The following is an 81,582-nucleotide window of genomic DNA, read 5'->3' on the forward strand; positions in this document are numbered from 1 at the left end:
ATTACCCGCGGGTTATTCCGCCATCTTGAATGCAACCACACCATTGATGGGCGTATTGATAGGCTCGATATTTTTCAATGATTCTCTGACACCCAAAAAAGCCGTCGGCGTGTTTCTCGGTTTGCTAGGCATAACGCTGCTGACCACAACCGGCCCGGTGACCTTTACCACGTCGGTGGTCATGGGCGCACTCGCTTGCCTGGTCGCGACCAGTTGCTATGGCGCCGCAGGATTTTTGACCCGTCAGTGGATCGGCGACCGGGGAGGATTGGACGCCAAGCTGGTAGCGTTCGGCAGCCAGATCGGCGCGACGCTGTTTCTGCTGCCCTTTTTCGCCGTCTCCGCCACCGTTAATCCGCCGGCCACCTGGGGCGATTCGTCCGTGTGGCTGTCCTTGGCAGCCGTTGGTTTCGTGTGCACGGCGTGCGCTTACATTCTGTACTTCCGCCTGATCGCCGACATCGGCCCGGTGCGCTCGCTGACCGTAACCTTCCTCATCCCGCCATTCGGTGTCCTGTGGGGAGTGATGTTCCTGGGTGAAAAGGTGTCTGCCGGACACCTGTACGGCGGCGGCCTCATCTGCCTGGCCGTGTGGTTCGTATTAAGCCAAAGCAAGCCGAAACCGGCGCCTGCCCCCCAGGACCGCGCCGCAATAACCTCATAAAAAAGTTATCCACAACAGATGTTCAGTGCCGAGTGAGCTCGCGGCCCGGACCGGCTGTACCTGAAATATCCAATGCCGGGTGATAAACACCCTTTTGGGATTCATCCGATGGCAACCCCTGGACGCTTTTCCGTCACTTGGCACACCGGCAGCAATCTCACAGCGAGGTATGCAGGATGAGCAGAGCGATCCCGTTGATAGCCCTCCGCACGTTCGTTGAGGTGTGCAAGGCCGGGAGCATGAAACGTGCAGCGGATCAGCTGTGCGTGTCACCGGCGGCCATCAGTCAGCAGATCAAAGGTCTGGAAGACCAGATCGGCAGGCGCCTCTTCGAGCGAGACGCCAAGGGCATCCAGCTCACCCCTTGCGGACGCAGCCTGTATGACGAGCTCGCCGGCACTTTCGACGTCATCGAAAAAGCCTGGTCAGGCGCTGCACTCAAACCGCCACGCCCGACGCGCCTGGTGATCAGCACGACTTCCACGATTGCCAGCTCCTGGCTGATCCCGGCACTGAGCGGCTTCAACGAGCGCTGTCCCAACGTCGAGATATCGATCCAGATCTGTAACGGTCTTTCGGAGCTCAAACACGGCCATGTGGATATCTGCATTCAGCGCGAAATGGCAGCCAGTTGTGATAACCACGCCACGCATTTATGGTCGTCGTATTTGATTCCCGTGTGCAGCCCGCATCTGCTCAGCACCCAGCGCAACATTCAGAGCCCGCAAGATTGCCTGACATTCCCGCTGCTACAGGACACCGAGCGCAATTACTGGAAGGTCTGGATGAACGCGTTCGGCATGAGCAACCGCAAGATGATTCAGGGTTCCAGCTATGGCGACGAGTCCCTGTTGATCAGTGCGGCCTGTGCGGGTCAAGGCATTGCACTGGTGAACAGCGTCTTCGCTTCCGAGGCCCTGCAAAGCAAACGCCTGGTGCAGGTCACCAATGCCACCGCGGAGCTCAAGTTCGACTATTTCGTGTACTGCGCGAAAGAACGGCGCGAAGAATGGGCGATTGCGGAGTTCATGGGGTGGGCTGTGCAGCAGGCGGGCAAGACTGCGAAGGGGCATGCGCGGGAGATTGAAAGCGCGGGCCAGGTGGCTTGATTCAGTTCGGACAAGACTTTGAAAACATCTTTCAATTAATCATGGGGCTCATGCCTATCGAGTCCCGCGATGGGAGACCAGCTCCGGGATTGCCCATGCGGCGCTGACTTCCGCTGCGAAAGCACCGTGAACGTTCGTTACGGACATCATAGAACAGCTGTGTGGCCTGCTCGCCAGTCAGAGTCCCTTCTGTTCGTGCCTGCTCGATCCGAGCGAGCAGCGCGTCACACTCATCTTCCAGTCTGGGCCGGTCGACCTTATGCAGATCGTTTATGGATTGCTTGAGAGCATCGAGCATATGGATCACCTGGATCGCGCTTTCCCTGGGGTCACTGCGAAGTGCAGACATGAAGCATTGCAACATTCATTACTGTCCGGCTTGACCTGAGAACTGCTCAACGGCGACCACAACACTCTTGGCACCTTGCTGAATGTCCTTGATCACCTCGTCCGCCTCACTCGCCAAATCCAGCGCCGCACCGGCCTGCTGTCTGCTTTTTCCGATCAAGGTCACAGCGCTGGACGCCAGCACCTGATTGTTTTTCACGACATCAAAGATTTCCGCCGTCGCTTTAGTGGTTCGAAGGGCCAGATTTCTGACCTCGTCGGCGACCACCGCAAACCCCCTGCCCTGTTCCCCGGCACGTGCCGCTTCGATTGCTGCGTTCAGGGCCAACAGATTGGTCTGGTCCGCGATGCTGCCGATGGTTTTGACGATGGTGCCGATTTCCTGGCTCTGGGCATCCAGTGCTTCAATGCCATGGGCCGCATCTTCCATCAAGGCAGAAAGCGTATTGAGGGTCGTGACCGTGTTCTGAATGACTTCGCGACCTTGCTGTGCGCTGGCATTGGTCCGAACCGACGTCCCGTGGGCCATGCCGGCTGCTTCGGAGACAGCGCGTTCGCGGGTGACCTGGTCGGTAATAACGGTGGCTAATTTGGCAATCTTGTACAGCTTGCCATTGGCATCCACGATTGGATTGTAGGAAGCCTCCAGCCATACCTCGTTGCCATGTTTATCGACTCGGCAAAACCTTCCCGCGACATAGGATGCCTGTCTAAGGGTCTGCCAAAACCGATCGTATTCCTCTGACTGAGCGTCGGATGGCACGCAAAAGATTCGGTGGTGCTTGCCCAGGATTTGGGGAAGCGTATAGCCCATAGCCTCGAGAAAATTCTGATTGGCTGTCAGCACTAACCCATCCAGAGAAAACTCGATAACGGCCGTGGAGCGCATCAACGCCCCCACCAGTGCTTCGTTCTCCCTGGAAGCTTCAATGGTTCTCGTCAGCACGCTTGAATACATGACGATTCGTTCGACTCGCCCACTCTCACCCGCGAAAGGTATAACCATTGCCCGTAGCCAGACGTGTCGACCGTCGTGGCTGCACAGGCGCAAGGTACCGCTGTAATGCTTGCCTTCGGCGATTGCATCCAATGCGCGACGCTGATGGACATCGCCCTGCAGTTCAGAGGGACTGAATTCACGCAGGGTTCGACCGACCAATTCAGCCTGTTTGAATCCCAACTCTTTCTCGAACTGAGCATTCACCTCCAGGATGACGCCTCCCGCATCCAGAGTGACGGACACGGTTTCGAGATCCAGAGTTGCCTTTACCTGCTCCAGGGCTCCCAGCTGTTTTTCCAATTGCTGGATTCTATTTTTCAACCGGGTATTGAACATGAGGGCCGCTCGCATTGACTTGAGAAGCTATCGACGCAGCGAGCGAAACCTTGAGCAGCATGGCCAGCATAATGATGGCCGGTAGAGATCAAGCATTCAATCCAGCGTGTAGGCCCTCCTTTGCCTACACATCAACATCCTGCGAATGCTCTGAAGCTCAAGAACAGTAGGCTGTGGATAACTTATTCCACCGTCACAGACTTCGCCAGATTGCGCGGCTGATCCACATCCGTACCCTTCAGCACTGCCACGTAGTACGAGAGCAGTTGCAGCGGGATGGTGTACAGAATCGGCGTCAGGGCGTCGAGGATGTGGGGCATGGAAACCACATGGGTGCCCTCCCCGTTGACCATGCCGGCCTGTTCGTCAGCGAAGACAATCAGCTCGCCGCCCCGCGCACGCACTTCCTGCAGGTTGGACTTCAGCTTTTCCAGCAGCTCGTTGTTAGGTGCCACGGTGACAACAGGCATGTCGCTGTCCACCAGTGCCAACGGGCCGTGTTTCAGTTCGCCGGCCGGATAAGCTTCGGCGTGAATGTAGGAAATCTCCTTGAGCTTCAACGCCCCTTCCATCGCCACCGGGAATTGCGCGCCACGGCCCAGGAACAGGGTGTGATTCTTCTCGGCGAACAGTTCGGCGATTTTCTCCACGGTCGTGTCCATTGCCAGCGCTTCACCCAGGCGGGTCGGCAGGCGGCGCAGTTCTTCGACTAGTTCTGCTTCCACGCCAGCGCCCAGCGTGCCTTTGACCTGACCCAGTGATAGCGTCAGCAGCATCAGCGCGACCAACTGGGTGGTGAAGGCCTTGGTAGAGGCGACGCCGATTTCCGGGCCGGCCTGAGTGAGCAGGGTCAGATCGGATTCACGCACCAGCGAACTGATGCCCACGTTGCAGATCGCCAGGCTGGCAAGGAAACCCAGTTCCTTGGCATTGCGCAGCGCGGCCAGGGTATCGGCGGTCTCGCCGGACTGGGAGATCGAAACGAACAGCGTGTCCGGCTGGACCACGACTTTGCGGTAGCGGAATTCGCTGGCGACTTCGACCTGGCAGGGAATGCCGGCGAGACCTTCGAGCCAGTAACGCGCGACCATGCCGGCGTGATAGCTGGTGCCGCAGGCGACGATTTGCACGTTGCGTACTTTGGCGAACAGCTCCGCCGCTTGCGGCCCGAACGCCTGCACCAGCACCTGCTGCTGACCGAGACGGCCTTCCAGGGTCCGCTGCACGACTTTTGGCTGCTCGTGGATTTCCTTGAGCATGAAGTGGCGGTACTCACCTTTGTCCGCCGCTTCTGCGCCCTCGTGATACTGGACGATCTCACGCTCGACAGGCAGGCCGGATGCGTCCCAGATCTGCACGCTGTCGCGACGGATCTCGGCGATGTCGCCCTCTTCCAGGTACATGAAACGGTCCGTAACCTGACGCAACGCCAGCTGATCGGAGGCGAGGAAGTTTTCCCCAAGGCCCAGACCGACCACCAGCGGACTGCCACTGCGAGCGGCAATCAGGCGATCCGGTTGCTGTGCGCTGATGACCGCAAGTCCATAAGCGCCGTGCAGTTCCTTGACCGTAGCCTTCAGAGCAGCGGCCAGATCGGGCGTGTCCTGGAGTTTATGGTGCAGCAGGTGGACGATGACTTCGGTGTCCGTGTCAGACGTGAACACGTAACCAAGACCCTTCAGACGCTCGCGAAGCGGCTCATGGTTTTCGATGATGCCGTTATGCACCACCGCCAGTTGCTCGTTCGAAAAATGTGGGTGAGCGTTACGCTCCAACGGTGCTCCGTGGGTGGCCCAACGGGTGTGGGCAATACCGAGGCGGCCTGCGACCGGCTCACCGGCGAGTGCCCGCTCCAGTTCGTTGACCTTGCCAACCGTGCGGCGACGCTCTAGCACCCCGGCGTTGTTTAATAACGCTACGCCAGCGCTGTCGTAGCCGCGGTATTCCAGGCGCTTGAGGCCCTCCAGCAGGATCGCAGTAACATTCCGTTCAGCAACAGCGCCGACAATTCCACACATGGTCTTCTCCTAGGAAACAGCAGCGCAAATCAAGGTTACGCCGCGAGCCTGAATTTGTTCGCGCGCCTCTTGAGGCAGGCGGTCATCGGTAATAAGGGTATGGACGCTGCTCCAGGGCAGCTCCAGATTGGGAATCTTGCGACCGACCTTGTCGGCCTCGACCATCACGATCACTTCCCGGGCGACCTCGGCCATCACCCGGCTGAGGCCGAGCAGTTCGTTGAATGTGGTTGTACCGCGGGTCAGATCAATGCCGTCGGCGCCGATGAACAGCTGATCGAAGTCGTAGGAACGCAGCACCTGTTCAGCCACCTGGCCCTGAAACGACTCTGAATGCGGGTCCCACGTCCCGCCGGTCATTAGCAGGACCGGCTCGTGCTCCAGTTCACCCAGCGCGTTGGCGACGTGCAGGGAATTGGTCATCACCACGAGGCCCGGCTGTAGGCCCAGCTCCGGAATCATCGCAGCCGTGGTACTGCCGCTGTCGATGATGATCCGTGCGTGTTCCCGAATGCGGGCAACAGCGGCGCGGGCGATGGCTTGTTTGAACCTGGACACAGGCTGGCCGGGTTCGCCGATCAATTCCTGGGGCATGGTGATGGCGCCGCCATAACGACGCAGCAGCAGCCCGTTACTTTCAAGTGCGGCCAGATCCTTCCTGACGGTCACCTCGGAGGTTTCAAACCGCTTGGCCAACTCATCCACACTCACCTCGCCCCGCTCATTGAGCAAAGCAAGGATGTTGTGGCGGCGCTGAGGCGTATTACGTTTCGACATAGTGATCTTAAGTTTCGATTCGAAAGTTAACGAACGCAATGAAAGCTCATCGAAAGATATACGTCAAGGGGGAATGGGTATAGGGGAGGATGAAATAGGATGTGTTTGAACGATTTCCGCTCACACACCAGCATCGGCTGCCTGCTTGGTAGCAGCCGATGTGACCTAGGGATAACTCAATCTTTCTTGGTTTTCACCGGGCGCTTCCAGCCTTCGATGTTGCGTTGACGCGCACGGGCGACCGCAAGCTGTTCGGCAGGTACGTCCTGATTGATCGTGGAGCCGGCGGCAGTGGTAGCGCCCGACGCGATGTGCACAGGGGCAACCAGCGAGTTATTCGAGCCGATGAACACGTCCTCGCCCATTATCGTCTTGTGCTTGTTGGCGCCATCGTAGTTGCACGTGATGGTGCCGGCGCCAACGTTGGTGCGCGCGCCGATGACTGCATCACCCAAGTAGGTCAGATGACCTGCCTTGGCACCCTCCCCCAGATGGGCATTCTTCAATTCGACGAAGTTACCCACATGAGCGCGGGCATCGAGCACGCTGCCCGGGCGCAGACGGGCGAATGGCCCTGCATCCGCACCTTCGCCAACGATCGCGCCTTCAAGATGACTGTTCGCCTTGATGATTGCGCCTTTGCGCAAGGTGCTGTCCTTGATCACGCAGTTCGGCCCGATCGAGACGTCGTCCTCGATGACCACTCGCCCTTCAAGGATGACGTTCACATCGATCATCACGTCGCGGCCCGTGGTGACGTCGCCACGAACGTCAAAACGCGCCGGGTCGCGCAGCGTGACGCCCAACGCCATGAGTCGGCGGGCTTCGCGTTGCTGGTAATGACGCTCGAGCTCGGCAAGCTGTTTACGATCATTGGCGCCCTGCACTTCCATCGCATCATCAGGCTGGGCAGTTGCGACCACCAGGCCGTCGTTGACGGCCATGGCAATCACGTCAGTCAGGTAATACTCACCCTGAACATTGTTGTTGGAGAGGCGGCCCAGCCAGTCTGCCAGTCGCTTGCCGGGTACGGCGAGAATACCGGTGTTTCCTTCCTTGATCGCCTTCTGCGCTTCGGTTGCATCCTTGTGCTCGACGATAGCGCTGACGCGGTGGTGCGTATCACGAACGATCCGACCATAGCCGGTCGGGTCATCCAGCGTGACTGTCAGCAGGCCCAGTTGTTGATCGTTTGCCAAGGCAAGCAATCGGTGCAGGGTCTCCACTTTTATAAGCGGGACATCGCCGTAAAGAATCAGCACCGTTTCAGCGGTCAACACCGGCAGCGCTTGCGCCACTGCATGGCCTGTCCCCAACTGTTTGTCCTGCAGAACAAAACTCAGATCATCGCTGGCCAGTTGCTCGCGGACTCGCTCGGCGCCATGGCCAATAACCACATGAATGCCTTTTGGGAAAAGCTGGCGTGCACTGTGGATGACGTGGCCGAGCATCGATTTGCCGGCCACCGGATGCAAGACCTTGGGCAGAGCGGAACGCATGCGAGTGCCCTGACCCGCGGCGAGAATGACGATATCGAGAGACATGAAGGGATTCCAGACGAGCAGGCCACATTAGCCGGGCTGATAATTCAGGCGAGATAGCCGAAAAAAGAAAAAGGGTAGCCGAGGCTACCCTTTTACTCAATCGCGCAACGAGCCGTCGGTGTTAGCCGCCGAACTTCTTGCGAATTTGCTGAACGGTGCGCAGCTGAGCTGCGGCCTCCGCCAGACGTGCAGCAGCAGATCCGTAATCGAAATCTGCGCCTTTTTCATTCAGAGCACGCTCGGCAGCCTTGACGGCTTCCTGAGCTGAGGCTTCGTCCAGATCAGCAGCACGTTGCACGGTATCGGCAAGCACTTTGACCATGTTCGGTTGAACCTCAAGGAAACCACCGGAGATGTAAAACACCTCGGCTTCGCCACCCTGCTTGATCAGGCGGATCGGACCCGGCTTCAGATCGGTGATCAACGGTGCGTGACCTGGAGCAATACCGATATCACCCAGGTTACCGTGTGCAATCACCATCTCGACCAGACCGGAGAAAATCTCTCCTTCCGCGCTGACGATATCGCAATGGACTGTCATAGCCATTTGCCTGCCTCAACCTGATTAGCGCCCGTTGCCGGGCGCCTGGATTACAGTTTCTTGGCTTTCTCGATCGCTTCTTCGATGCCGCCGACCATGTAGAACGCCTGTTCAGGCAGATGGTCGTAGTCACCAGCGAGGATGCCTTTGAAGCCAGCAATGGTGTCTTTCAGGGAAACGTATTTACCCGAGGCACCGGTGAAGACTTCAGCCACGAAGAACGGCTGCGACAGGAAGCGCTGAATCTTACGAGCGCGGGATACCAACTGCTTGTCGGTTTCCGACAGCTCGTCCATACCCAGGATCGCGATGATGTCTTTCAGCTCTTTGTAACGCTGCAGAACATACTGAACGCCGCGAGCGGTGTCGTAGTGGTCCTGACCGATAACGTTCGGGTCCAGCTGGCGCGAAGTCGAGTCCAGTGGATCGACCGCTGGGTAGATACCCAGGGAAGCGATGTCACGGGACAGAACGACAGTGGCGTCCAGGTGAGCAAACGTTGTGGCTGGCGATGGGTCGGTCAAGTCATCCGCCGGTACGTATACCGCCTGGATGGAAGTGATCGAGCCTTCCTTGGTCGAAGTGATGCGCTCTTGCAGTACGCCCATCTCTTCAGCCAGCGTCGGCTGGTAACCTACTGCAGAAGGCATACGGCCCAGCAGTGCGGATACTTCAGTACCGGCCAGTGTGTAACGATAGATGTTGTCGACGAACAACAGAACGTCGTTACCTTCGTCACGGAACTTCTCAGCCATGGTCAGGCCAGTCAGTGCAACGCGCAGACGGTTACCCGGCGGCTCGTTCATTTGACCGTAGACCAGCGCTACTTTGTCCAGAACGTTGGAGTCCTTCATCTCGTGGTAGAAGTCGTTACCCTCACGGGTACGCTCGCCCACACCAGCGAACACGGAATAACCGCTGTGCTCGATGGCGATGTTACGGATCAGTTCCATCATGTTTACGGTCTTGCCGACACCGGCACCACCGAACAGACCGACTTTACCGCCCTTGGCAAACGGGCAAACCAGGTCGATGACCTTGATACCGGTTTCCAGGAGGTCGTTGCCGCCAGCCTGATCAGCGAACGAAGGCGCAGGACGGTGAATACCCCAGCGCTCTTCGGTTTCGATCGGGCCCGCTTCGTCGATCGGGTTGCCCAGTACGTCCATGATCCGGCCCAGTGTTGCTTTACCTACCGGTACGGAGATGGCTGCGCCGCTGTCGATAACGTCCAGACCGCGCTTCAAGCCTTCGGTGGAACCCATCGCAATGGTACGAACTACGCCGTCGCCCAGCTGCTGCTGAACTTCCAGAGTAGTTTCCGCGCCTTGTACTTTCAGCGCGTTGTAGATGCTCGGTACGCTGTCGCGTGGAAATTCCACGTCGATCACGGCGCCGATGATTTGAACGATACGTCCGCTACTCATTAGCTGGATCCTCTGAATATTTGAACCGTTAAACCGCGGCAGCGCCGCCGACGATTTCCGAGATCTCTTGGGTGATCGCTGCCTGACGCGCCTTGTTGTAGATCAGCTGCAAATCGCTGATCAAATCACCGGCGTTGTCAGTGGCGTTCTTCATCGCGATCATCCGCGCAGCCTGTTCAGCCGCGTTGTTCTCGACCACCGCCTGATAGACCTGCGACTCCACGTAACGGACCATCAAGCCGTCCAGCAGCTCTTTGGCGTCGGGTTCGTACAGGTAATCCCAGTGGTGCTTGAGTTCTTGATCCTGGGTCGCGACCAACGGAATCAACTGCTCGACCGTTGGTTGCTGAGTCATGGTGTTGATGAACTTGTTGGACACCACGGACAGGCGATCAATACGGCCCTCCAGGTAGGCATCCAGCATCACCTTGACGCTGCCGATCAAATCGTTGATCGACGGCTCTTCGCCCAAGTGGCTGATCGCAGCGACGACGTTACCGCCGAAGTTGCGGAAAAACGCCGCACCTTTGCTGCCGACCACGCACAGATCGATCTCTACGCCGTTTTCACGGTTCTTCGCCATGTCCTTGACCAAAGCCTTGAACAGGTTGGTATTCAAGCCACCACACAGACCACGGTCACTGCTCACCACGACGTAACCGACGCGCTTTACTTCGCGCTCGATCATGAAGGGATGACGGTATTCCGGGTTAGCGTTGGCGAGATGACCAATCACCTGGCGGATGCGCTCCGCGTAAGGACGGCTAGCAGCCATGCGCATTTGAGCCTTGCGCATTTTACTGACCGCCACTTTTTCCATGGCGCTGGTGATCTTTTGCGTGCTTTTGATGCTCGCAATCTTGCTGCGAATCTCTTTTGCGCCTGCCATGTAACACCTATCAGGTTAGCAAGCGGGAGCCTCGCGGCTCCCGCTGCGGCTTACCAGGTTTGGGTGGCCTTGAACTTCTCGATACCGGCTTTCAGGCCAGAATCGATTTCGTCATTGAAGTCACCCTTCACGTTGATCTTCGCCATCAAATCGGCGTGATCTCGGTTGAAGTAAGCAATCAGCGCTTGTTCAAAGCTGCCAACCTTGGCGATTTCAACGTCAGTCAGGAACCCACGCTCAGCGGCATACAGCGACAGCGACATGTCAGCAATCGACATTGGCGCATATTGCTTCTGCTTCATCAGCTCGGTAACGCGCTGACCATGCTCAAGTTGCTTACGGGTCGCTTCGTCCAAGTCAGAGGCGAACTGGGCAAATGCTGCCAGTTCACGGTACTGAGCCAGAGCGGTACGGATACCACCGGAGAGCTTCTTGATGATCTTGGTCTGAGCGGCACCACCCACACGGGATACCGAAACACCGGCGTTCACTGCCGGGCGGATGCCGGAGTTGAACATGGCCGATTCCAGGAAGATCTGACCGTCAGTGATGGAAATCACGTTGGTCGGAACGAACGCGGAAACGTCGCCAGCCTGGGTTTCGATGATCGGCAATGCGGTCAGTGAGCCGGTTTTGCCGGTCACTGCGCCATTGGTGAACTTCTCTACGTACTCTTCCGAAACGCGGGATGCACGCTCCAGCAGACGGGAGTGGAGATAGAACACGTCGCCTGGGTAAGCTTCACGGCCTGGTGGACGACGCAGCAGCAGGGAGATCTGGCGATAAGCCACAGCCTGCTTGGACAGATCGTCATAAACGATCAGTGCATCTTCACCGCGGTCGCGGAAGTATTCGCCCATGGTGCAACCGGAATACGGTGCCAGGAATTGCAGCGCTGGGGATTCGGAAGCACTGGCAGCCACGATGATCGTGTTGGCCAGAGCGCCGTTCTCTTCCAGTTTGCGAACCACGTTGGCGATGGTCGATTGCTTCTGACCGATTGCTACATAGACGCAGAAGATTCCGCTGTCTTTCTGATTGATGATAGCGTCGATCGCCAGAGCGGTTTTACCGATCTGACGGTCACCGATGATCAGCTCGCGCTGGCCACGGCCGACCGGAATCATTGCATCGACAGCCTTGTAGCCAGTCTGTACAGGCTGGTCTACCGACTTACGCCAGATCACGCCTGGAGCAACTTTCTCGACCGCGTCGGTCTCGGTGTTGTTCAGCGGACCTTTGCCGTCGACAGGGTTACCCAGTGCGTCGACAACGCGACCCAGCAGTTCCTTACCAACCGGAACCTCGAGGATACGGCCAGTGCACTTGGCGCTCATGCCTTCGGCCAGAGACTGGTAGGAGCCCAGTACAACGGCACCTACGGAGTCTTGCTCCAGGTTGAGAGCCATACCGAAGACGCCGCCCGGAAACTCGATCATTTCGCCGTACATTACGTCGGCGAGACCGTGAATCCGCACAATGCCGTCAGATACGCTGACGACAGTGCCTTCGTTACGGGCTTGGGAGGACACATCGAGCTTGTCGATGCGACCCTTGATGATTTCACTTATTTCGGAAGGATTGAGTTGCTGCATTGCTCTGCTGCCCCTTCAAACTCAAGATTTCAATGCTTCGGCTAGTTGCGCGAGTTTGCCGCGAACTGAGCCATCGATAACCAGGTCGCCAGCGCGGATAACGACACCACCGATCAGGGTGGCATCCTCCGCAGCGTGCAGGCGCACTTCCCGGCCGAGCCGTGCACTGAGAACCTTGGCGAGTTTGTCTTGCTGTTCTTGGTTCAATGCAAAAGCACTGGTCACATCCACATCTACCGACTTTTCCTGCTCGGCCTTGTACAGGTCGAACAGCTCGGAGATCTCCGGCAAAAGCGGGAGGCGGTCGTTTTCTGCAACGACCTGGATGAAATTCTGTGCCTTGGCATCGAACTTGTCGCCGCACACTTCAATAAAAGTGGCTGCCTTGTCTGCGCTCGTCAGTCGCGGGGCCTTGAGCATGCGCTGCATCGTGTCGTCTTGCGACACTGCAGCAGCCAGGCCGAGCATGGCTGACCAATTGGCCAGTTGCTGGTGCGCCTGTGCATGCTCGAAGGCTGCCTTAGCGTAAGGTCGGGCCAACGTGGTCAGTTCTGCCATGATCGCCCTCGCTTAAATTTCAGCAGCCAGTTTGTTTACCAGCTCCGCGTGCGCGTTTTGATCGATTGTGGCACCCAGGATCTTCTCTGCGCCGTTGACTGCCAGGCTACCCAGTTGGGCGCGCAGCGCGTCTTTGACGCCGTTCAGTTCCTGTTCGATCTCGGCCTGAGCCTGAGCCTTGATGCGGTCAGCTTCAACGCGAGCCTGTTCACGGGCTTCGTCGACAATCTGGGTACCGCGTTTCTTGGCTTGCTCAATGATCTCAGCTGCCTGAGCCTTAGCTTCGCGCAGTTGCTGACCCACTTTATCTTGGGCCAGCTCCAGGTCGCGAGCTGCTCGTGTAGCAGCGTCCAGTCCATCCGCAATCTTCTTCTGACGTTCGTGCAAAGCCGCGATGACCGGAGGCCACACGAACTTCATGCAGAACAGCACAAAAATGAAGAACGCAACGGACTGGCCAATCAGGGTTGCATTAATGTTCACGCCAACACCTCGCTCGTTCGTTGTCCATCACACCAATCAACTCGAAAATTCGAGTGATCAGCCAGCGAGTTGACCAACGAAGGGGTTCGCAAAAGTGAAGAACAGAGCGATACCAACACCGATCATGGTCACGGCGTCGAGCAGACCAGCCACGATGAACATTTTAACTTGCAGCATTGGAACCATTTCTGGTTGACGCGCAGCGCCTTCCAGGAATTTACCGCCCAGCAGGCCGAAACCGATTGCAGTACCCAGTGCGCCCAGGCCGATCAGCAGTGCAACAGCGATAGCAGTTAGACCAACTACAGTTTCCATCTTTCCTCCCGACTTTTACGTCGTATTGGTTAGGTTTTCTTAGATTAAAGCGGTAAAGCAAAATCGTCTCTTACATCAAGCCCTCGCGGGCACCCCCTCACCGAAGTGAGGGGATCATCAGACTCGCCAGGCGGGTCTCAATGGTTATCTTCGTGAGCCATCGAAAGGTAGACGATGGTCAGCATCATGAAGATGAACGCTTGCAGGGTGATGATCAGGATGTGGAACACAGCCCACGCCCATTGCAGGACCACGCCCAGACCGCTGAGCCACAGCAGACCGCTGCCGAACATGACCGCGATAAGAATGAACACCAGTTCACCCGCGTACATGTTGCCGAACAGTCGCAGCGCCAGGGAGATCGGCTTGGCCACCAGAGTCACGAATTCAAGCAGGAAGTTCACCGGAATCAACAGCGCCTGAACGAAAATGTTCTTGCTGCCGAACGGGTGCAGGGTCAATTCGCCGATGAAGCCGCCGATACCCTTGATCTTGATGCTGTAGAAAATGATCAGAGCAAATACGGACAGAGCCATGCCCAGCGTAGCGTTCGGATCGGTTGTCGATACGGCGCGGAAAGGAATGTGATGATCACCGGTGATCATGATCGCCAGTTGCGGGATCCAGTCGACAGGAATCAAATCGACGGCGTTCATGAGGAACACCCAGGCGAAAATGGTCAATGCCAGAGGGGCGATCACGGCGCTGCGGCCATGGAAGCTGTCCCGGACGCTGCCGTCAACGAACTCGACGAGCACTTCAACGAAGTTCTGCAGAGCGCCCGGCTGACCCGAAGTCGCCTTTTTAGCGGCCATGCGGAAAATGAGGACGAAGATCAGACCCAGTGCGACCGACCAGCCGAGGGTGTCGACGTGGAAAGCCCAAAAGCCCATTTCTTTTGCTTCAGCCGCTGAATGCGCGAAGCCCCAACTGCCGTCAGGCAAATGACCAAAGGTCAAGTTCTGCAAGTGGTGCTGGATATAGCCCGAAGCTGTTTGCTCTGCCATGGTTGCCTCAAACGCCCTAAGGTCTCGAAAGTCTTGTTCTCATTAGCAGGGGCGCAAACCAACTGACCAGTTGGGTCAGTATGAACACGCCGAAAACCGCCAGCGGAGCCAGCGGCTTTACTCCTGCAAACGTCAGTGCAAAGAGCACCGCCGTAAAAATCAGCTTGCCTGCCTCGCCGGCGTAGAACGACCGAACGATGGCCTGCGCTGCCCTGGCCCCGGAGTACCGGAATGCCTTATGAGCAAAATACAAATTCGGCAGCCAGGCTATCAGGCCTCCGCAAAGACCCGAATACCCGGCTACGACACCGTGCAACTGCCAAAGCGCCAGCGCAGTCCCCAGAAGGACTATCAACTGAGCCAGCAAGATCGGGAAAACAGCCAGGCAATGGAATGGCAAGCGGTTTGGCGTGCGTGTCTCCATCACATGGGCTCCTCGTAAGCCGGCCGCCAAAATCAACAACTTGGCATAAATTGTGCCGACAAAATGCGCGCAGAGTATAGGGGCGGTTCAGCCCCTATTCAACTGCCAGGTAGTGATTTCCGACTACCCGCTACGCATGATTTGTTTCAGCGAATGTGAGCGAGCACACCCTGTAGCTCATCCAGCGAGTTGTAACGGATGACCAACTGACCTTTGCCCTTCTGTCCATGGCGGATTTGCACTGCGGAGCCCAGCCGCTCGGCAAGGCGCTGCTCCAGACGTGTAATGTCAGGATCAGCCTTCACCGGCTCTGCAGCCTCCTGTTTTCCGCTGAGCCACTGGCGAACCAGTGCCTCAGTCTGGCGCACGGTCAAACCGCGTGCGACAACGTGTCGCGCCCCTTCAACCTGCTGATCTTCGGGCAGACCCAGCAGCGCACGGGCGTGGCCCATCTCCAGATCACCATGGGAGAGCATGGTCTTGATGACTTCCGGCAATGCGATCAGTCGCAGCAGATTCGCTACGCTGACTCGCGACTTGCCGACCGCTTCGGCCACCTGCTGTTGGGTCAGCTGAAATTCCTGCTGCAAACGCTGCAGGGCAATCGCTTCCTCGATCGGATTCAAGTCTTCGCGCTGGATGTTCTCGATCAACGCCATCGCGATGGCCGCTTCATCCGGCACGTCACGCACCATGGCGGGAATCGTTTCGATCCCAGCCTGCTGGCTGGCGCGCCAGCGGCGTTCACCAGCAATGATCTCGAAGCGGTTGTCAGCAATGGGGCGGACCACGATCGGCTGCATTACCCCTTGCGCCTTGATCGAGTTCGCCAGTTCTTCCAGCGCTTGAGGATCCATGTCACGACGCGGCTGATATTTGCCTCGTTGAATCAGGTCCAGCGGAATGTGCTGAAGCTCGCGCTCACTGGCCTTCACCGCCTGTTCTTCCAATGCGCTGACGGTGGGGCTGCTCAGCAGTGCGTCCAGCCCACGTCCGAGTCCACGTTTCTTGACGGCCATGGAATTTCCTTAAGTGGGCTGAGCCGCGGTGCGACTGCCGCGACGTTGGCGACGGACCATCTCGCCCGCAAGCGCCAGGTAAGCCAGCGCGCCGCGAGAAGTCTTGTCGTACGCCAGTGCCGGCATACCGAAGCTTGGCGCCTCGGCCAGACGAATATTGCGCGGAATAACGGTGTCGTACAGCTGCTCGCCGAAGTGCTCTTTGAGCTGTGCCGAAACATCGTTGATCAGGCTGAGCCGCGGGTCATACATGGTCCGCAGCAAACCTTCGATTTTGAGTTGGGGATTGAGCAATTCACCGATGCGCTTGATGTTATCCACAAGGTCGCTCAAACCTTCGAGCGCGAAGTACTCACACTGCATGGGGATAATAACGCCATCGGCCGCAACCAACGCGTTGAGCGTCAACATTGAAAGCGACGGAGGGCAGTCAATGAGTATGTAATCGTAATTTTCGCGGATGGGCGCCAGCGCTGAACGCAGGCGGGATTCCTTCATCTGCATTTCCAGCAGAACTACCTCGGCAGCCGTCAGATCGCGGTTTGCCGGTAGCAGCTGATATCCGCCGTGTTCGGAAAAGTGGATGGCCTGATTCAGATCGCACTCGCCAATCAGCAAATCGTAGACCGAATGCTCAAGCGCGTGCTTATCCACACCACTGCCCATGGTGGCATTGCCTTGTGGGTCGAGATCGATCAGCAGCACCCGACGCTTGGTAGCCACCAGCGACGCCGCGAGGTTGATGCAGGTTGTGGTTTTGCCCACCCCGCCTTTTTGGTTCGCTATCGCGAATACCTTAGCCATTCTTGCTTGTGTTCCCTGTCATGCCGAGCGGCGCAGTATCAGCAGATGCCGTTGACCTTGGCAACCGGGTACGGCCAAGGCTTGCGCGCTTTCCAGATGAAAATCTGCGGGCAATGCTACCAGTTCATCCACTGGATGAAGACCCTTCATTGCCAACCAGCGCGTTTCAGCGTCGCCCATATGCCGAGTCCACTGGGTAAAGTCTTCCAGACTGCTGAAGGCGCGGGAGATGATGCCGTTGAACGGCAGCGCAGGCTGGAAAGCTTCGGCGCGGCTGTGGATAACTTGCAGGTTGGCGAGCGCGAGCTCCAGTTTTACCTGGGTCAGAAACCGGGTCTTCTTGCCGTTGCTGTCGAGCACCGTGACTTTCATGTCCGGGAACAGGATGGCAAGCGGTATGCCAGGCATCCCACCGCCGCTACCGACGTCCAGCTGACGCTCACCTTCGATGAAACGCACCACGCTCAAACTATCCAGCAGATGTCGAGACACCATCTCATCAGGATCACGAACAGCGGTCAGGTTGTACGCCTTGTTCCACTTGATCAGCAAGGCCAGATACGCCAGCAACTGGCTGTGTTGACTCTCGCTTAACTCGACGCCGAGCTCTCGAGCGCCAAGGGTCAGTTCTTCTGCATGCTGCGGGGTAACCATCGAACTCAAGCGCTTTGCTCCAACTGACGGCCCGCGCCGCGTTTTTTCAAATGAATCATCAACAGAGAGATCGCCGCTGGTGTGACGCCCGGAATCCTTGAGGCCTGGCCGAGCGTTTCCGGACGAGTTATCCCCAGCTTGCTCTGGATTTCTTTGGAAAGACCGGAAATCCCGGTGTAATCGATATCTTCAGGGAGTCGTGTGTTTTCGCTGGCGCGCAAACGAGCGATCTCATCCTGCTGACGGTCGATGTAACCGGCGTACTTGGTTTTGATTTCGACTTGTTCAGCGACCTGCGGGTCAGGCGAGCCGTTACCGGTCAGCGCAACAAGGCTGGCGTAGTCCACTTCGGGACGGCTCAGCAGATTCAGCAGATTGTATTCGTGGGTCAACGGCGTGCCGAAGTGCGCCGAGACCGCATCGCCCTGCTCGGTACCCGGACGAATCCAGGTGGACTTCAGGCGCTGTTCCTCGAGTTCGATGCCTTCACGCTTGGCACAGAACGCCGCCCAGCGGGCATCGTCGACCAACCCGAGCGCCCGACCCTGTTCGGTCAAGCGCAAGTCCGCGTTGTCTTCACGCAGAATCAAGCGGTACTCGGCGCGCGAGGTGAACATCCGGTACGGCTCTTGGGTGCCCAGCGTAATCAGGTCATCCACAAGCACGCCGATGTAGGCCTCATCCCGACGCGGACACCAGCTGTCCTTGCCTTGAGCCCGAAGGGCCGCATTTGCACCGGCGAGTAAACCTTGCGCACCGGCCTCTTCGTAACCGGTCGTGCCGTTGATCTGTCCGGCGAAAAACAACCCACCGATAACCTTGGTTTCCAGGCTGTACTTCAGGTCACGCGGATCGAAATAGTCGTACTCGATGGCATAGCCAGGCCGCACGATATGGGCATTTTCCATCCCGCGAATAGAGCGAACGATCTGCAGCTGTACGTCGAACGGCAGCGATGTCGATATACCGTTCGGATAAAGCTCATGGGTCGTCAAACCTTCCGGTTCGATAAACACCTGATGGCTTTCCTTGTCGGCAAAACGATGGATCTTGTCTTCGATCGACGGGCAATAGCGAGGGCCGACACCTTCGATCTCCCCGGCAGCAGAATACATCGGCGACCTATCCAGATTCGCAGCGATGATTTCGTGGGTTCGAGCGTTGGTGTGGGTAATCCAGCAGCTGACCTGGCTCGGGTGCTGAGCCTTGGAGCCCATAAACGACATCACCGGGATCGGCGTATCACCCGGTTGTTCGGTCATCACCGAGAAATCTACAGATCGTCCGTCAATGCGCGGGGGGGTGCCCGTTTTCAGGCGACCCACTCTCAGCGGCAACTCACGGAGCCTGCGCGCAAGCGCAATTGACGGCGGATCACCGGCGCGACCGCCCGAGTAGTTCTGCAGACCAATGTGGATAAGCCCGCCGAGAAAGGTACCTGTGGTGAGAACCACTGAGTCGGCGAGAAAACGCAGCCCCATCTGAGTCACTACGCCCCGCACCTGGTCCTGCTCGACGATCAGGTCGTCGCATGCTTGCTGGAATATCCACAGGTTAGGCTGGTTTTCGATGATCTCTCTGACCGCTGCCTTGTACAGCACGCGGTCAGCTTGGGCACGCGTCGCCCGGACAGCTGGGCCCTTGCGGCTGTTTAGCACGCGAAACTGGATACCACTTTTGTCAGTGGCCGTTGCCATCGCACCACCAAGTGCATCGATCTCTTTGACCAGATGACTTTTGCCGATGCCACCAATGGCCGGGTTGCAACTCATTTGGCCGAGGGTTTCCACGTTGTGCGTAAGCAGCAGGGTGGTAGCACCCATACGCGCGGACGCCAGTGCTGCCTCGGTACCGGCATGACCGCCGCCGATGACGATCACTTGAAAACGGGAAGGGAAATCCACCACGCACCTCGTGCCTGTTGATTGGGGGGAATAGGAATGGCGGCAAGTATAGGCACTTACCCCCCCTTAAGAAACCCGTTGCGCAAAATCTAACCAGCTGTGGATGAATGGCGGTTATAGAAATTAAAAAGAAAGAAATTTATAAGATCTTTGTTTTTATGTTTATATTTACTGAGGCCACTTTCTGTGGATAAAGCTCTGAAGCCCTTTTATTACGTGATGTACAGACCATCAAAAGTCTGTGTCCATGTGGGCAAGAGGCCCTTGGATAACCTGTCTAAGCCTGTGGATTAAATGATAGGTTGTCCACAGGCGCAATTATCCTCAGCTCAGGTGCGTGTTTATCAACCGAGCTTAGCCGCGGTTATACACAGGGCTTAATCGGAAAATGATCCGCTGAGCGGTCAAATTCGACGCGCAGACATCCCCCATTGCACTGATCGGGAATCAGGCAAAGTCGGATGAGTGAATGGGATGTGGCAGATCCGGAGAGATTGACCTGCCTGGGGATGGAGCGTAGCGCTATTTGCCAATGCAAAAGCTGGAGAAAATTCTTCCCAACAAATCGTCAGAGCTGAAGGCGCCGGTGATTTCACCCAAGGACTGCTGAGCTTGGCGCAGATCCTCTGCAAGCAGCTCACCAGCGCCGGCCAAGGTCAACTGTGAGCGTCCATGCTCAAGAGAGGCGCTTGCCTTGTGCAACGCCTCAAGGTGGCGTCGTCGCGCACTGAAGCTTCCTTCAGCTGTTTGCTGATACCCCATGCACGACTTCAGATGCTCGCGCAAAAGCTCCACGCCTCCACCACCCGCCTTGGCGCTGAGATTGATGGTCACGTGGCCACCGACGCTGGTCACCAGTTCCACCGGTTCATCACTTAGGTCCACCTTGTTACGAATCAGCGTGACATGGGCCGGGTCAGGTCGTTGATCGAGGAACTCTGGCCACAACGCGAACGGATCGCCTGCCTCGGGTGCTGTCGCATCCACTACCAGCAAAATGCGGTCTGCCTGGCCTATTGCCTGAAGCGCGCGTTGAACGCCTATTTTTTCCACCTGATCGTCGGTATTGCGCAGACCTGCGGTGTCCACCACGTGGAGCGGCATGCCATCAATGTGAATATGTTCGCGCAGGACATCCCGGGTTGTGCCGGCAATCTCAGTCACGATCGCCGCTTCTTTGCCCGCGAGTGCATTCAACAGGCTGGATTTGCCGGCATTGGGCCTGCCTGCAATAACCACATTCATGCCATCCCTGAGCAACGCGCCCTGATTGGCTTCGTGCAGCACTGTGGATAACTGGTTGCGCACATTATCCAACATGCTCAGCACGTGGCCATCCGCGAGAAAGTCGATTTCCTCCTCCGGAAAGTCGATGGCCGCTTCAACGTAAATGCGCAAGCTGATCAGTTTCTCCGTGAGTTCATGGACTCGTTGGGAAAATGCACCCTGCAGCGACCTCAAGGCGTTCCGCGCGGCCTGAGCAGAACTTGCTTCAATTAGGTCAGCGATCGCCTCGGCTTGGGCAAGATCAAGCTTGTCATTGAGAAACGCGCGTTCGCTGAATTCACCCGGCCGCGCCAGGCGGCACCCCAGTTGCACGCAACGTTGCAGCAACATGTCCAGAACAACCGGCCCGCCATGTCCTTGAAGCTCGAGCACATCTTCCCCAGTGAACGAGTTAGGGCCTGAAAAGTAGAGACCGATGCCCTCGTCGATTACTGCGCCGTTTGCTTCTTTAAAGGCGCCGTAATGTGCATAACGAGGTTGTGGCAGTTTGCCAAGAATTGCCTCGGCACATTTGCTGGCCTGGGGGCCGGAAATACGGACGATGCCGACGCCTCCTCGTCCGGGAGCAGTCGCAATGGCCGCGATGGTTTCAAAAAGAACGTTCATGGGCCGACTCCTGGGCAACTGACGGATAGCAAAACGCCCCACGAGGGGGCGTTTTGAATAACTTGTTAACAGGGTAGATCAGGCATCAGCTTTCTTGGCTTTCGCTTCGATGCTGCGGGTGATGTACCACTGCTGGGTGATGGACAAGGTGTTGTTCACAACCCAGTACAGCACCAGACCAGCCGGGAACCACAGGAAGAAGAACGTGAAGATGATTGGCATCAGCTTCATGACCTTGGCCTGCATCGGGTCCGGAGGTGTCGGGTTCAAACGCTGCTGGATGAACATGGTAGCGCCCATGATGATCGGCAGGATAAAGAACGGATCTTTGATCGACAGGTCGGTTATCCACAGCAGCCAAGGCGCCTGGCGCATCTCGACGCTTTCAAGCAGTACCCAGTACAGCGACAGGAACACCGGCATCTGTACCAGAATCGGCAAGCATCCACCCAACGGGTTGATCTTCTCTTTCTTGTACAGCTCCATCATCGACTGAGACAGCTTCTGACGATCGTCACCATGTTGCTCTTTCAACGCGGCAAGGCGTGGAGCGACTGCACGCATGCGTGCCATGGACTTGTAACTGGCCGCCGACAGAGGGAAGAAAAGCCCTTTGATCAACATGGTCAGGAAGATGATCGACCAGCCCCAGTTACCGACGATGCTGTGGATATGTTGCAGCAGCCAGAAAATAGGCTGGGCAATGAACCACAAAATGCCGTAATCCACTGTCAGTTCCAGACCTGGGGACAACTCTTTCAGGACTGCCTGACTCTTCGGACCGGCATAAAGCGTTGTAGTCGTCTCGGCTTTTGCGCCAGGTGCGACCGTCATTGCCGGACCGGTGAAACCGATAATGTAATTACCTGCACTGTCTTTACGGGTTGTGACGGTGTTGCTGTCAGCCTTGTTCGGGATCCAGGCGGTCACGAAGTAGTGTTGTAGCCAGGCGACCCATCCACCCTGGACAGTATCCTTGACCGACCCTTTGTCGATGTCCTTCATGGAAACCTTTTTATAGGGTTCCGAAGGTGTCCACATCGCAGCACCCAGGTAGGTGGCGGTGCCAGTAGCGGTAGTCGAGGATGGATCAGCGCTCGCATCGCGTTTCAGCTGGGCGAACAGGTTACCGTTCCAAGGCTGCGCGCTCTGGTTGTCAATCACGTAAGAGACGGTCAGGTCATACAGCCCGCGTTTGAACGTGAAGCGCTTGATGTAGCTAATGCCGCCATCGCTGAATTTCAGGTCAACGACCAAGTCGTTCTGTCCATCAGCCAGCTGGTAGCTTTTTTGCGTGGCCGAGTAAACAGGACGACCAGTGGATCGGGCATCAGGACCATTGGCGCCAGTCAGGCCGCTCTGGGCGAGGAAAATCCGCTCACCGCCGTTATCGAACAGCTGGAAAGGAATTTCGGGGTGATCCTGACGGCGTGGATAGAGCGGCAAACGAAGTTGCACCACGTCGCCACCTACCGGATCAATTTCCAGATTGAGGACGTCTGTCTTCACCTGAATCAGATCTTTGCTGGCGGCCACCGGGATTTCAGCCGGGGCAGCCACTTCTCCGGTGGCGCTAGGAACGTCTGCATTGGCAGTCGCTGAACCTTGCGGAGCATCAGGAATAGCGGATGTATTGGTGTTGGCAGCAACATTCTGAGTCGGCAAGGCAGCCTGACCATAGTCCTGGTTCCATTTCAGGACACCGACATAGGTCACGATTGCCAGGGCGACGATCAGGATCGTGCGTTTAATATCCATGATTACTCGGCCATCGAAGAGGAACGGGAGGTGGGAGCAGGTGGAACCGGGTCATAACCACCGGGATTCCACGGATGACACCGACCTAAGCGACGTAAGGTCAGCCAGCCACCACGCACCAGACCATAATTTTCAATGGCCTCGTACGCGTAGCAGGAGCAACTGGGGTAGAAACGACAGTGACTGGCCATCAGAGGACTGATGGCATAGCGGTAAAACTGGATCGGAACGAGCGCCAGTTTACGCATCAGGACTGTCTACCCCCGCAGTTTCGGTTTTAAGTTCGGGATTGGGCCGGCTACGCGCCAGACGTTTCCAGAGCTTGCCGAAATGCTGAATCAATTCGGGGTTTTCAATATCACCCAAGCCTTTGCGTGCGACGACGACGATATCCCATCCGACCAGGTTGTCCTGGTGAAGGCGAAACGACTCACGCATCAGGCGTTTCAAACGGTTGCGCTCGACGGAGAGCTTCACGCTCTTCTTCCCGATCACCAGCCCGAGACGGGGATGATCAAGGTCGTTGTTGCGCACAAGGAGCAGGAGATTTTTCCCCGGAACCTTGCCGGTGGGGGAGTCAAAGACTGCCTTGAAATGCCGGGGTGTCAGCAAGCGCTTTTCCCGACTGAAGTCCTGACTCACCACCTGTGCCGATTAATCAAACTGCCAGACGCTTACGGCCTTTGGCGCGACGACGCGACAGAACTGCGCGACCGTTTTTGGTGGCCATACGAGCACGGAAACCGTGGGTGCGAGCGCGCTTGATAGTGCTGGGTTGGAAAGTACGTTTCATGGCGTGTTACCTGGTTCGTCCACAACGGGCCGGAATGGCCCCCGTTTTAAGAGACCGGGGATTCTAGAGAAAGCGGGCTCGCAGGTCAATTTCCAACCAACGTTTCTTGCATTTAGTTCCTGAGTGCAATTCGACGACAGCGGCCAATCCGTCGAAGCATCCTCGGATGCGTAGATATAGAAATAAAGAAGGAAGGTATTTAAAGCTTTTTTGTAAAGCTTATAAAAGCTTAAGGAGAGGTTTTCTGTGGATAAAAGCCTGAAGGCCTTTATTTGCCTGATGTACAGAGGAATGAAACTCTGTCCACAAGCAGTGCTCCTGCTGTGCGGCAGCTGAATACAAGCTGTGCGTAAACCAGTTAGTTATCCACAAGTGCTTTATCCACAGATTTCAGCGCAGTGTTATGCAGAGAGCTGAAGCGTGGTTATCCACAGACCTTAACTATCCACCGGCCGTCATCTTTTTCAGTGCTTTACGGTGGGTTTAGTGCGTTCGCGCCCTACCTTCGTGTGGATAAGTCAGCTACGGGTGGTTACAATGGCGGCTTGTTTTTGCCGCGCCGGCTTCAGAATCTAGGGGATATTTGTGTCAGTGGAACTTTGGCAGCAATGCGTTGAGCTTTTGCGCGATGAGCTGCCTGCCCAGCAATTCAACACCTGGATCCGTCCTTTACAGGTTGAAGCCGAAGGCGATGAACTGCGCGTGTATGCGCCCAATCGATTTGTCCTGGACTGGGTTAATGAGAAGTACTTGGGTAGGTTGCTCGAGTTGCTGGGCGAGCACGGTCAGGGAATTGCGCCGGCACTGTCTTTATTAATAGGCAGCAAGCGTAGCTCTGCCCCACGTGCCGCCCCGAACGCACCGCTAGCTGCGGCGGTAGCCGCATCTCAGGCGGCTGAGATTGCAGCCACCAGCGAAGCGCCGGTTGCAGCGCGAGCTCCGCAATCCGTCGCGACGCCCGCTCCGATGATTCAGACCTCTCTGAATGTCGAGGATGAGCCTTCCAGGGCGAGCTTCGATCCGATGGCTGGCGCCAGCTCCCAGCAAGCGCCTGCGCGCGCGGAGCAGCGTAATGTTCAGGTTGAGGGCGCGCTGAAGCACACCAGCTATCTCAACAGGACCTTCACATTCGAAAACTTTGTTGAGGGCAAGTCCAACCAACTGGCGCGGGCTGCCGCCTGGCAGGTTGCCGACAATCCCAAGCATGGCTACAACCCGCTCTTCCTTTATGGTGGTGTAGGCCTGGGTAAAACTCACTTGATGCATGCTGTGGGTAACCACCTGCTCAAGAAGAACCCGAATGCCAAAGTGGTGTATTTGCACTCCGAGCGATTTGTGGCGGACATGGTCAAAGCGCTACAGCTCAATGCCATCAATGAGTTCAAACGCTTCTACCGTTCCGTCGACGCACTGCTGATTGATGACATTCAATTCTTCGCGCGCAAGGAACGTTCCCAGGAAGAGTTTTTCCACACCTTCAACGCGCTTCTCGAAGGTGGTCAGCAGGTCATTCTCACGAGCGACCGCTACCCCAAAGAAATCGAAGGTCTTGAAGAGCGCCTCAAGTCACGTTTCGGTTGGGGCCTTACGGTTGCCGTTGAGCCCCCGGAGCTGGAAACGCGGGTCGCGATTTTGATGAAGAAGGCGGATCAGGCGAAAGTCGATCTCCCTCACGACGCTGCGTTTTTTATTGCGCAGCGAATCCGTTCCAATGTGCGTGAGCTCGAGGGTGCGCTCAAGCGCGTCATCGCTCACTCGCACTTCATGGGCCGGGACATCACGATCGAGCTGATCCGCGAGTCATTGAAGGATTTGCTCGCGTTGCAGGACAAGCTGGTGAGTGTGGATAACATTCAGCGGACTGTTGCCGAGTACTACAAGATAAAGATCTCCGATCTGCTGTCCAAACGCCGTTCCAGGTCCGTCGCAAGACCGCGGCAAGTGGCAATGGCCTTGTCAAAGGAACTGACCAATCACAGCCTTCCCGAAATTGGCGATGTGTTTGGCGGCCGCGATCACACAACGGTCTTGCACGCGTGCCGAAAGATCAATGAGCTTAAAGAATCCGATGCGGACATCCGCGAGGACTACAAGAACCTGCTGCGGACTTTGACAACGTGATACCGACGCAGCTTATCAAGGCAAGGGACTAGACCATGCATTTCACCATTCAACGCGAAGCCCTGTTGAAACCCCTGCAACTGGTCGCGGGCGTCGTTGAACGCCGTCAGACCTTGCCGGTTCTTTCGAACGTACTACTGGTCGTTGAGGGCCAGCAGTTGTCTTTGACTGGTACTGACCTCGAAGTCGAGCTGGTCGGCCGCGTACAGTTGGAAGAGCCTGCAGAGCCGGGCGAGATCACCGTGCCTGCGCGCAAGCTGATGGACATCTGCAAAAGCATCCCAAATGACGCGCTCATCGACATCAAGCTCGACGAGCAAAAGCTGATCGTCAAAGCTGGCCGCAGCCGATTCACGCTTTCCACTTTGCCTGCCAACGACTTCCCTACTGTCGAGGAAGGTCCTGGTTCGCTGACGTTCAGCCTTGTTCAAAGTAAATTGCGCCGTTTGATTGAGCGCACCAGCTTTGCCATGGCTCAGCAGGACGTTCGCTATTACCTCAATGGCATGCTGCTGGAGGTTCAGTCGGGCATTCTGCGCGCAGTGGCTACTGATGGGCATCGTCTTGCGATGTGCTCCATGGCTGCAGAGATCGAGCAGGCTGACCGTCACCAGGTGATCGTTCCGCGTAAGGGCATTCTGGAACTGGCGCGGCTGCTAACCGAGCAAGATGGGCTGGTCAGTATCGTGCTGGGTCAGCATCACATTCGTGCGACCACGGGCGAATTTACGTTCACATCCAAACTGGTTGACGGCAAATTCCCGGACTACGAGCGAGTGCTTCCCAAGGGCGGCGACAAGCTTGTTGTGGGTGATCGTCAAGCACTTCGAGAAGCGTTCAGCCGCACTGCGATTCTCTCCAACGAGAAGTATCGAGGCATTCGTCTTCAATTGGCCAACGGTCAGCTGAAGATTCAAGCGAATAACCCGGAGCAAGAAGAGGCCGAGGAAGAAATCAGCGTCGACTACAATGGCAGCTCTCTCGAGATCGGATTCAACGTGAGTTATCTGCTCGACGTACTGGGTGTCATGACCACGGAGCAAGTCCGTCTGATTCTCTCTGATTCGAACAGCAGCGCTTTGGTGCAGGAATCAGGTAATGACGACTCGGCCTACGTCGTCATGCCGATGCGCCTGTAACAGCAGTTGATTAATGTCTCTTAGCCGCGTCTCGGTCACCGGGGTGCGCAATCTGCAACCGGTGACCTTCTCTCCTTCTCCCCGCATCAACATCCTGTATGGCGCCAACGGCAGTGGTAAAACCAGTGTCCTTGAAGCCATCTATCTCCTGGGCTTGGCGCGCTCGTTCCGCAGCGTACGGCTGCAGCCGGTTATCCAATACGAGCAACCTGCTTGCACTGTCTTTGGCCAGGTGGAACTTGCCGAGGGTGGCCATAGCAGTCTGGGCATTTCCCGTGATCGTCAGGGAGATTTTCAGATCCGTATCGATGGCCAGAACGCCAAAAGCGCCGCGCAGCTTGCAGAGACATTGCCGCTGCAGCTGATTAACCCGGACAGCTTTAGGCTCCTTGAAGGCGCACCCAAGATCCGGCGTCAGTTTTTGGATTGGGGAGTGTTCCACGTGGAACCTCGTTTCATGTCGACCTGGCAGCGGCTCCAGAAGGCCCTCAGGCAGCGTAACTCGTGGCTTCGGCATGGTACACTTGACGCCGCTTCGCAGGCGGCATGGGACCGTGAACTGTGCCTTGCCAGCGATGAAATTGACGAGTTTCGGCGCGCCTATATCAAGGCGTTGAAGCCAGTATTCGAGCAAACCTTGAGTGAGCTTGTTCAGATCGATGGGCTGACGCTTAGTTACTATCGAGGATGGGACAAGGAAAAAAATCTGAGTGACGTACTGGCATCTTCGCTTTACCGCGATCAGCAGATGGGTCACACGCAGGCGGGACCGCAACGTGCAGACTTACGCCTGCGATTGGGTGGGCACAATGCGGCGGATATCCTTTCCCGTGGGCAGCAGAAACTTGTGGTCTGCGCCCTGCGCATTGCTCAGGGACATTTAGTCAGCACGGCCCGTCGTGGCCAATGTATTTACCTCGTCGACGATCTGCCATCGGAGCTCGATGAGAATCACCGCGGTGCGCTATGTCGCCTGCTGGAAGAATTACGCTGCCAGGTATTTATCACCTGCGTAGATCATGAATTGTTGAGGGAAGGCTGGCAGACGGAAACGCCAGTTGCTTTGTTCCACGTGGAACACGGCAATATCACCCAGACCCACGACCACCGGGAGTGAAGGCATGAGCGAAAACCAAACGTACGACTCGACCAGCATCAAAGTGCTGAAAGGGCTCGATGCCGTACGCAAGCGTCCTGGTATGTATATCGGCGACACAGACGATGGCAGCGGCCTCCACCATATGGTGTTTGAGGTTGTGGACAACTCGATTGACGAGGCGTTGGCCGGTCACTGTGACGACATCAGCATCATCATTCACCCGGATGAATCGATCACTGTTCGCGATAACGGTCGTGGCATTCCGGTCGATGTGCATAAAGAAGAAGGCGTTTCCGCAGCCGAAGTCATCATGACTGTGTTGCACGCCGGTGGTAAGTTCGACGACAACTCCTACAAAGTATCCGGCGGTCTGCACGGTGTGGGCGTTTCAGTGGTCAACGCGCTGTCCGAGGTTTTGAACCTCACTGTCCGCCGCAGTGGAAAAGTATGGGAGCAAACGTACGTCCATGGTGTTCCACAAGAGCCGATGCAAATCGTTGGTGAAAGTGATACCACGGGTACCGAGATTCACTTCAAGCCCTCCTCTGAAACTTTCAAGAACATCCACTTTAGCTGGGACATCCTGGCCAAGCGCATTCGTGAGCTGTCGTTTCTCAACTCCGGTGTGGGTATTGTTCTTAAAGACGAGCGCAGCGGCAAAGAAGAGCTGTTCAAGTATGAAGGCGGTTTGCGCGCATTCGTTGAGTACTTGAACACCAACAAGACACCTGTGAATCAGGTTTTCCACTTCAACATCCAGCGTGAAGATGGCATAGGCGTTGAGATTGCCCTGCAGTGGAATGACAGCTTCAACGAGAACCTGTTGTGCTTTACCAACAACATTCCACAGCGTGACGGTGGTACGCACCTCGTTGGCTTCCGTTCTGCTCTGACACGCAACTTGAACAACTACATCGAGCAGGAAGGTCTGGCTAAGAAGCACAAGGTCGCTACCACCGGTGACGATGCGCGTGAAGGCCTGACAGCGATCATCTCCGTCAAGGTACCCGATCCGAAGTTCAGCTCGCAGACGAAAGACAAGCTAGTGTCTTCAGAAGTGAAGACGGCGGTTGAGCAGGAGATGGGCAAGTACTTCTCTGACTTCCTGCTTGAGAACCCGAACGAAGCGAAAGCCGTTGTCGGCAAGATGATCGATGCAGCGCGTGCTCGTGAAGCGGCGCGTAAAGCACGTGAGATGACTCGTCGCAAAGGCGCACTTGATATCGCAGGGCTGCCCGGCAAACTGGCTGACTGCCAAGAGAAGGACCCTGCCCTTTCCGAACTGTATCTCGTGGAAGGTGACTCTGCGGGCGGCTCCGCCAAGCAGGGACGTAACCGTAAGACTCAGGCCATCCTGCCACTCAAGGGCAAGATTCTGAACGTGGAAAAGGCACGCTTCGACAAGATGATTTCGTCCCAGGAAGTGGGCACGTTGATCACGGCACTGGGCTGCGGTATTGGCCGTGACGAATACAACATCGAAAAGCTGCGTTACCACAACATCATCATCATGACCGATGCGGACGTCGACGGCTCGCACATCCGTACCTTGTTGCTGACCTTCTTCTTCCGTCAATTGCCGGAACTGGTTGAGCGTGGCTACATCTACATTGCTCAACCGCCTTTGTACAAAGTGAAGAAAGGCAAGCAAGAGCAGTACATCAAAGACGACGACGCCATGGAAGAGTACATGACCCAGTCGGCCCTTGAAGATGCGAGCCTGCACTTGAATGAGTCGGCGCCTGGCATCTCCGGTGCAGCACTGGAGAAACTGGTTCACGACTTCCGCATGGTCATGAAGACTCTGAAACGTCTGTCTCGCCTGTACCCGCAAGAGCTAACCGAGCACTTCGTCTACCTGCCGGCTGTACCTATGGAGCAGTTGTCGGATCATGCGGCCATGCAAGAGTGGCTGGCGAAATTTGATGAGCGCCTGCGCGTGGGTGAGAAGTCCGGTTTGGTCTACAAGGCCAGTTTGCGTGAAGACCGTGAGCGTAACGTGTGGTTGCCAGAGGTCGAGCTGATCTCCCATGGTCTGTCCAACTACGTAACGTTCAACCGCGATTTCTTCGGCAGCAACGATTACAAGACGGTCACTGCGCTGGGTGCCCAGATCAGTACCCTACTCGAAGAAGGCGCTTACGTTCAGCGTGGCGAACGCAAGAAAGCGGTCACCGAGTTCAAGGAAGCGCTGGCCTGGTTGATGGCAGAGAGCACCAAGCGTCACACGATTCAGCGCTACAAAGGTCTGGGTGAGATGAACCCGGATCAACTGTGGGAAACCACGATGGACCCGAGCGTGCGACGCATGCTCAAGGTGACGATCGAAGACGCCATTGGCGCTGATCAGATCTTCAACACCTTGATGGGTGATGCGGTTGAACCGCGTCGCGACTTCATTGAAGCCAACGCACTGGCGGTGTCGAACCTGGATTTCTAAGGTTCACCCGCTGACAAAACAGCCCCAACGATGCGAATCGTTGGGGCTGTTTTGTTTGAGGGTTCAGCTCACGATTTTGATGGGGTTAACTGCCGACGTGGTTCTTCCTCTCTTGGTCAACCGTTTGCCCCATTCAATCCCGCGCTGTTCAATGAGGCGGTGGCTGACCACAGATACGCCCACGATAATGATCAACAGAGCGAGGAGCAGAGCGTTGTCAGCCACTACGTTGTTCAAGGACAGCGTTGGACTTGGCGCTCCTGCAGGATAAGTGACGATGGCGTAACCAGTGAGTTTCCCTACAAGCAGCATGGCGAGGGTAAAGGCGAATAGAACCATCGCATGGGTCATGTAGATCGAGTAGGACAGCGCGCCCAGCTTCTCGAACGGGCGAGCCTTCAGCAAGGTCGAGATCACCCCTCCCTCAAAGGAGAAGATCAACATGAGCACGCAGAAGCCCAACGTCAGAATGATCTGCTTGTGATCAATGTTACTCACCAGCAAGCTGACTATCAGGCAGATCCCTGCGACTTCCAGAGCCGTATGCAGCCAGCGCGGCAGGCTCATGTTGTGGATAACCCGGTAGAGGTGGTAAGTCAGCACGCCTGCAAAGAAACAAGACAGACCCTGCAGTGCGGGCTCCATCAGATAGGCAAGTCCCAAGGCCAGGCACACCGTAGCCATCAACGAAATCATCGAAAATATCAGCGTGGCGAAGCGTGGGGTACACAAGAGGATCCCCGCGAAGATCATGTAGATGTAGTACTCGACACTGATGCTCCAGGCGGGAAAGTTGAACGACTGGGGATTGAATCCTGGCCACCAGGATTGCAACAGCAGCAGGTTGGGAATGATTTCCTGGGGCGCGCGCTGCCCGGTGAAGCTGGGCTGATTGAACGCTATGCCGGCATGCTCCGCGCCCAGCTTCAGTACCTCCAGTGCGATAGCGAATACGAGGACAAAGACGTGCAACGGGTACAGTCGGAAGCTACGTGTGATGAAGAACTGCCTGAACTGGTCCGCGGTGGCCAGGCGCTGGGCATAGGTGTGAAACATGACAAAGCCGCTAAGGACGAAGAAAAAGCTCACCAGGTAATGAGCATTTCTGAAGAACGCCCACTCCCCGAAGCTTTGCGAAATATGGATGTGATAAACCGCAACGCTTAGTGCGCAGATGCCCCTAAAACCGTCCAGCACTTGAAATCTCTTCATCTCGAACTCCCTGTCGAATCCATACTGAATGCGTTTAGATCCCCCCTCTGTGCGCGGGTCATCTTGCGCTACCCTTTCCGGCTTTAGGCCAAAGGGTTTTCACGGTGTCCAGGCAGCTGCTCAAAAACCAGGCAAGCTCACGGCGCCGTGCCATGGCTGGCCTCTCGATGAAGTGCCAAGAGAATATGGCGGCCAGTATCACAAGTGGAAAGGCGAGCAGCATCATGCTGAGAGGGCCGATGCCTTTGAACAGATCGGCGAGAATTTCCTGAATCGGGAAGCCGTAGATATAGGCGCCGTACGAGTAATCACCCAGCTGGTTATAACGGTCGATCGTGGGGTGCGTTGCGAACCCTAGGTAGAAAATCAGATACGTCCAAACCAGAACAAAGCATTCAAAGAAATAGGGTGTGCGCCATGTGCAGACGGCTAGTACGGCGAAAGGCAGGAAGCCAATGAGTCGATGCTGGATGTGCTGACGATATCGGTAGAAGGACATGCCCAGCACAAATGGCAAGCTCCACGTGAAGAAAGACTCGGCGCCGTAGAAGTCATTGAACAGCGCGTTGTTCAATTTCAGGGCTTTGAAGGCTACATACAGTGCCGCATAGAACATTAGAAAGCCGGCGAATTTACGCCCCTCACTGTAGAAGGCGGATGCGCCAAGCGCACTGACCAGCATGTAGAACGCCACCTCATAAAAGAGCGTCCACAGTGACCCGTTGATACCAGGCCACGGGTTGTTCTCGAACACGCCAGGCAGGTGGAACTTCATGCTGAGCAGCGTCAAGTTGTGGGTCGCATAACCGTATGTTTCACCTGAGCGGAAATATTCCGACGCACTCAGTGTCGTAAACATGGGCCCGATGAGGAACACGCTCAGCAGCAGCACAAGTGTCAGTCCAGGGTAGATCCGCAGAAACCGAGCGGTGAGGAAATCCATCGTGCTGTCCGCGCGATCGCGGCTAAGCGAGATAAAAAAGCCGGAGATGCAGAAGAACGTGATCACCGCCACATCACCAAGGGAGAGGCCGAGCCAGTCAGAGAGCGGCTCGACCGCATCATGGCCGAGTGCGAGCGGGTAACCGTGGGAAATCAGTACCGCAGTGGCGGCAAGCATTCTGATCAGGTTGAAATTGTTGTTTCGTCTGGACGCCAGGTCACCCAACGTACTCATACTGCCTCCGCGCGAAATCAGGGTCATGTCGGATCGATCCATTCACCGCTGTGACGCTCACGCGGTCGGGGACGCGCGATATCGAGAGGGTTCTAAATGGTTTTGAGCTTGAACGATACACTGGGTAGGCTGCGCGTCTAATTGGCATCCCTAATGGGGCTGCGGATAAGCTGCATGCCTTGTCAGCCAATAATTTGGCCCTTAAACATGAACGATAGTTTTTGAGAGGCGGACGTGTCGGTAGGCCTTGATAGGCCACATGCAGTGAAGGGAACCTAGATACCCGCCGAGTGAACCGTTTCATCAGGACAGATGGAAGACCAAGGAGCCTGAGTCATATGTCGATTCGCAAATACCAGAAAGTACTGGCCATCCCTCGTGTGCTGCCTGCAACGTTGTTTATGTTCGTTGCGGGGCTGCCGCTGACCATCATGGGGCTCACGCTGAGCCTGCACGTTCTCAACGAAATGGGCGGCAGCTATTTTGATGCCGGCGTGGTGGGGACAGCGACCGCCCTTGGATTCGCGGTGGGATCTCCCCTGCTCGGCCGAATGATTGACCGTCATGGACTACGCCCGGTGGTGGCCGTGTGCGGCACGCTATCGACCCTCGCCTGGATACTGCTTCCCATGGTGAGCTATTGGCTTTATGTGCTTCTGGCTTTCGTGGCCGGGCTGTTTACCGTGCCGACGGGATCGCTTGCCCGGCAGTTCGTCGCCAGCCTGGTGCCGGAAGATCAGCGCCGACCTGCTTACTCGCTCAACATGATGCTCATGGAGCTTTCATTCGTCATCGGGCCCGCCAGCGGTATTCTGTTGATCACTACCTATTCGGCTACTGCAACGCTGGCGGGAATCGGTCTCTGGCGAGCGCTCTCCTATGTTGTGCTCTACGTGTTGAACTGGCCTACGCGCAATGTGGACGAAGTCGCTGAAAATCCGGATCGCGTGCGACCTAAGCTCCGCACATGGATGAGCCGCCCTCTGATGGCCGTGATGTTTGTCAGCGCGGGTGCGTTGTTCGTGCTGTACGGCACCGAGCTGGCACTGATCGCCGTACTGCGCGCAAGCGATCAACTTGCCTTTACCGGGTATGTCATCGCCGCCATGTCCGTAGCGTCGATCGTGGGCGGGTATGTCCACGGTGTTGTCCACAGGTCGTGGTCACAAATGAAACTTGCCTTGGCGATGAGCCTGCTGCTGCTGCCCGTGGTGTTCTTTGACGACGTCTGGTGGTGGCTGATGCTCGCGCTATTGCCCACCAACTTACTGTGCACGCCGACGTTGGCTGCAGGTTCGGAAGCGGTTGCCAAGCTGGCGCCTTCCAGCGTGAGAGGTGAAGTGATGGGGCTGCACGATTCGGCTTACCGAATAGGCCAGACGCTGTCCGCACCAATGGTGGGATTCGCGATCGACAGCGTTTCTCCCGCGATGGGATTTGTAGCGGCCGCGAGTGGAGGGATTGTACTGGTCGGTATGGGGGCGTTATGCAGTCTGTGGGGATCAGCGCCGGCCAGAACGGCTTGACTGGAACATCGGTCTTGGCTGCACAGGCTCAAGACCGGTATTTTCAGCCCATTGGCTGTCGTTGGAAAAAACTTATGCACGTTTTGGACGCGGTAAGCGTCGTAAGAAATAAGTAATCAAATTAACGAGTTAGACGCTAATTTATGGAATTTCAATTTATTCGTGCACAGGTTATCCACAATTCACGCCGGTGATTTCTCGGGGGCGGGCGCAGGCACTGCGGGCGATCCCAGGTCACGTTGGATTTGCTCGTTCCACGCCGAGACGCGATCATTCAGCGCAGCGATTGCGCGAGGGCCAGCGCCTTCCGCGTACATCGGTTTGCCAATCACGACTTCGATGGTGCCCGGCTTTTTACCCCAACCTTCTTTAGGCCAATAGCGGCCAGCATTGTGTGAGATAGGCAGGACGGGCAAGTCCGCGTTAACCGCCAGTGCCGAACCGCTGCGCGAGAATTTTCCGATCTGGCCGTAAGGCACGCGTGTGCCCTCAGGAAAGATCAGCACCCAGACCCTATCTTTGAGCAACTCATCGCCCTTCTTAGCCACAACCTTCAGCGCCGCTTTGGGATTGTTGCGGTCGATGGCGATGGGACGCAGCATCGCCATGGCCCAACCGAAGAACGGGACGTATAGCAACTCACGCTTCAGTACTTGGCTTAAAGGCTGAAAGTGGGCCGAGAGAAAAAACGTTTCCCACGTACTCTGGTGATTGGAGACGATCACGCACGGCGTCTCTGGGATGTTCTCATGTCCGGTGACGTTGACCTTGATGTTGAGGAACACGCGGGTCAGCCATAAGGCGCAGCGGCACCAGTAGACATTGATGAAGCGATAGCGAAGACGGAACGGCAGGAAAGGTGCAATAAAGAAACTCAGCGAACACCACAGCAGGGCAGTAGTGCCCAGCAGCAGGTAAAAGAAGAAAATCCTGATGGCCTGCACAATCGACATAGCTGCTTTTACCGTTACGGGGCAATTGCCCGAATTGAGCGAGCCGTTGAATAGCCGTTAGCCGTTCAACGGGGCGCTGTTGTGAATAAGTTCTGCGGCAACCGCCGCCAGATCATCGAAAACCAACGTGCCTGCGGGTAGAGCACCGCTTCGCGTCTTCTGACCTTTGCCGGTCAGGACCAGAACAGGTTGTGAGTCGACGGCCACCGCCGCCTCCAGGTCACCCTTGCTGTCGCCTACAAACCACACGTCACCCAAATCGACGGCGTAATGGCTGGCAATTGTCTTCAGCATGCCCGGTCTTGGCTTGCGGCAATCGCAGCCGGCGTCCGGGCCATGGGGACAATAAACGACCAGTCCGAGCTCACCACCCTCCTCCGCCACGAGTTCACGCAAGCGTGCGTGCATGGCATCGAGGGTGGCCAGATCGTAGTAACCGCGAGCGATGCCGGACTGGTTGGTGGCCACTGCCACCGTCCAGCCGGCCTTGCTCAGTTGCGCAATGGCCTCGATGGAACCTGGAATCGGAACCCACTCGTCCACCGACTTGATGTAGGCATCGGAGTCCTGGTTGATCACCCCGTCCCTGTCGAGAATCAGCAACTTCACTGGCATGCGCTCCGCTGTCAGCTCAACAAAGAGATGTCGGCAACGCCGAGGAACAGATTGCGCAGACGGGCAAGCAAGGCATAACGGTTGGCTCGCACACTGGCGTCTTCCGCGTTGACCATCACTGCTTCAAAAAACGCATCCACCGGCTCGCGAAGTGCTGCGAGACGCGTCAGCGCTTCGTTGTACTGACGGCTGGCGGACATCGGCGCTACCGCCTGATCTGCCTGCTGAATGGCCGAGTAAAGCGAGAACTCGTTGGCGTTATCGAAGTACTTCGGCTCGACGGTCTGGGCGATGTTACCGTCTGCTTTGCTCAGCAGATTGGAAACCCGCTTGTTCACGGCGGCCAGTGCGGCAGCCTCAGGCAATTTGCGGAAGGCCTGAACCGCCTGCACACGTTGATCGAAGTCCAGAGCCGAAGCCGGCTGCAAGGCGCGCACCGACAGGTAGACGGAAACGTCGACGCCTTCGTCTTCATAGCGCGCACGCAGGCGATCGAAGATGAATTCGAGCACCTGCTCTGGCAGGCCAGCAGGTTTGATCTTCACACCAAACTGAGCGACGGCGAACTGCACGGTTTTGACCAGGTCGAGATCCAGCTTCTTCTCGATCAGGATGCGCAGGATGCCGAGCGCGGCCCGGCGCAGTGCGTATGGGTCTTTGCTGCCGGTCGGCAGCATGCCGATGCCGAAGATGCCCACGAGTGTGTCGAGCTTGTCCGCAATGGCGACTGCGGCGCCGGTCAACGTGCCTGGCAATTCAGCGCCAGCACCGCGTGGCATGTACTGCTCGTTCAACGCCAGTGCGACGTCTTCGGGTTCGCCGTCAGCCAGCGCGTAGTAGTAGCCTGCAACGCCCTGCATCTCGGGGAACTCGCCAACCATCTCGGTCGCCAGGTCGCACTTGGACAGCAAGCCTGCACGTGCGGCGCGCTGAGCATCGCCTCCAATGCGTGGCGCGATGAACGCGGCGAGCTTGGAAACGCGCTCGGCCTTGTCGAACACCGTGCCCAGTTGCGCCTGGAACACCACGTTCTGCAGGCGCTGGTTGAACGTCTCCAGCTTCTGCTTCTTGTCCTGCTTGAAGAAGAACTCGGCGTCGGTCAGACGTGGACGAACGACTTTCTCGTTACCGTGGACAATCTGAGATGGGTCCTTGCTGTCGATGTTCGCGACGGTAATGAAGCGCGGCAACAGCTTGCCTTCGGCATCCAGCAGACAGAAATACTTCTGGTTGTCCTGCATCGTGGTGATGAGGGCTTCCTGCGGCACTTCAAGGAAACGTTCCTCGAACGAGCACACCAGCGGCACGGGCCACTCGACCAGCGCAGTCACTTCATCGAGCAATGCCGGCGGCACGATGGCGGTGCCTTCGTGTTGCGTGGCGAGCTCTTCGACGCGCTTGCTGATCAACTGACGACGCTCGTTGAAATCCGCAAGCACGTGGGCCGCGCGCAGGTCGCTGGCGTAGTTGGCCGGCGACGAAATGCGCACGCTTTCCGGGTGATGGAAGCGATGGCCCCGGGATTCACGGCCGGACGTCTGGGCAAGAATGGTGCAGTCAACGACCTGATCGCCAAACAGCATGACCAGCCATTGGGTCGGACGTACGAATTCTTCCTTGCGAGCACCCCAGCGCATGCGCTTCGGAATCGGCAGGTCGTTCAGCGAATCTTCGATGATGGTCGGCAGCAGGCTCAACGTCGGCTTGCCAGGGATGCTCTGGCTGTAGCGCAGCTTCGGGCCGCTCTGATCGATCTCACTCAGGTCCACACCGCACTTCTTGGCGAAGCCCAGGGCGGCCTGGGTCGGATTGCCCTCGGCATCAAACGCCGCCTGACGTGGCGGGCCATCCAGGTTGACGCTGCGATCCGGCTGCTCGGTGGCGAGCTGAGTGATCAGCACGGCCAGACGACGTGGCGCGGCATAAACCTGTTTGGCACTGTAGGTCAGGCCGGCAGCGTGCAGGCCTTTTTCGATACCGGCCATGAATGCATCGGCCAGGGTATTCAATGCTTTGGGTGGCAGTTCTTCGGTGCCCAGTTCAACCAGAAAATCTTGAGCACTCATTGCGCAGCCTCCAGCTTGGCCAACACTTCATCACGAATATCGGGCGCGGCCATAGGGAAGCCGAGCTTGGCCCGGGCCATCAGGTAAGCCTGGGCCACGGAGCGAGCCAGGGTGCGGACGCGCAGAATGTACTGCTGACGCGCCGTCACGGAAATCGCGCGACGTGCATCCAGCAAGTTAAAGGTGTGAGAGGCCTTGAGGACCATTTCGTAGCTCGGCAATGGCAGCTCCACTTCGATCAGGCGCACGGCTTCGCTTTCATAGAAATCGAACAGCTCGAACAGTTTGTCGACGTTGGCGTGTTCGAAGTTGTAGGTCGATTGCTCCACTTCGTTCTGATGGAACACATCGCCGTAGGTGACCTTGCCGAACGGCCCGTCAGTCCAGACCAGGTCGTAGACCGACTCGACGCCTTGCAGGTACATCGCCAGACGTTCGAGGCCATAGGTGATTTCGCCGGTAACCGGGTAGCACTCGATACCGCCGACTTGTTGGAAATAGGTGAATTGCGACACTTCCATGCCGTTCAGCCAGATCTCCCAACCCAGGCCCCAGGCGCCGAGGGTTGGGGATTCCCAGTTGTCTTCGACAAAGCGGACGTCGTGCACGAGCGGGTCAAGACCCACGTGCTTCAGCGAGCCAAGGTACAGCTCCTGGAAGTTGTCAGGGTTGGGCTTCAGAACAACCTGAAATTGGTAGTAATGCTGCAGGCGGTTCGGGTTCTCGCCATAACGGCCATCGGTAGGACGACGGCTCGGTTGTACGTAGGCGGCGTTCCAGGTTTCCGGGCCGATGGCGCGCAGAAACGTAGCGGTGTGGAAAGTGCCGGCGCCCACTTCCATATCGTAGGGCTGAAGTACCACACAACCTTGCTCAGCCCAGTATTGCTGGAGGGCGAGGATCAAGTCTTGGAAGGTACGCACGGCTGGCGTAGGCTGGCTCACGAAATTCACCTGTACTGGGGGGCTGCGATTTAAAGAGCGGGAGTATACCCGATTCGGCCGCGCCTCCACCCTTGGGAGCCCTATGCCACGCTGCTTTTGGTGCAACGAAGATCCGCTTTACATGGACTACCACGATCAAGAGTGGGGTGTGCCGTTGCGCGATGCGCAGATGCTGTTCGAGTTCCTGTTGCTCGAAGGGTTCCAGGCCGGACTGTCGTGGATCACCATCCTGAAAAAGCGTGAGCGCTACCGCGAAGTGATGTTCGGCTTCGACGTCCAGCGCATTGCCGCGATGACCAATGCTGAAATCGAAGCGCTGATGCTGGAGCCCGGCATTGTCCGCAACCGCCTCAAACTCAACGCCGCGCGCAAAAACGCCCTGGCCTGGTTGCGGCTGGAGGATCCGGTTGCGTTTGTCTGGTCCTTCGTCGGCGGCAAGCCGAAGGTCAATCACTTCAAGGACCGTAGCGAAGTCCCGGCCATTACGGCAGAGGCCGAAGCGATGAGCAAAGCGCTGAAGAAAGCCGGCTTCACCTTCGTCGGCCCGACCATCTGTTACGCCTACATGCAGGCGACTGGAATGGTGATGGACCATACGGTTGACTGCGATCGATACGCCGAGCTGGCGGGTGATGTGGATAATCGGCTCCCATGAATGGTTACAATGGCCGCCTCATGTATTCGGGAGTGATCTGTGGATAAGTTCAAAGGCGCCTTGATGGTTGGGGCATTGCGGCTGTTTGCCCTGTTGCCGTGGCGCGCAGTGCAATGGGTCGGCACCTGCATTGGCTGGCTGATGTGGAAGTTGCCTAACCGGTCCCGCGATGTCGCGCGCATCAACCTGTCCAAGTGCTTCCCCGAGCTGAGCCCTGCAGAACTCGAAGCACTGGTTGGTCGCAGCCTGATGGACATCGGCAAGACCCTGACCGAAAGCGCCTGTGCGTGGATCTGGCCGGCGCAGAAGTCGATCAATCTGGTTCGCGAAGTCGAAGGGCTTCAGGTGTTGAAAGATGCCCTGGCATCGGGCAAGGGTGTCGTCGGTATCACCAGCCATCTAGGCAACTGGGAAGTGCTCAACCACTTCTATTGCAGCCAGTGCAAACCGATCATTTTCTACCGGCCACCCAAGCTCAAGGCCGTGGATGACCTGCTGCGCAAGCAGCGCGTGCAGCTGGGCAACCGTGTCGCAGCGTCCACCAAGGAAGGCATTCTCAGCGTCATCAAGGAAGTGCGCAAAGGTGGCTCGGTCGGCATCCCTGCGGATCCGGAACCCGCTGAGTCAGCAGGCATATTCGTACCCTTCTGCGGAACAATGGCGCTGACCAGCAAGTTCGTGCCGAACATGCTGGCGGGCGGCAAAGCAGTAGGGGTGTTCCTCCACGCGATGCGTCTGGAGGATGGCTCTGGCTACAAGGTAGTACTCGAAGCCGCGCCGGACGACATGTACAGCACCGACACCGCAACGTCGGCAGCGGCCATGAGCAAGGTGGTTGAAAAGTACGTGCGGGCCTATCCAAGCCAATACATGTGGACCATGAAGCGCTTCAAGAAACGCCCCGAGGGCGAGAAGCGCTGGTATTGATCAGACGCTGAGCCCAGCAGGCCAGCGATCACCTGTAGGAGCGCGCTTGCCCGCGAAAAGTAGGTACATCCGACACAGCTATGTCAGGCCTACCATTTTTCGCGGGCCAGCGCGCTCCTACGTAAAAGGCGTCTGCCCAGAGTCAGAAAAAGCTCAATCCCACCTGAAAAAGTCGCTCCACGTCGCGGATGTACTTTTTATCCACAAGGAACATGACCACGTGATCGCCTGATTCGATCACCGTGCTGTCATGGGCGATGATGACTTGATCGGCGCGGGTGATGGCGCCGATGGTCGTGCCGGGCGGCAGGTTGATGTGCATGATGGCTTTGCCAACCACTTTGCTGGATCTGGCATCGCCATGGGCGACGATCTCGATGGCTTCAGCGGCGCCCCGACGCAATGAGTGCACGCTGACAATATCGCCGCGCCGCACGTGGGCCAGCAACGTACCGATGGTGGCGAGCTGTGGGCTGACGGCGACATCAATCTCCCCGCCTTGCACCAGATCGACATACGCCGGGTTGTTGATGATCGTCATCACCTTCTTCGCGCCGAGACGTTTGGCCAGCAACGACGACATGATGTTCGCCTCGTCGTCGTTGGTCAGTGCCAGAAACAAGTCGGCGTTGTCGATGTTCTCTTCCACGAGCAGGTCTCGATCGGAGGAGCTGCCTTGCAGGATCACCGTGTTGTTGAGCGTGTCGGAGAGGTGACGGCATCGAGCGGCATTCATCTCGATGATCTTGACCTGATAGCGGTTCTCGATGGCCTCCGCCAGCCGCTCGCCAATCTGGCCTCCGCCTGCAATCACGATGCGCTTGTAGCTCACATCCAGGCGACGCATCTCTCCCATGACGGCGCGAATGTCCGCCTTGGCAGCGATGAAAAAGACCTCGTCGTCAGCCTCGATAACCGTATCGCCCTGAGGAATGATCGGACGGTCGCGACGGAAAATGGCAGCGACCCGCGTGTCGACATTGGGCATGTGCGTGCGCAACTGGCGCAGTTGCTGCCCCACCAGAGGCCCGCCGTAGTATGCCTTGACCGCCACCATCTGGACTTTGCCACCGGCGAAGTCGATCACTTGCAGGGCGCTGGGGTATTCGATGAGCCGTTTGATGTAATGGGTGACGACTTGCTCAGGGCTGATCAACACGTCCACGGGAATGGCACCGTTGGCGAAAAGGCCTGAGCGAGTCAGGTACGCCGATTCGCGAACACGGGCAATCTTCGTCGGCGTCTGAAACAGCGTGTACGCGACTTGGCAGGCGACCATGTTGGTCTCGTCGCTGCTGGTCACGGCCACCAGCATGTCGGCGTCGTCGGCGCCGGCCTGACGCAGCACAGTCGGAAACGAGCCGCGACCATGGACGGTACGGATATCGAGGCGATCACCCAACGCTCGCAGACGATCCTGATCGGTGTCCACGACGGTGATGTCGTTGGCTTCGCTCGCCAGGTGCTCAGCCAGCGTACCGCCAACCTGCCCTGCGCCGAGGATGATGATCTTCAATCAGTCTCTCCTTGAAATGATGATTCAGTCATACCGGGCAATCGTCTTCACGCCGCCGCAATCTTGATCAGTTTGGCGTAGTAAAACCCGTCATGCCCGCCTTCCTGGGCCAGCAACTGACGGCCGTGGGGCTGTTTCAGACCGGGCGGTGGATTGCCTTGCTGACCGGCAATGTCCAGCTCCCGGGCACCCGACGTACGCGCCAGGAATGCAGCGATGACCTCGGTGTTTTCAGTCGGCAGCGTCGAGCACGTGGCGTACAGCAACATCCCGCCGACCTGCAGCGTCGGCCACAGCGCGTCAAGCAATTCGCCCTGCAGCGCGGCGAGGGCAGGAATGTCATCGGCCTGACGGGTCAGCTTGATGTCGGGGTGGCGGCGAATCACGCCAGTCGCCGAGCAAGGCGCGTCGAGCAGAATGCGCTGGAACGGTTTGCCGTCCCACCATAGATCGGTGGCGCGGGCGTCGGCGGCGATGAGTTCGGCACTCAGGCCCAGGCGATCGAGGTTCTCTTTGACCCGCACCATGCGCTTGGCTTCAAGATCCACTGCGACCGCGCCCGCGAGGCCCGGTTGTACTTCCAGCAAATGGCAGGTCTTGCCTCCGGGCGCGCAACAGGCATCCAGCACGCGTTGACCCGGCGCCAACTCCAGCAAGTCGGCGGCCAGTTGCGCGGCCTCATCCTGAACGCTGATCCAGCCATCGGCGAAACCCGGGAGCGAACGAACATCGCCCGGTTCAGTGAGCACGATGCCGTCCTGGCTGAACGTGCTCGGCGTTGCGGCGATGCCTGCGTCCAGCAGCAGCTGAAGGTACTGCTCGCGGGTTTTGTGCCGGCGGTTGACCCGCAAAATCATCGGCGGGTGGGCGTTGTTCGCCGCACAAATCGCCTCCCAATGCTCGGGCCAGGCGGCTTTCAGCGCTTTTTGCAGCCAGCGTGGATGAGCAGTGCGCACCACTGGATCGTGTTCCAGCTCCGTCAGCAATGCCTCGCCTTCCCGTTGGGCTCGACGCAGCACAGCATTGAGCAACGCTTTTGCCCACGGTTTTTTCAGCTTGTCGGCGCAGCCTACTGTTTCGCCGATAGCGGCGTGAGCGGGGATACGCGAATAGAAGAGTTGATACAGACCTACCAGCAACAAAGCTTGCACGTCGTTATCAGCGGTTTTGAAAGGTTTCTGCAGCAGCTTGGCCGCCAGCGCGGACAGCCTTGGCTCCCAACGCGCGGTGCCAAATGCAAGGTCCTGAGTGAGGCCGCGGTCGCGGTCTTCAACCTTGTCCAGTTGGGTGGGCAAAGAGCTGTTTAGCGATGCCTTGCCACTCAGTACGGCAGCCAGCGCCTTGGCTGCGGCCAGACGCGGGTTCATTGCGCATCCACCGCTTGGCCGAGAACGGTGCCGACGGCGAATTTCTCGCGGCGGCTGTTGAACAGGTCAGCGAAGCCCAGAGGTTTGCCGCCTGGCAGTTGCAGACGGATCAGACGCAGTGCGCCGTCACCGCACGCGACCAGCAGGCCGTCTTTGCTTGCGTCGATGATGCTGCCGGGCGTGCCCTTCCCGTCGACGACCTGCGCGGCCAGCACTTTCAGCGCTTCGCCGTTGAGCGTGGTGTGGCAAATCGGCCATGGGTTAAAGGCGCGTATCAGTCGCTCCAACTCAACCGCCGGGCGACTCCAGTCGATGCGCGCTTCGTCTTTATTCAGCTTGTGCGCGTAAGTGGCGAGACTGTCGTCCTGCACTTCGCCTATCAGTGTGCCGTCAGCCAGTCCGGCGATGGCTTGAATCACCGCAGTCGGGCCGAGCTCAGCGAGACGATCATGCAGCGTGCCTCCGGTGTCTTCGCCCGTAATAGGGGTCGTCACCTTGAGCAGCATCGGGCCGGTGTCCAGGCCCGCTTCCATGCGCATGACCGTCACGCCGCTTTCGGCATCGCCTGCCTGCACCGCGCGCTGAATCGGCGCAGCACCGCGCCAGCGTGGCAGCAACGAGGCGTGACTGTTGATGCAGCCCAGGCGCGGAATATCCAGCACGGTCTGCGGCAGGATCAGGCCATAGGCGACCACAACCAACAGGTCGGGCTGCAACGCGGCCAGCTCGGCCTGGGCTTCGGGTGCGCGCAAGGTCGGTGGCTGCATGACAGGAATATTGTGCTGGAGAGCAAGCTGCTTGACCGGGCTGGGCATCAGCTTCTGACCACGACCGGCCGGGCGATCTGGCTGGGTGTACACCGCAATGACGTCGTGGGGACTGTCGAGCAGGGCTTTCAAATGCTCGGCGGCGAATTCCGGGGTGCCGGCAAACACGATGCGCAGTGGCTCAGTCATGGGCTTCTCTTGAATTAAGACTGTAGAAACGCGCTTGCCCGCGATGGCGTGGTGTCAGCCGACAAATGCGGCAGAGGAAAGGTCGCTATCGCGGGCAAGCGGGCTCCTACGGTAGAAAGGAGGATGGCGGGATCAGGCGTTTTGCTTGTGGAGTTTTTCCAGCTTCTTCTTGATACGGTCACGCTTGAGATTGGACAGGTAATCAACGAAGAGCTTGCCGTTCAGGTGGTCGCATTCGTGCTGGATGCACACGGCAAGCAGGCCCTCGGCAATGAATTCATAGGGCTGGCCGTCACGGTCCAGTGCCTTCACCTTGACCCGTTGCGGGCGATCCACGTTCTCGTAGAAACCCGGAACAGACAGACAGCCTTCCTGGTACTGGTCCATCTCGTCGGTCAGCGGCTCGATTTCGGGGTTGATGAACACCCGCGGCTCGCTGCGATCTTCGGAGAGATCCATCACCACCACGCGCTTGTGTACGTTAACCTGCGACGCGGCCAGGCCGATGCCAGGTGCTTCGTACATGGTTTCAAACATGTCGTCGACCAACTGGCGAATGCTGTCGTCCACTTCGGCCACCGGCTTGGCGATGGTGCGCAGGCGCGAATCGGGAAATTCGAGGATGTTTAGAATGGCCATATGCGTAAGGGATGCACTGTAGGGTAAAGTCAAAATCGGCTGCTAGGCTTGGGACGTCACAAGCTGCAGCCCTAGTAAAACCGCAAGTCTCGCAAGACTCAGCGTTTCACGCGAAGCCAACATGATAAAGGGATTCACCGCATGAGGAAATCACTACTCGCCCTGCTGCTGTTGGCCGCGACAGGCCTTGTCCAGGCGCAAGTACAGCTCAGGGATGGCCATCCACAGAGTTACACCGTTGTCGCCGGTGACACACTTTGGGACATTTCCGGAAAATTTCTTAACCAGCCTTGGAAGTGGCCGCAGCTCTGGCGCGCCAATCCACAGGTTCACGACCCTGATCTGATCTACCCCGGCGATACGCTTAACCTGATTTACGTCGATGGTCAGCCACGCATCGTGGTCAATCGCGGCGCGTCCCGGGGGACCATCAAGCTGTCACCGCGTGTGCGCAGTACGCCGATTGCCGAGGCGATCCCGACCATTCCGCTGGGCGCAATCAATGCGTTTCTACTGAACAACCGAATCATCGATAACGCCAGCCAGTTCGAAGCCGCGCCTCATGTCGTGGCAGGCCCTGGCGAGCGGGTGCTCAGTGGCGCGGGTGATCGCATCTATGCACGCGGACAGTTCGAGCCGAGCCATGTGGCGTACGGCATCTATCGCAAGGGCAAGACCTACGTCGATCCGGTCACCGGCGTGGTGCTGGGCATCAATGCCGATGACATCGGCAGCGGCGAAGTCATCGCCACGGAAGGTGATGTGGCGACGTTGCAAATGCAGCGCTCGACCCAGGAAGTGCGCCTTGGCGACCGACTTTTTGTCAGTGAAGAGCGTCGAATCAATTCTACTTTTGTCCCCAGTGAGCCTCAGCAACCCGTCGACGGCACCATCATCGACGTACCGCGGGGCGTGACCCAGATCGGTGAGTTCGACGTGGTCACCATTGATCGTGGCCGCCTAGATGGCCTGGCTGAAGGTAACGTGTTGGCGATCTACAAGACCGGTGAGACGGTGCGCGATCGGGTCAATGGTGATCAGGTCAAAATTCCCGACGAGCGTTCAGGGCTGCTAATGGTCTTTCGCACGTACGAGCGACTGAGTTACGCCATGGTGCTGCACGCAACCCGATCTCTGGCGGTGCAGGACAAAGTCCGCAATCCGTAATGCTATGTATCAGCTGTAAATCACTTTTCTCCACCGGCATGCTTCACTTATCAAATTGTTGTTAACAGACTTATCCACAGGTTGGTCCATTGATTAAGGTGGACCACGGATCAAGGAAGATCACATGCCGTTGTTCGAAAAGGCCGGTCAGTCGCCGGCCGAACTGGAAGCACGCTTGCGTTTGCATCGGCTGCCGGAAGTCGGCCCGAAACGTTTCCACACCCTCATTGATGCGTTCGGCAGCGCCTCTGCCGCATTGAGTGCGCCGGCTTCAGCATGGCGATCTTTACGGCTGCCGGCGGCCAGTGCCGAGGCGCGTCGCAGCGCCGAAGTACGTGACGGTGCCAGCGCTGCACTGGCTTGGCTAGAGCGCCCGGGCCAGCATTTGCTGATGTGGGACGACCCTGGCTACCCCGCGTTGCTGGCAGAAATCCCTGATCCGCCGCCCCTGCTTTTCATCGCCGGAAACCTCGCTTTGCTCGATCGCCCGCAGTTGGGAATGGTGGGCAGTCGACGCGCTTCCAAGCCTGGACTCGACACCGCTGCAGCGTTCGCGCGGAGCCTGGCAGGTGCCGGTTTTGTCATCACCAGCGGGTTGGCGCTGGGCATCGACGGCGCCGCGCATCAAGGTGCTCTGGACGTAAAAGGCGGGACAATTGGCGTGCTGGGCACGGGCATCGAAAAACTTTATCCACAGCGGCATCGCCAACTTGCAGCACGCATGGTGGCCGACGGCGGGGCAGTGATTTCCGAGCTGCCACTGGACGCAGGACCCCACGCCAGCAACTTTCCCCGGCGCAATCGAATCATCAGCGGTTTGTCACTGGGCGTGCTGGTGGTCGAGGCCAGCGTCGCCAGCGGATCGCTGATCACCGCACGTCTTGCTGCCGAGCAGGGCCGTGAGGTCTATGCCATCCCCGGCTCGATCCATCATCCGGGCGCCAGGGGTTGTCACCAGCTGATCCGTGAGGGGGCAGTGCTGGTGGAAACCATCGACCACATTCTCGAAGCGCTGCAGGGCTGGAAAAACGTCGCGCCGAGTCCTGACGTCGTTGATAAGCCGTCGACCTCGCTGCACCCGCTCCTGGCTCTTTTGCATGCAGCGCCTCAAACCGGCGAGGCGCTTGCCCACAACAGCGGTTGGCCTTTGCCAAAAGTCCTGGCGGCGCTGACCGAGCTTGAACTCGACAGCAGCGTGGCCTGTGAAGCCGGGCGATGGTTTGCCCGGGCGCGCTGAGGTTAAACTGCCCGCCAGCGTAATTTGGGAGAACAGACGATGGTCAGCAGTTGGCAAGTGCAGCAAGCCGCACGAGAAATTCGGGCCGGGGCGGTGATTGCCTATCCAACCGAAGCGGTATGGGGGTTGGGCTGTGACCCTTGGGATGCGGAGGCGGTCTATCGCCTGCTGGCAATCAAGGCGCGGCCTGTTGATAAGGGCTTGATCCTGATCGCAGACAACATCCGTCAGTTTGATTTCCTCTTCGAGGATTTCCCTGAGCTGTGGATCGATCGCATGGCGAGCACCTGGCCGGGACCGAATACGTGGCTGGTTCCCCATCAAGGCCTGTTGCCGGACTGGATCACCGGAAAGCACGACACCGTTGCCCTTCGCGTCAGCAATCACCCCATCGTCCGGGAGCTGTGCGCGTTGACCGGCCCGCTGGTGTCGACTTCCGCGAACCCCACCGGCCGCCCCGCCGCCCGCTCACGATTGCGCGTTGAGCAGTATTTCCACGAGCAGTTGGACTTGGTTCTGGGGGGAAGTCTCGGCGGGCGCCGCAATCCGAGTGTGATCAGGGATCTGGTCACGGCTGAGGTGGTAAGGGCGGGGTAATGCCCTTCCACCGTCTGGCAGGGTGTGATCAAGGCACCAGAATGATCGACCCGACTGTTCTGCGGCCTGACAGTTCGGTATGCGCCTTCGCGGCATCCTTGAGGGCGAATTTCTGGATGTCGTCGACCTTCACTTTGCCGGTGGCAACCATTTCAAACACTTCATCCGCCATTGCCTGCAAGGCTTCCGGGGTGTTTGCGTAGGAGCCCAATGTCGGGCGCGTGACGTAGAGCGAGCCTTTCTGAGCGAGGACCCCCAGGTTCACGCCGGTCACCGCGCCTGACGCATTGCCGAAGCTGACCAGCAGGCCTCGCAACTCCAGGCAATTCAAAGACGTTTCCCACGTGTCTTTGCCAACGCCGTCGTAGACCACCGGGACCTTCTTGCCATCGGTCAATTCCAGTACACGCTGAACGACGTCTTCCTTGCTGTAATCGATCACTTCCCAAGCGCCGTGCGCCTTGGCGTGCGCAGCCTTTTCTGCCGAGCTGACCGTTCCGATCAGTTTGACGCCCAAGGCGTTGGCCCACTGGCAGGCGATCGATCCGACGCCGCCGGCAGCGGCATGGAACAAAATGGTTTCTTCAGGGCGGATCTCGTAGGTCTGGCGAAACAGGTACTGCACGGTCAGGCCCTTGAGCATGACGGCAGCGCCCTGCTCGAAGCTGATGCCGTCAGGCAATTTGGCAATGTTCGCGGCCGGCGTCAGGTGGACGTCCCCGTATGCACCCAGCGGGCCTGTGCCGTACACCACCCGGTCGCCGACTTTGACGTGAGTGACTTCGCTGCCGACCGCTTCAACCAGGCCCGCGCCTTCGTTACCCAACCCCGATGGGAACGAAGGCGCCGGGTACAGGCCGCTGCGAAAGTAGGTCTCGATGAAGTTGACGCCAATCGCCTTGTTACGCACGAGCACGTCTTTCGGGCCTGGCGCCGGGGGTTCGAAGTCCACGTACTCAAGCACTTCGGGACCGCCATAAGCCTTGAACTGGATACGTTTTGCCATTTGCTTTCTCCGTCATGGATCGGACTTGCAGAGTATGACTGTCGATGCGAAAGGGCTCTATCGGACTCCTTCGTCGTCGCTTCGTCAACTGCGGCATCCGCCAAGCCGGTGATATGCTACGGGCCGAATTTCGCCGACGGGATTTGCTCAGCGAGGCGTGCCATCAACGCCAAGACCGGTCGAATCCCGCTCCCGACGCACGTTTCAGTTATGCAGGTACCGACATGTCCTTTCGCACCGATGCCGTCAAAGCCTACTTGCTCGACCTTCAGGATCGCATTTGCGCCGCGCTGGAAACCGAAGATGGCAGCGCCCGTTTCGTCGAAGACGCCTGGGAACGGCCTGCGGGCGGTGGCGGTCGCACCCGCGTTATCGAGAACGGCCACATCCTCGAAAAGGGCGGGGTCAATTTTTCCCACGTCTTCGGCGCCGGCCTCCCCCCATCCGCCAGTGCTCACCGACCGGAGCTGGCAGGACGTGGTTTCGAAGCGCTCGGTGTGTCACTGGTAATGCACCCGCATAACCCCCATGTGCCGACTGCCCACGCCAACGTACGGTTTTTCATCGCAGAGAAAGAAGGTGAAGAACCGGTATGGTGGTTCGGCGGCGGCTTTGACCTGACGCCCTATTACGGCGTCGAGGAAGACTGCGTGCACTGGCACCGCGTCGCCGAACAGGCCTGCGCGCCGTTCGGCCCTGACGTCTATCCCCGCTACAAGGCGTGGTGCGATCGCTACTTTCATATCAAGCACCGCAATGAGCCGCGCGGTGTGGGGGGACTGTTTTTCGATGACCTCAACGAGTGGGATTTCGACACCAGTTTCGCGTTCATCCGCGCCATCGGTGATGCGTTCGTCGAGGCGTATCTGCCCATCGTCCAGCGCCGAAAAGACACGCCGTACACGCCGCACCAGCGTGAATTTCAGGAGTTCCGCCGTGGGCGTTACGTTGAATTCAATCTGGTGTATGACCGGGGCACCTTGTTCGGGCTGCAATCGGGCGGCCGTACTGAATCGATCCTCATGTCGCTGCCGCCGCAAGTGCGCTGGGGCTATGACTTCAAGGCCGAGCCAGGCAGTGAAGAAGCACGCCTGACCGAGTATTTTCTGCAGGATCGCGACTGGCTGGCTGAGGCGGCCCAGTGATGGCTGATCAGTACGTTGTCTTCGGCAACCCGATCGGCCACAGCAAATCCCCGCTGATTCATCGCCTGTTCGCCGAGCAGACCGGTCAGGCGCTCGACTACCAGACCTCGCTCGCGCCGCTGGACGGCTTCACCGCTTTCGCCAAGGCGTTTTTAGAGACCGGCCGCGGTGCCAACGTCACCGTGCCCTTCAAGGAAGAAGCGTACCGGATGGCCGATCAGTTGACCGAGCGAGGCCGTCGTGCCGGGGCGGTCAATACCTTGGTCCTCCAAGCGGATGGCAGCCTGCTGGGCGACAACACCGACGGCGCAGGCCTGGTTCGCGATCTGAAGGTCAATCATGGCGTCACGCTCAAGGACAAACGCATTCTCGTACTAGGGGCTGGCGGTGCGGTGCGCGGCGCGCTTGAACCCTTACTGGCGGAAGATCCTTACGTGCTGGTGGTTGCCAATCGCACGGTAGAAAAGGCTGAACGACTGGCCCAGGAATTCGCCGACATCGGCCCGGTGCTGCCCGCAGGCTATGACTGGCTGGAGGAGCCGGTAGACGTCATCATCAATGCCACGTCAGCCAGCCTTTCAGGGGAAGTACCTCCCATTTCGCCCAGCCTGATTCAGCCGGGCGTGACCTTCTGCTACGACATGATGTATGCCAAAGAACCGACCGCATTCTGCCGCTGGGCCACTGAACACCATGCCGGGCAAGCAGTGGATGGTTTGGGGATGTTGGTCGAGCAGGCCGCCGAGGCGTTCCACCTGTGGCGTGGCGTGCGACCGGAATCAGCGCCGGTGCTGGCGGAACTGCGACGGCTGATGGCGCAGATCTAGCGAATGTACCGACCTCATCGCGAGCAAGCTCACTCCTACAGACTGATATTGGCCCTGTAGGCGTGAGCTTGCTCGCGATGCTTCTTGTCGGCGCTTACAACTTGGCTTTCACCGCTGGCAGCGCATCTTTGTCGTCAACGGTTTTCACGCCGTCGAGCCATTTGTCCAGCACCGCCGGATTAGCTTTCAACCACGCTTTCACCGCCTCGGTGTTGCTGACTTTCTTGTCCACCACGGTCTGCATGATCGAGTTTTCCATGTCCTGAGTGAACACCAGGTTGGAAAGCAGCTTGGCCACGTTCGGGCAGGCGTCGGCGTAACCTTTGCGGGTCACGGTGTAGACGCTGCCGGTATCGCCGAAGTACTTCTCGCCGCCTTTGAGGTAGTGCATGCCTTTGATCTGCACGTTCATCGGGTGCGGCGTCCAGCCAAGGAACACCACGAATTCCTTCTTCTTCACGTTGCGCTGCACTTCAGCCAGCATCGCCTGTTCGCTGGATTCCACCAGCTTCCAGTCGCCCAGATCGAACTCGTTCTTTTTGATGATCTCCTGAATCGACGCGTTGGCCGGAGCGCCCGAGCCGATGCCGTAGATCTTCTTGTGAAATTTGTCGGCGAATTTGTTCAGGTCGCTGAAGTTGTGGACGCCTGCGTCATACACGTAATCAGGGACGGCGAGGGTGAACTCGGTGCCTTCCAGATTTTTCGCGTATTGCGTCACATCACCCGTGGCGATGAACTTGTCGTAGAAACCCTGCTGCGCCGGCATCCAGTTGCCCAGAAAGACGTCGAGTTGCCCGTCCTTCAGGCCGCCATAGGCGATCGGCACCGCCAGGGTGTCGATCTTGGTTTTGTAGCCCATGCCATCAAGCAAAAAGCCTGCAGTGGCGTTGGTCGCAGCGATATCGCTCCAGCCCGGATCGGCCATCCGCACGGTGCTGCAACTGGCGTCGGCGGCGTAGGCCACGACACTGCTCAAACTCAAGACCCCAACCGTCAGCGTGGTGAACAGCTTATTCATGGTGTGCCCCTTTTTTGGTTTTCTAAGTGTTGGCAGGGTTCAAGGTTGCGGATAACGGGCCTTGCGCTCCAGATCGTCGAGATCGATATGGTTGCGCATGTACTGCTGACTGGCGTCGACCAGCGGCTGGTGATCCCAACTCTTCAGCTTGCCGATGGTCAGCGACTCGGCGACGAAACGCCGGCGCCGCTGACTGGCGAGCACCTGTTGGTGTATCGCCGGAATGTCCCACTTGGCTTTTGCTTCGGCCAGGAACGCAGCGAACAGGTCGTGATGAGCCTCGGATCGGCTCAGCTCTTCCTGCTCGTTCGGATCGTTATGCACGTCGTACAGCAGACATGGGTCCCGTTCCGAATAAATGAATTTGTACGCGCCGCGACGAATCATCATCAGCGGACTGTTGGTGCCCTCGGCCATGTACTCACCAAACACCTCGTCGTGACCGCCCTCGCCCTGCAGGTGCGGCAGCAGTGAGCGACCATCAAGCGGCAAACCGGCGTCCAGCTGACCTTCAGCCAGCGCCACAAAAGTCGGCAACAGATCGGCGGTAGACACTGCGGCCTGCACGCGACCGGCCTTGAACTGCCCCGGAGCGTAGACCAGCAGTGGCACACGTGCCGACATCTCGAACCAGTGCATTTTGTACCAGAGCCCGCGCTCACCCAGCATGTCGCCATGGTCGCCGGAGAACACGATGATGGTGTCATCAGCCAGGCCGGTTTCCTCAAGGGTTTTCAGCAGTTTGCCGACGTTGTCGTCAATGTAGCTGCAGGCGCCGAAATAGGCGCGGCGTGCATCGCGAATCTTTTGCTCGGGCAGCGGCTTGTCCCACAGGTCATAGACCTTTAGCAGGCGCTGGGAATGAGGGTCCAGTTCGGACTGAGCCAACGGCGAGTGGGGCATCGGGATGTCTTCGTCGCTGTACAGATTCCAGTACGACTTGGGGATGGTGTACGGATCGTGGGGATGGGTCATCGACACCGTCATGCAAAACGGCTGATCGCCGTCTTCGCGCACATGGTCGAACAGATACTGCTGAGCCTTGAACACCACTTCTTCGTCGAAATCGAGCTGATTGGTGCGTACGCAAGGTCCGGCTTGCAGCACCGAGGACATGTTGTGGTACCAGGTCGGGCGCACATCTGGCTCGTCCCAGTTCACGGCCCAACCGTAATCGGCAGGATAGATGTCGCTGGTCAGGCGCTCTTCGTAGCCGTGCAATTGATCGGGGCCGCAGAAATGCATCTTGCCGGACAGCGCCGTGCGATAGCCGAGACGACGCAGGTAGTGAGCGTAGGTCGGCACGTCTGCGGGGAAATCAGCGGCATTGTCGTAAGCGCCGATCTTGCTCGGCAACTGACCGCTGACCAGCGTGAAACGCGACGGTGCGCACAGCGGACTGTTGCAGTAGGCAGCGTCGAACACCACGCCTTCAGCAGCGAGGCGACTCAAGTGGGGCATCTTGATGGGAGAAGAGGTGTACATCGGCAACATGGGCGCGGCCATCTGATCGGCCATGATGAAAAGAATGTTTTTGCGCTTCATGTATTCGTGGCATCCCATAGTCATTATTTATGCGAAAGTGCTCCGACCGAGGATGGTGCCCATGCCGTCCGAGGTAAAGCCCATTAGAGGCAATGCCTAGGATAAGTACAGCTTATGTTTGAAGCCCTTGGTGTCATGTCGCTGGATTTACTTCGCGGCTTCGAAGCCGCCGCACGGTTGCGCAGTTTTACCGCTGCCGCCATCGAGCTTGGCACCACTCAGCCGGCTATCAGCCAGCAAATCAAGCGGCTGGAGGAGCAACTGGCGACGCGGCTCTTTGATCGTATCTACCGCGGCATCGAGCTGACGGACGCCGGGCTGATCCTGTTCAATCACGTACAGACCGGGCTCCAGTCGATGGACGCCGGGCTCACCGCAATCACCGAGCAGCATCAGCACGAGGTGCTGCAAGTGGCGACGGACTTCGCCTTCGCAGCCTATTGGCTGATGCCGCGCCTGCACCGTTTCCACAAGGAAAACCCCGACGTCGACGTCAGCCTGGTTACCAGCGAGCGTAGTCACAGCATGCTGCGTGCGGATATTGATGTGGCCGTGTTGTTCGGCGACGGGCGATTCAAGCAGGGAGAAAGCCACTGGTTGTTCAGCGAGGAGGTGTTCCCGGTGTGCAGTCCGCAGTTGGTGAAGGGGCGCGACCTGCCCTTGCCCACCGACGCGCTGAAAGACTTCGCGCTGCTGCACCTTCGGGGTGAAGGCGGCAACAACTGGTTTGACTGGGGTGGCGTGTTCCGCGCCCTGAATATTCCCCAGGCACCCGCGCCGGGGCAGCTGCGGTTCGACAATTACACATTGATGATTCAGGCGGCGATTGGCGGCCAGGGCGTGGCCATCGGCTGGCGACATCTGGTAGATGATTTGCTGGAGCAGGGTTTACTGTGCCGCCCGATCGAACCCAGCGCTGTCTCGGGATACGGTTATTACATCGTCCTGCCGCAACGCAAGCGCCGGGTGCAGATCGTGCAACGGTTCGTGGACTGGTTAAGAAGTGAGCAGGCGTTGAGCGGGGATTTGCTGAAGGGCAAGGCGCTGCCGTCGATTGCGGTTTAGCGACTGGCACGAGCACTGTGTAGGAGCGCGCTTGCCCGCGAAATGCAGTCGTTCTGACTAACATACGGTGGCTGACACAACGCATCGCGGGCGAGCGCGCTCCTACAGGATTAGCGTCCGTCCCACATGACGTGAGTGGACGCCATTTCTAAACACCCTTAGTTCAGCACGCCATCCAGGATTTCATAAACAATGCCGCTGCCGATTGCGATCAGCACAACGTCCGGGCCCAGGCGGCGCCATTCGTAGCCATCGTATTGCGGCAGGTATTGCAGCGAGCGTTGGTCCAGTCGACGGCCATAGCCCCGTGGTAGCGGGTGGCCCTTGACGATATGGACGCCAGGGGGCAGCGGCTGACCGCGACCGATGACTTCACGGTGTTCGCTGATGGTCCGGCGCACGTCGCCGAAGTCGGCAGGAGGAGGCCCGCCCCGTGGACCATTGCCACGGTTATCGGCGCGCGGGTCGTTGCGATGGTCGTTGCCGTTGTTATTACCGTTGCCATTGCCGCGATCGCCCTGCGGACCGCCTGGCTGGCCGTGGTCCTGATGCTGGCCGGGGCCATTGTCATCGCCGCCGCGTTGATCCGGTGGTGCAGCCTGAATCAGCGCGCTGGCGCTGAGCATCAACACGCCCAACCCGGCGATCAAACGATTCGAGACTTTCATGTAGCGCGCTCCTGAGCCAATACGGGCAGCAAAAAGGGGTTCAGGACGTGGTCCTGAACCCCTTCGCTGTACGGCTTAGTGTGCTGCCAAGGACCGAGATTCCTCTGTATCAGAAACTTTACCTTCGGCTACGCGGGCTTTACGCACGCCTTGCGACAACTGCGCGCACAGCTCCAGCACGCCGCTGACTGCTTGTTCTGGCGAAGACGCATTGGCGATCTGGTCGATCAATGCCGAACCGACAACAACACCATCGGCCACGCGCGCAATGGCTGCTGCTTGCTCAGCCGTGCGAATCCCGAAGCCGACACTGATTGGCAGATCGGTATGGCGGCGCAGGCGTTGCACAGCTTCCTTGACGTGATCGATGGTTGCCGAGCCTGCACCCGTCACGCCTGCTACGGATACGTAGTAAACGAACCCGGAGCTGCCGTTAAGCACGGTAGGCAAACGAACGTCGTCGGTGGTCGGCGTGGTCAGGCGGATGAAGTCCAGACCGGCGTTCTGCGCAGGGTCGCACAGCTCGGCGTTGTGCTCCGGCGGCAGGTCCACAACAATCAGGCCATCAACGCCCGAGGCTTGGGCCTCGGAGATGAAGCGCTCAATCCCGTAATTATGAATAGGGTTGTAGTAGCCCATCAGTACCAGTGGCGTCGTGCTGTCCTCTTCGCGAAACTCACGCACCATCTGCAGCGTTTTCGCCAAGTTTTGCTTGGCGTAGAGTGCGCGAATGTTGGCCAGTTGAATGACCGGGCCGTCGGCCATTGGGTCAGTGAATGGCATGCCCAGTTCGATCACATCGGCGCCTGCCTTAGGCAAGCCCTTGAGAATAGCCAGCGAGGTGTCGTAGCCCGGGTCGCCTGCCGTGACGAAGGTCACCAGGGCTGCGCGATTTTGTTCTTTCAGTTCGGCAAAACGTGTTTGCAGGCGGCTCATCAGTGTTTCTCCTGCTGGGACAGATCGAGGTGGTGCATCACGGTTTGCATGTCTTTGTCGCCACGACCGGACAGGTTGACCACCATTAGGTGATCCTTTGGCAGCGACGGTGCGCGTTTGAAGACTTCAGCCAGGGCGTGAGCGGTTTCCAGCGCCGGGATGATGCCCTCAAGGCGGCAGCATCTGTGGAAGGCAGCCAGCGCTTCGTCGTCAGTGACGGAGGTGTATTCGACCCGGCCAACGTCGTGCAACCAGGCGTGCTCAGGACCAATGCCTGGATAATCGAGGCCGGCTGAAATCGAGTGCGCGTCGGTGATCTGGCCATCGTCGTCCTGTAGCAGGAAAGTACGGTTGCCATGCAGCACGCCCGGGACGCCGCCATTCAGGCTGGCGGCATGCTTGCCGGTTTCGATGCCGTGACCTGCGGCTTCCACGCCGATGATGCGCACGCTCTTGTCATCCAGAAACGGGTAGAACAGGCCCATGGCATTGGAGCCACCACCAACACACGCCACCAGACTGTCCGGCAGACGACCTTCGTGTTCCTGCATCTGTACACGTGTTTCCTTGCCGATGACGGCTTGGAAATCGCGGACCATAGCCGGGTAAGGATGCGGGCCGGCGACGGTGCCGATCAGATAGAAGGTGCTGTCGACGTTGGTGACCCAGTCACGCAGCGCCTCGTTCATGGCGTCTTTCAGTGTGCCGGTGCCGGAGACCACCGGAATGATCGTGGCGCCCAGCAGCTTCATGCGAAATACGTTGGCCTGCTGACGTTCGATGTCAGTGGTGCCCATGTAGATGACGCATTCCAGCCCAAAGCGCGCGGCGACGGTGGCCGTTGCAACGCCGTGCATGCCAGCGCCGGTCTCGGCAATGATGCGTTTTTTGCCCATGCGCCGCGCCAGCAGGATCTGGCCGATGCAGTTGTTGATCTTGTGCGCGCCGGTATGGTTGAGCTCTTCGCGCTTCAGGTAAATCTTTGCGCCGCCACAGTACTCGGTCAGGCGTTCGGCGAAATAAAGCGGGTTGGGACGGCCCACGTAATCCCGCTGGAAGTAGGCGATATCGTTCAGGAATGATGGATCTGTCTTCGCGATCTCGTACTCGCGGTTCAGATCAAGAATCAGCGGCATCAGCGTTTCAGCGACATAACGGCCGCCGAACCCGCCGAACATGCCGCGGTCGTCCGGGCCGCTGCTGTAAGCATTCTGTGTCTGGGTCTGGGTCATGTGGACCTCCGGAGGTGACGAATAAGATGAGCCGTCAGGCAGTGATCCCACTCTAACCAGCGCCAGCGACGTTGAAAACCGATAAGATCTGCGCAACCTGTCAGGAAAACTCACATATCTCATGAGCCGAGACCTTCCGCCCCTCAACGCGTTGCGTGCTTTTGAAGCCACGGCCCGGTTGAATAGTGTCAGTCAGGCGGCTGAGCAATTGCACGTTACCCATGGTGCCGTGAGCCGTCAGTTGAAAGTGCTTGAAGAGCACTTGGGGGTTGGCCTGTTCAGCAAGGACGGGCGAGGCCTTAAACTCACAGATGCCGGGATTCGGCTGCGCGATGCGAGTGCTGAAGCATTTGATCGTCTGCGCAGCGTGTGTGCCGAGCTTAGCCAGGGCAATGCGGATGCGCCGTTCGTCCTGGGATGCTCTGGAAGCCTGCTCGCACGCTGGTTCATCCCGCGACTGGGGCGCTTGAATGCGGACCTTCCCGACCTGCGCTTGCACTTGTCTGCGGGAGAAGGAGACCTCGACCCACGGCGCCCGGGTCTTGACGCTCTGCTGATATTTGCCGAGCCGCCCTGGCCGGCAGATATGCAGGTATTCGAGCTTGCCAGCGAGCGTATCGGTCCTGTCTTAAGTCCGCGATTCGCGAGGTTTGAAGAGCTGCGACACGCACCTGTTCAGGCGCTTTTGGGAGAGCCGTTGCTGCAGACCACTTCACGCCTGCAAGCATGGCCGGCATGGGCTACGCAAAATGGCATCGATCCCGACGCATTGAACTTCGGGCAAGATTTCGAGCATTTGTATTATTTACTGGAGGCGGCCGTCGCCGGCCTAGGGGTGGCAATCGCGCCAGAGCCGTTGGTGGCTGATGACTTGAAAGCCGGACGCCTGGCTGCGCCATGGGGCTTCAGTGAAACCCCGGCGCAGCTAGCGTTGTGGGTGCCAAAACGCGCCGCAGATGGGCGTGCTCAGCACCTGGCTCGATGGCTCAAGCAGGAGCTCGAGCGATCGGGGCGGGCTTGATCAGCCGCGCTTGCACAGCAGATAAGCTGCCAGCAGGCCGATAGCGCCAACAGCGACGCCTGCGGTGGTCCAAGGATGCTCTTGTGCGTAGTCACGGGTCGCAACGCTGGTTTCACGTGTTTTGACTTTGACGTCTTCGTAGACATCGCTCAGCAGGCTGCGCGAATGGCTCAGCGCGCTTTCAGCGTTGGCTTTCAGATTTTTCAGGGTCTTGCGCGACTCGTCGGAAGCATCGGACTTCAAGCCTTCCAGCGACTTGAGCAGACTCTCGATCTCGGCTTCCATGCTTTGCAACGACGCTTTACGGGATGACGTGAATGCCATGGTTTGACTCTCCTGCTGTGATGAGTGGCGTGTGTTGTTTCCGACTCCAGGGTTTCGAGAAAGTGCAGTGCGTAATGCGAAGTACCGTTTCTTCTGAACTTTTAGGCCGCATTTCGGCACAGAGGTAGTGAACACAATCAATGCGGCCCTGCCACCGCGCAACACCTTTCAGGAGAACTGCCATGTCTGATCATCACACCTACAAAATGCTGGAGCTGGTCGGCTCGTCCACCGTGGGCACCGACGACGCTATTCAGAACGCGATTGCCCAGGCGGCCAAATCCGTGAAACTCATGGAGTGGTTCGAAGTGCTGGAAACCCGTGGCCACATCGAAGACGGCAAAGTCGGCCACTTCCAGGTCACCATCAAAGTCGGTTTTCGCATCGACAACAGCTGAGTCGCTGAACTTTTGAAGTGGCCGAGTGCCACAACCTTCGCTATACATACCGCGCAGTCGTGACTTTTTCCAAGGTTCATGACGCAGGTTCATGTAGTCAGGCCGCCCTATTGGAGCGGCCTTTTTGATCCGAAAATTGCGCCTGACGAGGGGATGTACCGATGAAAAAAGTTCTGTTGGCCATAGGCTTGTTGAGCATTGCGGGCACTACGATGGCCGCTGGAAAATCGTGCGATGACGTCAAAGCCGACATCGACGCGAAGATCAAAGCCAAAGGCGTTTCTTCCTACACGCTGGAAGCTGTTGAGAAAGGCAGCTCGGCAGACGCCAAAGTCGTCGGCACCTGCGAAGGCGGCAGCAAGGAAATCGTTTACAAGCGCGGCTGATAACGGCCCGTCGATACAAAAAAACCGACGCATCTGGCGTCGGTTTTTTTGTTTGTGGCGGATAGGCTCAGCGCGCGACCCTGAATCAGCCCTTCGCGGCTTGCGCCAGTATCTCGTAAGAGCGAAGCCGATCGGCGTGTTCGTACATGTCGCACGTGAAGATCAGCTCGTCCGCGTCGGTCTGTTCAAGCAGCACGTCCAGCTTCGCGCGAATCTTCTCGGGACCACCGACGACTGCCAGTCCCAGGAAATCCATCACTGCGTCGCGCTCATGGGGCAGCCACAGGCCATTCATGCTCTCGACGGGCGGCTTCTGCATCAGACTCTGTCCACGCATCAGACTCAGGATGCGTTGGTACACTGACGTCACCAGGTACTCGGCTTGCTCGTCGGTCTCTGCGGCGGCCAGCGGGACGCCGAGCATCACGTAGGGCTTGTCGAGCACTTCAGAAGGCTTGAAGTGGCTGCGGTAGACGCGAATCGCTTCGTGCATGAAACGTGGCGCGAAGTGCGACGCGAATGCATACGGCAGGCCCCGCTCACCGGCCAGCTGAGCACTGAACAGGCTCGAACCCAGCAGCCAGATTGGCACATTGGTATTGGTGCCGGGCACAGCGAGAACTCGCTGATGAGGCTGACGCGGCCCGAGGTAGTTGACCAGTTCAGTCACATCATCCGGGAAATCATCGGAACTGCCGGAGCGCTCGCGGCGCAGGGCGCGGGCGGTCATCTGATCAGAACCCGGCGCGCGGCCGAGGCCCAGGTCGATACGCCCGGGGAACAAGCTTTCCAGCGTGCCGAACTGCTCGGCGATCACCAGCGGCGCGTGGTTCGGCAGCATGATCCCGCCCGACCCAACCCGAATGGTTGAGGTGCCACCGGCCAGATAGGCCAGCAGAACAGAGGTAGCCGAACTGGCGATGCCGTCCATGTTGTGGTGTTCGGCTACCCAGAAACGGTTGTAGCCCCATTTCTCGACGTGTTGCGCCAGGTCCAGCGCATTACGCAGCGATTCCGCCGGGCCTTTGTCTTCGCGGACGGGTACCAGATCGAGCGTCGAAATCTTCACATCAGCTAATCGTTTCATAGGCCGTTGTTGATCCTCTTGGGCTTGAGTCGGCGCATCCGTCGGGGACATCACGCGAGCAAACCGGCATTAAGACTAAATATTTGCGTTAAGCCATAGAATAAGGGCGGATTTCAGAGTTGCAATGGGTAAGGCGAAATTTCCTACCAATTTGGTCGGAATTAAAGTTGTATCCCGCCGCAAAAAAGCACAGGCGGCATAAGCGTTGAACTAAGTCCCGCCTACACTCCTCAGAACTTTGGTCCGCGTGCGAGCGAAATCGCACTTTTTCATGAGGAGACACCATGAGCATCGTCAAGAAAGCATCCGCCCACTGGGAAGGTGACCTGAAGTCGGGTATCGGCAGCATCTCTACTGAAACCGGCGTTCTGCGTGAAGCGCCGTACGGCTTCAAGGCCCGCTTCGAAGGCGGCAAGGGTACCAACCCGGAAGAACTGATCGGCGCAGCCCACGCTGGCTGCTTCTCGATGGCCCTGTCGATGATCCTCGGCAACGCCAATCTGAAGGCCGACAGCATCGACACCACTGCTGACGTCACCCTGGATCAAGTCGATGGCGGGTTCGCAATCACCGCAGTGCACCTGACACTGAAAGCCAAGATTCCCGGCGCAACCCAGGAACAGTTCGAGAAGCTGACCAACGATGCGAAGGAAGGCTGCCCGGTTTCCAAAGTGCTGAACGCCAAGATCACGCTCGATGCCACGCTCGTGAGCTGATTCGCGTTACTGTTGCACTCGATGGCCCGCAATTGCGGGTCATCTTCGTTATGGCCGCGCGAGAACCGGCATGCGGCCACACGGTCACATGCAACGCCGATGCGTATCGCACGGTGTCGAAGGAGTCGATCATGAAACGTATCGCCGCAATCCTGATTCTCGGAGCGCTGAGCACCAGCGCTTTCGCTGCACCCAAGCCCTGTGAAGAGCTCAAGGACGAAATCGAAGCCAAGATCCAGGCCCAGAACGTTAGCTCTTACACGCTGGAAGTCGTGACCAACGAAGATGTGCATGATCAGAACATGGTCGTCGGCACCTGCGAAAACGGCACCAAGAAGATCATTTATCAGAACAATGATCGGTAGCCTGGGTGCGAGCGTAAATTTTTCGTGAGCCTTGTAAGCGAGCTCGTGCGCGTGCGTACGTCGCATCCTCGCGTCAGGGAATACAGAAGATGTCCCCCTCCTCCGCGAGCACATTGCGTTGCTCATCCCGCAACTGCGCGTCGATGCTGTTGGTGATATTGCGCACATCCAGACGATAGCGGCGGCCGGCCTCGAAGCGGTCGTAGTTGATCGTGACGTAGCAGGTCCGCTCGTTGTAAATGTCCATCGACAAGCTCATCGCGCCGGGCGCGTAATCGTAGTCATACCGCACTTCGAGCTTGTGTTTGCCCGGCGTCACCTGAAAGAAGCGACCGTCGTAGGTGCGCACGCCGTCGAGCTTGTCGGCCATCAGGGTTTTGCCGGTGAACGTATGCAGGTCGACCCACGCCTGTTGTGGATCAACCGCAGGCAAAGGCCCCGCACAACCGGCCAGAAGACTCAGGGCGACGATGGACAGAGGCAGGCGCATGACGAACTCCGCAGTGGGGCAAATGGCGATGAGAGTTGCGTCAGAGGCGGGCAGTCCGGCATAACGCTGATGTTTGCACTTCATGAATATCGAGGTTAAGGCTGCTGCATGATTCGATCAAAAAAGGCCTGGCTGCAACGTGGCCTGTCGATGCTGGCGACTTTACTCCTCGGCGGCTGTTCCAGTCTTTCCTATTACTCACAACTGGCCAGCGGCCAAATGGCCCTGTTGCGGGCGCGGGAGCCGGTTACCGACGTCATCGCAGATCCGAATCGCGACCCCAAACTGCGCGATCATCTGCGCACATCTCAGCAGGCCCGTGCGTTTGCGACCGAGCATCTGCATCTGCCGGACAACCGCAGCTACCGCCTTTACGCCGACATCCATCGCGCGTATGTCGTCTGGAACGTCTTCGCGACCGGCGAATTTTCCCTTGATCCTGTCACCCATTGCTTCCCCATCGCCGGGTGCGTGGCCTATCGCGGCTATTACACCCAAGGCGCAGCGCGCGGGGATGCGGCCGTTCAGAAGCTTGCGGGCAAGGACGTGTATGTCAGCGGCGTTGAGGCGTATTCGACGCTCGGCTGGTTCGATGACCCGATCATGAGCTCGATGATGAACTGGGGCGATGAGCGACTGGCCACGCTGATCTTCCACGAGCTGGCGCACCAGCGGTTTTACGTGAAGGACGACAGTGAATTCAACGAGTCCTACGCCAGTTTCGTGGAGCAGGAAGGCACGCGTCAGTGGCGCGCGGCGCGGGGTTTGCCTGCCGAAGGCGGGTCTTCGGAAGCGCGGCGACGGGATCAGCTGACTCAACTGGCCCTCGACACCCGAGATCGGCTGAAGGCGCTGTACGCCGAGCCGCTGAGCCCCCAGGTGATGCGCGAACGCAAGGCCGCTGAGTTCGAGCGTCTGCGCAGGGAGTATCGGCAGTTGCGCGACAGCCAGTGGGGCGGCGACAAGCGCTTCGACGGCTGGGTGTATGCGCCGATGAATAACGCACGCCTGCTGCCCATTGGTCTATACGATCAGTGGGTGCCGGCGTTTGAAGCGTTGTTCAGGCAGGTGAACGGTGATTGGCCTACGTTCTATTCGGCGGTGGAAAAGCTGGGCGGATTGCCCAAGGAAGAACGCAAGGCGGCGTTGGAGCGGCTGGTCCAAAAACCTCAGCGGCATGATCGTTCCCCCGCTCCGCGTGGGAACGCCGCCCCGGACGCTCTGCGTCCAGCCGTGAGGTGACGCGGAGCGTCCCGGATTCATTACCACGCAGAGCGTGGGAACGATCAGCGCGCTCCTACAGATTGAGTGCTCTCAGCTTTTGATAAACGCCCGATGCAGCGCGCTCACCGAATCAAAATGATACGTCGGCGCCTCGGCTTCCAGCTCCTCGAGACTGCCAAACCCATACCCCACCGCCGCCACGTCCAAACCGTTGCGCTTGCCGCCAATCAGATCGTGTTTACGGTCCCCTATCATCAGCGTCTGTTTCGGGTCGAGCTGCTCCTCGTCCAGCAAGTGCCGAATCAGCTCGACCTTGTCAGTACGGGTGCCGTCCAGCTCGCTGCCGTAGATCAGCTTGAAATGGCGCGCGAAGTCGAAATGCCGGGCGATTTCATGGGCGAACACCCAGGGCTTGGATGTCGCGATGAACAGCGTACGCCCCTGATCCGAGAGCATGTCCAGCAGTTCGAGAATCCCGTCGAACACCAGATTCTCGTAAAGGCCCGTGACCTTGAAGCGCTCGCGGTAAAAGCCCACCGCTTCCCAGGCCTTCGCTTCGTCGAAGTCGTAGGCGCGCATGAATTGCTGCAACAGCGGCGGCCCGATGAAGTGCTCGAGCCGGGTGATGTCGGGTTCGTCGATGCCCAGCTTGTTCAAGGCAAACTGGATAGACCGGGTGATGCCTTCGCGCGGATCGGTCAGGGTGCCGTCCAGGTCGAACAGAATGTTCTGGTAATGCATGTGTGCTCTCAGCAGGGTTTGTCGAAGCCTTCGGCCAGGTGCTGGTCTTTCAACTTCACGTAATTGGTCGCGCTGTAGGGGAAGAAAGCGATCTCTTTTTCGGTCAGCGGGCGCATCTGCTTCACCGGACGCCCGACGTAAAGATACCCGCTCTCGAGACGTTTGCCGGGTGGCACCAGGCTGCCCGCGCCGATGATCACCTCGTCCTCCACCACTGCGCCATCCATGATCGTGGTGCCCATGCCGATCAGAATGCGATTGCCGACGGTGCAGCCGTGCAGCATGACCTTGTGGCCGATGGTCACCTCATCGCCGATCAACAGCGGGAAACCGTCGGGGTTGAACGGGCCGGCGTGGGTGATGTGCAGCACACTGCCGTCCTGCACGCTGGTGCGCGCGCCGATGCGGATGCGGTGCATGTCGCCACGGATGACGGTCAGCGGCCAGACCGAACTGTCGGCGCCGATTTCGACGTCGCCGATCACAATCGCCGAATGATCGACAAACGCCCGCTCGCCAAGGGCCGGGGTGTGGTTCTGGAACGTGCGAATGGCCACGATAGGCTCCTTCTCTGGCGCCGATAGCTGCGGTCGGCGCCGATTGTAATTAAGATGCGTAGGTGTTTCTTTTAGCCAAGGTGCCAAACCGTGAGCGCGAACAACCCTCTGTTGCAATCCTACGACCTGCCACCTTTCTCGGCGATTCGCGCCGAGCATGTAAAACCTGCCATCGAACAGATTCTCGCCGACAACCGCGCCGCGATTGCCGAGATCCTCGCCAAGCAAGGTTCTCAGCCTACATGGGCTGGCCTGGTACTGGCGATGGATGAACTCAATGACCGCCTGGGCGCCGCCTGGAGTCCGGTCAGTCACCTGAACGCTGTGTGCAACAGCGCGGAACTGCGCGAGGCCTACGAGTCTTGCCTGCCAGCCCTGAGCGCTTACTCGACCGAAATGGGTCAGAATCGCGAGCTGTTCCAGGCCTTCGAAGCCTTGGCCAACAGCCCGGAAGCGGCGAATTTCGACGTCGCCCAGAAAACCATTCTCGAGCAATCGCTGCGTGACTTCCGCCTGTCGGGCATTGATCTGCCGCCGGAACAGCAAAAACGCTACGCCGAAGTGCAGAGCAAGCTGTCCGAACTGGGCAGTCAGTTCTCCAACCAGTTGCTCGACGCGACTCAGGCCTGGAGCAAGCACGTCACAGACGAAGCGGCCCTCGCCGGCCTGACCGATTCGGCCAAGGCGCAGATGGCGGCCGCTGCCCAGGCGAAAGACCTGGAAGGCTACCTGATTACGCTTGAGTTCCCGAGCTACTACGCCGTAATGACTTACGCCGAAGACCGCGCACTGCGTGAGGAAGTCTACGCGGCGTATTGCACCCGCGCGTCGGACCAGGGGCCGAACGCTGGGAACAACGACAACGGCCCGATCATGGAACAGATTCTCGATCTGCGTCAGGAACTGGCCAAACTGCTGGGTTTCGCCAGCTTCTCCGAGCTGAGCCTGGCCACCAAAATGGCCGAGTCCAGCGATCACGTTCTTAGCTTCCTCCGTGATCTGGCCAAGCGCAGCAAGCCGTTTGCCGTTCAGGATCTGCAGCAGTTGAAAGCCTATGCCGCCGAACAAGGCTGCCCGGATCTGCAGAGCTGGGACAGCGGTTTCTATGGTGAGAAGCTGCGCGAACAACGCTACAGCGTTTCCCAGGAAGCCCTGCGCGCCTACTTCCCGGTCGACAAGGTGCTGACCGGCCTGTTCGCGATCGTACAAAAACTGTACGGCATTGAAATCGCCGAGCAGAAGGGCTTCGATACCTGGCACCCGGACGTTCGCCTGTTCGAAATCAAGGAAAACGGCCAGCACGTCGGCCGCTTCTTCTTTGATCTCTACGCTCGCGCCAACAAGCGTGGCGGTGCATGGATGGACGGCGCCCGCGACCGTCGCCGCACCGCTGAAGGCACACTTCAAAGCCCTGTGGCCAATCTGGTCTGTAACTTTACACCGGCGGTCAGCGGCAAGCCTGCGCTGCTCACCCACGATGAAGTTACCACCCTGTTCCACGAATTCGGCCACGGCCTGCACCACCTGCTGACCCGCGTCGAACATGCGGGCGCGTCGGGCATCAATGGCGTGGCTTGGGATGCGGTCGAACTGCCAAGTCAGTTCATGGAAAACTGGTGCTGGGAGCCGGACGGCCTGGCGCTGATCTCAGGTCATTACGAAACCGGCGAGCCGCTGCCTCAGGACCTGCTTGAGAAAATGCTGGCGGCCAAGAATTTCCAGTCCGGCCTGATGATGGTCCGCCAGCTGGAATTCTCTCTGTTCGACTTCGAATTGCACGCCACCCATGGCGACGGCCGCACTACGCTGCAAGTGCTCGAGGGCGTGCGTGACGAGGTGTCGGTGATGCGCCCACCTGCGTACAACCGCTTCCCGAACAGCTTCGCGCACATCTTTGCCGGCGGTTATGCAGCGGGCTACTACAGTTACAAGTGGGCCGAAGTGCTCTCTGCCGATGCGTTCTCGAAGTTCGAGGAAGAAGGCGTATTCAACGAGCAGACCGGCCGGGCGTTCCGTGAGGCCATTCTGGCGCGGGGCGGGTCCCAGGCGCCGATGGTGCTGTTCGTCGACTTCCGCGGACGCGAGCCGTCGATTGACGCACTCTTGCGCCATTCAGGCTTGAGTGAGGAAGCGGCAGCATGACCGAAACACCGCAGGTGATTACCAAGAAGCGCTTCATCGCCGGGGCGGTCTGCCCGGCATGCAGCGAGCCTGACAAGTTGATGATGTGGAGTGAAGACGACGTGCCGCACCGCCACTGCGTGCACTGCGGTTATTCCGACACCCTCAATGCCCAGGGGCAATCGATCCCGACAGAACTTGGCACGCGAGTGAACAAGCCTGTGGTGAAGCCGGCTGATCCCAAGGTGCAGGGCGTGCAGTTCTTCCCGAATCCGAAGCTGAAGAAGCCGGTTGATCCGAGTTGACGTGATCTCGGATAAAAAAAAGGGATGCCCGCCGTGGGTATCCCTTTTTTTGTATCGTTTGCGGATTACCGTGCGCCGTTGATATAGGCGAAAGAGATCTTGCCTCCGACGGCCCTGGTGTAATTCGTCACTTTAACGTCACTGTTTGAATAGCTGCTGTTGAAGCTCGGGATGACGACGGGAAGGGTAATGTCGCGCAGAACCTCCACAGTCGTTCGCCCCTCGCTGAAATCACCTTGGGGATGGCCCGTGAGCGTGAAAGACGTGCCCGCTTTGGCTTTGAGGATTCTGGCAGACTGGATTTCGTCGTTGGAACAGCCAAAGCTATTGCTCTTCATCTTCATGTTGTAACTGGAGCTGAAAGGAATCACGCAATCCAGGTTCTGACTGGCATGGGTGCCCTCGTAGAACGCCACCGATGCATCGGAAAAGTCGGTGGGTGTCCGGCTGATGACAATGCGCGACGTCTTTCCATCAAGCCCGTTGTTGCGGTTATAAACGGCCTGGTAATCGCTGGTGCTCGCATCGGACTCGAAACTCGGAATGACTACACGCTCGCCAATGCCAATGTTGCGCTTCACGTCGATGGTGATGTGGTCGTCCTGGGTATTGCCACTGCCACTGTCGAACAACTGAATGCGGGTTCCACTGGCAACCCCCGACAAGGACATCGACCTCGCCTCATCGTTTTCACAACCGTTGGCCTTGCGATTGACCACCCCGGTGCTGACAGGGATCACGCAGACAATGTCTTGGGACCGGCTTGCATTTCGACCTTCATGCAGAAAGATGCCGCCGTTGTTGAGCGCAGCGGTATAACGCTCTGCCTCACCACTCTTGTAATTGTTGATACCAACGTAGTTGGGGGCAACACCACAGTTGTCCTGGCGGCGCTTGAGGTAAGTCAGGTTGTTGTCGTAGCTGGCCGAGTCGAAGACGGTAGATGTGCCCGGGTGAAACTGATTCATGAGGAACAACCGTTTCCACTGCTTACCCGTCGAGGCGGCTACCTTTTCAGTGTTGAGCGGCAACCCACTCCAGCGCGTGGGGCAAGACCAGTCGTGAGTACTTTCAATGCTGCTGGCAACGTTCCCCAGGGTGTCCCACTTGTTCTGCACAATCCAATCCTGATCAAACATAACCGTGATCTTTTTGCCCTGGACCCAGTAGTCGCCTGCGACCTCACGTTTGTCCGCCAACAGGATCAGACGGTTATCACGTGCCGCCATCTGGTTGAGCGTCGGCCACCGATCCGCAGCGAAGTTTGCCGGGTCGAATGAAACGCTCGCCAGCTCCGGCAGGGTATTGAATACCTCCTGCAGGTGTTCCCGGTTGACGTAGGTTTCCAGGAACAGCGTGACGACCTCACTTGGATTCCTTTGCAGGAAAGGCAGAAATTCTGTTTTCAAGTGATTGGATAACGGCCCGTAGCAGGCCAATTGCTTATGGCACACTTTGATGCGTTCTTCGGGGCGAGGATTTGTGTTTTCTACATAGAGATCAAGCATGAAACCTCTGACGCCATCGTTGAGTTGGCTCGGCATCTCCTTCAGGTTTTGATTGATCTTTTCATAGGAATTATGGGTGGTGACCCAACTGTATTCATTGAATGGGTTATTCCGCGAATCGAGCGTAGTCGCGTGTGCCTTGAGTGTGGCTATGCCAAAAATTGCCGCCAGGGCAATCCGTGTGTAATTGAACGTCATTGTCGAAATCCTTTTCGATAGGGTGTTTCCGGTAGGCGTTAAACGCATCCATGCCAATATCGGCATGTGCTTAGTAGTAGTTGTGTTTTGTGTCAGCGCCACCCTGCCGCCAGAAGGCTATGTTGCAAAATGCGAGTGATTTTCGAGCAAGGGGACTGGATCGATTGGCAAGGCAACGATGAAACCGATCCCCTTAATTGATCATGCCTACTTTGTGCGACCAGCCTTTAATCGCACAAAGGGCAAACACGCTGGTGCTGCACGCACCGCTATCCATTGCCGACTTCAGCGCCGCCACATCGACATTATTGATGTAGGCAATCCCGCGCTTGAGGCTGTCTTCGTCGCCATAACCGCCGTGCTCCATCTCATCCAGCGCCGCCTGTTTGCTCCAGCCCTGGGCGACGATGCGGTACATCGCTGCCACCAGACCGGTTCGGTCCAGGCCGTGCTTGCAGTGAATGAGCACTGGCCCGTTTTGTTGCGCGGTCTGTATGGCGCGCAGGCTTTCGATCACATCGGCATCGTCAATGTGAACCACTTGTAACGGAATCTGGACCTGCGCCACGGAGGCGTCGGACAGCCATTTGCTGTCACTTTCCTTGAGGAAGTTGATCACCGTGTGTACGCCAAGCTGTTGCAGAAGTGGCTGTGCGGCAGCGTCAGGCTGGCGACTGCGGTAAAGCGTTGGCGTGATCTGGTAGAGGTTGTAGTGCGCATCCACCAGCTGCGCCCACTGCGACGGGCGTGACAATTGCGCCGGTGAAACATCCTCGGCTTTAGCGAGAGAGGCAGATGACACGGCCAGCATTAGGATGAGTTGAGCAACGAGCGGGCGAAGGCGCATGGAAGACGTACCGTGGAAAACCAGCCATTTATCGATGCGGCAAGTCTTCGCTGGATTGGGTCAAGGCGCTGTGAGGCGCGTGTCAAAAGTTGGTGAAAGCCGTTGATCGGTGCCAGGGTTTTTTTCCGGGTCTGCGAGTGAAGGGCATGAGCGTTTCACGATACTGTATGCATAACCAGTTATCGAGGAGCCGTCATGTCCATTCACTTGCCCCCGCGCGGGCGCGGCACCGCGACCAACCCGCATAACCGCTTTGCGCCCAACCGATCCGTGGTCGAAGACGACGGCTGGTACCAGGAAGTGCCGCTGACCCAAGGCACCACCGTCACGCTGGAGACGGCCAAGAGCATCATCGCGCGCAACTCGTCGCCCGACATTCCTTTCGACCGTTCGATCAATCCTTACCGGGGGTGCGAGCATGGCTGCATTTACTGCTACGCCCGGCCGAGCCACGCCTATTGGGACATGTCGCCAGGGCTGGACTTTGAAACCAGATTGATCGCCAAAACCAACGCTGCCGCTCTGCTGGAGCAGCAGCTGTCCAAGCCAGGCTATAGCGTTGCGCCGATCACCCTGGGCGCGAACACTGATCCGTATCAGCCCATCGAGCGCGAATACGCATTGAGCAGAGCGACGCTGGAAGTGCTGCTGCGCTATCGCCATCCGGTGACGATCATCACCAAGGGCTCGCTTATTCTCCGGGATCTGGATCTGCTGTCCGAGCTGGCAAAGCTGCGGCTGGTGTCGGTGTTCATCAGTCTTACGACGCTGGACGATGAGCTCAAGCGCATCCTTGAACCCCGTGCTGCCGCGCCTAAAGCCAGGTTGCGGGCGATACGGGTCTTGCGCGATGCCGGTGTGCCGGTGGGCGTTTTGCTGGCGCCGATGATTCCGATGATCAATGACATGGAGCTGGAGAAGCTGATGGCCGAGGCCAAGGCCGCCGGCGCATTGAGTGCGAGCTACGTGATGCTGCGTCTGCCCCTGGAGGTTGCCCCGTTGTTCGAAGAGTGGCTCCAGGCGCATTATCCGCAGAGGGCCGAGCATGTGATGAGCCTGGTGCGACAGAGCCGTGGCGGTGAGGTGTACGACAGCCGCTTTGGCTCGCGAATGCGCGGTGAGGGGGTGTTCGCCGAACTGCTGGCGCAGCGTTACAGCCTCGCCATCAAGAAGCACGGGTTGAACCGGCGGGAAAGTTTTCAGCTGGATTGCAGCGCGTTTTGCCCGCCCGGTGGTCAGATGTCGCTTTTGTGACTCGAGTGGCGTCTTACAGGGAGATCGCTGATCTTGCGGCTTGAACCGGGTTGCCATTGCAGGAGCGCGAGCTTGCGGTTTAGATTTTCTAACGCAAGACCCGTGATCTAGAGCCATGCATTCAGTTTCAATTAAGTTTGCGTCGTTAAGGTGAGTCGGAAGTGACCGATTGGTCTTGTAGGAAAAGAGTCGTACGAAGGCCAGAAAAAAGTGGGTCATCCACAGGATTCGCCGGAAAATTCACTTAAATCCGTCAGAGAGGATGAAACATGAGTGACCAGGATAAGCAGCCTCAGGCTGCGACGACAGGCGTAACGCCTCAGGTGGAAACCGCCGAAATGGCACTGAAGCAACTCGTTGATGGCTTCAAGCAATTCCGCCATGACGTATTCCCTCAGCAGGAAGAACTGTTCAAGAAACTCGCCACCGCCCAACATCCCCGGGCCATGTTCATCACCTGCGCCGACTCGCGCATCGTCCCGGAACTCATTACCCAAAGCTCGCCAGGCGACCTGTTCGTCACCCGTAACGTGGGTAACGTCGTCCCGCCTTATGGCCCAATGAATGGCGGCGTCTCGACGGCTATTGAATACGCTGTCCTGGCCTTGGGCGTGCAGCACATCATTGTCTGTGGCCACTCCGATTGCGGGGCCATGCGCGCCGTTCTCAACCCCGACACCCTGGAGAAAATGCCGACGGTCAAAGCCTGGCTGCGTCACGCCGAGGTTGCCAAGACCGTTGTGCAGGATAACTGCAACTGCACCAGCGAGCATGAAACCATGCACGTGCTCACCGAAGAAAACGTCATCGCGCAGCTGCAGCATCTGCGCACTCACCCTTCCGTGGCGTCCAAGCTGGCCAGCGGTCAGCTGTTCATCCACGGCTGGGTTTACAACATCGAGACCAGCGAAATCCGCGCCTACGATGCCGAGCAGGACTGCTTCCTGCCCTTGGATGGCGACCATCCAGTGCCGATGGCGTCGATCCCCCGCGGGCGATATTGATCGCCGGCTGACCCGCTGCGCCAGAGTGCAGCGGCGTCGGCCCTGACGGTTCCACCCTCATACAAGCTCGTAGCGGCCGCGCATAGCGCGTGCCGCCGGGCGTTGTCACGTCTGAATTCCGGAGAGTCGTCATGGCTACTACTGATCTGAAAGCGCTGTTACCACGGGAGCTACTGGCTTCCGTGGTGGTTTTTCTGGTGGCCCTGCCGCTGTGCATGGGGATCGCCATCGCTTCCGGCATGCCGCCCTCCAAGGGTCTGATCACCGGCATCATCGGCGGTCTGGTGGTGGGCTGGCTGGCCGGTTCGCCGCTGCAGGTCAGCGGCCCGGCGGCAGGTCTGGCAGTGCTGGTGTTCGAGCTGGTTCGTGAGCACGGCATGGCCATGCTAGGGCCGATTCTGCTGCTCGCCGGTGCGCTGCAATTGCTGGCTGGACGCTTGAAGCTCGGCTGCTGGTTTCGCGTCACGGCGCCGGCGGTGGTGTACGGCATGCTCGCGGGCATCGGCGTGCTGATCGTGCTCTCTCAGGTTCACGTCATGTTCGACAGCGGGCCCAAGCCTTCGGGGCTCGACAACCTCGTGGCGTTCCCGCAGACCGTCATGGGTGCGATGGGGATGGGCAGCGCCATGCAGGCTGGTCTGCTCGGGCTGGGGACCATCGCAGTAATGTGGCTATGGGAAAAGCGTCGGCCTCATGCACTTCGGTTCGTACCGGGCGCGTTGCTCGGCGTCGGCCTTGCGACGGTGGTGAGTCTGGTGATGAGCTTGCAGGTCAAGCGCGTCGAGGTTCCGGCCAACCTGGCCGAGGCCATCGACTGGCTGCGCCCTGCAGACCTGCTGAACCTGGCTGACCCTGCCATCCTGATCGCGGCGATTGCCGTCGCCTTTATTGCCAGCGCAGAAACTCTGTTGTCGGCAGCGGCAGTGGATAGGATGCACGACGGCCAGCGTTCGGACTTCGACAAGGAGCTCAGTGCCCAGGGCGTGGGTAACATGCTCTGCGGTCTGGTCGGCGCTTTGCCGATGACCGGCGTGATCGTGCGCAGTTCGGCCAACGTTCAGGCCGGTGCCAAGACGCGGCTGTCGGCGATGTTCCACGGTTTGTGGCTGCTGGCATTCGTGCTGTTGCTGTCCAGTGTGCTGCAAAGCATTCCTGTGGCGAGCCTTGCCGGCGTGCTGGTCTACACCGGCGTGAAGCTGGTGAATGTTCAGGCGCTCAAGGGGCTGGGACGCTACGGCCGCATGCCGATGTTCATCTACGGCGCGACCGCCAGCGCGATTGTCCTGACCGACCTGCTGACGGGTGTATTGATCGGCTTTGGCCTGACACTGGTGAAGCTGGCGCTGAGTGCATCGCGCTTGAAGATCAATCTCGTCGACCTGCCGGCCGAAGGTGAAATGGAGTTGCGCCTAAATGGTTCGGCCACGTTCCTCAAGGTGCCGGCGCTGACGCAGTCGCTGGAAACCGTGCCGCCCGGCACCACGCTGCATGTCCCGCTGGGCAACCTGAGGTACATCGACCATTCCTGCCTGGAGCTGCTGGAGGAATGGGGTCGCGCCAACGCCGCGCAGGGCTCGCGTTTACTGCTGGAGCAACGGCTGCTCAAGCGTCGCGTGGAAGGAAGGATTCGCACGTCGATCGGAGGCGCTGCGCTGCATTAAGGTCCGCGTGGGTGGAGTGCGGGGTCAGTCTTTCCCGCACTCCAGCTCCAGACCAACGCCCAGCTGACGTGACAGGCTGGGCCAGCGTCTCCACGCCGCATCGGTGTCCGGGCTGGCGAGGCGTTCGCGGTAGGCTTCCACCGACTCCAGCGAGAAGCTGTCGTCATCGAGCATCTCGTCGATTGCGTGATGGACCACTTCGTCGAGCTGATTGGCAAACGACTCGCCGATCAGTTGGTGGGCGATGACGCTGGCCACGGTGGTGTTCACCGGTATCAGAGGCTGGCCGAAATGCTTGATGTACAGATCATTCACCTCTTCCACCAGGCGGTGGGCCAGATACGCTTCATCCAACAATCCATCCAGCCCTTCATGGCCCGCCATGATGGCGGGCGGCGCGGTGAAGAATTGCTCGGCGATTTTCAGAACCGGTTCGATCTGGCTTTCGATGCCCGCCTGCAGTGCTACGTCATGGGCGGCATCCAGCAAGTCCGGAACCTGACCGATATAGGCAATGACGAAACGCGTCAGTACGCCTCTTGCGTCTACGTCAGGCAGGTGAATGGACGGGTGAAGATGAGGAAGTTGCGATTCCAACTGGCGCAGTAGCTGACCGGATTGGTTTTCGTGTTCCTGGGCTCTAGTGATCTGCTCGCGCAATGCGGCGGTGTTCATGGATGCTCCATAGGCAATGAAACCAGGCGGTCATTATAGGGAAGTCATACCTTAGCCTGCTCACGAATGAGGCTAAGACGTAATTGTCATAACAGGTTCACGCTTATGTGCATAATCGCGCGCTCCTGGATCACTGATGTGTTGAACCCATGACCCGAACCCAGAAAGCTGTCTTCATCCTTGTGGCCATCGTGGCACTGGTGCTTGGCCTGACCGTCTACCGTGTGCTGTCCGGAACGGACCAGGGCGACCAGGCCGCCCATATCGATGCAGGGATTATCCTTCTCCCGCAGAGCCGCGCTGTGCCGGATCTCTCGCTCACCGATCAGGACGGCCAACCCCTTTCATTGAGCCAATTGAAGGGCAAATGGACGGTATTGTTCTTCGGCTACACCTTCTGCCCGGACATCTGCCCGACCACCCTCGCCCAGCTGCGTCAGATCAAAAGCGAGCTGCCCCGTGAGGCCGTCGACAAGCTGCGCATTGTGCTGGTCAGCGTCGATCCCGATCGCGACACTCCGCAACAGCTCAAGCAATACCTGAGTTATTTCGACAAGCAGTTCGTCGGCCTGAGGGCGCCGGTCGACACGCTCAAGAAGCTGGCGAATGCCGTGAGCATCCCGTATATCCCGGCGGATACCAGCAAGCCGAATTACACCGTCGACCACAGCGGCAACCTCGCCCTCCTCGGCCCCGACGGCACCCAGCGCGGGTTCATCCGCGCGCCGCTGAACAGCCAGAAGCTGGTAGCGCAGTTGCCGGGGCTGGTTGAGAGAAAATAAGGACTGCTGATCTCGGCGTTGCGCCGAGATCATGGGCGTGTGGTGATCAGAACGCCGGGACCACGGCGCCTTTGTACTTCTCAACGATGAACGCCTTGGTTTCCGGGCTGTGCAGCGCGGCGACCAGTTTCTGGATGGCCGGGGCATCCTTGTTGTCTTCGCGGGTCACGAGGATGTTCGCGTATGGCGACTCCGCCCCTTCGATGACCAGCGCGTCCTTGGTCGGATCCAGCTTGGCGGTCAGGGCGTAGTTGGTGTTGATCAGCGCCAGGTCCACCTGCGTCAGTACCCGTGGCAGCGTCGCCGCTTCCAGCTCACGGAATTTCAGGTTCTTCGGGTTCTGCTGCACGTCGCTTGGCTTGGCGGTGATGCTGGTCGGATCCTTCAGGGTGATCAGGCCGGCCTTGACCAGCAGTAACAAGGCACGGCCCTCGTTGGTGGCGTCATTCGGGATGGCCACGTTAGCGCCATCCGGCAGCTCGGCCAGACTCTTGAGCTTGTCCGAGTAAGCGCCAAACGGCTCGATGTGAACCTTGGCCACACTTACCAGATGCGTACCCTTGCCCTTGTTGAACTCATCCAGATATGGCTGATGCTGGAAGAAGTTGGCATCCATGCGGCTCTGGTCGACCTGTACGTTCGGCTGAATGTAATCGTTGAACACCTTCACGTTCAGCGTCACGCCTTCCTTCGCCAGCATCGGCTTCACGAACTCGAGAATCTCGGCGTGGGGCACAGCGGAGGCCGCGACGGTCAAGGTCTCATCGGCATGGGCAGACAGGGCCGCCACAGCAGCGAATACAGCCAACAACTTTTTCATTTCTATTGCTCCTGAAATGCACGCGCAGTCGCATGCATCTGCCGGTCAGTGACCGGCGAATTCGGTTAACGGTGTGAAAAGTGCGCGACCAGTCTGTCGCCAACGGTTTGCAGGATCTGCACCAGCACCAGCAGCAATACGACCGTGACAAACATCACATCGTTCTGGAAGCGTTGGTAACCGTAGCGAATCGCCAGATCGCCCAGGCCACCGGCACCGACCGCACCGGCCATCGCCGTGAACGACACCAACGCAATCGCGGTCACGGTGATTGCGGCGAGGATGCCCGGGCGTGCTTCAGGCAACAGCGCCTTGATCACGATCTGCCGGGTTGTGGCGCCCATCGCCTGAGTGGCCTCGATGATCCCGCGATCCACTTCCCGCAACGCGGTTTCCACCAGGCGCGCGAAGAACGGCGTTGCGCCTGCGATCAACGGTGGCAGCGTGCCAAGAATGCCCAGTGAAGTGCCAGTGATGATTTCCGTGAGCGGCATCATCACGATCAGCAGGATGATGAACGGCAGCGCCCGCAGCATGTTCACGATCAAGCCCACGGTGGTGTAAACCGGCTTGTTCTCAAGCAACTGACGCGGAGAGGTCAGGAACATCAGCACGCCAAGCGGCAGGCCCAGCAGGATGGTGAACGCCAGCGAGACGCCAAGCATGATCAGGGTGTCGCCGGTGGCCAGCCAGATTTCGTACCAGTCGACGTTGGAAAACAGATTGAGAAAGGCGTCCATCAGCGCAGGACCTCCATGTGAACGTCGGCTGCGGTGAAGCGAGCAAACGCGGCGTCCATGTCACCACCGGTGATGGCCAGCGTCAGTTGCCCGTAAGGCGTGTCTTTGATGCGGTCGATACGACCGGCCAGAATGCTGTAGTCCACGCCGGTTTCCCGCGCGACCGTGCCCAGCAATGGCGCGTAGGTCGCTTCGCCCTGAAACGTCAGGCGCACGATGCGGCCCTGAACATGGGCGAAATCGCTGTTCAGCTGGTTTTCGTCGACCTCTTCGTCTTCCTGCACAAAGCGGCGAGTGGTCGGGTGCTTGGGGTGCAGAAACACATCGGCCACAGCGCCCTGCTCTACGATGACACCCGCATCCATGACCGCCACCTGATCGCAGACGCGACGGATCACGTCCATTTCGTGGGTGATCAGCACGATGGTCAGCTTCAGCTCGCGATTGATCTCGGCCAGCAGCTGCAACACCGATGCCGTGGTTTGTGGGTCGAGGGCGCTGGTGGCCTCGTCGCACAGCAGAATTTTCGGCTTGGTTGCCAGCGCGCGGGCGATGCCGACGCGTTGCTTCTGGCCGCCGGACAATTGCGCCGGGTACTTTTTGGCGTGATCGGAAAGACCCACGCGGGCAAGCAGCTCGGCCACGCGCTGATCGATCTGCGCGCGGGACATGTCCCCGGCCAGCGTCAGCGGCATGGCGACGTTGTCGGCCACGGTTTTGGACGACAGCAGATTGAAGTGCTGGAAAATCATGCCGACCTGGCGGCGGAAGCCGCGCAGTCCGTCGGCGTCCAGCGCAGTGACATCGACGTCATCGACCAGGATCTTGCCGCCGCTCGGCGCTTCAAGGCGGTTGATCAGGCGCAGCATGGTGCTCTTGCCGGCGCCGGAGTGGCCGATCAGACCAAACACCTGGCCGTTTTCGATGCGCAGGCTGGTGGGGTGCAGCGCGGGAATTTCCCGATCGGCGACCCGATAGGTTTTGTGGACGTTTTGAAACTCGATCACGGAGCGAACCTTGTGGGGCGCGTTGAAAAATCAGCGTGGAGACTCATGCCTTCATCACGCTGCTGAGCGATGCCATTTCGGCTTCGGCTGGGTAAACCGGGCGCGCATTTTAGCCTGTCGAATCCGGATTGGGCCCAGCCTTCTTAGCATTTATTTCGCACTGCACCTGCCGAACGGTCATATGGATGGCCGACTGTCGGGCTGACGGTGGAAATCAATGAATTGGAAAAACAAACGGAACGGCTGATTTCATCGTCAGTCACTTACTTAGCGCCTGAATAATGCCTGACTTCGTGTCAGGCATTTCTGCCTACGAGCTCCTGCTGCCTCCACACCATGGAATGCCGAACAGGGAGCCGCTCGAACCGAGGAGTTTTGTCTGATGAGTAAGAACACCAATCCACCTGTTAGCGCCAACGCCAACAGTGAACTGGCTGGCACTGACACGCTGGATCGTGGCAATACCAACGCCAAGATCGAAAGCCTTGAAACCTTCCGCTCCGACGCCACCGGCGAGGCTTTGCGCACCAATCAGGGCGTAAAGATTTCCGACAACCAGAACACGCTGAAAGTCGGCTCGCGCGGCCCGTCGCTGCTCGAAGACTTCATCATGCGCGAGAAAATCACTCACTTTGACCATGAACGCATTCCGGAGCGTATCGTCCACGCGCGCGGCACGGCGGCTCACGGTTACTTCCAGACCTACGAGAACCACTCGGCGCTGTCAAAAGCTGAATTCCTGCGCGACCCGGGCAAGAAAACCCCCGTATTCACGCGTTTCTCCACCGTCCAGGGCCCACGTGGCTCCGGCGATACCGTCCGTGACGTACGCGGTTTCGCGGTCAAGTTCTATACCGGCGAAGGCAACTACGACCTGGTCGGCAACAACATGCCGGTGTTCTTCATTCAGGACGCCATCAAGTTTCCCGATTTCGTACACGCGGTGAAGCCAGAGCCTCATAACGAAATCCCTACGGGCGGCTCGGCCCACGACACCTTCTGGGACTTCGTTTCCCTGGTGCCGGAGTCCGCGCACATGGTGCTGTGGACCATGTCCGACCGTGCGATTCCGAAAAGCCTGCGCTCTATGCAGGGTTTCGGCATTCACACGTTCCGCATGATCAACACCGAGGGCAAATCCTCCTTCGTCAAATTCCACTGGAAGCCTAAATACGGTACGTGCTCTCTGGTGTGGGACGAAGCGCAGAAGCTTGCGGGTAAGGACACCGATTTCCACCGCCGCGACCTGTGGGAGTCCATCGAGATGGGCGACTACCCGGAATGGGAACTGGGCGTTCAGATTGTTGCCGAGGAAGACGAGCACAAGTTCGACTTTGACATTCTGGACCCGACCAAAATCATTCCGGAAGAGCTGGTGCCGGTAACACCGCTGGGCAAGATGGTGCTCAACCGTAACCCGGACAACTACTTCGCCGAGACCGAGCAGGTTGCGTTCTGCCCAGGCCACGTCGTGCCGGGTATCGACTTCTCCAATGATCCACTGCTGCAGGGGCGTCTGTTCTCCTACACCGACACGCAGATCAGCCGACTGGGTGGGCCGAACTTCCACGAGATTCCAATTAACCGTCCGGTCTCGCCGAACCACAACAACCAGCGTGATGCTCAGCATCGCACTACCATCGACAAGGGTCGCGCTTCCTACGAGCCGAACTCCATCGACGGCGGCTGGCCGAAAGAAACCCCTGCAGGTCCGCAGGATGGCGGTTTCGAGACGTATCCAGAGCGCATCGAAGCTCACAAGGTGCGTGAGCGCAGCCCGTCGTTTGGCGATCACTTCACCCAAGCCACGCTGTTCTTCAACAGCATGAGCGAGCACGAGAAAGAGCACATCATCGCGGCGTACAGCTTCGAGTTGGGCAAGGTGGAGCGTGAGCACATTCGCGCCCGTCAGGTGAACGAGATTCTCGCGAATATCGACCTCACACTGGCTGCGCGTGTGGCTGAAAATCTTGGCTTGCCCGCCCCGAAAGCGGCTACCGTCAAAGCGCAAGGCAACGGCAAGTTGAGCGTCGACAGCTCGCCCCTGCTGAGCCAGGCGAACTTGCTGCCTGCTGACATTGCTTCGCGCAAAGTTGCCATCCTCGTCGCGAACGGTGTTGACGACAAAGCTGTAGAGGCGATGAAAGCGGCGTTGGAAGCCGAAGGCGCACATGCCAAGGTGCTGGGTCCTACCTCCGCGCCGGTCAAAACCGCGAGCGGTGCGTCCCTGGCAGTTGATGCTTCGATGGAAGGTTTGCCATCGGTCGCGTTCGATGCCGTGTTCATCCCGGGCGGCGAAGCTTCGATCAAGGCCCTGAGCGGCGACGGCGTGGCACTGCACTACGTGCTTGAGGCGTACAAGCACCTCAAAGCCATTGCCTACGGCGGTGATGCACAGAAACTGATCGACCTGCTGCGCCTGGAAGCCGATGCCGGCTTGCTGACTGTTTCGGACAAAGCCTCCTTCAAGGCATTCTTCGATGCAATCCAGCAGCACCGCGTCTGGGCTCGTGAGCCAAAAGCGAAGGCGATTCCTGCATAACTTGCAAGACTAGCCCGTAACAAAAAAGGCGTTGCCCGCGAGGACAACGCCTTTTCTTTTGATCAAAAATCGATCAGAGCTGAGCGGGCTTCAACACGATTTTCGCCGGCTCAGTGCGCTCGATTTCGCGCTGCATCTGCAACTCGAAATCGGGGTTGATCTTCGTCACGCGCTGTCAGTGCGTGACCAATCACAACGAGCCTCCTCCCACTGCGCTGCAATTAGCACGTTGAAAAAAGGCAAAGAACTCTTCTGAGACTTCAGGGCATAAGCGCAGCAAACCATAATGGTCCGCGCCTTTAATTTACTGGCTATTTTTATCGATATTCAAAATACTTTATCATCATTTCAGTTGGTAGGTTCCTGTCGACGTTCAAAGCGTGTAGCAGCTCGAGAAACCATGACAGGTTATCTCCTAGGTCCGAGCGTTTGGTCTCATCCCAGTAGAGAAGGCAGATAGCAAGTCTTGCCATTAATATATTGCGGTCTCGGAATTCACGCACCGCTGCTGAATCCCCAATTATTGACCACCAAATTGAGGCTTTAGCAGCAAGTGTCTCAACAGGGATCTTGTCTTCGATGTAGTCCCTAACTAACTGCGTCGGATCGTTTTCGGGATTTGAAAAATGAATATCCAATGCGTCTAAAACGCTGACAAAGAACGTAAGCTGATGCTTAAGCGCATTAGAGTCCCCGGCAGGTCGAACTATTGAGTTGATACTATATTTTTTAAAATTTTCGAGATCCATAATTTATTTCCAAAATTACTCAAGGCGGTTGAGCGATACTGGCTGTATGAGCCGCTTTCTTTTTCCCATCCTCAGACTTTGATTAAACAGAACCGAGCTCTAGTACCTAGGGAGGCTGTCCACCTCGAATCAGCAAAAAACCCGAGGCCAGCCCTTTTAGGAAATCACAGAGAAGAAAGAGGCCGCTATTTAAAGCCTAATCCTTGGTAAAGAACTCAATTAGAAGCGGGGGGATTTCGGGAATGACTTTCTTCAAGTAGACCAAGTAGAGATATACCGCTGTTGGCTCAGTTGAGTCTCCTTCTTCCCATTCCTCTTGAGTTCCATAGCAGACGATTACACACCTAGCAAGATTTGAAAGGGCGGCGTTTGGTCCACATTGCTGGTCGTGCAAAACCCAAA

79 protein-coding genes and 1 pseudogene (1 of these 80 running past the window's edge) are annotated in these 81,582 nt (G+C 58.2%); 28 read left to right on the forward strand and 52 right to left on the reverse strand.

Going from position 1 to position 81,582, the window contains the following annotated elements; genetic code table 11:
• Together BMY98_RS05940 and BMY98_RS05945 are read left to right on the forward strand one after the other, a co-directional pair.
• A protein-coding gene (locus tag BMY98_RS05940; protein ID WP_074886078.1) for a DMT family transporter crosses the window boundary here: on the forward strand, positions 1-664 show its 3' portion. Its footprint begins 263 nt before the window's first position; 664 of the gene's 927 nt are visible here — the last part of the coding sequence; its start codon lies beyond the left edge, outside the window; its stop codon occupies positions 662-664.
• Positions 665-840: 176 nt separating this feature from the next.
• The gene (locus BMY98_RS05945; RefSeq protein WP_074886081.1) at positions 841-1,773 is read left to right on the forward strand and encodes a LysR substrate-binding domain-containing protein; all 933 of its coding nucleotides are present in this window, start codon (positions 841-843) and stop codon (positions 1,771-1,773) included.
• Positions 1,774-2,140: 367 nt separating this feature from the next.
• Here BMY98_RS05945 and BMY98_RS28005 read toward each other — a convergent pair whose 3' ends face one another.
• From BMY98_RS28005 to rpmH, 23 genes and pseudogenes are all read right to left on the reverse strand, one after another.
• Positions 2,141-2,650: a methyl-accepting chemotaxis protein gene (locus tag BMY98_RS28005; protein WP_425438846.1), complete on the reverse strand. Its 510-nt coding sequence runs from the start codon at positions 2,648-2,650 to the stop codon at positions 2,141-2,143.
• A gap of 30 nt (positions 2,651-2,680) precedes the next feature.
• A pseudogene (locus tag BMY98_RS28010) lies at positions 2,681-3,472 on the reverse strand (PAS domain-containing protein); the annotation flags it as partial.
• A 167-nt stretch (positions 3,473-3,639) separates the two neighbouring features.
• A complete protein-coding gene (glmS, locus tag BMY98_RS05960; RefSeq protein WP_074886090.1) occupies positions 3,640-5,475 on the reverse strand; it encodes a glutamine--fructose-6-phosphate transaminase (isomerizing) in 1,836 nt (611 codons plus the stop codon).
• A gap of 9 nt (positions 5,476-5,484) precedes the next feature.
• Positions 5,485-6,252: a DeoR/GlpR family DNA-binding transcription regulator gene (locus BMY98_RS05965; RefSeq protein WP_074886092.1), complete on the reverse strand. Its 768-nt coding sequence runs from the start codon at positions 6,250-6,252 to the stop codon at positions 5,485-5,487.
• A gap of 176 nt (positions 6,253-6,428) precedes the next feature.
• The gene (gene glmU, locus BMY98_RS05970) at positions 6,429-7,796 is read right to left on the reverse strand and encodes a bifunctional UDP-N-acetylglucosamine diphosphorylase/glucosamine-1-phosphate N-acetyltransferase GlmU (RefSeq protein ID WP_074886095.1); all 1,368 of its coding nucleotides are present in this window, start codon (positions 7,794-7,796) and stop codon (positions 6,429-6,431) included.
• A gap of 121 nt (positions 7,797-7,917) precedes the next feature.
• Positions 7,918-8,343, reverse strand: a complete 426-nt coding sequence (locus BMY98_RS05975; protein ID WP_037016911.1) for a F0F1 ATP synthase subunit epsilon — start codon at positions 8,341-8,343, stop codon at positions 7,918-7,920.
• Between the two features lie 44 nt (positions 8,344-8,387).
• Positions 8,388-9,764, reverse strand: coding sequence for a F0F1 ATP synthase subunit beta (atpD, locus tag BMY98_RS05980; protein WP_037016914.1), 1,377 nt, complete (start codon positions 9,762-9,764; stop codon positions 8,388-8,390).
• 28 nt (positions 9,765-9,792) lie between these two features.
• Complete coding sequence (gene atpG, locus BMY98_RS05985; protein WP_037016916.1) at positions 9,793-10,653, reverse strand: F0F1 ATP synthase subunit gamma; 861 nt, start codon at positions 10,651-10,653, stop codon at positions 9,793-9,795.
• A gap of 50 nt (positions 10,654-10,703) precedes the next feature.
• Positions 10,704-12,248, reverse strand: coding sequence for a F0F1 ATP synthase subunit alpha (gene atpA / locus BMY98_RS05990; protein WP_074886098.1), 1,545 nt, complete (start codon positions 12,246-12,248; stop codon positions 10,704-10,706).
• 21 nt (positions 12,249-12,269) lie between these two features.
• Positions 12,270-12,806 carry a F0F1 ATP synthase subunit delta gene (locus BMY98_RS05995; protein WP_074886101.1) on the reverse strand — a complete coding sequence of 179 codons (537 nt, stop codon included), beginning with the start codon at positions 12,804-12,806 and terminating at the stop codon, positions 12,270-12,272.
• 12 nt (positions 12,807-12,818) lie between these two features.
• Entirely contained in the window at positions 12,819-13,289 is a 471-nt protein-coding gene (locus BMY98_RS06000) for a F0F1 ATP synthase subunit B (RefSeq protein WP_065988056.1), read from the reverse strand.
• Between the two features lie 57 nt (positions 13,290-13,346).
• Complete coding sequence (gene atpE, locus BMY98_RS06005) at positions 13,347-13,604, reverse strand: F0F1 ATP synthase subunit C (RefSeq protein ID WP_002555987.1); 258 nt, start codon at positions 13,602-13,604, stop codon at positions 13,347-13,349.
• A gap of 137 nt (positions 13,605-13,741) precedes the next feature.
• Complete coding sequence (atpB, locus tag BMY98_RS06010) at positions 13,742-14,611, reverse strand: F0F1 ATP synthase subunit A (RefSeq protein WP_074886103.1); 870 nt, start codon at positions 14,609-14,611, stop codon at positions 13,742-13,744.
• Between the two features lie 16 nt (positions 14,612-14,627).
• Positions 14,628-15,035, reverse strand: coding sequence for a F0F1 ATP synthase subunit I (locus BMY98_RS06015; protein ID WP_074886106.1), 408 nt, complete (start codon positions 15,033-15,035; stop codon positions 14,628-14,630).
• 146 nt (positions 15,036-15,181) lie between these two features.
• Positions 15,182-16,054, reverse strand: coding sequence for a ParB/RepB/Spo0J family partition protein (locus tag BMY98_RS06020; protein ID WP_074886109.1), 873 nt, complete (start codon positions 16,052-16,054; stop codon positions 15,182-15,184).
• Positions 16,055-16,063: 9 nt separating this feature from the next.
• Positions 16,064-16,858: a ParA family protein gene (locus tag BMY98_RS06025; protein ID WP_074886113.1), complete on the reverse strand. Its 795-nt coding sequence runs from the start codon at positions 16,856-16,858 to the stop codon at positions 16,064-16,066.
• Positions 16,859-16,876: 18 nt separating this feature from the next.
• Positions 16,877-17,512, reverse strand: coding sequence for a 16S rRNA (guanine(527)-N(7))-methyltransferase RsmG (gene rsmG / locus BMY98_RS06030; RefSeq protein WP_175514147.1), 636 nt, complete (start codon positions 17,510-17,512; stop codon positions 16,877-16,879).
• A 5-nt stretch (positions 17,513-17,517) separates the two neighbouring features.
• Positions 17,518-19,416, reverse strand: coding sequence for a tRNA uridine-5-carboxymethylaminomethyl(34) synthesis enzyme MnmG (mnmG, locus tag BMY98_RS06035; RefSeq protein WP_074886118.1), 1,899 nt, complete (start codon positions 19,414-19,416; stop codon positions 17,518-17,520).
• A gap of 522 nt (positions 19,417-19,938) precedes the next feature.
• Complete coding sequence (gene mnmE / locus BMY98_RS06045) at positions 19,939-21,309, reverse strand: tRNA uridine-5-carboxymethylaminomethyl(34) synthesis GTPase MnmE (protein WP_074886121.1); 1,371 nt, start codon at positions 21,307-21,309, stop codon at positions 19,939-19,941.
• A 78-nt stretch (positions 21,310-21,387) separates the two neighbouring features.
• On the reverse strand, positions 21,388-23,067 hold the full coding sequence (gene yidC, locus BMY98_RS06050; RefSeq protein WP_074886124.1) for a membrane protein insertase YidC: 1,680 nt from the start codon (positions 23,065-23,067) through the stop codon (positions 21,388-21,390).
• Positions 23,068-23,069: 2 nt separating this feature from the next.
• On the reverse strand, positions 23,070-23,315 hold the full coding sequence (gene yidD / locus BMY98_RS06055; RefSeq protein WP_074886126.1) for a membrane protein insertion efficiency factor YidD: 246 nt from the start codon (positions 23,313-23,315) through the stop codon (positions 23,070-23,072).
• Positions 23,308-23,709, reverse strand: coding sequence for a ribonuclease P protein component (gene rnpA / locus BMY98_RS06060; protein WP_074886129.1), 402 nt, complete (start codon positions 23,707-23,709; stop codon positions 23,308-23,310). The genes yidD and rnpA overlap by 8 nt, the downstream gene beginning before the upstream one ends.
• A 16-nt stretch (positions 23,710-23,725) precedes the next feature.
• Positions 23,726-23,860, reverse strand: a complete 135-nt coding sequence (gene rpmH, locus BMY98_RS06065) for a 50S ribosomal protein L34 (protein ID WP_002551315.1) — start codon at positions 23,858-23,860, stop codon at positions 23,726-23,728.
• A gap of 585 nt (positions 23,861-24,445) precedes the next feature.
• On the opposite strand from rpmH, the gene dnaA reads away from it, so the two are divergent.
• The 4 genes from dnaA to gyrB are packed head-to-tail and all read left to right on the forward strand — an operon-like array spanning position 24,446 to position 30,659.
• Positions 24,446-25,981, forward strand: coding sequence for a chromosomal replication initiator protein DnaA (gene dnaA / locus BMY98_RS06070; protein WP_074886132.1), 1,536 nt, complete (start codon positions 24,446-24,448; stop codon positions 25,979-25,981).
• 35 nt (positions 25,982-26,016) lie between these two features.
• Positions 26,017-27,120 carry a DNA polymerase III subunit beta gene (gene dnaN / locus BMY98_RS06075; RefSeq protein ID WP_065988045.1) on the forward strand — a complete coding sequence of 368 codons (1,104 nt, stop codon included), beginning with the start codon at positions 26,017-26,019 and terminating at the stop codon, positions 27,118-27,120.
• A gap of 13 nt (positions 27,121-27,133) precedes the next feature.
• Positions 27,134-28,237: a DNA replication/repair protein RecF gene (recF, locus tag BMY98_RS06080; RefSeq protein WP_074886135.1), complete on the forward strand. Its 1,104-nt coding sequence runs from the start codon at positions 27,134-27,136 to the stop codon at positions 28,235-28,237.
• A 4-nt stretch (positions 28,238-28,241) separates the two neighbouring features.
• Entirely contained in the window at positions 28,242-30,659 is a 2,418-nt protein-coding gene (gene gyrB / locus BMY98_RS06085) for a DNA topoisomerase (ATP-hydrolyzing) subunit B (RefSeq protein WP_065988041.1), read from the forward strand.
• A 63-nt stretch (positions 30,660-30,722) separates the two neighbouring features.
• Here the strand turns inward: gyrB and BMY98_RS06090 are convergent, their stop codons facing one another.
• Together BMY98_RS06090 and BMY98_RS06095 are read right to left on the reverse strand one after the other, a co-directional pair.
• Positions 30,723-31,871, reverse strand: coding sequence for an acyltransferase family protein (locus BMY98_RS06090; protein ID WP_074886137.1), 1,149 nt, complete (start codon positions 31,869-31,871; stop codon positions 30,723-30,725).
• Between the two features lie 58 nt (positions 31,872-31,929).
• Positions 31,930-33,075 (reverse strand): acyltransferase family protein, encoded by a 1,146-nt coding sequence (locus BMY98_RS06095; protein ID WP_074886140.1) that lies wholly within the window; start codon positions 33,073-33,075, stop codon positions 31,930-31,932.
• Between the two features lie 311 nt (positions 33,076-33,386).
• Between BMY98_RS06095 and BMY98_RS06100 the strand changes: the two genes are divergently transcribed.
• Entirely contained in the window at positions 33,387-34,574 is a 1,188-nt protein-coding gene (locus BMY98_RS06100; protein WP_217648305.1) for an MFS transporter, read from the forward strand.
• Between the two features lie 182 nt (positions 34,575-34,756).
• On the opposite strand, the gene BMY98_RS06105 is transcribed toward BMY98_RS06100, so the two are convergent.
• Genes BMY98_RS06105 through glyQ form a run of 4 tightly spaced genes read right to left on the reverse strand, consistent with a single transcriptional unit; the run spans position 34,757 to position 39,152 of the window.
• Positions 34,757-35,527: a lysophospholipid acyltransferase family protein gene (locus tag BMY98_RS06105; protein WP_074886143.1), complete on the reverse strand. Its 771-nt coding sequence runs from the start codon at positions 35,525-35,527 to the stop codon at positions 34,757-34,759.
• Between the two features lie 57 nt (positions 35,528-35,584).
• Positions 35,585-36,142 carry a D-glycero-beta-D-manno-heptose 1,7-bisphosphate 7-phosphatase gene (gene gmhB / locus BMY98_RS06110; RefSeq protein WP_175514146.1) on the reverse strand — a complete coding sequence of 186 codons (558 nt, stop codon included), beginning with the start codon at positions 36,140-36,142 and terminating at the stop codon, positions 35,585-35,587.
• Positions 36,143-36,153: 11 nt separating this feature from the next.
• Positions 36,154-38,208: a glycine--tRNA ligase subunit beta gene (glyS, locus tag BMY98_RS06115; protein ID WP_074886146.1), complete on the reverse strand. Its 2,055-nt coding sequence runs from the start codon at positions 38,206-38,208 to the stop codon at positions 36,154-36,156.
• Positions 38,205-39,152, reverse strand: a complete 948-nt coding sequence (gene glyQ / locus BMY98_RS06120; RefSeq protein ID WP_065988033.1) for a glycine--tRNA ligase subunit alpha — start codon at positions 39,150-39,152, stop codon at positions 38,205-38,207. The genes glyS and glyQ overlap by 4 nt, the downstream gene beginning before the upstream one ends.
• Positions 39,153-39,234: 82 nt before the next feature.
• Here glyQ and BMY98_RS06125 point away from each other — a divergent pair, with 82 nt between their 5' ends.
• Complete coding sequence (locus BMY98_RS06125) at positions 39,235-39,807, forward strand: DNA-3-methyladenine glycosylase I (protein ID WP_074886149.1); 573 nt, start codon at positions 39,235-39,237, stop codon at positions 39,805-39,807.
• Between the two features lie 39 nt (positions 39,808-39,846).
• Positions 39,847-40,734: a lysophospholipid acyltransferase gene (locus BMY98_RS06130; RefSeq protein ID WP_074886151.1), complete on the forward strand. Its 888-nt coding sequence runs from the start codon at positions 39,847-39,849 to the stop codon at positions 40,732-40,734.
• Between the two features lie 142 nt (positions 40,735-40,876).
• On the opposite strand, the gene trkA is transcribed toward BMY98_RS06130, so the two are convergent.
• The 4 genes from trkA to def form a co-directional block, all read right to left on the reverse strand.
• Positions 40,877-42,250 carry a Trk system potassium transporter TrkA gene (trkA, locus tag BMY98_RS06135; protein ID WP_074886153.1) on the reverse strand — a complete coding sequence of 458 codons (1,374 nt, stop codon included), beginning with the start codon at positions 42,248-42,250 and terminating at the stop codon, positions 40,877-40,879.
• A gap of 47 nt (positions 42,251-42,297) precedes the next feature.
• Positions 42,298-43,617, reverse strand: a complete 1,320-nt coding sequence (gene rsmB, locus BMY98_RS06140) for a 16S rRNA (cytosine(967)-C(5))-methyltransferase RsmB (RefSeq protein WP_074886155.1) — start codon at positions 43,615-43,617, stop codon at positions 42,298-42,300.
• Positions 43,614-44,573: a methionyl-tRNA formyltransferase gene (gene fmt, locus BMY98_RS06145; RefSeq protein ID WP_074886157.1), complete on the reverse strand. Its 960-nt coding sequence runs from the start codon at positions 44,571-44,573 to the stop codon at positions 43,614-43,616. Before fmt ends, rsmB begins: the two co-directional genes overlap by 4 nt.
• A gap of 132 nt (positions 44,574-44,705) precedes the next feature.
• A complete protein-coding gene (gene def / locus BMY98_RS06150) occupies positions 44,706-45,212 on the reverse strand; it encodes a peptide deformylase (protein ID WP_074886160.1) in 507 nt (168 codons plus the stop codon).
• 141 nt (positions 45,213-45,353) lie between these two features.
• On the opposite strand from def, the gene BMY98_RS06155 reads away from it, so the two are divergent.
• The 3 genes from BMY98_RS06155 (at position 45,354) to tsaC (ending at position 48,213) form a co-directional block, all read left to right on the forward strand.
• The gene (locus tag BMY98_RS06155; RefSeq protein WP_074886163.1) at positions 45,354-46,379 is read left to right on the forward strand and encodes a LysM peptidoglycan-binding domain-containing protein; all 1,026 of its coding nucleotides are present in this window, start codon (positions 45,354-45,356) and stop codon (positions 46,377-46,379) included.
• Positions 46,380-46,503: 124 nt separating this feature from the next.
• Positions 46,504-47,616 carry a DNA-processing protein DprA gene (gene dprA, locus BMY98_RS06160; RefSeq protein ID WP_074886166.1) on the forward strand — a complete coding sequence of 371 codons (1,113 nt, stop codon included), beginning with the start codon at positions 46,504-46,506 and terminating at the stop codon, positions 47,614-47,616.
• Positions 47,617-47,655: 39 nt separating this feature from the next.
• Positions 47,656-48,213: an L-threonylcarbamoyladenylate synthase type 1 TsaC gene (tsaC, locus tag BMY98_RS06165; protein ID WP_074886169.1), complete on the forward strand. Its 558-nt coding sequence runs from the start codon at positions 47,656-47,658 to the stop codon at positions 48,211-48,213.
• Positions 48,214-48,241: 28 nt separating this feature from the next.
• Here the strand turns inward: tsaC and BMY98_RS06170 are convergent, their stop codons facing one another.
• Positions 48,242-49,219: an NADPH:quinone reductase gene (locus BMY98_RS06170; protein WP_074886172.1), complete on the reverse strand. Its 978-nt coding sequence runs from the start codon at positions 49,217-49,219 to the stop codon at positions 48,242-48,244.
• A 224-nt stretch (positions 49,220-49,443) separates the two neighbouring features.
• Here BMY98_RS06170 and hemF point away from each other — a divergent pair, with 224 nt between their 5' ends.
• Positions 49,444-50,364 (forward strand): oxygen-dependent coproporphyrinogen oxidase, encoded by a 921-nt coding sequence (hemF, locus tag BMY98_RS06175; RefSeq protein ID WP_074886175.1) that lies wholly within the window; start codon positions 49,444-49,446, stop codon positions 50,362-50,364.
• Positions 50,364-51,191: a shikimate dehydrogenase gene (gene aroE / locus BMY98_RS06180; protein ID WP_074886177.1), complete on the forward strand. Its 828-nt coding sequence runs from the start codon at positions 50,364-50,366 to the stop codon at positions 51,189-51,191. Before hemF ends, aroE begins: the two co-directional genes overlap by 1 nt.
• A gap of 94 nt (positions 51,192-51,285) precedes the next feature.
• On the opposite strand, the gene choX is transcribed toward aroE, so the two are convergent.
• On the reverse strand, positions 51,286-52,212 hold the full coding sequence (gene choX / locus BMY98_RS06185) for a choline ABC transporter substrate-binding protein (RefSeq protein WP_074886180.1): 927 nt from the start codon (positions 52,210-52,212) through the stop codon (positions 51,286-51,288).
• A 39-nt stretch (positions 52,213-52,251) separates the two neighbouring features.
• Complete coding sequence (betC, locus tag BMY98_RS06190; RefSeq protein ID WP_074886184.1) at positions 52,252-53,757, reverse strand: choline-sulfatase; 1,506 nt, start codon at positions 53,755-53,757, stop codon at positions 52,252-52,254.
• A 114-nt stretch (positions 53,758-53,871) separates the two neighbouring features.
• On the opposite strand from betC, the gene BMY98_RS06195 reads away from it, so the two are divergent.
• Positions 53,872-54,822, forward strand: coding sequence for a choline sulfate utilization transcriptional regulator (locus tag BMY98_RS06195; protein WP_074886186.1), 951 nt, complete (start codon positions 53,872-53,874; stop codon positions 54,820-54,822).
• Between the two features lie 158 nt (positions 54,823-54,980).
• Here the strand turns inward: BMY98_RS06195 and BMY98_RS06200 are convergent, their stop codons facing one another.
• The 3 genes from BMY98_RS06200 to trpB form a co-directional block, all read right to left on the reverse strand.
• The gene (locus BMY98_RS06200; protein WP_074886189.1) at positions 54,981-55,490 is read right to left on the reverse strand and encodes an anti-virulence regulator CigR family protein; all 510 of its coding nucleotides are present in this window, start codon (positions 55,488-55,490) and stop codon (positions 54,981-54,983) included.
• 75 nt (positions 55,491-55,565) lie between these two features.
• Positions 55,566-56,426: a tryptophan synthase subunit alpha gene (gene trpA / locus BMY98_RS06205; RefSeq protein ID WP_074886192.1), complete on the reverse strand. Its 861-nt coding sequence runs from the start codon at positions 56,424-56,426 to the stop codon at positions 55,566-55,568.
• A complete protein-coding gene (trpB, locus tag BMY98_RS06210; RefSeq protein WP_074886195.1) occupies positions 56,426-57,658 on the reverse strand; it encodes a tryptophan synthase subunit beta in 1,233 nt (410 codons plus the stop codon). Before trpB ends, trpA begins: the two co-directional genes overlap by 1 nt.
• Positions 57,659-57,779: 121 nt before the next feature.
• Here trpB and BMY98_RS06215 point away from each other — a divergent pair, with 121 nt between their 5' ends.
• A complete protein-coding gene (locus tag BMY98_RS06215; RefSeq protein WP_074886197.1) occupies positions 57,780-58,679 on the forward strand; it encodes a LysR family transcriptional regulator in 900 nt (299 codons plus the stop codon).
• Here BMY98_RS06215 and BMY98_RS06220 read toward each other — a convergent pair whose 3' ends face one another.
• The gene (locus BMY98_RS06220) at positions 58,680-59,003 is read right to left on the reverse strand and encodes an ElaB/YgaM/YqjD family protein (RefSeq protein ID WP_037017008.1); all 324 of its coding nucleotides are present in this window, start codon (positions 59,001-59,003) and stop codon (positions 58,680-58,682) included.
• 182 nt (positions 59,004-59,185) lie between these two features.
• On the opposite strand from BMY98_RS06220, the gene BMY98_RS06225 reads away from it, so the two are divergent.
• Positions 59,186-59,401, forward strand: a complete 216-nt coding sequence (locus tag BMY98_RS06225; protein ID WP_074886200.1) for a dodecin — start codon at positions 59,186-59,188, stop codon at positions 59,399-59,401.
• Between the two features lie 161 nt (positions 59,402-59,562).
• Positions 59,563-59,787 (forward strand): DUF1161 domain-containing protein, encoded by a 225-nt coding sequence (locus BMY98_RS06230; RefSeq protein WP_074886203.1) that lies wholly within the window; start codon positions 59,563-59,565, stop codon positions 59,785-59,787.
• Positions 59,788-59,872: 85 nt separating this feature from the next.
• On the opposite strand, the gene BMY98_RS06235 is transcribed toward BMY98_RS06230, so the two are convergent.
• Positions 59,873-60,874 carry an LLM class flavin-dependent oxidoreductase gene (locus BMY98_RS06235; RefSeq protein ID WP_074886206.1) on the reverse strand — a complete coding sequence of 334 codons (1,002 nt, stop codon included), beginning with the start codon at positions 60,872-60,874 and terminating at the stop codon, positions 59,873-59,875.
• A 284-nt stretch (positions 60,875-61,158) separates the two neighbouring features.
• Between BMY98_RS06235 and BMY98_RS06240 the strand changes: the two genes are divergently transcribed.
• Together BMY98_RS06240 and BMY98_RS06245 are read left to right on the forward strand one after the other, a co-directional pair.
• Positions 61,159-61,590, forward strand: coding sequence for an OsmC family protein (locus BMY98_RS06240; protein ID WP_037017022.1), 432 nt, complete (start codon positions 61,159-61,161; stop codon positions 61,588-61,590).
• A 131-nt stretch (positions 61,591-61,721) separates the two neighbouring features.
• A complete protein-coding gene (locus tag BMY98_RS06245; RefSeq protein ID WP_074886209.1) occupies positions 61,722-61,955 on the forward strand; it encodes a DUF1161 domain-containing protein in 234 nt (77 codons plus the stop codon).
• A gap of 73 nt (positions 61,956-62,028) precedes the next feature.
• Here BMY98_RS06245 and BMY98_RS06250 read toward each other — a convergent pair whose 3' ends face one another.
• Positions 62,029-62,445, reverse strand: a complete 417-nt coding sequence (locus BMY98_RS06250; protein ID WP_074886212.1) for a PA0061/PA0062 family lipoprotein — start codon at positions 62,443-62,445, stop codon at positions 62,029-62,031.
• Positions 62,446-62,553: 108 nt separating this feature from the next.
• On the opposite strand from BMY98_RS06250, the gene BMY98_RS06255 reads away from it, so the two are divergent.
• On the forward strand, positions 62,554-63,687 hold the full coding sequence (locus BMY98_RS06255) for an aminopeptidase (RefSeq protein WP_083398730.1): 1,134 nt from the start codon (positions 62,554-62,556) through the stop codon (positions 63,685-63,687).
• Between the two features lie 72 nt (positions 63,688-63,759).
• Here BMY98_RS06255 and BMY98_RS06260 read toward each other — a convergent pair whose 3' ends face one another.
• Both BMY98_RS06260 and BMY98_RS06265 read right to left on the reverse strand, forming a co-directional pair.
• On the reverse strand, positions 63,760-64,410 hold the full coding sequence (locus BMY98_RS06260; RefSeq protein WP_074886215.1) for an HAD family hydrolase: 651 nt from the start codon (positions 64,408-64,410) through the stop codon (positions 63,760-63,762).
• 8 nt (positions 64,411-64,418) lie between these two features.
• On the reverse strand, positions 64,419-64,967 hold the full coding sequence (locus BMY98_RS06265) for a gamma carbonic anhydrase family protein (RefSeq protein ID WP_074886219.1): 549 nt from the start codon (positions 64,965-64,967) through the stop codon (positions 64,419-64,421).
• A gap of 90 nt (positions 64,968-65,057) precedes the next feature.
• Between BMY98_RS06265 and prlC the strand changes: the two genes are divergently transcribed.
• On the forward strand, positions 65,058-67,109 hold the full coding sequence (gene prlC / locus BMY98_RS06270) for an oligopeptidase A (protein WP_074886222.1): 2,052 nt from the start codon (positions 65,058-65,060) through the stop codon (positions 67,107-67,109).
• On the forward strand, positions 67,106-67,393 hold the full coding sequence (locus tag BMY98_RS06275) for a YheV family putative zinc ribbon protein (RefSeq protein ID WP_074886225.1): 288 nt from the start codon (positions 67,106-67,108) through the stop codon (positions 67,391-67,393). The genes prlC and BMY98_RS06275 overlap by 4 nt, the downstream gene beginning before the upstream one ends.
• A 65-nt stretch (positions 67,394-67,458) precedes the next feature.
• Here BMY98_RS06275 and BMY98_RS06280 read toward each other — a convergent pair whose 3' ends face one another.
• Entirely contained in the window at positions 67,459-69,099 is a 1,641-nt protein-coding gene (locus tag BMY98_RS06280; protein WP_074886228.1) for a phosphoinositide-specific phospholipase C-related protein, read from the reverse strand.
• A gap of 193 nt (positions 69,100-69,292) precedes the next feature.
• Positions 69,293-69,946 (reverse strand): dual specificity protein phosphatase family protein, encoded by a 654-nt coding sequence (locus tag BMY98_RS06285; protein WP_074886231.1) that lies wholly within the window; start codon positions 69,944-69,946, stop codon positions 69,293-69,295.
• A 195-nt stretch (positions 69,947-70,141) separates the two neighbouring features.
• On the opposite strand from BMY98_RS06285, the gene BMY98_RS06290 reads away from it, so the two are divergent.
• The 3 genes from BMY98_RS06290 to BMY98_RS06300 all read left to right on the forward strand — a co-directional run bounded on the left by BMY98_RS06290 (position 70,142) and on the right by BMY98_RS06300 (position 73,865).
• A complete protein-coding gene (locus tag BMY98_RS06290; RefSeq protein WP_074886234.1) occupies positions 70,142-71,200 on the forward strand; it encodes a PA0069 family radical SAM protein in 1,059 nt (352 codons plus the stop codon).
• Between the two features lie 338 nt (positions 71,201-71,538).
• Entirely contained in the window at positions 71,539-72,204 is a 666-nt protein-coding gene (locus BMY98_RS06295; protein ID WP_425438847.1) for a carbonic anhydrase, read from the forward strand.
• A 131-nt stretch (positions 72,205-72,335) separates the two neighbouring features.
• On the forward strand, positions 72,336-73,865 hold the full coding sequence (locus tag BMY98_RS06300; RefSeq protein ID WP_074886241.1) for a SulP family inorganic anion transporter: 1,530 nt from the start codon (positions 72,336-72,338) through the stop codon (positions 73,863-73,865).
• A gap of 24 nt (positions 73,866-73,889) precedes the next feature.
• On the opposite strand, the gene BMY98_RS06305 is transcribed toward BMY98_RS06300, so the two are convergent.
• Positions 73,890-74,540 carry a hypothetical protein gene (locus BMY98_RS06305; protein WP_074886242.1) on the reverse strand — a complete coding sequence of 217 codons (651 nt, stop codon included), beginning with the start codon at positions 74,538-74,540 and terminating at the stop codon, positions 73,890-73,892.
• Between the two features lie 149 nt (positions 74,541-74,689).
• Between BMY98_RS06305 and BMY98_RS06310 the strand changes: the two genes are divergently transcribed.
• A complete protein-coding gene (locus BMY98_RS06310; protein WP_074886246.1) occupies positions 74,690-75,322 on the forward strand; it encodes an SCO family protein in 633 nt (210 codons plus the stop codon).
• 46 nt (positions 75,323-75,368) lie between these two features.
• On the opposite strand, the gene BMY98_RS06315 is transcribed toward BMY98_RS06310, so the two are convergent.
• The 3 genes from BMY98_RS06315 to BMY98_RS06325 all read right to left on the reverse strand — a co-directional run bounded on the left by BMY98_RS06315 (position 75,369) and on the right by BMY98_RS06325 (position 77,889).
• Positions 75,369-76,142 (reverse strand): MetQ/NlpA family ABC transporter substrate-binding protein, encoded by a 774-nt coding sequence (locus BMY98_RS06315; protein WP_074886250.1) that lies wholly within the window; start codon positions 76,140-76,142, stop codon positions 75,369-75,371.
• A 65-nt stretch (positions 76,143-76,207) separates the two neighbouring features.
• The gene (locus BMY98_RS06320; protein ID WP_074886252.1) at positions 76,208-76,882 is read right to left on the reverse strand and encodes a methionine ABC transporter permease; all 675 of its coding nucleotides are present in this window, start codon (positions 76,880-76,882) and stop codon (positions 76,208-76,210) included.
• The gene (locus BMY98_RS06325) at positions 76,882-77,889 is read right to left on the reverse strand and encodes a methionine ABC transporter ATP-binding protein (RefSeq protein ID WP_074886255.1); all 1,008 of its coding nucleotides are present in this window, start codon (positions 77,887-77,889) and stop codon (positions 76,882-76,884) included. The genes BMY98_RS06320 and BMY98_RS06325 overlap by 1 nt, the downstream gene beginning before the upstream one ends.
• 382 nt (positions 77,890-78,271) lie before the next feature.
• Between BMY98_RS06325 and katE the strand changes: the two genes are divergently transcribed.
• Complete coding sequence (gene katE / locus BMY98_RS06330; protein WP_074886257.1) at positions 78,272-80,431, forward strand: catalase HPII; 2,160 nt, start codon at positions 78,272-78,274, stop codon at positions 80,429-80,431.
• A 317-nt stretch (positions 80,432-80,748) separates the two neighbouring features.
• On the opposite strand, the gene BMY98_RS06335 is transcribed toward katE, so the two are convergent.
• Together BMY98_RS06335 and BMY98_RS27420 are read right to left on the reverse strand one after the other, a co-directional pair.
• Positions 80,749-81,180, reverse strand: coding sequence for a hypothetical protein (locus tag BMY98_RS06335; RefSeq protein WP_074886260.1), 432 nt, complete (start codon positions 81,178-81,180; stop codon positions 80,749-80,751).
• Positions 81,181-81,376: 196 nt separating this feature from the next.
• A partial coding sequence (locus BMY98_RS27420; protein ID WP_217648306.1) for a hypothetical protein occupies positions 81,377-81,582 on the reverse strand: 206 nt, incomplete at its 5' end.

The sequence above is a fragment of the Pseudomonas graminis genome, from assembly GCF_900111735.1.
Taxonomy (GTDB): Bacteria; Pseudomonadota; Gammaproteobacteria; order Pseudomonadales; family Pseudomonadaceae; genus Aquipseudomonas; species Aquipseudomonas graminis.

Bases quoted from the DNA above. Each gene is read 5' to 3' on its own strand.
- BMY98_RS05945 (WP_074886081.1), top strand. From the start codon at position 841: ATGAGCAGAGCGATCCCGTTGATAGCCCTCCGCACGTTCGTTGAGGTG.
- BMY98_RS28005 (WP_425438846.1), bottom strand. From the start codon at position 2,650: ATGGCCCACGGGACGTCGGTTCGGACCAATGCCAGCGCACAGCAAGGT.
- glmS (WP_074886090.1), bottom strand. From the start codon at position 5,475: ATGTGTGGAATTGTCGGCGCTGTTGCTGAACGGAATGTTACTGCGATC.
- BMY98_RS05965 (WP_074886092.1), bottom strand. From the start codon at position 6,252: ATGTCGAAACGTAATACGCCTCAGCGCCGCCACAACATCCTTGCTTTG.
- glmU (WP_074886095.1), bottom strand. From the start codon at position 7,796: ATGTCTCTCGATATCGTCATTCTCGCCGCGGGTCAGGGCACTCGCATG.
- BMY98_RS05975 (WP_037016911.1), bottom strand. From the start codon at position 8,343: ATGGCTATGACAGTCCATTGCGATATCGTCAGCGCGGAAGGAGAGATT.
- atpD (WP_037016914.1), bottom strand. From the start codon at position 9,764: ATGAGTAGCGGACGTATCGTTCAAATCATCGGCGCCGTGATCGACGTG.
- atpG (WP_037016916.1), bottom strand. From the start codon at position 10,653: ATGGCAGGCGCAAAAGAGATTCGCAGCAAGATTGCGAGCATCAAAAGC.
- atpA (WP_074886098.1), bottom strand. From the start codon at position 12,248: ATGCAGCAACTCAATCCTTCCGAAATAAGTGAAATCATCAAGGGTCGC.
- BMY98_RS05995 (WP_074886101.1), bottom strand. From the start codon at position 12,806: ATGGCAGAACTGACCACGTTGGCCCGACCTTACGCTAAGGCAGCCTTC.
- atpE (WP_002555987.1), bottom strand. From the start codon at position 13,604: ATGGAAACTGTAGTTGGTCTAACTGCTATCGCTGTTGCACTGCTGATC.
- atpB (WP_074886103.1), bottom strand. From the start codon at position 14,611: ATGGCAGAGCAAACAGCTTCGGGCTATATCCAGCACCACTTGCAGAAC.
- BMY98_RS06015 (WP_074886106.1), bottom strand. From the start codon at position 15,035: ATGGAGACACGCACGCCAAACCGCTTGCCATTCCATTGCCTGGCTGTT.
- BMY98_RS06020 (WP_074886109.1), bottom strand. From the start codon at position 16,054: ATGGCCGTCAAGAAACGTGGACTCGGACGTGGGCTGGACGCACTGCTG.
- BMY98_RS06025 (WP_074886113.1), bottom strand. From the start codon at position 16,858: ATGGCTAAGGTATTCGCGATAGCGAACCAAAAAGGCGGGGTGGGCAAA.
- rsmG (WP_175514147.1), bottom strand. From the start codon at position 17,512: ATGGTTACCCCGCAGCATGCAGAAGAACTGACCCTTGGCGCTCGAGAG.
- mnmE (WP_074886121.1), bottom strand. From the start codon at position 21,309: ATGAACGTTCTTTTTGAAACCATCGCGGCCATTGCGACTGCTCCCGGA.
- yidC (WP_074886124.1), bottom strand. From the start codon at position 23,067: ATGGATATTAAACGCACGATCCTGATCGTCGCCCTGGCAATCGTGACC.
- yidD (WP_074886126.1), bottom strand. From the start codon at position 23,315: ATGCGTAAACTGGCGCTCGTTCCGATCCAGTTTTACCGCTATGCCATC.
- rpmH (WP_002551315.1), bottom strand. From the start codon at position 23,860: ATGAAACGTACTTTCCAACCCAGCACTATCAAGCGCGCTCGCACCCAC.
- dnaN (WP_065988045.1), top strand. From the start codon at position 26,017: ATGCATTTCACCATTCAACGCGAAGCCCTGTTGAAACCCCTGCAACTG.
- recF (WP_074886135.1), top strand. From the start codon at position 27,134: ATGTCTCTTAGCCGCGTCTCGGTCACCGGGGTGCGCAATCTGCAACCG.
- gyrB (WP_065988041.1), top strand. From the start codon at position 28,242: ATGAGCGAAAACCAAACGTACGACTCGACCAGCATCAAAGTGCTGAAA.
- BMY98_RS06090 (WP_074886137.1), bottom strand. From the start codon at position 31,871: ATGAAGAGATTTCAAGTGCTGGACGGTTTTAGGGGCATCTGCGCACTA.
- BMY98_RS06095 (WP_074886140.1), bottom strand. From the start codon at position 33,075: ATGACCCTGATTTCGCGCGGAGGCAGTATGAGTACGTTGGGTGACCTG.
- BMY98_RS06100 (WP_217648305.1), top strand. From the start codon at position 33,387: ATGTCGATTCGCAAATACCAGAAAGTACTGGCCATCCCTCGTGTGCTG.
- BMY98_RS06105 (WP_074886143.1), bottom strand. From the start codon at position 35,527: ATGTCGATTGTGCAGGCCATCAGGATTTTCTTCTTTTACCTGCTGCTG.
- gmhB (WP_175514146.1), bottom strand. From the start codon at position 36,142: ATGCCAGTGAAGTTGCTGATTCTCGACAGGGACGGGGTGATCAACCAG.
- glyS (WP_074886146.1), bottom strand. From the start codon at position 38,208: ATGAGTGCTCAAGATTTTCTGGTTGAACTGGGCACCGAAGAACTGCCA.
- BMY98_RS06125 (WP_074886149.1), top strand. From the start codon at position 39,235: ATGCCACGCTGCTTTTGGTGCAACGAAGATCCGCTTTACATGGACTAC.
- rsmB (WP_074886155.1), bottom strand. From the start codon at position 43,617: ATGAACCCGCGTCTGGCCGCAGCCAAGGCGCTGGCTGCCGTACTGAGT.
- fmt (WP_074886157.1), bottom strand. From the start codon at position 44,573: ATGACTGAGCCACTGCGCATCGTGTTTGCCGGCACCCCGGAATTCGCC.
- def (WP_074886160.1), bottom strand. From the start codon at position 45,212: ATGGCCATTCTAAACATCCTCGAATTTCCCGATTCGCGCCTGCGCACC.
- BMY98_RS06155 (WP_074886163.1), top strand. From the start codon at position 45,354: ATGAGGAAATCACTACTCGCCCTGCTGCTGTTGGCCGCGACAGGCCTT.
- dprA (WP_074886166.1), top strand. From the start codon at position 46,504: ATGCCGTTGTTCGAAAAGGCCGGTCAGTCGCCGGCCGAACTGGAAGCA.
- tsaC (WP_074886169.1), top strand. From the start codon at position 47,656: ATGGTCAGCAGTTGGCAAGTGCAGCAAGCCGCACGAGAAATTCGGGCC.
- BMY98_RS06170 (WP_074886172.1), bottom strand. From the start codon at position 49,219: ATGGCAAAACGTATCCAGTTCAAGGCTTATGGCGGTCCCGAAGTGCTT.
- hemF (WP_074886175.1), top strand. From the start codon at position 49,444: ATGTCCTTTCGCACCGATGCCGTCAAAGCCTACTTGCTCGACCTTCAG.
- aroE (WP_074886177.1), top strand. From the start codon at position 50,364: ATGGCTGATCAGTACGTTGTCTTCGGCAACCCGATCGGCCACAGCAAA.
- choX (WP_074886180.1), bottom strand. From the start codon at position 52,212: ATGAATAAGCTGTTCACCACGCTGACGGTTGGGGTCTTGAGTTTGAGC.
- betC (WP_074886184.1), bottom strand. From the start codon at position 53,757: ATGAAGCGCAAAAACATTCTTTTCATCATGGCCGATCAGATGGCCGCG.
- BMY98_RS06195 (WP_074886186.1), top strand. From the start codon at position 53,872: ATGTTTGAAGCCCTTGGTGTCATGTCGCTGGATTTACTTCGCGGCTTC.
- BMY98_RS06200 (WP_074886189.1), bottom strand. From the start codon at position 55,490: ATGAAAGTCTCGAATCGTTTGATCGCCGGGTTGGGCGTGTTGATGCTC.
- trpA (WP_074886192.1), bottom strand. From the start codon at position 56,426: ATGAGCCGCCTGCAAACACGTTTTGCCGAACTGAAAGAACAAAATCGC.
- trpB (WP_074886195.1), bottom strand. From the start codon at position 57,658: ATGACCCAGACCCAGACACAGAATGCTTACAGCAGCGGCCCGGACGAC.
- BMY98_RS06215 (WP_074886197.1), top strand. From the start codon at position 57,780: ATGAGCCGAGACCTTCCGCCCCTCAACGCGTTGCGTGCTTTTGAAGCC.
- BMY98_RS06220 (WP_037017008.1), bottom strand. From the start codon at position 59,003: ATGGCATTCACGTCATCCCGTAAAGCGTCGTTGCAAAGCATGGAAGCC.
- BMY98_RS06225 (WP_074886200.1), top strand. From the start codon at position 59,186: ATGTCTGATCATCACACCTACAAAATGCTGGAGCTGGTCGGCTCGTCC.
- BMY98_RS06230 (WP_074886203.1), top strand. From the start codon at position 59,563: ATGAAAAAAGTTCTGTTGGCCATAGGCTTGTTGAGCATTGCGGGCACT.
- BMY98_RS06235 (WP_074886206.1), bottom strand. From the start codon at position 60,874: ATGAAACGATTAGCTGATGTGAAGATTTCGACGCTCGATCTGGTACCC.
- BMY98_RS06240 (WP_037017022.1), top strand. From the start codon at position 61,159: ATGAGCATCGTCAAGAAAGCATCCGCCCACTGGGAAGGTGACCTGAAG.
- BMY98_RS06245 (WP_074886209.1), top strand. From the start codon at position 61,722: ATGAAACGTATCGCCGCAATCCTGATTCTCGGAGCGCTGAGCACCAGC.
- BMY98_RS06250 (WP_074886212.1), bottom strand. From the start codon at position 62,445: ATGCGCCTGCCTCTGTCCATCGTCGCCCTGAGTCTTCTGGCCGGTTGT.
- BMY98_RS06255 (WP_083398730.1), top strand. From the start codon at position 62,554: ATGATTCGATCAAAAAAGGCCTGGCTGCAACGTGGCCTGTCGATGCTG.
- BMY98_RS06260 (WP_074886215.1), bottom strand. From the start codon at position 64,410: ATGCATTACCAGAACATTCTGTTCGACCTGGACGGCACCCTGACCGAT.
- BMY98_RS06275 (WP_074886225.1), top strand. From the start codon at position 67,106: ATGACCGAAACACCGCAGGTGATTACCAAGAAGCGCTTCATCGCCGGG.
- BMY98_RS06280 (WP_074886228.1), bottom strand. From the start codon at position 69,099: ATGACGTTCAATTACACACGGATTGCCCTGGCGGCAATTTTTGGCATA.
- BMY98_RS06285 (WP_074886231.1), bottom strand. From the start codon at position 69,946: ATGCGCCTTCGCCCGCTCGTTGCTCAACTCATCCTAATGCTGGCCGTG.
- BMY98_RS06290 (WP_074886234.1), top strand. From the start codon at position 70,142: ATGTCCATTCACTTGCCCCCGCGCGGGCGCGGCACCGCGACCAACCCG.
- BMY98_RS06295 (WP_425438847.1), top strand. From the start codon at position 71,539: ATGGCACTGAAGCAACTCGTTGATGGCTTCAAGCAATTCCGCCATGAC.
- BMY98_RS06300 (WP_074886241.1), top strand. From the start codon at position 72,336: ATGGCTACTACTGATCTGAAAGCGCTGTTACCACGGGAGCTACTGGCT.
- BMY98_RS06305 (WP_074886242.1), bottom strand. From the start codon at position 74,540: ATGAACACCGCCGCATTGCGCGAGCAGATCACTAGAGCCCAGGAACAC.
- BMY98_RS06310 (WP_074886246.1), top strand. From the start codon at position 74,690: ATGACCCGAACCCAGAAAGCTGTCTTCATCCTTGTGGCCATCGTGGCA.
- BMY98_RS06315 (WP_074886250.1), bottom strand. From the start codon at position 76,142: ATGAAAAAGTTGTTGGCTGTATTCGCTGCTGTGGCGGCCCTGTCTGCC.
- BMY98_RS06320 (WP_074886252.1), bottom strand. From the start codon at position 76,882: ATGGACGCCTTTCTCAATCTGTTTTCCAACGTCGACTGGTACGAAATC.
- katE (WP_074886257.1), top strand. From the start codon at position 78,272: ATGAGTAAGAACACCAATCCACCTGTTAGCGCCAACGCCAACAGTGAA.
- BMY98_RS06335 (WP_074886260.1), bottom strand. From the start codon at position 81,180: ATGGATCTCGAAAATTTTAAAAAATATAGTATCAACTCAATAGTTCGA.